The sequence below is a fragment of the Bacillota bacterium genome (genome assembly GCA_013177945.1).
Classification (GTDB): Bacteria; Bacillota; DSM-12270; order Thermacetogeniales; family Thermacetogeniaceae; genus Ch130.
Window position 1 is genome coordinate 55,452 of sequence record JABLXW010000004.1, and the last position, 100,507, is coordinate 155,958.

Sequence of the window (100,507 nt, forward strand, 5' to 3'; positions counted from 1 at the left end):
GTGGGGCTGGACGTTGGCATGTTCTGCCCGGAACAATGCCTTCGCCCTCTCCCGCGCCAGATCTTCCACGAGGTCGACAAACTCACAGCCCCCGTAGTAACGCCTTCCCGGGTATCCCTCGGCGTACTTGTTGGTCATCACGCAGCCCTGGGCAGCAAGAATCGCCCTGTCAACGAAGTTCTCCGAGGCGATCAGTTCCAGGTTTCCCTGCTGGCGCCGCTCTTCTGAGAGGATGGCGTTGGCCACCTCGGGGTCCACCGGCATCAAGTATTTTACAATTTCCTCCATTTCTGTACCCCCTGTTTATCGTTCACCACGCGGCAGGTGGTGGTGCTGCAGGCCCTCACCGCAACAGTATTTTTCTTCCAGCAAACGGATCTTGGCAAGCCGGCGAGCATGGCGGCCTCCCGCAAAACGCGCCTGCAGCCAGGCTTCGACAATCTCGCAGGCAAGGCCCGGCCCCAGCACCCTTTCCCCCAAAGCCAGAATGTTCGCATCATTATGCTCCCGTGCGGCGCGGGCTGTAAAAGGATCCTGGCAAAGGGCCGCCCTGATCCCGGGAACTTTATTGGCCGCGATCGTCATCCCGATCCCCGTGCCGCAGATCAGGATCCCCTGGTCGCAGGCCCCGCTTGCCACCGCCTCGGCCACCACCCTGGCGATATCGGGGTAATCCACGGGCTCGGGATTCTCCACGCCGAAATCCGTGAACTCCACCTGGCGGGAAACAAGGTACTCCTTGACCCTCTCTTTGAGCTGAAAACCTGCATGATCACTGCCGATTGCGATATGCAAACTTCCCACCCCGCAAACCTTCAGGAAAAATTTTCGCCGCCAAACCCTTTTTTTCCTCTTTTTCTGACCCCCCGGAAGCCGGCCTATCCGTTCAGCTTCTGGATCAGCTTCTCGATCGCCCTGGCAAGCTCCCGGGCGCAATCCCGGTAGGCCTCGCGGGGCTGCCCGTAGGGATCAGGAATGTCGTAGCCGGCAAGCTCGGCTTCGATTTTTCTGATTTCCCGCGTCTCCGGCCGGACCTCCTCCGCAAGAAGCTCCTCCCAGGCGGTGAGCTCATTCTCAATTTCCTGGAGGCGCTTCAAAATTTCGGATCTTTCCTGCTCCAGCCTGCCGATTGCCCCGCTGTACGCGGCCCGAAATCTTTCCTTCTTTTCCTGAACCCTCCTGATCAAATCCACCAGGCGGGCCTCTCTCTCCCTCCGGGCGGCGGGATCCAGAAACTCCTTTAAGATGAAGACCTTCCCCCGCGCCTCGGGGTAGAGCTCCAGGAGCTGGCGCTTCTGGCTCGCCGTCATGGTAAAAATCAAATCCGCCGCCTGCGCCATTTCCCGCGTCAGCTGCACCGCCCGGTGCCCCGAGAGGTCGAGCCCTTCATCTGCCAGAACAGAGAGCGCCTCCGTACTGGCGGGCGCGCCGGGCAGAGCGGCCAGCCCGGCTGAAGCCACTTCCACCTGGTTCTCCAGGTTGGAGCGGCGCAAAAGCTTTCGGGCAAGAGCCTCCGCCATGATGCTGCGGCAGGTGTTTCCGGTACAGACAAACAGGATTCGCAAGACTATAACCCCCCGGAAAGATTAAATTAAAAAAACAGCTTGAGGCCGATCCCTGCCAGTACCAGGCCCCCGATGGTCTCGGCCCAGCTTCCCGCCCGGCGGCTAAACCAGCGGCCCAGAACAAGACCTGCTGCAGTCATCAGTCCGGCCACAACCCCCAAAAGAAGAACGGTCCAGGAAAACCGCGCCATGAAGGCACCCAAACTGACCCCGGCGCCGAAAGAATCTACGCTGACGCCCCAGCTCAAGGCGAGGAGGGTGCTCCACCTCTGCAGGGGGGCGGGGGCCGGGCGCTCCATGAGGCAGCGCGCCTCCCGGAGGCTGCAAACCTCGCCGCGCCAGGGGAATCCGTTCCAGACCATCTGCAGCCCCAGGAGGATTAAAATTCCGCCCCCGATCCAGACGGCTACCCTTCCGATCAGCCCGCCGAGGAGGGAGCCAACGCAAACGCCGGCGAGGGGCATGAGGATGTGAAAAATCCCGACAACCGCAGCCGTCCTGAAAACATGATTGCGGGAAAAAGCGCTCATTCCCATCCCCAGCGCGAGCGAAAAAGCATCGGTTCCCAGGGCAACCGCCACCAGCAGCACCGTAAGCAAATCACTCAAGGAAAAGACCGCCTTTCATGCAGGCACCTCTTCACAGGATGCGGTTCTCTGCAGCCCGGCATAAACGGTTCATCACGGCAAGGCCAATGCCTGAAGCGGGAATTGCCTCAACCAGAATCACATCAACCCCCGCGTCATCACAATTCCGGAGCGCGCTGAAAAGCCTGCCTGCAATCTCCTCCGGGCAGTTCCGGGAGCCCAGGATTTCCAGGTATGCGGGGAGGATGCCCTCTGCCTGATAGAAGGGAAAATTTTCGGTTGTAGCCAGGACTCCCGCCCGCACGCCAGGGTGCTCGGCAAGGTAATTCTTAATTTTGGCAGCCTGTTCCTGCGGGGTGCCTGACACCAGCAACACCCGCGCCGCAGGAGCGTAATGCCTGAACAGGGTGCCCGGGCTCGGCGCCACGTCAAGCTCCCCTTCCGCCGCGCCGATCCCCCCTTGAAGCACCGCGGGGTGGAGCAGGATTTCCGTTTCAAGGACCCTTTCCAGCTCCTCCCGAGAGACTCCTCCGGGGCGGAGGAGAACAGGGCGCGGCCCGCTCAGGTCAAGGATTGTGGACTCCACACCGACTTCGGTGGCCCCCCCGTCCAGGATCAGGTCGATTCTGCCCGCCAGGTCCTTCCAGACGTGCCCGGCGCAGGTGGGGCTGGGGCGCCCCGAAATGTTCGCGCTCGGCGCCGCAATGGGAACACCGCTTGCCTCGATCAGGGCAAGGGCGACCGGATGGGCCGGCAGGCGCAGGGCGACGGTGGGAAGACCTGCGGTAACCTCGTCTGGCACCCCGGCGCCCCGGGGGAGGATCAGGGTCAGGGGGCCCGGCCAGAACCTCCGGGCGAGGGCTTCTGCCGCCGGCGGCCAGCAGGCAACAAGGGTGCGCGCCTGGGCGAGGGAGGCAATGTGCGCAATCAGGGGGTTCCCGCGCGGCCTCCCCTTGGCCCGGAAAATTTTCATGACCGCCTCCGGGTCCAGAGCATTGGCGCCCAGCCCGTAAACAGTTTCGGTGGGAAAGGCCACCGTTCCGCCCTGTTTAATCACCTCTGCCGCTGCTGCAATCACGGCAGGATCCGGGTGCTCCGGATCTACGCGCAGGATGCGTGTTTCCAGACGGTTTTCCATAACGGCCACCCAGTTTTAGAATTTCCTGCTTCCCTTCAGCTTAACCCCTGTCCGGGGTTCTAGCGCAGGTAGAAAAGGTAGAGATAGATATGTGCAATGATGATCGAAATCAGCATCAGGGGAAAGGCGACCTTTGTGTACTCCAGAAAAGAGAAGGGACAGCCGTTGCGCTCGGCGATCCCGGCAACAGTCACGTTTGCGGAGGCCCCGATCAGGGTTCCGTTCCCCCCCAGGCAGGCGCCCAGTGAAAGCGCCCACCACAATGGAAGGAGGGGCATGCCCGTTAACGCCCCGAGGTCCCTGATCAAGGGAATCATCGTCGCCACAAAGGGAATGTTGTCAACAAACGCGGAGGCAAGAGCAGAAAGCCACAAAATCAGGAAGGCGGTCGTCGCCAGCTTTCCGCCCGTGAGCTGGAGGGAGCCCCGGGCCACGGCGTGGATGACGCCTACCTTGTCAAGGGCCCCTACAACGACAAAAAGGCCCAGGAAGAAAAAGATGGTCGGCCACTCCACGGCAAGGAGGGCCTCTTCAGGGTCGGTCCGGCTCAAAATCAGGAGGAGAGCAGCGCCGCTCAAGGCAATCGTGGCAGACTCCAGCCGGAGGTACTGGTGCAGGAGGAAGCCCAGAATCGTGAGGCTCAAAACGAAGAGGGATTTTTTGAGCAGCAGCCAGTCCCGGATCTGGGCGCGGGGATCAAAATTCAAAATCCGGGTCTTCTGCTCCTGTTTGACCCTCAAACTGCGCCCCCAGATGAGCCAGAAGCAAAAAGCGGTTGCGATAAAAATGACCACGATGACCGGGGTGAGGTTTTTCACAAAATCAAGAAAGCCCAAACCGGTGGCGCTCCCGATCATGATGTTGGGAGGGTCTCCGATTAAAGTGGCCGTCCCCCCGATATTCGAGGCGATGATTTCTGCAAAAAGAAAGGGAATGGGAGGCACGCCCAGGGCCTCGGTGACAGAAAGAGTTACCGGAACAATGAGAAGAACGGTGGTGACATTATCCAGAAAAGCAGAAAGAACCGCGGTAACCGCCGCCAGCACAAGAAGAATCCGGATCGGCTCCCCCCGCACGGCGCGCGCCGACCAGATGGCGAGGAACTGGAAGAGGCCGGTGTGCTTCGTGATCCCGACGATGATCATCATCCCGATCAAAAGACCCAGGGTGTTGAAGTCGATGCTGGCAACCGCCTCGTGCTGAGTGAGAACACCCAGGAAAACCAGCAGGACGGCCCCCGCCAGGGCGACCACCGCCCGATGCACCTTTTCGGAAATGATCAGGCCGTAGGTCAGCAAAAAAATAACAACAGCAGCAATGACCTGCGTCTGTCCCGTCATCCTCTTTTCTCCTTCCCTTTTTCAAACCCTTTTCAAGGCCGTCACCATTCGGTTCAGGCCCTGGTAGTCCCGGTTCACCTGAACCTCCCCCCACCCCTGCTCTTCCAGCAGGCCGGCCAGCAGGGAAGCCTGTCCCGGGCCCACCTCGCAGGCCAGCAGCCCGCCCGGGGCAAGGAAAGCGGCCGCCTGGGGAAGGAGGCGCCGGTAAAGATCCAGCCCGTCGGCCCCCCCATCCAGGGCAAGGCGAGGCTCATACCGGACATCCCGGGGCAAAAAATCAAGGGAGGAGTGGGGAATGTAAGGCAGATTGGCCACAACTGCCGCGCCCCGGCCCGCCCTCCCTTCGGCGCCCAGGGGTGCCAGCAAATCCCCGGCCCGGAACGTGACGCGGTCTTCCACTCCGTGCCGCCGGGCGTTCTCGCGCGCCACGGCCAGGGCCTCTTCCGAAATATCTGTGGCAATCACCCGGAGGCGGGGGTGGTAGCAAGCCAGGCTTACCGCAAGCGCCCCGCACCCGGTGCCGACATCGGCAGCCAGCGGCGCGGACAAATTCTTTTCCTGCCATTCCGCAAGAAACTCCAGGGCTTTTTCCGCCAGCAGCTCCGTTTCCGGGCGGGGAATCAAGACAGCAGGACTCACCAGAAAGGAAAGGGACATGAACTCCCGCGTCCCGGTTAAATAGGCGACAGGAATTCCTGCCGCCCTCCCCTCCAGCAGCTCCCAAAATTTTTCAACAACACCGACGGGAACCTCCCGTTCGGGATAAATCATGAGTTCGGTACGGCTCCGGCCCCAGGCAAAGGCCAGCAAAACCTCGGCCTCCAGGCGGGGGGATTCACTCCCCGCCCTTTTCAAAAAGTGCGCCCCCTCCAGCAGCAGGCTCCCGCAAGTCACTCAGACCCCCACCTCTTTCTGGAGGGCCAGCTCCTGCCGGAGCTGTTCCGCCCGCTGGGCAGTCACCAGCGCGGTAATGATTTCTTCCAGATCCCCGTCCAGGATTTCGGGCAGCCGGTAGAGGGTGAGGCCGATCCGGTGGTCCGTGACCCGGCCCTGGGGAAAGTTATAGGTCCTGATCCGCTCGCTGCGATCCCCGCTTCCCACCTGAGTCCGGCGCAAAGAAGAGATTTCCCCCTGCAGGGCGCGCTGGGCGCGGTCTAGCAGCCGGGCGCGCAGGACCCGCAGGGCCTTCTCTTTATTCTTATGCTGCGACTTTTCGTCCTGGCAGGTAACCACAATCCCTGTCGGGAGGTGGGTGATCCTCACGGCAGACTGGGTGGTGTTCACCGACTGTCCGCCGGGACCGCTGGAGCAGAAAACATCGATCCGCAGGTCCTGGGGGTTGATCTCGACATCAACCTCCTCCGCCTCGGGCAGGACCGCGACGGTTGCCGCCGAAGTGTGGATCCTCCCTCCGGATTCCGTCACCGGGATCCGCTGCACCCGGTGGACGCCGCTCTCGTATTTGAGCTTGCTGAAAACGGCATTCCCGCTTACCTGAAAGATGACCTCCTTGAAGCCTCCCATATCGGTGGGGTGGGTGCTCAAAACCTCAATCCGCCACCCCTGCCGCTCCGCGTAGCGCCCGTACATCCGGAAAAGGTCTGCGGCAAAAAGTGCAGCCTCTTCCCCCCCGGTGCCAGCCCGGATCTCCATGATCACATTCTTCTCGTCCCGGGGGTCCCGGGGCAGGAGCAAAATCTTCAATCTTTCCTCGAGCTTCTCTTTCTTCTCCTGCAGTTCTTCGAGTTCCGCCTCGGCCAGGTCGCGCAGTTCGGGCTCGATCTTCTCCTCCAGCAGGGACCTCGTATTCTTAATCTCGCCGCAGACCCGCTTGTAGGTGCGGTAGGTGTCCACAACCTCGCTCAGTTCAGCATGGCTCTTCGCGACCTTGCGCCATGCTTCCCGGTCGGCGATTACCGCCGGGTCGCCGAGCATCTGCTCCAGCTCCACATAACGGGCCTCTAAAGCTTCAAGTTTTTCCAGCACCCTCCTCACCTCCTCAAACAAGAATTCGTAAAGAAGTCAAAGAATCAGGAGCAACGAGCCTGAGAGGCCGGCCGCTCAGGCTTCAGTTCGCAGCCCTGTCGGGAAGAACGCTCCGCAAGGCTGAAATCGCCACTTCAAGCTGATCCGGATCGGGCTTCCCGGTCGTCAGTTTCTGGAGCCAGAGGCCGGGGAGAATCAGGAGCCCCAGCCCCCGGCGGCGGCGCCGGGCATAGCGGATAAACTCGTAACCAAGTCCGGCTACAAGGGGAAGGAGCAGCAGGCGCGCCCCGAATTTCCACCACCACGGCCCGTTCCCGAGCAGGGCAAAAACGAAAATGCTGATGACAAGCACAACCAGCAGAAAGGAGGTGCCGCAGCCGGGATGGAGAGGGGAACGCTTCGCCGCCTCGGCCACCGTAAGGCTCGCCCCTTCTTCAAAAGTGTTGATTACCATGTGCTCGGCGCCATGGTACTGAAAAACGCGCCTGATGTCCCGCAAGCGGCCGACCGCGACCAGGTACAGCAGAAAAATCCCCAGCCGGCTGGCCCCTTCGACCGTATTCTGCCCCCACGTTCCCAGCCAGGCACGGGTCAGGTGCCCGGCCCAGGTGGGAAGGAAAATAAAAAGAAAGGTTGCCAGCCCCAGCGCCAGGGCCACCGTCAGCCCGATCTCCAGCGAGCTCAAGCCCTCTCCCTCCTCCTCCCCGGCAACCAGGGAAGCAGAAAGGCTTAAAGCACGGACCCCGAGGATCAGCGACTCGATCAAGACCACCGTGCCCCGCACTAGCGGCCACTTCAGAAAAGGGTAGTTCTCTCCCCAGGGAAGGTATTCCTCTTCATTGACAACGATTTTATCTCCCACCCTGACGGCAACCGCAACCGCGCGCGGGCCGCGCATCATCACTCCTTCAATTACCGCCTGGCCGCCGTATTGAAAAGGAGTCCCGGAATCTTTCCTCAAAGGGCGCGCCCCCTTTTCTCGCGCGAAAAAAGAGCAGCACTTCTGCCACCCTTTTCAGCGCCCGTATTTCTTCCGGAATCTCTCGACACGACCGCCCCTTTCAACTACCCGCTGCCTCGTGCCAGTATAAAAGGGATGGCAGTTGGAGCAGACTTCAACCCTCATGCTCTGCCTGGTGGAACCCACTTCAAACCTGGCCCCACAGGCGCAGGTAATCACGGCCCTGGTATAGTTCGGATGAATTCCCTTTTTCACTTTTCTCACCTCCATGCCCATCAACGGTGATTATTATAGCATACCCCCCAACCCCTGGCAAACCCCCGCGGTCGTTCAGCTGAAATCATACCAGGAGGGAAACGGCTCACTCAAGAAAATCTTGACCTGGAGGATGAGCTTTATCAGGAGGCTACTTTACCCCCTGTTGATTCTCTGATATGATTTGTCTCAAAGGATAATAGAAAAGCGGGAAAATTCCGGAGGGGAGAGGAGCAGCAAAGATGAGCGAACAAATGCTCAAAGAAATCCTGAGCGAAATTAAAAACATGAAGGCTCAGATCAACAGGCTCGAAGAGAGGTATGAAGAGGGCCAGCAGAAGATAGAGCAGGACATCGGTGTGCTGCAGCAGGATATGGCAGTGGTGAAGCAGGACATCGGCGGGATGAAGCAGGACATCGGTGTGCTGCAGCAGGACATGGCGGCAGTCAAAGAGGATATCACCGGGATGAAACAGGATATCAGCATTTTACAGCAGGACATGGTAGCGGTGAAGCAGGATATCGGTGTGCTGCAGCAGGACATGGCAGCTGTAAAGCAGGACATCAATGTGATGCGAGGCGACATCGACAACCTGAAACAGGAGGTTAAAGCAACCGGCCAGAAGGTTGATAAACTGGAACTCCGCATAGAGAACGAGGTCATCGAGAAGATCCGCGCTTTGTTTGATGCCCGCCAGGTACATGAAGAGAGGTTTCAGAGAATTATGGACAGGCTGGATGACATCTCGACAGACACCCGCTACCTGGTGGTCCGGGTTGCCAAACTGGAGAAGCTGGCAAAATAAATTGTCCGACCTGGAGATTCAAAAAACATGCAAATAAAAGCGGCTCACCTTATTCGGATGAAGCCGCTTTGTGATTTCTGGCTGTTTTCGTGCACCATTCGCAGTCACCCCGGGAAGTTGCCTGCTCAGGTAAGGGAGGGGGTTGACAGCCCGGTCGCCCTGTCGCAGTTCAAAGTGAAGGTGGGGGCCTGTCGTCCTTCCGGAAGAACCCACCCGGGCGATGATCTCGCCCTTTTCCACGAAATCTCCAACACCAACCAGAACTTCCCGCAGGTGCCCGTACAGAGTTTTGTTTCCGCTGCCATGATCCAGCATTACGGTCCTCCCGTAGACACCCAGCCACCCGGCGAAAACAACCTCTCCGTCTTGGGCGGCCCTGACCGGATCTCCGGGATCTCCTGCAATGTCAAGGCCGTGGTGGAACTCTCCCTCGCGGGGGCCGAAAAACGAAGTGATTTCCCCAAGCAGGGGCCAGGCCAGGCCGTCGTCCCAACCCCGCGCTGCACGATGTGTCTCCTCTAAGGAGCGGGAAGCGGCACCTGTTCCCCCCGGAATGATCAATTCCTTACCCACCGCAAGAAAAGCGGGATCCCTGATCTGATTCCAGGCCATCAACCGCGCCACGCTGACGTGGTAGCGCCGCGCCAGCGACCACAGAGTCTCGCCCGGAGCAACCCGGTGCGTCCGTTCCGCCTGAAACGGGAGCACAAGAATCTGGCCGGGGCGGAGAACCGCCCCGGCTCCAAGCCTGTTTGCGGCACTGATTGCTTCCGGGTTCAAACCGAGGCGCCGGGCGATATCCCACAAAGTATCCCCCCGCCGCACCTCATAGGCAAGCGCCCTCCTTTCCGGAAGGGCTCCCCCGGGCTCCTGCCAGTAAGGAGCGAAACTATCCTCCGCAAGGTAGCCTGAGGCCGGGGAAACAGGGTAAAGGACCGGCCAGAGCAGGAAAAGGACAAAAAAACCGATCCCGATCCATCTCATTGATTTCACCTCGCAAATGCCCGGTTACCCTACTATTTTTGCCTCGCCCCCCAAAATTTATTCACTTCTGCCTCCTCCTGCCTGAAAAACAGAAAAGCACCGGTAGTCCGGCGCTTCTACATCGTGATTCGGTCCTGCAGTTCTCAAGTCAACCCGCCGCTTCAGGCGGCGCCGCGGCAGAAACGGTTATTTGAAGAGCTGGGGCAGGGCGCGCAGGAGATCCCTGTTCGCCTTTGTCTTCTGCATGGCATCGATCAGCATTTCGATAATTTCGCTCGTGCCGTAAGAAGCGAACATCCTCCGGAAGTTCCAGACCAGTTCCAGCTCCTCTTTGCTGAGCAAGAGCTCTTCCCGCCTGGTGCCGGAGCGCTTCACGTCGATGGCCGGGAAGATCCGCTTTTCGGACAGCTTCCGGTCCAGGACCAGCTCCATGTTGCCGGTCCCCTTGAATTCTTCGAAGATCACCTCATCCATCCGGCTTCCCGTTTCGATCAGGGCGGTCGCCAGAATCGTCAGGCTTCCCCCCTCTTCGATGTTTCTTGCCGCACCGAAGAAGCGCTTCGGCTTGTGAAGGGCTGTGGGATCGACGCCACCCGAAAGGGTGCGCCCGGAGGGGGGGACCACCAGGTTGTAGGCCCTGGCAAGGCGGGTGATGCTGTCCAGGAGAATCACCACATCCCGTTTGTGCTCCACCAGACGCTTCGCCCGCTCCAATACCATTTCCGAGACCTTGACGTGGTTTTCCGGGGGCTCGTCAAAGGTGGAGCTGACCACTTCTCCCTGGACGGAACGCTGCATATCGGTTACCTCTTCAGGACGCTCATCAATCAGCAGAACCATCAGGTCGATTTCCGGGTAGTTGGTGGTAATGGCGTTGGCAATTTTCTTCAGCAAAAAGGTTTTCCCGGCCTTGGGGGGAGCTACGATCAGGCCGCGCTGACCCCTCCCCAGGGGAGCAATCAGGTCGATAATCCGGCAGGAGATATCGCCGTTTTGGGTCTCCAGCGTGATCCTTTCATTCGGGAAAATCGGCGTCAGGGCATCAAAGTGGAGCCGCTCGGCTGCCTGTTCGGGGGCATAACCGTTGACGGTTTCGACCCGCAGGAGCGCATAGAAACGCTCCGTTTCTTTAGGGGCGCGCACCTGGCCGGCAACCTTGTCTCCTGTTCTCAAATCAAAGCGCCTGATCTGGGAGGGTGAGACGTAGATGTCGTCATGGCTCGGAACGTAGGCAAAGGGGCGCAAAAAACCGTAGCCGTCGGGAAGGATTTCCAGAACTCCCTGGGCAAAGAGCAGGCCGTCCTTTTCCGTTTGGACCTTCAGGATCTCGAAAATCAGCTCTTTCTTGCGAAGCCGTGAGTAACCAGAAATTTCCAATTCCCGGGCAATCTTGTAAAGCTCCGGCATGGTTTTCTGCTCTAATTCTGCAACGTTCAAGAAAATCCCCCTTATCCGGTAAATTCTCTCAGCTGGATACTCCGGTGATCCGGAAAAAAACAGACAGGTCAGGTGATGAGGAAAAACTATCCTGTGAGCGGCTCACCTGTGGGGTGTTCACGTAATCTCAAAGCAGAGATTAATTCAAGGTAGGTAAACACACTTAAATCATAACACCAGCACACCTGAGAAGTCAAGAACAGGGCCGCGCGTAATCGGGCTTGCGGGAGAAGTGGTGCCGGGCATCAATGAAGCGGATTGTCCCGGTGCGCCCCCGCATCACAACGGAATGAGTCCGCGCCCCCCAGGACGTGTAGTGCACCCCCCGCAGCAAGGTGCTGTCCGTGATGCCGGTGGCGGCGAACATGACATCTTCGCCCTTGACCAGGTCATCCATCGTGAGGATGCGCCGGAAATCTGTAATTCCCATTTTTCTGGCGCGCGCCACCTCATCATCATCCATCGGCCAGAGCCGGGCCTGCATTTCACCCCCCAGGCAGCGGAGGGCGGCGGCAGCAAGAACGCCTTCGGGCGCCCCGCCGATCCCGAGCAGCATATCAACACCGGTGCCTTCAAAAGCAGCGGCTACGGCAGGGGCCACATCTCCGTCGGTAATCAGCTGGATGCGGGAGCCTGCCCTTCTCACCCGCCGGATCAGGTCTTCGTGCCGGGGGCGGTCGAGAATGACCACGGTCAGATCCTCCACCCCTTTATTCAAAGCATCCGCAACAGCCTTAATGTTTTCCTCAACCGGAGCATCCAGATCAATCCTTCCCGCAGCCTTCGGGCCCACGGCGATTTTTTCCATGTACATATCCGGGGCACGCAGCAGGCACCCCCGGGGTGCCACCGCCAGCACGGAAATCGCTCCGGTCAGGCCCTTCGCAACGATGTTCGTCCCTTCGAGGGGATCGACGGCCACATCCACTTCCGGCGGGACTCCGGCTCCCACCTTCTCTCCGATGTAGAGCATCGGAGCCTCATCCATCTCCCCTTCCCCGATTACAACGGTTCCGTCGATCTGAACGGTGTCGAACATCCGGCGCATCGCGGTAACAGCAGCCTCGTCTGCCTTTTCCTTGTTCCCCCGGCCCAGCCAGCGGCCTGCCGCCAGGGCCGCGGCCTCCGTAACCCGGACGAACTCTAAGGTGAGTTCGCGCTCCATTCCGGCTCCTCCTGCCTCCCTAAACTCCCTTCACCTTCTCCCAGTCTGCCTGAAAACGGGCGATTCCCAGGTCGGTGAGGGGGTGCCTGAACATCTGCACAAGCACGTTGAAAGGAACGGTGGCAATATCCGCGCCCAGCCGCGCTGCCTCCAGAACATGCCAGGGGTGGCGGATGCTGGCGGCAATGATCCTGGTAGGAAACTGGTAGTTGCGGAAAATTTTGATAATATCACCCAGGACGGCGGTCCCTTCCTGTCCGATGTCGTCCATTCTTCCGATGAAAGGGCTCACAAAGGCGGCGCCGGCACGCGCCGCCAGCAGGGCCTGCGGGGCGGAAAAAACAAGGGTAATATTTACCCGGATCCCCTCCTGCGCCAGAACGCGCGCCGCCTGCAGGCCGGCCGGTACAACAGGGATTTTGACGACAATGTTGGGGGCAAGCCGGGCGAGCTCCCTTGCTTCCCGGAGAATTCCTTCGGCGTCTAAGCTCATCGCCTCGGCGCTGACGGGGCCCTGGACAAGTTCGCAGATTTCCTTCAAAACCTGGCGAAAATTACGCCCTTCTTTTGCCACAAGGGTGGGGTTCGTGGTCACACCTGAAACCACACCCCACTTCACAGCCTCCCGGATTTCCTCCACATTTGCGGTATCAAGGTAGATTTCCAAATCTGCTCTCTCCTTCCCTTGCCACTTCGAGGATTTTGGCCCGGTTGCAGAGGGTAAAAGGCAGTCTCCTTATTCAGGCCTTGCCGGCGCAGCCGAAAAGGCGGATCTTCTCCCTGATTACTTCCCGTGCCGCGGCGCGGGCAGGCCCCAGGATCTTCCTGGGATCAATTTCGCCCGGGTTTTCCTCGAGCACCTGGCGCATCCCCGCCACGAAAGCCTCCCGGATGTTGGTGTCAATGTTGATCTTGCGGACTCCCAGCGCAATCGCCCGTTTAATGTCCTCGTCGGGGACACCTGAAGAACCGTGAAGCACAAGGGGAACGCCGGTAAGCTCGCGAATTTTCGCAAGGCGCGGAAAATCAAGCTCTGGCTTCCCCTTATAGCGCCCGTGCGCAGTGCCGATGGCAACCGCAAGGGCATTCACCCCGGTTTCTCTGACAAAAATCCGGGCTTCCTCCGGATCGGTAAAAAAGGCTTCCCTTTCCGCGACGCTGATCTCGTCTTCGGTTCCGGTAATCCGACCAAGCTCCCCTTCAACAGAAACCCCTACCGCCTGGGCAACCTCAACCACCCTCCGGGTCAGGGCGATGTTCTCCAGCAAGGGATAGCGCGACCCATCGATCATCACAGAAGTAAACCCGTGCCTGATACAGAGCATCACCTGGGCAAAATCGGTCCCGTGGTCGAGGTGGAGGGCAACGGGAACGCGCGTCCCGGCCGCGGCCTCCCGCGCCAGGGCCACAATGTAATTGATCCCCGCGTATTTAATCGCCCCCTGGCTTGCCTGCAAGATCACCGGGGATCTCTCTGCCTCGGCTGCTTCCATAATGGCCTGGACTATTTCCATGTTGTTGCAGTTAAAGGCGCCAACCGCGTACCCGCCCGCCTCGGCCCGGGTCAGGAGTTCGGAAATGCTGACAAGTCCCACCGGAATGATCCTCCCTTCTACTTCTTGGAACCCCTCCGGTTTCGCCCCACCTTCCTGAATCCAAGCAGCTGGAGGCCCCCCGGCCTGAGCCTGATTTCCCAGATATTCTTCAGCGCTTCCAGATCCTCCCGGGATTCGGCATCAATTACACCGAGAGCACCGCAGCTTGAGCACCTGAGCTCGACCCGTTCCGCAAAGATTTCCACCTCAAGCTGAAGGTTGCCGCACTGGCAGGAAAGATTCCCTTCTTCCGCAATTTTATGCAGAGAGTCCAGGATTTCATACATGATTTCTGGATTGGCAAAATAATCCGTAAAACCCAGGTCCTCCGCCATTTCCCGCAAGGACCGCTCCTGGTTGGCAATACATTTTTTCACCTGTTCCCGGGGGCCCAGAAACCCAACCTCGAGACCGGTCTCCTCGCAGGTCAGGCCGCGCACCTGGGAGGTCCAGATTTCCCTCAAGGAATACTGGAAAAGGTGCTTCCCTTCGCACATCAAGCACTCCAGTTGAAAGTAAAATACCTTGCGGTCCCTGGTGCTGATCAGGAGAAGGGAGGCCCCGCAGGTGCAGGTGAAACGGATCGTTTTCTGAGCAGAAAAAGAAAAAAGGGACAGGGTATGGTACTGGATTTTTCCGCAGCTCGGGCAACGAAGTGCGAGTGCAGTTGTTGTCGCAACGAGCATTTCGCCTACCTCCTCTGCCGCGCGTTCTGCTCTTGGTATTCTTCATTTTCGGGAAAATTCCTTTTTGCCATAAAACATTTTGGCCGCTCTGTCATTTTATGTCGAAGCAGGCTGTCCTGCCTCTACCGGCCGGAAATAAGGGGAGACCGCGAGGGCCTGCCGGATCATCTTCCTCAGATCGGCAAGAGCAAAGGGCTTCACCAGGTAACCGATCACCCCTTTTTCCAGGGCGCGCCGGAACAGCAGCCCATCGCCCCAACCCGTCATCAGGATCACCGGAACCCCGAGCCGCTGCTTCTCCAGCTCAACGAGCACCTCCCACCCCTGCCAGCCCGGCAGGTTCCAGTCAAGCAGGAGCGCGGCAGGAGGTTTCCGTTTAATTTCAGGGAGGACATCCTTGCCATGCGCCAGCACCCGAACCTGATAACCATCCTGCTCAAGCACCTCTTTCAAGAGGAAGCGCACCCCCGGGTGGTTGTCTACAACCAGCAAAAATGCTCCTGAAAAACTCAATTTCTAATCCCCTCCAAAATCGCGACCAAATCCCTGTCCAGTTTAATGTTTTCTCTGGCCTCTCACCCCCTGCTCCGAAACTACCGGGTTTTCAGTCATTTCCGCTCGAATCATGCCGGTTAAAGGGTGATTCTCCTTCTGGCTCCCGCAGCGCTGCTTCCCCACCCTTAACGTAAAGGCGGGGAACTGCAGAGCTGATCACGGTGCGCCGGGCGGGCAGCAAAACCGGGGTTCCAATGCACACCTCCGGTATTTTACCCACATCAACGCAGCACAATCCCATGCCGAGGCGGCCCACAACAGGTGCAGATTTCCCGTTCACCTTTACGTAGTAAGCACCCCAGGGGAATCCCAAAAAGGCCCCTGCCGTCTTGCCCAGTACCTTCACGAGATCCCACCAGCCTGCGGGGCGTGGAGCCACGTCGAGGCCAAATCCGTCGCTGTAACCAACGGGCAAGACCGCAAGCACGGTATCCCTGCGCACCCTGTAGGTCCGCCCGTAGCCCACCGTCGCCCCCCGGGGAAGGCGCTGGAGATGGACAACCCTGGCCCAGAAGGACCAGGTGCCCCGGAGGCTCAGGGGGGCCGACCTGATCCCGGCAGGAAGCTGGCCGTAGAGGAGCGTGCCGGCCCGGACCAGGTCGAGGTGCATCTCGGGGTAGAGGAGAAGGGCGGCGCTGTTGCAAACGTGCCGGAGGGGGATGCGGATTCCCCGGCCCGCGAGGGTGTTGACCACCTCGCGGAAAACCCGGAACTGGCGGCGGGTAAAGGAGGGATCGCCGGCAGCAGCGGAGAAGTGTGTGTAAATTCCCTCCCACTTCAATTCCGGAAGGCTCAAAAGTTCATCCACCTCACTCCAGAAGGAGGCAGGGGTAAAGCCTGTGCGCCCCATTCCGGTTTCGATTTTCACGTGCATGGGGATTCTTTCCCCTATCTTACGGGCTGCAGCAGCGAGGCGTTTTGCCTGCTGGAGATCGCTTAAGGTAACGGTCAGACGGTAGGCCGCAGCAATTTCCTCCTCTCCGGGCAGAAGGGGGCGAAAAATCAAAACGGGAGCGGCAATCCCCGCCTCTCTTAAAACGACCCCCTCCTCGGGGTGGGTAACCCCCAGCATATCGGCGCCCCGGGCGAGGGCAGCACGCGCCGCGGGAACCAGGCCGTGCCCGTACCCGTCCCCCTTGACAACAGCCATCAACCGCACACCGGGGGAAAGCAGCCCCTTGACCTGGGCCGTATTGTGGGCGATCGCCTCCAGGTCAACCTCGATCCAGCGCGCCGGGTTGATCTCTTCTTTCATCACCTGATCTCACTCCTCCCCGGCAAGAAGCGCTTCATCCTTTTTCCCGCCCTGGCGCAAAAAGCGCGCGAGCCGCCGGTAAAGAGGAAGAACCCGCGTCCAGAGGAAGTACCAGAAAGGAGAAAGGACCAGGTCGTACTCCCCGATAAACTCGGTAAACCGCGCCCCAAACCCCTTTTTAAAGCGGTACAACCCGTGCAGGGGGTTTTCAGGATCGGCATCACCGGGTACACCCCGGAAATCGTAGATCCTGCAGCCCAGCTCCTTGGCCCAACGGATCATCGTCCACTGGAGGAGGTGGTTCGGCATCACGTTCCGGAAGCGGTTGCCTGAAGCGCCGTACAGGTACCAGACCCGTTCCCCGCAGTGAAAGGCCAGGGCGCCGGCAATCACCTCGCCCTGGTACTCGGCAAGAAAGATCTGGGCCGTCCCGCGGCTCACGAAAAGATCCCAGATTCTCTCGAAATAGGAGCAGGCCCGGATGAGAAACCTGTCGCGGGCTGCTGTTTCCAAAAGAAGCCTGTAAAAGATTTCGAGATCGGAGCGGTCGCGGGCGACCCGGACCTGGACCCCCTTGCGCGCTGCGAGGCGAATATTGTACCTGGTCTTGCCTTCCATTGCCGCAAGGATTTTCTCTTCAGGGGGAGTGAGGTCGAGGCGAAAAACGAAGCGGGGCTGGATTCCCCCGAACCCTACGCGATTTCCGGCAGGGCGGAACCCCCGCTTTTCAAGCCGGGTGCGGTAGCCCTCGTCCTCTTTGGGGATGTCCGGATCCACCTTTAGAAAAATCGCCCGGTTGAGGCGTGCTATTTTCTTAACCTCACCCCAGAAAAAGTCCTCGGCTTCTGGATCGCATCCTTCTCCCAGCACGGGACCACGGGGTGCGTAGAGAATCGTGCGGTTGAAAAAGGGGAGGCGGCGCTTCAAGAGGGAAACTGCAGCAACCGGAAGCTCTCCCTTGAAGACCATAAGGCGCAGGGGTTCCCAGCCCGTTGCCTTTTTCAATTCACCCCACTCGTAAGTCTGAAGAAAATGGGGCTTCGGAGAAGAACGGATGAAATCATTAAAAAAATCTCGTTCTGCATCCCCAATCAGACGCATCCGGTACACAAAAGCCAACCTCCGCCCAGGTCAGACTCCTGGAAAATTTAAAGCAGCCCCGATGAAATCCCGGAAAAGGGGATGGGGCCTGTTGGGGCGAGACTTGAATTCAGGATGAAACTGGCAGGCCACGAACCAGGGGTGGTCCGGAATCTCGATGATTTCCACCAGCCTCCCATCGGGAGAGGTGCCAGTGATCCGCAGCCCTTTCTCCGTGAGAAGCTCCCGGAATTCATTGTTGAATTCATAGCGGTGGCGGTGGCGCTCCTCTACAACCTCGGCACCATAAGCCCGCGCGGCGCGGCTGTCAGGGAGGAGCCTGCAGGGGTAAATCCCGAGGCGCATCGTTCCTCCCAGATCCCTGACCTCCCGCTGCTCGGGGAGAAGGTCGATCACAGGATAGGGAGTGGCGGGCTCGAATTCGGTGCTGTTGGCATCCGTCAAGCCGCAGGCGTTCCGGGCAAATTCGATAACCGCGCACTGCATCCCCAGGCAAATTCCAAAAAAAGGCACCCGCTTTGTCCGGGCGTAATTGATCGCCTTGATCTTGCCGGCAATTCCCCGGCTGCCGAAGCCGCCGGGAACAAGGATCCCGTTCGCCCCGCCAAGCATCTTCTCCGGATTTTCCCTTTCCAGATCCTCAGCATCCACCCAGACGATCTCCACTGCAGCCTGATGGGCAATTCCCCCATGGCAGAGGGCTTCCCCAATGCTCAGGTAGGCATCTTTGAGATCCGTGTACTTCCCCACAACCGCAACCCTGACGCGATATTTCGGATTGCGGCAGATGGAAACAAGCTCCTCCCACTCCCGCAGGTCCGGCTTCCGGCGCGGCAGCCCCAGGCGCTCCACCACAATCTCGGCCAGCCCCTCCTTTTCCAGACGGAGGGGAACCTCATAAATCGAGGCCGCATCCACGGCCTCGATCACGGCATTCACATCGATATCGCAGAAAAGGGCAATCTTATCCTTCAGGTCTTTGGTGAGGGGGCGCTCGCAGCGGCAGACGATGATATCCGGCTGGATGCCGATGCTGCGCAGCTCCTTCACGCTGTGCTGGGTGGGCTTCGTTTTCAACTCACCTGCGGCCTTTAAATACGGGACGAGGGTGACGTGGACATACAGCACCCGCTCCCGGCCGACATCTCCCTTGAACTGGCGGATTGCCTCCAGGAAGGGAAGGGATTCGATGTCCCCCACCGTTCCTCCGATTTCGGTGATCACCACATCAGGTTTTTCCTCAACGGCAATGCGCTGGATAAACTCCTTGATCTCATTGGTAATGTGAGGGATGACCTGCACCGTACCCCCTAAAAAATCCCCCCGGCGCTCCTTCCGGATCACCGACCAGTAGACGAGACCGGCAGTTACGTTGCTGTGCCGGGTCAGGTTCCGGTCGATAAAGCGCTCGTAGTGGCCCAGGTCGAGGTCGGTTTCCGCGCCGTCATCTGTAACAAAAACCTCTCCGTGCTGGTAAGGGCTCATCGTCCCCGGGTCGATGTTGATGTAGGGATCAAATTTCTGGATGGAAACCTTTAGGCCCCGGCTCTTCAGCAGGCATCCCAGGGATGCGGCGGTGATCCCCTTCCCCAGGGAAGATACAACCCCACCTGTAATAAAGATGTATTTCGTCAAATCCTCTCCCCTCTTTTCCTCGTTAATTCCTCGATTCCCTTTTTATACAACGCCCATTCTAAACATAATCTCTCAGGGTTGTCAAGGGGAAGCTGAGGGCGGGGGTTTCTCTGAGTACGGCAGCCGGCTAGTGGATGTAGTCGAGGACCACAACTTCCTGCTCCCCGGGCAGACTTCCACCATCTCCTGCAAATTCTTTTTCCCGCCGCACCCGGTCAAAAAAGCGGGTAAAATCCTCCACCGGGCCAAGTTCGAAGGTCAGGGCCGGGGTCCGGTAGTGCATCGGGATCACGACCCGGGGTGCCAGCTGCTCCACTACCTTGCGCGCCCCGGCGGCATCGATCGTATAAACCCCGCCCACCGGAACCATCAAGAGGTCGATTTTCCCCAGCTCCCGGACGGTGGCAGGCTCGAGGACGTGCCCCAGGTCCCCCAGGTGACAGAGCCTGATCCCGTCCATCTCCCAAACAAAGATGAGATTCCTGCCCCGCTTCGCACCCTTCACCTCATCGTGGAAAACGGAAAAACCCTCCACCTGGAGCCCCCGCACGCGGTGGCGACCCGGCTCCCTGATCACAGCCGGACGCCCCGGCAGCCCCTCAACCGCGTTGTGGTCGTAGTGGTCGTGGCTCACAGTCACCAGATCCACTTTCTCCCGGGGCGGAGCGTAACCCACCTCTTTGCTGAAAGGATCCGTCAGGAGGCGAACCCCGCTCCCTTCACAAACAAAACAGGCATGTCCAAACCAGCGAATCCGCATCACGCCACCTCCCTGAGTTTAGTAATCTTCTCCTTCCAGTTCCCCCTGCTCTAGATGCCCTCCTTTATCCCGGAGCACTTCATGGGCAGGAAAATAGTCCTCCTCCAGCTGCTCCCGACCTGAAAGCCGGGGCGCCCCGTCATCGTATTCCACCGTCTTGTGCATCAGTGAAAGGAGGGGAACACGCCGCCCCCCCTTTTCAGGCGACCAGCTCCGCAGCCCCCACCGCCCCTGGCCCAAACAGGTAAAGCGGGGATCAAGATTGAGCCAGGTATAAAACCTGGCTTTTGCCCGCACCAGATCCTCTTCCTCACCGAAGAACCTTTTTGCCACTTCTTCCATCAAGATCGAATAGTGAAGAGGGTGGCCGCTGGTCTTGATCAGTTCGTAAACGAAATTGAGGATTTCGGTTTTTTCTTCCCATCCTTCTCCGTACATCTCCCCGACCCCCTTTGCTGTTACATCCTCTCCGGTGCTGAAACTCCTAAAAGCTTCAGGGTGTTCCGCAAAGCAATGCGGGATGCGTTTACGAGCACAAGACGTGCCGCGCGCAAAACAGGGTCCTCCGTGAGGACGCGGCAGGTTGTATAAAAACCGTGAAAAAGGGTGGCCAGTTCGTACGCGTAATGGGCAAGACGGTGAGGTTCGAGGTGGGTTGCCGCAAAAAGGATCTCCCCCGGCAGTTCAGCGATCTTCCGGATCAGGGCAAGCTCCGCGGGGTCCCGAAGAACCTCCAGAACCGCCTCCTCCGCCCGGGGCGGAGGGGCGTCACTCTGGCGCAGGATGCTGCAGATCCGGGCATGGGCGTACTGGATGTAGTAAACCGGGTTTTCACTGGACTGCTCCCGGGCCAGGTCAAGATCGAAATCAAGGTGGCTGTCCGCGCTCCGCATCACAAAAAAGTAGCGCGCGGCATCCCGCCCAACCTCCTCCATAAGTTCCCTTAAAGTTATGTACTCCCCGGTCCGCTTCGACATCCGGACCAGCTCGCCGCCTCTAAAAAGCCTGACGAGCTGCATGATAATTACTTCGAGCCGGTCCGGGTCTAACCCCAGGGCGCGCAGCGCCCCCTTCAAGCGGGAGACGTGGCCGTGGTGGTCTGCTCCCCAGATGTTGATAACCCGGCTGAAGCCCCGCCGGAACTTATTCTGGTGGTAGGCGATGTCGGCTGCAAAGTATGTGGGGGTCCCGTTGCTCCGCACCAGGACCTCGTCCTTTTCTTCCCCGAAAAGGGTGGAACGAAACCAGAGCGCGCCCTCTTCTTCGTAAAGATACCCCTTCGCCTGCAGCTCCCTCAAGACCTCTTCTACGGCCCCGGAGTCGTGAAGGGACTGCTCGGAAAACCAGACATCATAAACAACCCCGAAGTCGGCAAGATCCCGTTCCATTTGCGCCAGTTTTTCCTTGAGGGCGTATTTAATCAGCCTCTCCCGCCTGAGATCCGGGTCAATCCCCACATACCTGTCGCCAACCTGCGCAATCAAGCCCTTCATGCTTTCAATCAGATCTTCACCGGGGTAGCCGTCTTCCGGAAAGGGCACATCATAGCCCAGCAACTGGAGATACCTGGCCTCAAGGGACAGCCCGAAGGTTTCAATTTGATTTCCAGCATCATTGATGTAAAACTCCCGCGTCACGTCGTAGCCTGCTGCGGTGAGGATGTTGGCAAGAGTATCTCCCAGGGCGGCGCCCCGGGCGTTCCCCATGTGCAGGAGGCCGGTAGGGTTCGCGCTGACAAATTCCACCTGGACCTTCTCCCCCTGCCCCAGGTCGGAGCAGCCGTAGCGTTCATCCTGGGCCTCCACCTCAACCAAAACCTCATAAAGCCAGGAGGGATCCAGAAAAAAGTTGATAAACCCCGGCCCCGCCACCTCCGTTCGGGAAAGGTAAGCCACCTCACCGGCAGGAAAAAACTGCAGGAGTGCCTGCGCAACGGCGCGCGGGGGCCGCCCCAGCTCCCTGGCAAGAAGCAAAGCCAGGTTTGTGGCAAAATCCCCGTGCGCCCTTTCGCGGGGCACCTCAAGGGCAAAAGAGGGCAGGGACTCCCAGGCAATTTCCCCTTGTTCCCGCGCCCCCCGTGCCGCCCTGACCAATCCCTGATAGATCTCACTTCTGATCCGCTCTAAAACCCCCATCGCCAACTCCTTCAGCCTGAAATTTTTTTCGCTTTTCTATTATCTGGCATGAAAAACCTTTTATGCAAGGCCCCGTTTCAACCCCAAAACTATCTCAACGGGAGATGGATGACAACCCTGCAGCCTCGATCCGGGTTATTTTCAATTTTAATCGTTCCACCATGGTTTTGAACAATTGCCCGGGAAATGTAAAGCCCCAGGCCGGTCCCCGTCTCTTTCGTGGTAAAGAAGGGCTCAAAGACCTGGGCCTGAATCGCCTCTGGAACCCCCGGCCCCGTATCCCGGACCGCAATCTGAACCCCATCCTCCTCCCGGTCCAGCTCTACCGCAACCCCGATTTCCCCTCCCTCCGGCATCACCTCAAAAGCGTTGGTAAAAACATTTAAAAGCACCTGTTTGAACTGCTCTTCATCCAGGGAAACCGGCGGCAGGTCCGGCGCAAAGCATGTTTTGACAGCAATCCTCCGGCGTCCCCACTCGCTTCCCAGCAGCTTGACGACGCTTTCGATCAGGCTTTCCAAACGGCAGGGCTTGCGCTGGGGGAGGCCGGGTTTCGCCAGACGGAGAAAGTCCCCGATAATGGAGTTTACGCGCCTCAAAGCATCCAGCATAATATCCACATACTCGACGCGGGGCGTCCCCTCCAGCTCTTTCTTGAGCAGCTGCAGGAACCCTCCCACCGCAGTCAGGTGGTTCCTGATTTCATGAACCGCCCCTGCCGCCAGCTGGCCCATGATCGCAAGGCGCTCGGCCCGGATCACCGCCTGTTCCAGCTCATTCTGGTGCCTGGCGTCCCAGAGAACGGCCATTGCCCCTACCCTCTCCCCGTCTTCGGCAACCAGGGTATGGGTGCTCACATAGGCGGGAAAAGGGCAGATAAAGGGGAACAATGCCTCCGGAGGAACCCGGCCGAATTCCTTTCCGGTGGCCAGAGTAACCAGCAACGGGTGCTCCCCCGGGAACTCCTTCTCCCCAAAAAGCTCCCGAAGATCGCGCCCCAGGACCTCTTGCCCGGCAATCCCCGCCAGTTCTCCAAGAAAACGGTTCAACCCGACAATCTTCTCCCACCGGTCGATGATGAGCACCCCTGCCGGAAAACCGTTTAAAACCTCGTGAAGCGTGGGTCGCAGCAACTGATGGTATCCCAAGAACGGTTCCTCCCTCATTTTTCCCCGCTAACCCTCAAAATAAGCCCTGATCAGCTCCCCGTGTCGCAAACGGTAAACAGTATACGGGCCGCTCCCGTTCTTCTCCAGAATCCCGATCTTCGCCAGCATCGCGGCGGCAGCAGCAACATCCTCAAGCGGACGGTGGAGGCGCCGCGCCAGACCTGCAGCGGTATCTCTGGTATGAGGATTCGCCTGAAAAAAGGTCAGGAGTTCGATGCGAATAATGCTCCCCCTGACCCCCCCTTTTTCCGGGAGAGAATAGTGCTGGTCAGACAAGGGGCTCACTCCCTACCGCCTGCGCTTCACTTTCATCAGGCAAAGCGTGGAATTCGCAGTAGTCCCCCTCCAGCGACTCGCACCTCATTTCTTCGCACAGGATGGGACGCCCAAGAATAACGGTTAAATAGGCGGAGAACATCCCCCGGAGCAGGTCGCAGACAACCCGCGGCGACCGGTAAAGCTCGCCGTACTTTCTGATTGTCGCCACTTCGAAGGAATTGTAGCACCTGATCACAGCCCTCCCGGCCTCGGGTTCCAGGAAGATTAGCTCCACCCGGGCCAGGCCGCAGTTTTTAACCTCTTCGAAGAGGGCTTCGAGGGCTTCGAGGGGAGTGCTGTAATAGCTTTTCGCCTGCCGGGCAACCGTGAAGGCGGACTGGTAGCCTGCATCGTAAAGCACGGTCTTGAGGATATGGGGGGCGTACTCTTTTATCGCAACAAGGATCGAGTTGTAGGTCTCCTTGGGCAAAAGGATCGCCCTTTCTCCCGCAATCTTTAAAAGATCCCCTTCGCGGGTGACGATTTCCGTCTTCAGGCGCCTGGCGGGGAAAATCCGGCCGCGGCAAGAATCTGCCTCCACATCGATTTCCACCGCCGTAGAATACTCGACTCCCAGCACCTGCTGGAGGGCGGCCTGGAGCGCACCCAGGCGGGGGCAGTAAAAGAAAAGCTCCTCTTTTTCTGCCCCCCGGCAGAAATCCTGGTAAACGCAGCGGCTCCGGCTCAAGTGCACCAGAACGCTGTCCCCCTCTTCCTCCAGATGGTAGGCGCTCGCCCGCAAGAAACCCTCGCGGTCGAGGACGTTCAAATAGGCTTTGCAGATATCTACAGGGCGCCGGCTGGACAGCTCCAGCTTTTTCCCGTACTCGGCCAGGACCCGCTCCCCGACGCCGCGGGTCACCTCCTCCAGCCAGTACTTCCCGCTGAAAGGAATCGCAGCAACCGTTTTGCTCAGCGTCAAATAAAGGTAATTCAAGACCTTCCGGTAAATTTCCACGCTTTCGTCCACTGCCTACACCTCCAGTTCTGTTGCAACGAGGATTCCGAAAACGGGGCTGATCCCGAACATATAGGGGGTGGAACTGAATTTCCCGCTCCGGACCTTCCCCACCTGCAAAATCCGAACCGGCCGCGTTTCCGTACCGCCGAACTTCATTTTCAGGATTACGTTGTAAAGGTGGCTGGCGATGGTCATCACCCTGTCCTCAAGCACCCCGTCCACAAAGATGTCGAGGGTGAGGATTTCGTTTTTCCGGAGGTATTTCAAACGGCTCCGGTGAAATTCCAGAATCTCTGGAGGGTCAAAGGGAGTGAAGATGGTGCTCAGGCTGTCCACAACAAGCCGGATGCGCCGGCCGGCATAGCGCCTGATAAGCTCTCTTTCCAGGGCGAAATATTTATCAAGGCTCCGCTGATCGGCGATGTGAAATTTTTCGGAACTGGCCTCCTCTTCGTAGGCATCCACAAAGATCAAGCGTTCGACCTCTTCGTAGGCCCGGGTCCCCACCCTGAAGGTCCCCAGGTGCTGGCGCATCACGGCCGGAGGCTCGTCGCAGGCGACATAAATGCAGACATCGCCGCACCGGAGCCCCTCTTTGATGAATTCTCCTGCCAGCACCGTCTTTCCCACACCGGTGTCGCCGTGCACCATGATCTGCGACCCGTAATTCATGCCTTTAGAAATAAGCCGGTCCAAACCTTCGACGCCAAAATACGCCCTCGACTTCACTCCTACCAACCTCCTACCCGGGGAAAGACTTGGACTCCGTTTTTCGTGATCTCCATGAGATGATTGCCGGTGGCATGACTGACTCCCCGCAACTTGTAAAGCTCAAGATAGCGCAGGCGCCTGTTGTGGAACAGGCTGGATTTGAGGAAAATGCTCCCCTGAACCAGGGACTGGACAATATCCAGCTGCTCACCGGGAATCCCGGTTCCAGTCGGATAGAGAAACAGGCTTGTGCACCCCAGATTATTGAGATAGGTCACCAGATAGAAGAGTTTTTCCCGGAGCACGAAGGGATCCCGCAGGCGGGTGATTAAGGCGGGCAAGGTGTCGACCACGACCCGTACGATCCGGTGCTCCCGGATGATGCTTCCCAGCCGCACGAGCAGTTCGTCGAAATCCACATCCACCAGGGGTGCGAAGAGCAGGTGAACCATTCCCTTCTGGGCGAGATCTGCCAGGTCCCAATCAAAGGCCGCGGCATGGGCCCGGACTTTCTGGGGGGTTTCCTCCAGCGAAACAAAGAGCCCTTTTTCCTGCTGGGCCAGCGCCCCCCGGACCAGGAATTCCAGGCCCAGAACGGTTTTTCCGGTCCCGGCCTCTCCTGCAACGAGAATGCTTACACCCCGCGGGAGCCCGCCCTCCAGGAGTTCGTCCAGGCCCCGGACCCCCGTCTTTAACAGGGGCACTGCAGCATAATCTTCCCCGGGTTCCAGGAGCAGGGGACGCAGGGAAAAAACCTGAATTCCTTCTTCACTTATCTTAAAGCTGTGCCGCCCGGAAAGATGGGGCTGCCCCCGGCTCTTGATGATTTCCACGGTGCGCTGGCGCTGGAGCCCCCCGTCTGCCCCGTACTGGAGCCGCACGACAACATCCACCAGAAACTCCTCGAAACTGTAAAAATCCCCCTCTTCCTGCTCCTGCTCCTTCACAAGCATCGAGATCAGTTCGAGCCGGCGCAGTCCGTTGCAAAAGGCATACACCGCCTGGCGCAGCGCCAGCGGATTGTCCACAACCTGGCGGAAATGCGAGACGCTGTCAACCAGCACCCGGCGCGCCCCGATCTCCTTCACGGCCTCCTCCAGCAGACTCGATTCCGGCCGCAGCACAACCTCCGGAGAAGTACAGATCACCCGGAGTTTATTCTGTCTCTCCAGGGCCTGAAGATCCCAGCCGAAATTCAAAGCATCTCTGTAAAGGGAGGCCGGAAACTGCTCGAAGGTCAGAACAACACCCGGCTCCTCGAACTTGAGGGCGCCCCGGTAGATGAACTCTACTCCAAAGGTGGTTTTCCCTGCTCCGGGAATTCCCTCCACAAGGATGATGCTCCCGGCCAGGATTCCACCGTAAAAAAGTTCATCAAAACCGGCAATCCCGGTGCGAATCTTCGTCATCATGCTCCCCCCCTTATCCGATCCTGCAAAATCCCGAAATCACGCAGCCATAAAGTTGTTCGACGCAAAAGGTGTTTTTCCTTTATCTTTGACAACCTTTTCCGCGCCTTTCCCCCGAGAAACCCGATTAAAACAGGATCCCGCCAGGCACCCGCGCATTTGAGAGATTTTCAGCCTTTGTTTTGCCTGTTTCGGCGCTTTTTGCCTGACAACAAACGTACCGGTGCTAGTAATGGTAGGGTTCCCCCCGCAGGATGCGGAAGGCGCGGTACAACTGTTCCAGCAAAATCACGCGGGCGAGCTGATGGGGAAAAGTAAGGGGGGACAAAGAAAGGACAAGATCTGCTCCTTCTAAAAGAAACGAGGGCAAACCCAGAGTTCCCCCAAGCAAAAAGGCAGGCTCTGCCTTTCCGGCATCAAGCAGGGAACCGAGCCAGGCGGCGAATTCTTCAGAACTGAACAGCCTTCCCTGCGGAGCAAGGGCGACCTTAAAAGAATGGGGAGGGATTCTTTTCTGAAGGCGTTCACCCTCTTTGATTTTCACCTGCTCCCGCTCCTTTTGGCCGGGAGGAACAGGCTCGTCAGGAACCTCAACCAGGGTCAGGGAGGTGTACCTTTTCAAGCGCCTGCCGTACTCTGCCTGGGCCATCCGGTAAAAGGGCTCTTTAAGCCTGCCCACCGCTCCGATCCAGAGGTGCATTAAGTGTCTCACTCCTGTTTTTCGCTGATCAGGTGGTGAATGTCGATTTCATAAAAAGGGAAATAGGGGTGATCGACGAGGACCGGAATGTGGCTCTGCTTTTCCTTCATCCCCTTTTGCCGGACGAGTTCCCGCAAAAAATCGTGCGTCACCTTCCGCCCCGGGTGGGCAAAAAGAAGCTGGCCGCCGGGAATAAGGTTGCGGTCGATAATTTTCGCCACATAGGGATTAAGCTTGGGGTTGTAAAGAACATCGGAACCGATGATCCAGTCAAAACGGGTTGTCAACGAAAAATTTCGCCAGTCTGCCAGAACAAAGTTGATGCCCTGAATCTCGTTCTTTGTCGCATTGCGGGCCGCAAATTCCAGGGCCTCGGGCTTGTAGTCGGTCATGGTGACCCTGCCGCCCTTCAGGGCGGCCACCAGACCCGGCAACCCCATGCCCGCCCCCAGCTCTAAAACCGTTGCCCCTTGAAAATCCACGCTCTCCCAGATGTACTGGGCGAGGCCGCGCGCCGCCGGCCAGAGCTCGGCCCAGTACGGGATCTGATCATCATCCTCCGGGTCCGTAATCAACTGCTCCATCTCGGCAACAACTTCCAGAGAAAGGGTTAAACCCGGGAGGCAGAATTCAAGCTCCCTCCTGCTGATCATCTTCCCCCTCCCGCTTTCCTTTAACTCCACACCACCGCAACCGCACAGAGCACCCCGATTAAAATTCCCACCGAGGCCTCGGTCAGTGTGTGCCCAATCATTTCACCGAAAAAGGGGCACGCTTTTGTCTTTTCCCGGAGCAGCTCCTTCAAAAGGCGGGAGTGCTCTCCCACCACCCGCCGCAGGGTAACCGCGTCATAGACCACGATCCCTCCCAGCACTGCTGCAATTTGAAAAAAGGGGGAAGTCCAGCCGTAGTCGATCCCCAGAGAAGTGGCGAGAGCGGCTGCCACTGCGGCGTGGGAACTCGGCATCCCGCCGCACTTGAAGACCCGCCTCCAGGCAAACCCCTCTCCTCCGTTTCTTGCTGCCGTAAAAGGCTTCATCCCCTGGGCGCAGAAAACGCTCAGGACGCCGGACAGCAGGTAACGGTCGTGAAAAAGGATCGGGAGGACGCGGGGCCCACCCCACAAAACCATGCTCATCACCGCCAGGATGTAAAAGAGGCGGTGCCGGGTAAAACTCCAAAGACGCGCCATCACGCTCCCTACAGTCATCCCTCTCCTTCACCCTTTCTCAAGTTCAGAAGCTCGCCAACGGAAACCGGCAGGAAGCCCCTTTCCAGCAGCTTTTCCAGCAAAAGGGGCAGCGCCTCCAGGAGGGCCGTACCCGTGCGTCCCGCCCCCCGGCCGTCGTGAAACAGGATCACCGAACCCTCCCGCACCTGCCGCAGGACCCGGTTGAGAATCAGCCGGCCCGGAGTCAGGAAAAACCAGTCGCAGGAATCAAGCGTCCAGAGAACGATCTTCTGGGCCTCCTGCTCTGCATAAAACGGAGCAGCCAGATTAAAGCTTCCCCAGGGCGGCCTGAAGCAGCGGACAGGCTGACCGGTCAGTTTTCTTAAACATTCCGCTGCCTCTTTGATTTCAAATCGCGTCCGCCCCGGAGGGAGAAGCCAGAAGGGAAGGTGGTTCATCCCGTGGCTTCCCACCTCGTGCCCCTCCCTGACAATGGCGCGGACGAGATCCGGGTGCTCCCGCGCCTTCCTTGCGACAAGAAAAAAAGTGGCGGAAACGCCCTGCCTTGCCAGGAGATCCAGAACCAGGGGCGTGACACGGGGGTCCGGCCCGTCATCAAAGGTAAGGGCGATCCTCCCTCCCGCCCTCCTCCCGCTGCCTAAAGCACGGCAGCTCCTCCGGCGCAGCCAGATGTCGGGAAGAAGGGCCCATGTTCCGAATAAAGCCAGAAGGACACCTGCCAGCTCCTCCACCCGGGTTCAGCTCCTCAGAGAGTGCTCTCCACCCGGGCTCCCAGGCCCCTAAATTTTTCGACCACCCTCTCATACCCCCGCGCGATAAGTTCCGCCTGACAGATCTCCGTTTCTCCTTCGGCGGCAAGCCCTGCCAGAAGGAGGGCAGCCCCGGCCCGGAGGTCAGATGCCTTCACCTGGGCCCCGAAGAGCTTCACCCCGCCCTCGACCACGGCAGTGTGCCCCTTGACCCTGATCCGGGCTCCCATCCGCTTCAGTTCGTCAGCCACCTGGAAGCGGTTTTCAAAAACGTTCTCCACAATCAGACTGGTGCCGCGGGCCAGGCAGAGGAGAGACATCATCGGTGACTGCAGATCGGTTGGGAAGCCCGGGTAGGGGAGGGTCTTAATGTCGGTCGCCCGGAGTTCTCCTTTATTTCTTACGGTTAAAAAGTCTTCCCCGGGCTCAACCTCGAGGCCCACATCCTCCAGCTTTGCGACGACAGACTGGAGGTGGGCAACGATGACGTTTTCAACGGTAACCTCTCCCCCCGCCACCCCGGCCGCAATCATGTAAGTGCCAGCCTCGATGCGGTCCGGGATCACGGTGAATCTGGTGCCCCCCAGTTCCCGGACCCCCTCGATCCTGATGAGGTCCGTCCCTGCGCCCCGGATGCGAGCCCCCAGGGCGTTCAGGAAGCTTGCAAGGTCCACAATCTCCGGCTCCTTGGCGGCATTTTCGATCACCGTGGTTCCGGGAATTCCGACGGCAGCCATGATCAGGTTCTCCGTCGCCCCCACACTGGGGAAATCCAAATAAACCCGGGCTCCCTGCAGCTGCCGGGCCCGGGCCTTGATCATACCGTGTTCCAGGGAAACCTCAAAGCCTAAAAGGTGGAGGCCCTTTAAGTGGAGATCCATCGGGCGGGATCCGATGTTGCAGCCGCCGGGCAGGGGAATTTCCGTCCTCCCCTCCCTGGCAGCAAGCGCACCCAAAAAAAGGTTGGAGGCACGGAGCTTTTTGGCAAGTTCATAGGGGGGTGCGCCCTCAATCCGGTCGGGCCAGGTCAGGGAAACGGTATTCTGACCTGTCCAGGCAACCCTTCCCCCAAGGGCGCGGACAATCTCCAGCTGGGTATCTACATCAGAAATGTGCGGAACATTATCCAAAACGACCTCGCCCCGCGCCAGGGCACTTGCGGCGATCAGAACAAGGGCGGCATTCTTTGCGCCACTGATCCGAACCCTCCCCCGGAGGGAGCAACCCCCTTTAATCAGCAGCTTCATTTCGATTGAATCCTCCAGTCGCCGGTACCAGTAAATGGCCCCTTTCGTAACTTTTTATATTCTCCCCGCTCTTGGATATTCCTTCCCTTCCAGCGGCTTCTTTTCCCCTTCAGCCGAAATGCCGGCCTCTGCCTGCCGCCGGCACACCTGGTCTGAAAGGGGAGCCGCCTGGCTAGAAACCGGAAGGCAGCACCCGGCGCGCCGTGCCAAACCGGTTATTCCAAAAACGGCAGCGAGAAAAAGGAGAATCCCCAGAATAAGCGCGAAGATGCGCGGTGCCACCGGCTCACCCCTTCTGCCGTTAGTCTTAGGCAAAAGGAGGAAAAATTATTCGGCCAGGCTCTCTCTGTAGTTCTCCAAAAATTCGGAAACCCCGACCCCCAGGGTTTCCCTGAAGGCCTCATCCAGACTCCGCCCCCGGCCGAGGGATTCCAGCAGGAGAGGAATTTTCTCCGGTCCGTATTTCTGCACGAGATGCTCCACCATCTCCCGCGCCAGGGCGTAGCTGTAATCCTGCCAGGCAGGATCATCAAATTTCCTTTCCAGTTCGTTTAAAGGGAGAGGCGCCGGGTCAGGGCACCCGGACTCCAGAGGTGCAGCCTGCGCAATGCGCTCCTCCCCGATCTGGGCAAGACCCTCCGTCAGCCAGCGCGGGTAGTTCCCCCTGGTCTTATAGTCCACCAGGAAATGAATGTACTCGTGGGCGACGGGGCCCCGCGCCCTGAAGACCGCCTCCCTTTCCTCCTCAGGCACATCTCCCAGCCACTCGCGGGGGGACAAAATTCTAATGATGCCGGCCCAGTAAACCCCCATCGCGCTTTCTTCGCTCCCCCAGCCAAAAATCCTGTTAAGGGAGACCCGGTCGGGATAAATGAGAATCGGCACCTTTTCTCCAGGAAAGCAGGCAAAAAAAGCACCCAGCGGGCGGTAAACCCTTTCCGCCTCCTGCAGAACCATGCGGGCGCTCACCTCATCGCCGGGCCGGTATTTTACCAAAAAATGCTCCCCGGCCAGCGCGGGCCAGGAGGAGGTTTCAAGCCGGAGCAAAAACCGCTGGTACTCCTGAAAGACGGTGTATCCGAAGGCGCGGACCGGGTTCGGCTGTACGCAATTCAGGACCAGCAGGAAAACAAGCAAGAGAACCAGGCAAGAAACGAAAAAGCGGTCCATTCCTCCTTCCTCCTCTCTCCTCCCCCATTATACTAAAAGAATGAGGAGTGCGGGGCTAACAATTAAATCCAGGGAAAAGAGCCCATCAGGGCCTTACATCTTTTCCCGGACCGCTTTTAACCTGGCCCGGGCGAACTCGCGCACCGTGGGGTCGGTGCCTTCGCGGGCCAGAGCCTGCCAGATCTCTGCTGCCCCGGGCCAGTCCTGCCGCGCCTCCCGCAGCAGCCCCCTCTGCACCTGGGCCTGGACGTTATCGGGGTCCTTAGCTAGCACCTTCCGGAGCTGCTCCTCCGCCTGCTCAAAGGATCCCGCTGCCTGATACACCTCTGCAAGCTCCAGGCGGAGGCTCGCATCCTCCTGCCGGGCCAGGACCGCTTCGAAATGCCCGGCGGCGCGCCGGTAAAACTCCCTTCCCTCCTCCTGCCTCCCCTGCTCCAGATAGAAGCGCCCCAGCTCTGCCTCCACCCTGGCGAATCCCGTGAGCACCGCGGGATCCTCCGGCCTCTCTTTCTGCATCGCCTCATACCGGGCCAGGAGCAACCTGAGTTCGGCTTCTTCAGACTGCTGCTCCGCTTCTGGGGCATCTCGCCGGGAGGAACCCGAGGGGCTCCGGCCTGGCTCCAGGTACCAGGCAACCGTCGACCCGATCAAACCCAGGGCCAGCATTCCTACCAGAACCCCGAGCACCACCCGCGCCAAAAGGCGCCGCTCCCGGAAAATTCTCAGCATCCTCCCCGCTCCTTTTCTCTCCGCTAATTCCCTGTACATTGATGTCAACATTATACCATAAAGCGGGGCGGTTCCCGGAAATTATCCAGGTTCATCCTGGCATAAAAATGCGGCCAACCCTCCGGGGTGAGCCGCGTATTCCAAACGTTCTAAAATGTGAACTTCTCAAATTTAATCAGTCGCTTACCTTAAATAATGATAGGGATTTACCCTTGCTCCATTCACCAGCACCTCAAAGTGGAGGTGGGGGCCCGAGGCCCGCCCCGTTGCGCCTACAGCCCCGATTGCCTCGCCCCGGCCGACCGCCTCGCCGCTGCTTACATCAACCCGGGAGAGGTGGGCATACCGGGTGGCCAGCCCGTTTCCGTGGTCGATGACAACAGTGCGCCCGTAGCCTCCGTCCCAGCCTGCGAACACAACCTGGCCCCCGGCTGCCGCCGCCACCGGGGCTCCGTAGTCCGCAGCGATGTCGATCCCCCCGTGAAACTCTCTCCCCCGGTAACCGTACCCCGAGGTGATGCTTCCTCCCACAGGCCAGCCCAGAGTCCCGCTCCCGGAACCCCGCGAAACCCGCATCCTGGCCGTTGCCACCATGCGCCGCGTTCCCTGCACCACAACCCTGGCAACGGGTTCCTTCAAAACACGGCGCGCGGCAACTTCCCGGGAGATGACGGCCCCGTTCTGGCGTACAAGGCGATAGGTCACCTCCGCCTCTCCTTCCGCGCCGGCCTGATGGATCCGGGTCTGGCCGCGCCAGAGGCGGGAATCAAGCTCCACCTGAACTTCGTAAGGTATGGTCTCCTTTTTCACGGCGGTGCTGGTAATCATCACGTTGAGGAGCGGCTCGCTCGCCGCCAGTTTCAATTCCTGGCCGATGTCCAGGCGGTCTGAAGTCAACTCCGGGTTTGCCCTGAAAAGGTCCTCCACCAGGAGGCTGTGCGCCCGGGCGATGCTCCAGAGAGAATCCCCCTCTTTAACGCGGTACCGCCTTGCCTGAACTCTCCCCTGCTGCAGGAGCGCGACGGCCTCCTGGAGCGGTGCAACCTCTTGCGCCGGCACCAGGCGGGAGCGGAGGCTCACGCTTTCCCGGAATTCGATCTTTTCGATCCTTTCCCCGGCAAGCTCCTTCCGGTACCTCTCCTTTACCCTGGCCAGCACCCGATCTGCCGCTTCTCCGCTCTGGACCACCAGGACAGGCTCCCCGTTGATCACGATTTCGACGCCCCGGAGCAGCCAGGGGAGCTCCCGATAGGCTTTCAGGAGTTCACCTTGAGAAGTCAGCCTTGTGCGGGGCAAAAAACAGGCTTCGTAGGCCAGGGAAACCGGAAGGAAGACGTCCTGGCCGAGGCGCCTTTCCAGTTCCCTCTCAACCTGGGCCTTCAATTCCTCCCCTGCACGCCGGGAGGCAACATACCCGATTTCTTTTCCCTGATAGGACACGGCGTAAACGAGGCGGTTCTGGAGGAGGTAAAAATTTCCCCCGAGCAACAAAAAACCGGCCAAAACGGCCGCGTAGAAACGGGGAGTTTTCGCAAAAGCCGGAATCTCTACCCGCCGCTTCCCGGTGCGGAGATCCTGCAGGAAAAGGCAAGCCCGGGCGGTTCTCTCTTTGAGATCCCCCTTCATCCAGTGCCAGCACTCCTCCCCCCAGGCCCGGGCCGCTTCCCCTAACTCCATCAGGTGCGGCAAGATCAGGTCTGCCTGCCGGGCAAGCCAACCCTTAAATCCATACTCCAGTTCCAGGTAAAGTTGGCGCAAGCGCAACAGAAAAGAAGAGGCTCTCTTCCTCCTGTTCAACCCCATCCTATTTCCTCTCCCGTCAACTGTTTTGCGCGCCGGAAGCCGTCGTTCCAGGCGCCGATCAGCAACGCATGAGTGAAAAACAGCCAGTTGAATTATAGCACACGAAAATCGCAATGTAAAGGCAAGAAATTCCGCAAAAGCTAAATATTAGGAGTTTATCCGGTTAAAATGCCAGAACACATCAGCTTGCAACCTCAAACGCCCCAGGGCCCGGGCCGGGCTGGCGCCGGACCCCTGCTACAAGAGCCAGCCCAAAAAGGCCGCCCCGACCAGAACCCAAAAGGGGTCAAGACGCCGCGTTGCCAGGACTCCGCAGGCCAGGGCGGCGATTAACGGTACCTTCCAGGAGAAAGGGGTGCTTTGGGCAAAAAAGAAGGCAGCACCGGCAAGGAGGGCGACAACGACCGGGTAAAGGCCCCGAAGCAAACGGCGGACGAGAGCGCAATCCCGAAAGACCTGGTGGTAGTGGGTGATGGCAAGCATGAGCAAAAAGGCGGGAAGGATCACGCCGAGGGTTCCCAGGACCGCCCCGGGTACTCCCGCGACCCGGTAGCCGATAAAGGTTGCAGCATTGACCATCAGCGGGCCCGGGGTAAGCTGGGAGAGGGCAAGGAGGTCGGCGAACTGGGAAGGCGTCAGCCAGTGGTGGTGCTGGACGACCTCGGCAGCGATCAGGGGAATAACGGCATACCCCCCTCCGAAGCTGAAAAGACCGATTTTTAAAAAAGTGAAGAGGAAATCAAGGAGGTTCAAGATGGCTCCTCCCTTTCTTCATCTCGATCTTCCCCGGCAAGCAGCAGGCCCAGCAGGGCGCCCCCGGTAATCACCGCAATAGGGTGCCATTTCAACACCAGCAGGGCAAAAAGAGCCAGGGCGAAGAGGGCAAAAGCTTTAAAATCGCGAAACAAGGGGCGGCTCCAGCTTCCCAAAAAATAGAGAAGAACGCCCAGGATCCCCGCCCGGAGGCCCAGAAAAATGCCGGCAACCGCGGGGTGGCGCGCGATCCGGAAGATGAGCAGCCCGAGCCCCAGGATAATCAAAAACGAGGGGAGGATGCAGGCCAGCGCCGCAACGCCGGCTCCCGCCAGGCCCGCCCGCCGGTACCCGACAAAAACGGCGGTGTTTACCGCATTCGCCCCGGGCACCCCCTGGGCAAGCATGGCCCCGGCAAAAAAGGTTTCCCGGTCAAGCCAGCGCCGGCTCTCCACCACCTCGTGATAAATCAAAGGAATCATGGCATACCCCCCGCCTAAAGTGAAGGCGCCGATCCGGAAGAAGGTCCAGAAAAGCTCAAGCCAGGGGCGCACCGCCCTGCAAATCTTCTCAGGCAAGGGCCTCCCTCCCCTTTCCGGCTTCTGCACCCAAAGCAAGGTAGTAAAGCGCGCCCTCCAGGCGCGCCCGCATCAAGGCGCAGGCGAGGGGATCGGGCCGGAAGAGGTCGCCCTGCCGCAGCAGGGCCTGGGCGCGGCACCCGCCCCCGCACAAAAAACGCGCCCAGCAGGAGCGGCACGGTTCTTTCCGGTAGACGTGGGCCTCCCGGAATTTTTTCTGCAGCTCAGGAGATGTCACCCCCCGCCAGACATCCCCCATCCGGCAGGCAGGGTTCCCGGCAAGCTGGTGGCAGGGGTAAAGCTCGCCGTTTGGAGTGACACAAAGATACTGGTACCCCGCGCCGCAGCCGGTGAGGCGCTTGGCAACGCAGGGCCCGCCCTGGAGGTCCAGGCAAAAATGGTAAAAAGCAAACCCTTTTCCCTCCCGCTCCCGCGCTCTCAGAATTCTTGCCAGCTTCAAATATTCTTCCTTAAGAACGGGCAGGTCCTCCAACCTGAGGGCGTAAGGCTCCCCCTCGGGAGCCACAACCGGCTCCAGCGAGATGCTCTTTGCTCCCAGATCCGCAAGATAGAGTACATCTTCGGTGAAATGGAGATTCCGGCGGGTATAAGTTCCCCGGATGTAGTATTCTCCGATTCCCCCGGTTGCTAAAAAATCCCGGATCCGCTCCTCCACCCGGGCGGCGCTGCCTCCCCCTTCCGGCATCACCCGGTAGCGGTCGTGGGTCTCGGGCCTCCCGTCGCAGCTCAGAACGAGGCAAAAATTGTGCTTCCTGAGAAAAGAAAGGACTTCTTCATCAAGCAGGAGGGCATTGGTGGTCAGCGTAAACTTCCACTTTTTATGTTTTCCGGCATCAAGGGCATAGGCGACCGCCTCCTGAACCCCCGCGAAGTTGAGGAGGGGCTCCCCCCCGAAAAAGTCGACCGCCAGAAACTCATAGGGGGTTTCCCGGATTAAAAAATCAAGGGCGGCCCGCACCACCTCAAGAGGCATGATTTCTTCCGAATTCCGGAGCCCGGAGGGAACAAAGCAGTACCTGCAGGCCAGGTTGCAGCTGTGGGCAACGTTCAGGCAGAGCGCTTTCAGGCCCAGATCGGCGCCGGGTGCAAAGGAGTGCCACTCGTCTTCCCCGAAGAGAAGCCCTTCTTCTGCCAGGGCGCGGATCTCCGCAGCAGCCTCCTCAACCTCCCCGGCCCGGAAAAACTTCGCCGCTTCCTCCCGCGCCCCGGCCCAGTCGCCGGCTGCGACCAGGTGCTTCAGGAAGGTCCAGGCCACCTGGTCCAGCCTGTGAAGAGAACCGCTGCCGACATCAAAGGCCAGGCGAAGCCCATCAGCTGCAAAAAGGTGAAGGTATGCACTTAAAGGGCTGCCTGCTTTGGCCTGGTTTCGCAAGTTTGATTCCCTACCGTGCAGGAGGTTTTGCAGGCCGATTGACACGAGGTCTGGCATTCACCGCACCCCGGCCGGCGGTGGGGCTTCCGAAGACTGCCCGCAATCAAGGTCTTTACGTGTTTTCCTTTCTTCATTAATCTTTTCCCTCCTTAAAAAAGTTGCCCTGGCAGGAACTACCGCAGCTATTATAGCACACCGGGAGCCAAACAGTGAACTCCGGGCTGTGCTGGGGAGATCCGGGAAAGAACATCTAAAAGCAAAAATCTTTTCGGAATATTTAAGTAATTCTCAAGATTAAAAAGGAATTTCGCCACATAAATTAAAATAGAAAATTTTTGAAAGTCAACCCGGGGTGATCGGAGTACGGTGGAACGCGAGAAACTGATCGAGGAAATCGAAAAACTGAGACGCGAACTGGAGCAAAAAAGCAGCATGGTGGCGCTTACCGCACGGGAAATGCTCCTGATCTCGGAAAGGCTCGACGATCTCATCAACAGGTATCTCCGGATGAAAGCTCAGAAAAACGAGGAAAATTAACCTTCACTCCAGCAAAAAGCCGCCAATTTTTTTAATTTTTTTAAAGAAGGTTTCCTTCAGGTGAGGGATGACACCGGGGGACGGCTCTAAAGCCGCTGCCGGGAGCAGTTGCAACGATTCAACCGGCTCCTTCAGCCGGTAATTTTTTTTCACCTGATCTTTCTGGCGCTTTTTCGATTGCCTGACAGGTGATGGAAATTATTGCTTTTATGCTATAATAAAACTTGTATCCAAATTCAGACGGGGGGAGAAGTAATTGGGAGGAGTTGAAGGCTCTCAAGGGGAAATTTTGCCGAACTTTCAGGGTGATAAATGGAAAGAGGGCGGGCATGGCCCCCGGGTGGCACAGGCGCTGCTGGAACTGCGCCGCCCGGAGAACCGGCTGGAGGTGCTGGATCTCGCCCTTCCCTACCAGGAGCAGGTGCTCTCCTTAATCGGGATCGAAGACAGGGATCCCCAGCGGAATCTGGGTGACTACCAAAACATTGGGTACTTCCTGATTCGGGAAAAAAGCGAAAACAGAGACGGAAGAACTGCTGAGGCCCCGGAGGTTGTGGTCATCGACCCCGGCCTCCGGGATGGGCACTGGATCCGGAGTGTGCTGGGCATCAAAAAGTGCCACGTGATTTTCACCCACTTCCACCTCGATCACTGGATCGGGTACGAGCCGTACCAGGGAGAGGCCTTTTTCGCTTCTCCGCTTTGCAAAATGGTGCTGACGCAGATGGCCGGAGCGGAAAAAACGGGGAAAAGCATCTTCGTGGAAGGGCGCCTGACAGATTACCACCGCCGCCCGCTCCCGCTCCGGGCCGCAAACGATGCCGAGCGGCTCCTTCCCCTTAAAGAAGAGATCCATGAGGTCACAGGACGGCAGCCCTACCGCAACCAGTCCCTGGCGCTGGAATTCTTCGAACTTCCCTACGGCCAGACAGAAGGAACTTTATACGGGCTCCTGGAAACCGGGGAAGTGAAAATCCTCTTTGCCAGCGATCTTTTCGTCAGCATCAACAACGAACTGAAAATTGAACCTCATTATGCCTTCAAACCAAAGGGAATGGTCATCGAAGATATCGTCATCGTCCTGCGTGCCCTGCTGGGAAAGGAACTCCGCATATCCGCCGATCCCCCGACCCTGACCTACCTGAAAAGGATCGCCCAACCGGACAAGATCGCCCTGGGCCACGGCCTGATCGACTTTTGGGAATACCGCGAAAAAATCGCTCACCTCCTGGAAGAACTGGAGGAAATGCTCCGGATCAACAGGGAGCACATCATCTAGGAAACCGGGCAGGTGCCCTCCCGGCGCCCCTGGCTCCAGCAGGAGGCAATTGGTAATTGCAGGGAAGAAAAAATTGGGTTAAAGTATAAAGAGAAATCTGTACTTTCCCGGACCTTTCCTGATCTCTGGAGAATCTTTCGGAATTAAGGGAACTTTTTTGCTTCTTTTGCTGTCTAATAGATCAGGAGGGTACCCGGAATCCGGGGTGTGATTCTCCTTGTTTAAGAAACCACGGCAGAGCGGCCCGGGGGCCGGCAAAGCCGACACGCAGGCGCTCATCCGGCGCGCCCGCGCCGGAGATGTCAGGGCCTTTGAAGAGCTGGTGACCCTCTACGAGGAAAAAATATACACGCTCAGTTTTTATCTGGCCGGAAATCACGCGGATGCCCAGGATCTCGCCCAGGAAGTTTTCGTAAAGGCATACCTGGGTCTAAAAAGTTTCCGGCAGGAAGCGGATTTGGGTACCTGGCTGCACCGCATCGCGGTCAACCTGTGGCTGAACATGCAGCGCCGCCAGAAGGCTTCTGAAACCCTTTCCCTTGACGATCCAATCCGGACCTTTGAAGGGGAAATTACCCGGGCGGTGGCTGCAGCCGACCCGGCAGGAGATCCGGCAGAGGCCCTGGAGGGAAAAGAACTGCAGAGGCTGGTGCAGAAGGCTCTGCTGAATCTTCCCGAGGAATTTCGCACGGTGCTGGTCCTGCGGGAAATGGAAGGTTACAGCTACGAAGAAATTGCCGCCATAATGGAGTGCTCCCTTGGCACGGTAAAGTCCCGGCTGAACCGGGCACGCCAGGCGATCAGAGAAAAAATCGAAGCAGAACTAAAGGAGTTCAATGCTGCCGACACAAAAACCACCCTGGTCTCGAACCAGAATTAAGGCGGCCCGGAGCCGACAAAGGGGGTGAGCAGGATGGGCAGGGAGCCTAAAGGAAAGCAGAGGGGCGCGGAGAAAACCGCGGCGCGGGAGGCGGGCTTCGGGCTTAAGTGCATTGAGGCGCAGGAGCTTTTTTACAATATCGGAGAGGAGAAACTGAATCCGGAAGCTGCGCGAAAGCTGCGCGCTCATGAAGCATCCTGCCCAGACTGCTGCACCGCGTTCCGCGCCTGGCGCGAGGTCCGGTCCGCCCTCCGGGAGGCAAAGGTTTCCCCTCCCCCGGCGTTTGCCGCCGGGGTGGTGGCCCGCATTACAGAGCAGGGATGCAGAAATTCCGCCGCCGGCAGGGAAACGCGCAGGGCAGGCTGGCTTCGATGGGATTGGGCAAAGGGTCTGGCTGCTGCAGCAGTGATTCTGGCGCTGCTCACCGGGTCGGTCAGCTTCGCTGTCAAATACTGGCCGGCGAAGGCAGGAAACTACATCGCGGAAAGAAAGGAAAACGCGGTAGGCAAGAACGCGAGCGCCCCAGGGAAACCGGCTCCCAGGGCCGATGAAACCAGGGGCGATACAGAGAATCCCGGCACCCGGGAGCAAAATCCAGACTCCCCCGGCACGGCAACGGAAGAAAGCGGGAGCCCGCAGCACCCAGATGCGCCCAGGCAGATGCCGGCAGTGAAAGAGCCGAACAAAAACCCCGTTGTTGCTGCAAATAATCCCGGCAAAACAGAGGAAAGAAAGGTGTTTTTGAACAAAACCCGGATTATTAAAACAACGATGCTGAAGGTCGCGGTGGCAGATCTGGAGTCCGCCCGGGACAGGAGCCGGGAAATTGCCCGCAGCGCAGGAGCAGAAGTATCCTCAGAGCTTTCGGCCCAGAGCAACGGGCACAGGAGCATCATCCTCCGCTTTACCCTCGCTCCCGAGCGCGCCGAAAGGTTCCTTGCCGATCTGGCAGCACTGGGTGAAGTAAGCGCCAGGGATGCAACCACTCAGGATGTAACGGCCAGTTTCGCCCGCGCCCTTGAAGAATACCAGGCGCTGAAAGCGCAGCAGGCGGCGGCCCCGGAAAGCGAAAGGGCGCGGCTTGAGAGCCAGATTAATTTCCTTGAACAGCAGCTCCAAAACTGGGATCAGGAGGCCGGAAGGCAGGTCGTGATCCTCTGGCTTGAACAGTAACAATTGAACATTAGCACTCTGGGATAAATTAAGCAAAAAAGACCCGGAGAGGAACCGCCACCTCTCCGGTTTTGTTTTCTCGCAGCAGCCGCCGGCTGGTCCGCCGGAAAGCGGAAAAACAGCTCGAGAGCGCTTTCCCCACTAAAAAACGGGCCTGGTGCAGTTCTGATTTTTCATACGAATCAGGAATAAAGACATATATTACCAGGCAGGTGCATCGGACAGAAAACGGTATTTTGCAGGCGCCATACGGCCTTCCCCTCCGGAGACCCCGTCTGGCGGAGAAGCTGTCGAATTGATTTAACCAGCTTCATATTGTTTAATATAAGCCAATAAATGCTTGAAAAGGAGTGGATGATCATTAACAGGTCAGTGTTATCAAGAGTTGCTTTCGCGGCGATCTTTTTCTGTTTCTCAAGCTGGATCTTCGCTCCCAGGGCCGGCGCTTTTACAATAGAAGAATACCAGCAGGCCGTTCTTAACAACAAGGCCTTGCCTTCGCAATCCAATCCCGCCTTCCCGGTTCCCTCTGGTCAGAAGGCGGCCACCTCCCAGGCGCCCCTGCAAACCCCCGCCGCTCAGCCGGTACCCACGTATGCAGAAAGCAGGCCGACCACCAGCATCGATGATTATTATCATGCCATAATAAACAGGCAGCGTACACCTATCTACTATTCAAACCAACCTGTCTTGCCGGCGCCCCAGCCCTCCGCCCCTTCAAACCAGGGAGGTTCAAAAGGCCCGGCCGCACCGCCGGCAGCGCCTTCTCCGGCTCCTGAGGAGTTAAGCGCTCAGGAGGCCCGCCTGTTCGAACTGATCAACAGCGCCCGCACAAATGAAGGGGTTCGGCCCGTGGTAATCGACATGAAGCTGGTGGAAATAGCCCACATCAAAGCCCAGGACATGATCGACAACAACTATTTCGGTCACTTTTCTCCGACTTACGGTTCGCCGGGACAGATGCTGAGGAAATTCGGCGTCAGTTTTCGGAGCGCAGGCGAAAACCTGGCCAAGGCAGGGGATGTCTCCAGGGCCCACCTTCTCTTCCTGACCAGCACCCAGGGGCACCGGGAGATCATGCTGAATCCGAATTACAATAAGGTGGGTGTTGCCGTGGTCCCGCGGGGAAGCTATGTGCTGGTAGTGGAGTTGTTTGCCGAGTTGTAATTGGCCAAATGCATATAAACGCCCCCGTCATAATAAAATTTAAAGTAAATAAGTCCGACAGGCGAACCGTCCCCTCCTTGCAACCCAAGTAGCACTCTATCGAAATCTTCATATAATAACCAGGAAAGGAGAAATTATTCCAGATTCATTGTGAACATAGGAGGGGTTTAAATGAAGCCTGTCGAGCAGGATATGACTCAATTACCTGAAGATGAGCTAACAGATGCAAAGCAACTCGAGGAAGAGGATGCCTGCGTGTCCGAAGCCGCGGTAGCACAAGAGAGCATCTGGCATGAAGCTGCAACAGCAGGAAAGGAAAAAGGGCAGCAGGACAGAGAGGGCGACACCCGGGATATAGAAAAAGAAGAGGAATCTCAAACAAAACAAAACCAATGCGCCCAGGAAACAACCCCCGCGCCGGAAGCCAGGGAGGAAGCAGAGAAAAAGGCAGGCGCACCTGTTTCGCAGATTAAACAGAAATACGTAGCCTTCTCGGAGTTGCCTGGTAATACCGTTGATTTGGCTCGAAATTCCGTAATTCCTCCTGCCATCATGGAGTATTACAAGCAGTTCGGACTTGATGAGGAAACCATTAAACTGATATTTCAAGTGCAGCCGTCCGAGGCGGCCTCCCACAAACCAGTTGACCTTCCACCTTTGCAGGGTAGTCCTAAACCGGGCGGCTGAGGCAAACCCGTCAGAGCGCGGTAGGATACCGCAGGCACGCAAAAGGGAGGAGCGCCTCCCTTTTTATCTGGAACCCGGATGTCATGAAAACTTTAGGGGGGAGGGACAGGAGTGCCAGATCCGATTATCGCCTCCACCAGGGAAGAATTCCGGTCTGTTTTCCATCTTGCTTTTGCCGACCATCCCCTCGCCGGCAGGATCGCAAACGCGGTCCTGTTCGGGGAGCTGCTGTCCGACGGGACGGTCCTGGTCTTCGGAGGGTACGACCTGGTTTTGTGCCATCGCAGACGGAGAAACAAAGGTGATGAAGACTGTTACACTACAGTTGTCCCTCGTACCTTTGTCGAAAAAGTACCCCTGGATGTATCCGGAATGGCAGGAAAGGCGGTGCAGGTCCGTATTTCCGTCAACCGTCCATTCCAGGCCAGGCTCAAAGCCGACAGGCCGCCCAGGGTGAGATTCTGGGACCTTTTAAAAAGCGTGATCTGGAATGGTAGATGGGTGCAGATCCAGGTTGAGGGCGAGATAACCGTTGATCTCCTGCCCGCCGGGGAGTTCATTCCGGAGAAGCGCCTTGTCGATCTTGCAGGTGCGAGGACCGATAAAAGAGATGCGGGTGAGATCAAGTCCGTTGGCGAGGGAGTTTTGGCGGGAGAAAAAGCGAAGAGAGCGGCAAAGAAGAAGGATGGCGAGATTACGATCGAACTGGATGCCCTTGCGGACCTGATACTTGAAGTCATCCGGCGGCGCCAGGGAGACACGGCCGCCGGGCCAGCCGGCACCGTCTCCGCACAGGGTCTTCCTGCGGCTCTTAAGGACTCGGGGGGAGCGCCCCCGGAGCAGGGGAACGGCGGGGTACCGGCTGCAGAACCGGAAGCATCCCAGACAATAAACCCGGAAATGCTGGCGGACCTGGTGAAAAAAGTTATCCGCGCATACGAGGAGGAAAAGCGCATTAAATCCGCCGCGGTGCTCCCGGAACCAGAAAAGGGGGCGCAGCTCATGCAGGGCCTGGACCTCTCCGGGCTGCCACTGGAACAGATCCCTAGCCGTCCTGGTCTTTACCGGACCTTTACCCCATCAAACCTTCCCCCTCCAAAACCGCACAGCAGCAGCGTTTCTGGAGAACAGGGAAAAGCGCCCGGCTGGGCGGAAATCTGCTCCCTTTTGAAAAACATCCCGGTCTACCCTCCCGGCAAGCCCACCGATCCAAAAGAAACAGGCAGCGGATAAGAAATCGCTGCCCTTGAGCGGCCCATGTCCTATGTTGTCTCAACAGTAACTTGCACAATGTAGTTAAGGACAAGATAAACCGGCGGTGCCCCGGGAGGGGTGACCTGTATCAGATTTCCGTTAATAGAATCCAGGACACCAGTTACCGGGCTGCCTACAACTGGAATAACGGTCACGGTAGCCCCGACATTCGTCCGCAGCAGTGCAAAAAGCTCAGGAGAAGCACCAGTTGGTATTACAGCCATGCTCATTCCTCCTTCTTTGATTCTCTTGTTTATACCGGCGTGCCCGGAGGGAGGGTATGCAGGTAATCAATCCGGGCGAAAGGAATATGAACATCTACTATCCTTGTGTTTTCCGGAAAGGAAACAATCAAATAATCGCTTCCCACCAGAGTGAGTGCCCCTGTTACTGTAGCGACAGCCCCGGTGTGAACGAGTACCAGTTTGCCCACTAAACTGCGGACCTGGGTTTCAAAGGATGATACGGCAGGCATAATATCTGTCCTCCTTCCAGTGTTTTCCAGATACTAATAGAGTACCGCCAGGGAATCCTGCTGTCTGGTCATGTTTCCTGTTCAGTTGCAGATTGCCATATTATGTCCATTTTTGTCACAGAGCGGCAGGTGATTCAACATAAAGATTGGGGACAGGTTTCCTGTACCTGTTCTCTTTGAATTTCATTGAATCGGATTGTAAACCGGAAAGGCAGCGTATCAACCGCTGCCTTTCGCACGGCTTTCTCAGTTGCGGCTTATGGATCAACCGTTCCGTTCTGGATGCCGTCAATGAAGACGTTGAAGGTGGCGAGCCCGACCCCTGCTCTGACGAAGAGAATGGTGCAGGCAGTGCTGCTGTCGTGGAGGGCTCCGGTCGGATCGGTGAACTCCACCGGCAGGGCGAAACTCACAACTTTTGTTGTAACAGGATCCGTGAACTGGATGGTGTCAATGCCGCCTGCAAACCCGCCCACGGTTGGGAAGGGGGCATTGCCGGTGACATCCGTTACAGCCGTGATGGTAGTCCCGGCGCGGATCAGCGAAACGGTTACGCCGCCAAGCCCCACACCGGGTGCAGTTTGAACCGTAACCACCGGAGTGTCCTGGCACTTCTGGGGCGGGAAGAGCGGCTGGGTCGGCGGGCAGGGAAACTCGGGCTGCGGTACGGCGACGCACGGGTTCAGTTCGCAGAAGCCGTAGCTCGGTACGAGCAGTTTCACCAGGGCCTTGATCTGGATCTCCTTGCAGACCTTCACCCGGCAGCAGATGAGCTGGTCTCCTGTTGCCGGGTCGGTGGTGACATCGCAGGTGCAGGGGCCCACGGCGAGGACCTGGCACTGCACGAAGGTCCCGTCCGGCGCCCACATGAATGCCTGGGTGATTCCCTGCAGGGTGATGGTAAAGGTCGGGCAGATGACGGTGCCGTCCGAGGTGACCGTAACGCTGACCTGCACTTCATTGAACACCAGCACCGGCCTGAAGAAAGGCGGGTTGAAGGGCCCGAACCCGACAAAGAAACACCTGGCGGTGTTCGGCACCACGTTGCAGGTAATTGTAGCCCCCGGAGGAATGGGGGCAGTGCAATGATCCGCCGCTCTCACGCAGCTTCCAAGCAGTTCTTCCGTCGCGCACTGGTCGTAAACTTTAAAAACCTCAATGCAGTCCTTTTCGGTAAACGGCGGGCAGTTCGGGATGCCGCCGACTTGCGGGCACTTGCCCGGTGGGATTGCCATAAGATTCCCTCCTTTGAGATCAGGTTGCAAGATCTTTTGCCAACTATTTTCAGCTGCTGGTATTACATTATATGGAAGCAATTGAAATGTGTTACTCTAATCTCCAGAGAGGAAGGGAGGTCCGGCCAGGTTTCACAGGAAACAAATGCCTCGAATATTATAGATTAAAGAGCAATCAACAAGGGGGCCGTTTGGTCGCAACCATAATGCTCCTCTCAGCGGCGCAAAGCAACGGCGAGGAGGGCAGAGGAGGAAGGGATCTTGACCGCCATCAAAGACCGGTTGGAAAAAGCGCTTAAAACTGAGCAGGCTCTTTTCAGGGTTTACCAGGACCTGGCAAACAGATTGAGCGATACAGAACTGGGCCAGGCATGCCAGCAAATGGCTTTAAGGGCGGAAGAAAACATAAGACTGATCAATCGCTGGTTGATCTGCCCGGCATGACCCGAAAAGAAGCCTGCCGGGGGCAGGGAAATTTGAAGGGTATGTGCGGGAAAAAAATCAAGGCTTCCACGAATCGGGAAGCCTTTTTCACCCGTTCTTGCCGATCTACCTCAGGCAACCACACAGTGGTACAAGCGTGCCGCTGCGATTTGAATTACTGCCGCAGCCCCCAGGAGGACGATCCAATCGACTTCAGGCCGGGGTACGCTGCCGCTTACCAGGTAGCCCCGCAACAACTCTACTACGTAACTCAGAGGATTTACCGCAGCCAGAAAACGCAGCCAGGCAGGCATGACCGCAACAGGGTAAAGGGCATTGCTGGCGAAAAATAAGGGCATGGTAATTACCTGACCAAAACCCATAAACCGCTCCCTCGTCTTTAAGATTGCGGCAAAGATCATGGACAGCGTAGCAAAAAACATGGCCCCCACGATCAACACCAGCACACTGAGAACTATGCTCTTGGGGCTCCAATGGATCTTGAGCCTCAACAACAGGGCCAAAAGGAAAATGAACGCTACCTGGACGACGGCACGGATCCCGGCGCCCAGTGCCTTGCCGGTGACAAGGGCCGCACGCGGCACTGGCATGGCCAGCAGTTTCTGCAGGATGCCCTGGTCCCGCTCCCAGATAGTATTCAGCCCGTAAAAAATCGCGATAAACATCATGGACTGCGCGAGAATACCTGGGGTGATAAAGGTCTGGTAGTCCACGCCGCCGGTCGGCACAGCCCGGATGCGGGAAAAAGCCTGGCCGAATACCAGCAACCATAAAACCGGTTGCACCGCCCGGGTGAACAGTTCTGTGGGATCGTGGCGCAACTTGCGGATTTCCATCTCAGCCACGGCCAGCAAGCCGGACAGGTAATCGGCGATACCATTCCCCAGTGACCGCCGGCAAATCGCAGGGATTCCGGTTTCAATTGAAGCGCTGGACACGGCGCCGCACCTGGCGCATTTCACGGAAGCTCCCTCCCGACTCCATCTGGCTACCGGTAAAATAGGTGAAGACGTCTTCCAGGGTTGCCTGAGGATTGCCTGTCCTGGCTTTCAACTCTGCCGGCGTCCCCTGGACAGCAATCCTGCCCCTGTCCATAATGGCCACCCTCCTGCAGAGGGCTTCTGCTTCCTCCATGTAGTGGGTAGTAATCAGAATGGTGAGGCCGGTTTCCTCCCGGAGCAATTCCAGAGCCTTCCAGACGGTGTGCCGGGCTACCGGGTCCAGGCCCACCGTGGGTTCGTCCAAAATTAACACTCTAGGACGGTGCAGGATCGCCTGGCCGATTTCCAGCCGCCGCACCATGCCGCCCGAATACTGCCGTACCAGTCGGCTGGCTGCTTCTTGCAAATTAAGGAGGGTCAGAATTTCCCGGATCCGCTGCTCCCGTTCGCGTTTAGGTATGCGTAATAATTTTGCAAGGAAAAGCAGGTTTTCATAGCCGGTCAGGCTGCTATCGGCCGAAAGCACCTGTGGTACATAGCCAATAAGCCGGCGCACCAAGGCCCCCTGCCGGCTGCAGTCTATCCCTTCGACCTTTATCTGGCCGGCAGTAGGCGGCAAAAGGGTTGCCAGGATCCTGATGGTCGTGGTCTTCCCGGCGCCATTAGGGCCTAAAAGGCCGAATACCTCCCCCTCTTCGACGGCAAAGCTAATGCCGGCTACTGCCTCATGGTCGCCAAACCGTTTTACCAGGTTCCTCACTTCAATAGCCAAACCCATGGCAGGACCTCTTCCCGCTAAACTCGCTTAAGCAGTTTTTTTAGCAGTTCCAATAACAAGGCACGGTCCTCCAGGCTGAGGGGGGCCAAAAGGGCTGCCATGGCCTGGCGCTTTTCGCTCGCCCACTGTTCCAGCACTGCCTGGCCTGCCTCGGTCAGGCTCACCTCGACCACGCGTTCATCCTCGATCTTTCGCCGGCGGGCCACTAAACCCATTTTTTCTAAGCGCTTGGTAGCCGCCGTTACCGAACTGTTGGTGATGCCCAGGCCCTCAGCCAGGTCGCTTACGTTCGCCGGACCAGTCCTCTTAAGCCGCTTTAGGAGCCAGTATTGTTCCGGGGTAATTTTCCCCTTGCGCACCGGATGCGCAGCCTGGCGCCACTGTTGCCAGAACTGCCAGAACGCATTTACCAGCCGTTCGGTCAGCGAATCCGAATCCCGATCTATCGCCAAGTCGCCACCTCCAGGAATCGCACTTAAATTTTATCTTCTAATAGTTTGACTGTCAATATATTTCACGGCCGGCGCATCCCTGCTTTCTGCTGGGGAGGCCTGCCTCCCTCCTGCGAAGCAGGAGACTTTCCGGCTAAGGCCCAAATCGGGGTTTTTGCGAAAACAAACCGGCAACGGTACGGATGGAAAGAGACGAGAGGTCCGGCCCCATGAAGCCTCAGGCTACCCCCCGGCACGGAGGGCCTCCAGGAGGCGGCTGACCGCAGCAGCCGCCTCGGCGCGGGTGAGGGGGGCTGTGGGAGCAAAGGCCTGCGCGGACCGGCCGCGCAGGACCCCGGCCTGGAAAGCCTGTGCTGCCGCTTCCTGAGCCCAGGCAGGAATCTGAGGCCAATCCTGCCAGGCTGGCCGGGTAAGGAATTCCTCCTGCCCTTCAAGCTCGGGGGCAAAAAAGGCCAGCACCCTGGCAAAGAGCACCGCCGCCTCAGCGCGGCTGAGGAAGCGGTTCGGCCTGAAGCAGCCGTCAGGATAGCCGCGGACAAGGCCGCGCTGCACCGCCTGCGCCACGGCAGGCCGCGCCCATGCGGGAATCAGCGAAGCATCGGGAAACTTAAGAGAACCGGATGCACCAGACCAGCCGAGGGCCGCGCTTAAAAGCACCACCATCTCGGCGCGGGTGACCGGGGCGTCGGGCCGGAAAGTTCCGTCAGGATACCCTTTCAATAAGCCCTGTGCAAGAAGGGCCTCCACATCCCCGGCCGCCCAGTGCCCTCCAAGGTCCCTGAACACGCCCCCGGAGCGTGGGGGAAGGGTGAGATACTGGCCGGCGACCCCGCCGGTGCGGGAATCAACGGCAACGATTTGCAGCACCAGGCCCTCCGGCTCTTCCCCGGCGCCTGGATCGAAAGCATAGACAAACCGGCCCCCCCTGCCGGGAGAAACAGCTTCACGCTCCCCTTCCGGCCGGAAAAGGTAAAGCCGATCGGCCGAAGTCACGCCCGAAAGGATCGCGTAACCGTCGCGTCGGGAAGCCGCCACTTCAAGGCGAGGAGGCATCACGCCCGGCCGCGTCCTGGCAGCAACAGCCGCAAGGAGGGGTCCCCCGCTCCCCTCCACCAGGAAGGGCGTCAGTGCTGCTTCTTCTCCTGCCGCAAGGTCCTCCGGGGCTACGGGATACCCGTTTTTCGTCACCTGCGTTCGCTTGCTTACCTGGTAAGTGCCGCCTTCTGCTCTCAGGATCCCGCTCCCAGGGTCGTAGCCGCGCAGCACTTCCTTCCTCTCTCCTGTTGTTTCGGCCAGATCAACGCGCCAGGCAGTGCTGCTCCCCGGATCCAGATAGAGGCGCGCCCAGTCTCCAGGCTCGACTGCCGCCACCTGGGCGGGGAGGCCCCAGCGGTAGAACCTGGTATCGGGCGCAAGGTGAAGAATCCGGAACTTATTCTGGTCATCGATCAGGTAGAGCACCCGGTTCTGCAGGTTCAGATAAACAACACGCCCGTAGACAACGCGGCTGTGCGCTTTAAGAGCCAGGATCTCCCGGGTGCCGGGGAGCAAAACCGCAACCAGATGCTGCCCGGGGCGGAGTTGTGCAGGTGCAATCTCCTTTTGGTCCAACCGGAGAGAGATGCCAGGATGGAACCGGTAAGTGTATCCGTTGGACAAAACAATCTCCCCCGCTTCCGGTTCCACCTGGACAATGGTGCCTACTGCCAGCCGGCGCCGCGCCCCAACGTACATCACCTCTCCGCTGCCGGGTTTGGATACAAGCTTCACCTTCAAGCCGGGGAGAAGCTCTTCCCAGGCGGGGCAGGAGCCTGCACCAAAGGGGAGGTCGGCCGGGTCGGCCTCAGCCAGTTCGTCCAGGTAGGCAAGGGCGGCGCGGGGCGCGAGCGGGAAGGGGCGGGGATTCCCCAAAAGAAAAATCTCGCGCCTTTCCAGATCCACCTTATTTAAGAAGCCCTCCGTTTCCGAATACGAGAAAACGCCCCCCCAGAGGGTCTGGGTGGAGGGGTTGAGCCAGCCCCTGAACGCTCCCCCCGGCGGGAGGGAGGCAGGTTCTGCAGCTGCTCCGTTGGCCCAGAGAAACTGGTCTGCCCCGGGGGCGAGATAAAAGCCCCCCGTGTAAGCCCCGGGATCGACCTCCGTGACCAGGTAACCATGCTCTGTCTTCAGCACCTGAACGCCATCCTCCTGCCAGGTACGCGCCACGACGTAGGAGCAGCCTGGGCCGGAGCCCCCCTCGGGCCGCAGGTAAATGTCCGCCCCGCGCGGCGATTCTCCTCCGGATGAAAGCCTCTCCCGGGCCGGACGCGGCGCCTCCCCGGGGGAAGAGGCGGGCCAGGGGAAAAGCCGCCCGTCCCGCACAAACCGGACCCTGTCGGGGGCGAGGGCTACCTCCCGCCCGGAGGCGAGGGAAACCCGGTCTCCCGCAGCTGCAACAATCACATCCTGCACCAGGGGCTGCCCGTAAACGAGCGCAAAATCCTGCGCCTTCCCGGCAGCCCCGGGCACCGTATTCTGGGTGATTTCCGTTCCCCTGACGTAAATGGTGTAGGAGCCCGGGACCGGCTCAGGGATCAAGACCTGCTCCACATTGTTAACGTCATCAGCTTTTTCGGGAAAGAGGAAGGCATTCCCCCGGAACTCCCTCCCTGCCGGGTCGCGCACCACAAGGTCAAGGTTGTTCACAAGGGGGCGCACCGAGCCAGGCGCCACCCCGGGGTCCGTCCAGGCGAGGGTGACTTTCAGGGGCGCCTTTTCGTCCCGGACCTGGTAGGTGTAGCTCAGGACCTGACCGGCCGCGACGCCCTCCCTGGCATCCCGGAATTGAAAAGACCTTTCCCGGAGGGCAAGAACCGTCCCCCCCAGGTCGAGAATTCCAAACCCCGCGCTGCCGGGTCCCTTTTCCAGGGGGCGCGCCCCGCAGATCAATGCCGCCTTGAGCAGGGCCGCCGAGGGGTTCGCAAGCGCCTCGTACTTCTGGAAATACTCCCGGAGGAGGGCGGCGCTCCCCCCGGCCACCGCCGCCGCCATGCTGGTTCCCTCCCTGTAGGTGTAATAAGAGCTGGGTACGGATTTTCCCGCAAGCAGGCTGGAGCGCGCGGAGATTGCCGCACCGGGAGCAAGAATTTCTGGTTTCAGCCTCCCGTCGCGGGTGGGCCCCCGGCTGGAAAACTCCGCAGGCATCCGGGCGTCAACCTGGCCGGGATTAAACAGAGGGTGAGGACTCTGGCTCGCCCCCACCACAAGGCCATTTTTCGTTGCGGCCTCCGGAGTCAGGCTCCCCTCCCCTGGACCGCCGTTTCCGGCGCCAAAAATCACGAGAAAATCGGGATGGCGCCGCACAAACTGGTCGGTCTGGGCTGCCGCCGCGAGATAACCGCTCCCCTCGCCCCCCCAACCGTTCACGTGGATCCGTACACCTGCAGCATAGGCAGGCTCAAAAAGGGCGGTCAGGTCGGGAGGAGGCTCCAGCTTCCCCTGGGGGTTCAAAAGCGCCTGGAAGTAAATGCTGGCCCCGGGGGCGATCCCCCGGAACCTCCCCTGGGAGGCTGCCCCGCTTCCGGCGATCGTCGCCGCCATGTGGGTGCCGTGCCCGTCGGGATCTGCCGCCTTAGGAGCCCCCGCCCAGGACTTCAGCATCACCACCTTCGGCATCTCCCCGGGCAGGCTCTTCAAATCAGGGTGGATCTCCTCCGGCGAGCCCCGGTCCAGGCCGCTGTCCGCCAGGCCGATAATCTGCCTCGCCCCGGTGAGCACCCCCTCCGGCCCGGCAGGAGATGGGAGGAAACCGGAAACACCCAAAGGCGCGGCCCCCACAAGATCCCGGGCGCGGTCGTTCAAGAAGCGGTAGGAGGAGGCCGGCTCGATAAAGACGACATCAGGGCGGCCTGCCAGGTCGAGGAGGCGCCCGGCGGGAATGGACACCCGGAGCACCCGCCCCGGTTCCCCCATCCCCCGGAGCACGGCCCCCCCGAGGCCCTCCACAACCCGCGCCATCCCTTTCTTTTCGGCAGCCCGGAAAAGGGTAATATTCACCACAACGGGCCGGGCTCCAGAAGCGCGCGTCTCTTTTAGAAGCTCCGGGGCCAGGCGCGCCTCCGGGCGGAAAGGCTCCAGAGCTTCACCCAACGCCTCCCTCGCCCCGGGCAGCCGGCCGGCGGGGATCCGGACGAGCAGGAGGCCCTTTTCCAGCAGGTCCCCGCTTTCGGCGCCCAGTCTGGCAAGAGCGAGCCGGAAATCTCCCTCAACTTTTTGTAAATAGACCACAAATAAACTACCGGCTGCGCCGGTCCCGCCGCCACCCGGTTCTGCATCTCCGGGAGGCCCTGCACGCCCCCCAGGGGGCTCCCCGTCTCCAGGAGCAAGGAGCAGGCTTCCGGCAACCAGGCAACCGGTTAAAAGAAACAAAAGGCAAAACCCGAGCAGCTTTTTCCCCAATTCGAGTTCTCCTCTCCAACCGCCCCGTGAAGCTTATTTCCATATTTAACAATACGTCTGCGGAGGAGTTTTTCTTACAACATGAACCTGCAAAAGGGTGCCTGCACCGGGACAGCCTACACCCCGCGCCGGAAGGCTTCCTCCCGGGCGCCGCGGCAGGCCGCCCGGAGAACCATCCAGACAAAGCGGGGAAGAACCAGGGCGCGCCGCCAGCGGGCAGGCTCCTGCAAAATGCGGTAAAACCACTCCAGCCGCAGCCGCCGGAAAAAGGGAGGTGCCCGGCGCAGCCGCCCGGCCAGGACATCAAAGCTGCCTCCGACTCCGATGGCAACCAGCGCTCCCAGTTCCTGCCGGTGCACCCAGATAAAGAATTCCTGCTTCGGCGAACCCAGCGCCACCAGCAACAAATCAGGCCGGGCTGCCCGGATCTTGCGGATTACCGCCAGGATCTCGGCCTCGGGAAAATAACCGTGCTCCGTCCCGGCCACCCGCAGGCCGGGGTACTGCCGCCGCAGGTTCAACGCTGCAGCCTCGGCAACCCCGGGCGCCGCCCCGAGCAAAAAAACACGCCACTTCTCCCGCGCCGCGTGGGCGGCAAGGGCATGGATCAAATCAATCCCGGTGACGCGCTCCGGAAAGGGGCAGCCAAGCCGGCGCCCCGCCCAGATCACTCCGTGGCCGTCCGGCACCACCAGATCCGCCTGATTGACAAGGTCCCGGAAGGAGGCGTCGTGCTGCGCCCTGTAAAGCATCTCAGCGTTCAGGGTAACGACCTGGCGCGTTGCGGCGGGAGGAAAAAAATCGCTGCCCGTGAGCTCCCCCCACAGATACTGCTCCCGGATCCAGCCCCGAATCACGGATGCAGCTTCCGCTAAAGTTAAAGGGTGGATGCCCACCCCCAAAACCCTTTTCTTCTCAGGTAGCACTGCTCCTGCCATCTTTTCCCGACTGCCCGGCCCTCCTTCAAACCTGCCCGGCACCGGCGGAGGCCGGAGCGGGGGCATCCTCACCGGGTGTTCCGGCCTCGGGAGAGAAGCCTTCGTGGAGGGCGCGCACAAGATCAGGAATCTCCTCCAGTTTGGGCACCCAGTAGCTGCCGCCGTTGATGGTCTCCGGGTGCCCGGGCAAAATGCAGCCTTCCACCCCCGAGCTGTCAATTTTATAGAACAACCTGGCGAGTTCGATCATCTGGGAAACACCCAGGTTCGTCTTCACCTCATCCGAGAGAATGCTCACCAGCTCCGGGATCCGCCAGAGGTTTCGCCACTGCAGGGCTTCATCGGCAAGGGCCGAAAAGAAGCGCTGCTGCTGCTTGATCCGGTCGATATCCCCCAGCGGGTAGTTCCGGTACCGGACGAAGGCGAGGGCATCAGAGCCGTTGAGCCGCTGCACGCCCGGGTAGAGGTTGATCCCCTCCTCAGGGTAGTACATCCGCTGCTGGACCTCAATGGTTACGCCGCCCAGGGTGTCCACAATCTTCCGGAACCCCTCAAAATTGGTCTCGATGTAGTACTTCACATCGATTCCAAGCAGATCGCTCACCGCCCGGGCTGTTGCTTCGGGCCCTCCCAGGGCGTGGGAAACATTGATCTTGTCCTTGTGAAGGCGCCCCGGCACATAGGTGTAAGTGTCCCGGGGAACCGACAGCAGCCGCACCTTCTTTTCCTTCCGGTCCAGGAAAGCCACAATAATGGTATCAGCGCGGGAGGGTTCCTGGGGCTCCCGCTGGTCGACCCCCAGGAGAAGCACCGGAACCACACGCTCGGCAGCAGCAGCCGGCGGCGTGATGGTTCCCGTCCTGGAAAAGGGAATGCGGCCCCCCGCCAGCAAGTATCCTGCCAGCAGCAGGGCAAGGAAAAACAGGACCAGGAACAGCGACCACCCGGCGCGCCGCAGCTTTTTGCCCCGTTTTTTCTTCGCGCTCCCCAATCCCCGCAGCCTTGTGGGTTCGACCAGGCCCCAGTCTCTCGTTTCCTCCCAGTCGCTAAACTCAAAATCCAACCGGCATCACCAACCCTCTCCCTGCGAGGGCCTCCTCCCTATCGACCCTCGCCTCTTACTCCAGCGCCAGCACCCGCGCCAGCGCCACCGCCAGTTCCGCCCTGGTCATGGCGCGCTGGGGGCGGAAGGTGCCGTCGGGATAACCACCGAGGATTCCGGCTGCGGCCAGTTCTGCCACATCGCCGGCAGCCCAGTGCCCCTTCAGGTCCCGAAAAACACCGGAACCCCCGCTCCCTGCCCGGGGACTGAAGGCCCTGTTCAGAACAACCGCCGCTTCGGCACGGGTCACCCCTTTTTCGGGACGAAAGGTTCCGTCCGGATACCCCTGCAGGTATCCTGCGGCCCGCGCCGCCCCTATCGCCCCCGCCGCCCAGTGGCCCGGTCCAAGATCGGAAAAAACCGCCTCGCCAGGCCGCGGGGAAAGATTTTTCGCCCTGGCCAGCATCACGGCCAGCTCCGCCCGCGCGACCGGCCGCTCGGGATAAAACCTGCCGTCAGGGTAGCCGCCGATGATTCCCCGCGCCCGCAGGGCAATCACGGCCCGCTCCGCCCAATGGCCCCGCAGATCCGGAAAGGATGCGGCAAAACTTTCCTGCACCGCCCGGATTCCCTGTTCGACCAGGGCAAGGCGCCTCTCCAGTGCGCTCAATTTCCGGCGCGGCTCTTCGAAAAGGCCCTCCAGGTGCCGCAGCAGCGAACTCCGCGTCAGGACCGGATCGGAGGCCGAACCGGGCTCCCCGCTTCCCGGCGCCACCACTGCCCCCTGCCCGGCCCCTGGTTCCAGGACCTGCGCCAGAACCTGGCCGGTGCGGGGCGCCCCCCAGAAGACGGAGGTGCAGAGGAAAACCGCTGCCATTGAAACTAAAAAACATAATGATCTTCTTATATTATCCATCAAACTTTTCCCCCTGGAAACCCATCGCGACAATTTTCCTAAATCTTTTCCACTTTTAATTTTTACTTTCGGCAGCCCCTTTTTGAATTCCTTCCTGAAACAAAAAAGAAAAAAGGCCAGGGCCCTTTGTCGAATAAACTCGGGCCGCCTGGCGGCGCCGCGCGCTGGCCTGGCTTTTTTCTCCCGAATTAAGAAACAACAGAAGGCGCGGGTTCAGCGCCAGATCTTTTCGAGGGTCACGCCCCGGTAATAATAGCGGATGATCTCGGCCGGGGACTTCCCCTGTTTTGCGAAGTAGTAAGCTCCCCACTGGCTCATGCCTACCCCATGCCCGCGCCCGCGGCCCGAGATCACCAGCGTCTGATCTCGCACCTCCAGGCGGTCGAGCAGCGTTGAGCGCATCACCTCCGGCCCCAAAGCAAGGCGCAGGGCGGGGCCGCTGATGGTCACGCTTCCCAATCTGATCTGGACTGCCCGTCCGGAGGGTCCCCGCTTGAGAATCGCCGCGGTCCCAAGCGCGCCCGGGTCCCGTCCGGTCTGGCTCCGCACCCTCTCCCGGACCTGGCCCAGGGGAAGGGAAACAGTCCAGCTCCGCTCCGGAGGAGGAGCAACCCGCTGGCCGGGATCGGGAACGCTTTTAATGTAAGGAGTTGGCTCTTTGGTAAAGTTTAATCCTTCAGGGGCAGTGGCGGTGCGCCCCCCGGCATTGGAATGGAACCATGCCCGCACGTACCGGCCGCGGTATTTGATTACCATGCCCCGCGTCATCTCAACCGCCCTGCGGACGTTCTCGTTGATCCGGGCGGGGTCGTAGGCCTGAAACTCCTGGGCGCTGGTGGAGGCGTCCGCGCCGCGCTGGGGAACACCCCCTTCGTATTTGATTTTATGCAGGGTGAAGGTGCGGGCAAGAATCGCCTGGGCGGCAAGGGCTTCCCGCGGCCAGGTTGGCTCCATTTCGGCCGCCACGACCCCCGCAATGTACGTTTCAAGCTTAATCTTCTTCTTTTCTCCCGTCCTGTTGTCGTAGAGGGTAATTGTGGGCTCGGTGTAGCGAAATTCGCGCCCCGGCCTTCCCGGCAGGGGCTGCCGCGCCGGCGGCCTCCCGCCCCGGAGCGCCCCCCAGAACGCCGCAAGCGCCAGTACGGCAATAACTGCGAAGGTTAATAAATGACCCCTCTTCGTCTGTTTCATCCCGATATTCCCTCCCGGAATTTCATCTAACCTCGCGGTCTTATTATAAACAGGAGGGAATCCTTGTATACCACTTTTCAGCCATTCTCTTCCCCGGGACAGGGAAGGCGCTCCTCCCCCAGCAGCCTGTAAAGGAACCGGGCCTGTGCTGCCGGAACATTGCGCTCCGGAACAACCAGAACCTCCACGCGGGTGATTTTTCTACCCCAGGTCAGGGTGATCACATCCCCGGCCTTGATTTCGGAGCCGGGCTTCGCCACCCTCCCGTTAAGCTGCACACGTCCGGCGAGGCAGGCCTCCTTTGCGGACGTGCGCCGCTTGAGGAGGCGGCTCACCTGCAGGAATTTATCAAGCCGCATTTCCTTCTCCGAATCCCTCCCCCTAAGAAAAGAAAAAAGGTCCTCAGACCTTTCCGGTGAAACGCAACAAAACCATTACCTGCTTCATCACAAAAGGAGTTTGCTCCGCAGGTAATTGCAGCTGCCTTGTTGAGAATTTTTTGTTTGAATCTTTTATGAAGAAATTGCATCCCTCAGCGCCTTGCCGGGCCGGAAGGCAGGCACCTTTGTAGCCGCGATCTGGATTTCTTCACCCGTCTGAGGGTTGCGGCCCGTCCTTGCCGCCCTGTTGCGAACCTCAAAGGTGCCAAAGCCAACAAGCTGAACCTTTTCCCCCCGGGAAAGCGCCTCTTCAATGGTGGCAAAAACCGCGTTCACCGCCTTTTCGGCATCCTTCTTGCTCATTTCCGACTTGTCCGCGACGCTGCTGATCAGTTCGGCCTTGTTCAAAAAAAACCCTCCTTTTTCTTAATTTTTTGCCTTTTGGAAGTCCATATTCGCCAGGATCCTTGAAACTCCTGCTGCCTGGGACTGATCTTTGAAAATTTTCCGGAAAGGTTAATGCCCCCGGGCCTTTGCCTCGTCCCAGAGAGCATCGAGCTCCAGGAGGGAAAGGTCCTGCAGCTTCAACCCCTGCGCCCGGGCCCTTTCCTCCATGTACTGAAATCTCCTGACAAACCTGTCTACAGCCAGGCGCAAGGCCTCCTCGGCGTTGACCTGGAGGAGCCGGGCAACGTTCACGGCAGCAAAAAAGAAGTCGCCGACCTCCGCCTGAAGCGCCTCCCGGTCCCCCCGCGCCCAGGCCGCACGGAACTCCTCCCATTCCTCCTCAAGCTTGGCTGCCGCGCCCCGGGCATCGGGCCAGTCGAAACCGACCAGAGCGGCTTTCCCCTGCACCTTTTGGGCGCGCTGCAGGGCGGGAAGATGGCGGGGGATTTCCCCCAGCAGCGACCGCGCTCCCGCCCCTGCTCCCCTCCCCCTTTCTTCCTGTTTGATGGCCTCCCAGTTCACCAGGACTTCGGCTGCACTCTCAACCTCTCTCGCCCCGAAAACATGGGGATGGCGGCGCTTCAATTTCTCGGTAATCCCTGCGATCACCTGATTTATGGTGAATTTTTGCTCCCTTGCCGCAAGGGCGGCATGGAAGACGACCTGCAGTAATAAGTCTCCCAACTCCTCGCAGAGTTTATGCGTGTTTCCTTCTTCGATGGCATCGATGACCTCGTAAGCCTCTTCGATCAGGTAATTTTTCAGGGTTTCGTGGGTCTGCTGGCGATCCCAGGGGCACCCCCCGGGGCCCAGCAGCCGGTTCATCACCTCCACCAGGGGATCCAGGATGTAGCGCGGCGCCGGCTCATCCTTCGGGTCAAAGGGCGGGAGGTAAAGGGTGGTCAGGTGGTCCAGCTCCTGCTCGCGGTCCAGCTGGTAAAGGGGGATTTCTTTGATCCTTTCCTCCCCCCGCACCCCCGCCGCCCGGACGAGGGTGACGGGGTGGTCGTCGGGAAAATGCTCCATCAGGGTGAGCTTGACCTCTGAGGCAAGAACCTGGTTGTAAACCTGGACCACAAGAACCCCCGTCCCGCCGGGAACGGAGAAAGGGGAGGCCGCCGGAGAGAAACGGCACAACTCAAAGGCGTCCACAATCAGCAGGCCCTCCGCGGGGTCGAGCCCGAGAACTTCGCAAACCACCTCAAGAAAACTCGGGGCAGAAAAGGTGCGCACCCGCACCTTCTCCCGCGGGCCCGCCTCCAGGAGATGCCTGACAACGGTCTCCCCCACCAGGGGGTGGCCCGGAACCCCAAAAACAACGGGGGTGTCATTTTCCCGCGCCGTCTTGATGAGGAAATCCGCCATTTTCCGGTAGACTTCTTCAAAGGATCTTGCCTTTTCATAAAAATCGTCGAGCGGCAGGAGCTTCACACCCTCTTTTTCTAAAAAGGGGACAACGGGGTGACACCGGGTGCGCAGGTAGACCTTCCGGCCTGCCTGCATCAGGCTGAGGTTGAGCGGGGGCAGCTGCATGGGATCACCCGGCCCCAATCCCACCACGTAGATTTCTCCGGCAGCAGCTTTTCCAGCTTGTTCGAACACGTTTTCTCCTTCTTCCGCCTGAATCAGTCTCTGGCAAAAGCAGCCTGTCCCCTTTTCTTCCCTAGCGGAAGATCCGGCGCACCTCAGATAGCCTGAGTTCACCGGTCCCCAGAAGAACTGCGAAATAGGTCGCCCCGCCGGCGAGTACGGCGCCGCAGGTTGCAACCAGATCTCCCGCCGGGCTCAGAAAGCTGTAAAAACCGGGGAGCCCTGCACCCATTATTGTAGCAGCCAGCAGGGGGCGGAGCAAGAAAAACATCGGCTCTTCGTATTTTATAAGGTGCCGCAAGGAAAGGTGATTGAGCAGAGAGGCGGTAAAAAACCCGAAAATGCTCCCCAGAGCCGCTCCTTTAATCCCCAGGCCCGGCAGCACGGTCAAATAATAATTGCAGAGGATCTTCACCCCGCACCCGACCATGAGGTTAACCATCGGAAGCCAGGTGAATCCGAGGCCCTGAAGCGCCCCCGAGGTTGTCTGCTGGAGGCCTGAAAAAAAAGCGGCCGGTGCGAGCCAGGCGGTAACCGGCCCGGCACCCGGATCGCCGAAGAGGAGAGCCGTAATCGGAGCGGCGAGGACCCCGAGCCCGACCGCAGCGGGGAGGCAGAATATGACCGTAATCCGGAGGGCAGTTGCCACCTGCCTCCTGATTTCCTTCCTGTCCCCCCGCGCCAGGGCCGCCGCCACGTTGGGAACAAGGCTGCTGGCGAGGGAAACGGTAAAAACTGCGGGAAGGTAGACCAGCGTGCCGGCCATCCCGGAGAGTTCTCCAAAAAGGGAGGTGGCCTCGCGGGCGGCGTAACCCGCCGCCCGCAGGCGGTTGGGAATCATCACGGCATCTATCGTCTGCACGAGGGGCATCACCAGAGAGCCTGCGGAAACCGGAAAGGCGTAGGCAAAGAGGCGCTTGAGCAGGTGCCCCGCGCCTCCCGAAAGCGCGGGGCCCACCCGCCGCGGCTTCGCGTTCACCGGCGCGGTTTTTTCGAACCAGAGAAAAATGCCAAATAAAACCAGCAGGCTCCCGAAACCGCCGGAAAAGGCTCCAAAGGCTGCCCCGGCGGCCGCGAACTCAACCCCCCGCGGGAGAAGCGCCAGAGCCGCCCAGAAGATCGTGCCCACCCGGACCAGCTGCTCCACAAACTGGGAAAGGGCGGTCGGCCACATCAGCTGCCAGCCCTGAAAGTAGCCCCGGAAGGCGGAAACCACCGAAATCACCAGAACGGCGGGAGCCACCGCGATCAGCGCGTAATAGGCCCTGACATCCCCCAAGACCTCCGTCGCGAGGTACGGTGCGAGTTCAAAAAGGCCGAGAGAGAGGAGCAGCCCCAGAACAAACAAAACCATAAGAGATAAAAAAAAGGTCTGGCACGCCCCCTGGCGGTCCCCCAGGGCCCCTTTTTCCGCCACCAGAAGCGAAATGGCGACGGGAAGCCCGGAGGTGGAAAGGGCAAGCAGAGTGGCGTAAATGGGGTAAGCCATCTGGTACAGCCCCACCCCCTCGCTCCCCACCAAACGGGTAAAGGGAATCCGGTAAAGGGCGCCCAGCACTTTAACAAGCAATCCTGCAGCCGTCAGGATGAAAGCACCGCGTAAAAAAGAATCCGGCTTCACCAGTTCTCCTCCCGTTTCCTTATTTCTTTTAATTAATGCTTACGATGGGGGGCCGCCTGTTAGACCATACTAAAAAATTAAAGGCGGCTGATAACGCCACCCTTTCTCCTCCCTGAAGGGGAGGCAACAGCTTGTTTTGAGGATCAAGCAACAGCCCGGGCCCGGTTCTATTGCTCCATCTGCTTCGCGAGGAAACCCGCTGCCGTTTCGGCAAGTTTGAGTTCCAGCTCACCCATCCGGACGTTGGGCTCTTTGGAGCAAATAATCACGGCCCCGATCGGGTCTCCCTCGGCAATAATCGGAGCGATCACCTCGCTGGAAAATTTACACCGTTCCTCTTCTTCATCGGTCAGGCAACCTTTGCAAAAGGGGTGTTCTCCGGCCTTTTCAATGAGGACAGGCTTGCGCTCCTCCATCACCCGTTCGACCGCAGGACCAATGGGCTTGTTAAGGAACTCCTTCTTTGGGGCGCCTGCTACGGCAATAATGTTGTCCCTGTCGGCGATGCAAGCAATGTGGCCAATCGCCTCGTGCAGAGAGTCTGCGTATTCCTTTGCAAAATCCCCTAATTCCCCAATTGGTGAATACTTTTTAAGGATAACCTCTCCTTCCCGGTCTACAAAGATTTCGAGGGGATCACCCTCCCGAATCCGTAGGGTCCGGCGGATCTCTTTGGGTATTACCACGCGGCCTAGATCATCAATGCGACGAACAATACCTGTTGCTTTCAAGTGCTTTTATCCCCCCTTCATTCCAAGATAAGGTTGAGCAGTGTCCTCACGAATAGTATATAACGAGAATGGGGGACTTATTCATTTTTTTCCATGCTCCGGTCAAAATTTAAACGCTAGAGGTGGTGCATAATCCGGCTGTTTTTGCGAAGCCCTTCCAGGAAGGCAAGAAAAACCTCATTCCTTTTGCGGGCAAGGAGTTCCTGCCGGAGGGCCTCCCGCACCTCCCCGTACCCGGCCTGAACGGCAGCCTTTTTTTCGAAGACGAAAAGAACATGGTAGCCCAGCTCGGTCTGGACCGGCTTCCGGCTGTAGCTCCCCGCCGGAATCCGGAAGGCCGCCTCCCGGAGTTTTTCCGGGAGGCGGGGATCGTCCCGCGTAATGTACCCGAGGTCCCCCCTGTTCTGAGAAGCGGCAGGATCCAGGGAGAACTGCACGGCAAGCTCCCTGAAATCCGCCCCCCGGTCCAGGGCGCGGATGATCTCGAGGGCCGCTGCCTCTGTTTTCACGAGAATATGGCCGACCCTGACCTGTTCCGGGGCTCCCAGACTTTCCTGCCGGGCGCGGTAGGCCTGCCTGATTTCTTCCTCTTCTACCGTTACGCTCCGGGTTAATTGCTTCCACAGCTTTTCGATCGCGATCATTTCGTAAAGCTGCCTGCGGTATTCCTCCCGGGTCAGCCCCCGCGTGTTCAAAATCCGCCGGAACTCCCGGGGGCCCCCGCTCCGCTTTTCATCTGCGGCAAGGCGGGCGTCCACCTCCGCCGCGGCCACTTCAATCCCGGTCCGGACCGCCGCCTGGTAGAGCAGAACCCGGTCCACCAGGCGCTGGAGGGTTTCCTGCTTCACCTGCTCCCGCAGGTGCTTCGCCTCCGGTCCCTGCAAATTGAGCCCGTAAACCCTGGCAAGAAACTCCTCGGTACGGGCGGTCTCCTCTTCCCATGCCGCGCGGGAAATCTTCGTCCCGTTCACCCGCAGCACCCAATCCCCCCGCTCCGACCACCAGAACCAGACGCCACCCAGCGCCAGCAAGAAGAGGAGAAGGAGCAGCTGGAGCAGCACGATACGCCTTGCCGGTTTCAAATCCAACATCCCCCTTTCGCGCCCGGGGCGGCCCTGCCTCCCGGGCCGGCCCGCTCACAATTCCTTCAGGTAAAGTTTCGCCTTCCTCTTCCCCAATCCCTGCAAATTCAGCCAGCCCCCGCCCCGGCCCCCACCTCCCGCGGGAGAAGCACGCGGCTGAGCATCACCAGGAGCTGCCGGGAGGAAAGCCCGCGGGTGAAAATCCGCGCCTCCAGCTCACCTACTGCGGAGAAGCTCAGCCGGTCTCCGAAAACCGCGCTCCAGCGGGTGAGTTCTTCCCTTTTTGGCGCCACTCCGGGTCCAAACCGCACAACCAGGGTGTGATCCGTGACCTGGACCTCCCTGATCCCCAGTTCCCGGGCGCGCACCCGGAGCCGGGCAAGCGTGAAAAGAGAAACAGCCGGTTCCGGCAGGGGCCCGAAGCGGTCGCGCACCTCTTCTGCCAGTTCGTGGATTGCTTTTAAATTATCGGCCAGGGCAAGCCGCCGGTAAATCTCGATCTTCTGCCGGGCGTCCCGGATGTAAGCATCCGGGAGGTAAGAATCCACGTGGATTTCCCAGACAGGCGCCGGGGCGACCTGCGGCTCCGGCTCCTTTTCCCCCTTAAGCTCGCGGACCGCCTCCCCCAGAAGCTGCTGGTAGAGATCGAAACCAACTGCGGCCATGTGGCCATGCTGTTCGGGCCCCAGAAGGTTTCCCGCTCCCCGGATCTCCAGATCTCTTAAAGCCAGTTTAAAACCGGACCCGAACTCTGTGAACTCCTGGAGGGCGCGGAGGCGCTTTTCCGCCTGCTCGGTAATCACCATGTCCCTGGGATAGGTGAAATAGGCATAAGCAAGGCGGTGGGAACGCCCGACCCGCCCCCGCAGCTGGTAGAGCTGAGCAAGGCCAAGCTGGTCGGCCCGCTCCACGATCAGTGTATTTACGTTGGGGAGGTCGAGGCCGTTTTCGATGATGGTGGTGCAGATCAGGCAGTCGAACTCCCGGTTGAGGAAGTCCCACATCACCTGCTCGAGGTCGTCCTCCTTCATCTGGCCGTGGGCAATCCGGAAGGAGGCCTCGGGGACCAGGCCCCGCAGAAAGGCGGCGCACCTCTCAATGGTCTGCACCCGGTTGTGCACGTAAAAAACCTGGCCGCCCCGCTGGATCTCCCGCCTGATGGCGTCCCGGATCACCTCCGGGTCGTACTCCAGGACGTAGGTCTGAACCGGAAGCCGGTCCTCCGGGGGCGTCTCGATCATACTCAGGTCCCGGACCCCGCTCAAAGACATGTGCAGGGTGCGGGGAATGGGGGTCGCCGTAAGGGTTAGAACATCCACATTCGCCCGGAGCATCTTGATTTTTTCCTTGTGGGTGACGCCAAAGCGCTGCTCCTCGTCGATGACCAGAAGGCCGAGATCCTTAAACCTGACATCATCTGAAAGAAGCCTGTGGGTGCCGATGATCACATCAATCAACCCCTGTGCCAGGTCCCGCACAATAGCTTTTTGCTCCCCGGGAGAGCGGAACCTGCTGAGGACCTCCACCCGGATGGGGTAGCGCTCAAAGCGCTCCTTGAAGGTATGATAGTGCTGCTGGGCAAGCACGGTGGTTGGAACCAGCACCGCCACCTGCTTTCCCTCCTGAACGGCCTTAAAGGCGGCCCTGATCGCCACCTCGGTCTTTCCGAAGCCCACGTCCCCGCAAACCAGGCGGTCCATCGGCCGGGGCTTTTCCATATCGGCCTTCACTTCGGCGATCGCCCGCTTCTGGTCGGGGGTTTCCTCATAGGGGAAGGCTGCCTCAAATTCCTGCTGCCACACCGTATCGGGAGAAAAGGCGTAGCCGGGCGTCGCCATCCGCCGGGCATAAAGGGCGAGCAGGTCGCGGGCGAGCTCCCGGACGCGCTTCTTGACCCGCTGCTTGAGGCGCGCCCAGTCCCCCCCTCCCAGGCGGGAAAGGCGGGGAAGGTGCCCCTCGGGGCCGGCGTACTTCTGGACCAGATTCGCCTGCTCCACGGGGAGGTAAAGGCGGTCTTCCCCGGCGTAAACAATCTCTAAATAGTCCTTTTTCCTCCCCTCCACCTCCATCTCCCTGATCCCCAGATACCTGCCGATCCCGTGGTGGAGGTGCACAACGTAATCCCCCGGGGCAAGCTCGGCCAGAACACTCAACCCCTCACCGGCTGCCCTGGCAGGCCTCCTCCTCTTCACCCTCCGCCCGTAGAGTTCCCCGGCGGTCACCACCGCAAGCCGCCCCGGCAGCTCGAAGCCCCGGCTCAAATTCCCGATGCCCGCGGAAAGGCGGCCCTGCTCCAGGCGGTCCCGCCAGGCAGGCTCCACAAGAGGGGCCAGCTCATGGTCCCGGAGGTCACGCTCCAGCTGGCGGAGGCATCCCTCCGAGGGGAGCAGCAGAAGAACGGCAGCGCCTCCCCGCAGCCACCCCCTGACCTCCGGCACCAGAAGGTCGGGCCTGGAAAAGAAGGGCTGCATTTCCTTGACGGAAAAAGTAAAAACCGCCTCTGGCTCGAGCGGCCCGGGGCGGGAAAGGAGCTGGGTAAAGGCAAGGACCGGAAATGCCCGGGACTCCCGGAAGAGGTCTTCCCCGCTCAGGTAATACTCCTGCCAGGGGGTAAAGGTAAGCCCTTCCTGGAAGAAACGGCGGTAGTCCGACTCCAGGAGGGCGGTGCGGGCGCTGCACTCTTCCAGAATCCGCCCCGGCTCCTCCATAACCACCAGGGATCCGGGCGGAAGGTACTGAAAAAGAGAAGCCTGCTCGGGATAAAAATAGGGTTGAATGAGGTTCAGAGACCCCCGCCCCTCGACGGCCATCTCTAAAAAACGGTTGAGGCGCTGGTCGAGCCGGATCAAAGCGCTCCTGCTTCCCTTCAGCTGCTCGCGCCTCGCCTTGTGGGCGGCTTTGATCCGGGCGGCGGCAGCTTCGACACGTCCGGAGTCGTAAATAAACTCCCGCGCCGGCCAGATGGTCACCTCCGGAAGGGGTTTGCGGGAGCGCTGGCTTTCCGGGTCCAGCGTTTTGAGAGAAACAACCTCATCCCCCCAGAACTCCAGGCGCACCGGTGTTCCCTGAAAGGGATAGATGTCCAGGATGTTTCCCCTCAGGGCAAACTGGCCCGGCCCTCCGGCCAGTTCGACCCTTTCATAGCCGGCCCGGCTCAGGGCGCGAACCAGGGAAGTGAGGTCAGATACGGCCCCAACCCTCAGGGAAACGGCCGCCTGTTCCCAGACGAGAGGGGGGACCAGCCTCGGCATAAGGGCCTCGGCGGGGGCAATAACAACCGGCGGCTTCCCCTTCGCACGCAGGGCGGCCAGGACCCGGAGCCGGCCTGCAGCAGGTTCGCGGCTTGCGGCCATCACTTCGAAGGGAAGCGCCTCCGCCGGATCGAAAACCAGCACCTCCCGGTCGGGGAGGAGGTTTTCCAGATCCACCTGCCAGGCGCTTACCTGCTGAGGAGAGGGAACGACCACCAGGAGGGCGCCCTGCACCCTCCCTTCAGCCAGGAGGGCCGCGCTTATTAAAGGATTAAAGGCGCCCCGCCCCCCCGCAAGAAGGAGAGGGAGCCTCCCCTGTTCAAGGGCTGCAAGAATTTCCTTAAATTCCGGTGTCTGCCTAAGCAGATTTTGCATCGCGCCTCTCCTCTGTCCAGACCGTTCTCTTCGGGCCACACCAAAAAAGGCAGGTCTTCCCAAAACCCCCCTGTCAGGCCCTTCATTTTCCAGAGTTTTAAGCATCTTAAAACATTATATCACCATTTCCCCTAAGAATATACCCGCCCCCGCAAACACCCTATAACCACAACTCCCTAAGCACCGCCCCCCTTCCTTCCCGAGGCGCGGGAACAAGAAGGTGTCGCACCCGAAGCCAAAGAGAACGGCCACCCCGTCGCTGCCGGGAAAAGCAAACTTACTCTAGCCAGGTGACTTTCTGCTTCAAATCGGGGTCTTGCCTTGGCGGCGCAGGGGGCACTACCTCAGGGTAGCCGAGGGGGGTAATCGCCACAATTTCCTTTTCTCCGGGAATATTCAGGATCTGTCTGACTGCCGATTCCTCAAGCAGGGGAGCCAGCATCCAGCAGGTGCCCAGCCCCTCGGCGCAGGCCGCGAGGAGCAGGTTTTCAAAGGCCGCGCAAACGCTCTCCAGGTGCATCTTGCGCTGGAAAGGATCTTCTGCGGCCGGCGCCAAGGCCACAACCGCCAGAGGTGCTCCCCCGTAGTTTCTGGCAAACTGGAGCATCTGCTCTTTTCTCTCAGGGTCGCCCGGGATTTTCTCCACCACCCGCGCGTAGCTTTCCCCGAGAGCCTTCAGCTTCTCTCCTCCTACCACAAGGAACTCCCACTGCTGCAGATTAATTCCCGAGGGTGCCCAGTTGGCAGCACCCAGGATCCGCATCACCACCTCGCGCGGGACCGGATCTGGTTTGTATTTCCTGACCGAACGCCGCCGGTAAACTGCCTCGTAAAAATCCACCAGCTCCACCTCCGGAATAAAGTCAGGTTCATGTCAATTTTACCAAAATTCTAACGCAAGAAAACAGGGGGAAGCCTAAGCATCCCCGCCTTTTTGCTCTCCCTGTTCTGGCTCCCGCCCGCTCCGCGAGCCTTGCGGGCCAAACAGGCTTAAAGGCCGTCTTGCGAAAACGCCGGTGTAAAAATTACGAACCCCGCTTTTCCAGCGGGGTTCCCTGAGCTGCCAGAAAGCAGTGCCGGAAGGCTTGGGCAGGGCCGGCTTCAGCGGAGCCCTGTGGGCACAAACATATCGATGATACCGACGATCGCTGCGGCAATCAAGGCCCCGATGACCGTAACCCGCATCCCAGGGATGACGAACTGGATCAGGTAAAAGATTACCGCAGAGACGAGAAAGCCGACGCCGCCCCGCGCGTAAGGAGAGATGTTGCGCCCGAAGATGGCCTCGAGGCCGTAGCCGATGACGGCAATCAAAACCGCAGCCAGCAGGGCGTACCAGAAGCTGAGCCGCGTAAAACCGGGCGTAATGTAGCTTACCACCATGAGCACTATTGCCGCCACGATGAATCTGATGATGTGGGCGAGCCAGCCTTCACCCACAACCCGGGACCAGCCACCGGCGTTCCCGCGGTTTCCTCCCTCTTCTGCCATGATTTCACCTCCTTCAGGTGCCAGTTGCCCCCCGCCTTCGAAAAAAATTAAAGAATAAGGCGGTGAGCAATCTTAGTTTAACCAGAAAGAGGAGAATTCATGCAAAAAAGGTTCTGCCGCGGCGCCTGTTGAAGCGGTTCATGGCGGCTTCAATTCCCTCCGTCGCCCAGACCCGGACCGCGGCCGCAGCCTGGCCGAGAACCTCTTCCAGCAGATTCCGCTCTTCCTTCGTAAAAGGACTCAGGACATATGCCGCCTCATCCTCCCCCGAAGAAGGGCGGCCGATCCCGATGCGGAGCCGCGGGAACTCCTGGGTTTCCAGGTGGTCGATGATCGACTGGACGCCCCGGTGGCCCCCGGCGCCCCCCCGCGGCCGGAGGCGCAGGGCCCCGAAAGGCAGATCAAGGTCGTCGTAAACAACCAGCAGCGCCCCGGGCGCAAGCCCCCATTCCTGCATCAGGGGCCGGAGGGCGCGCCCGCTCAGATTCATAAAGGTCAAAGGCTGAACCAGCAGGACGGGCACACCTTCGATCTCCAGGGAAGAGAGGCGTGCCAGGTCGCGGTAAACCCGCCAGCCGCCCTGGCAAGCCTTTGCCAGCCGCGCCACCACTTCATACCCCACATTGTGGCGCGTCCCTGTATAGCGGGGGCCGGGGTTCCCCAATCCGCAGACAATTCTCTTTTCCCGCGCACTTTCCCGAACCGGGCGGAAAAAGAGGCTCCGGAAGAGATCAGGCATCTATCCTTCTCCGGGCTCTGGAGCAGCCCCGGCCTCCCCGGCCGCCTCCTCCTCTTCAGAAACCTCAAGGACAGGCGGCACCACAAGGACGATGATGCTCTCCGGATCATCCACAATTTTAACGCCGGGCGGCACCTGAAGGTCTGCCACGGTCAACTGGTCTCCGATGCCCAGGCCGCTGATATCGGCATCAATCCGCTCGGGCAGCTGGGTCGGCAGGCAAGAGACCGTAACCTCCCGGAGCATGTGCTGAAGCACGCCCCCTTCTTTGACTCCCGGCGCCTCCCCTACCAGGTGGACGGGGATTTCTGTTTCGATTTCCTCTGTCAGCGAAACCTGGTAAAAGTCCACATGCAGCAGTTCCTGGCGCAGGGGTTCCCGCTGGACCTCCCGGATCATCACGAGGTAGGATTTCGGGGCCTCCCCATCAGAAATCTCAAGGTTAATCAAAGTGCCCCCGATGCTGTGGGTGGCGAGGATGTTGGCCAGGGCCTGGGTGGGCACCTGAACGAGAAGGTTTCCCGCCTCCTTTCCGTAGACAACCCCCGGCAGCATCCTCTCGCGGCGCAGCTTTTTCAGGCTTCCCTTGGTTCCGCGCGCCCGCGGCCGGGCGTGCAGGGTGATGCTTTCCATCTCTAAACCCCCTTTTCCTCAAGTGGTTCCACAAAGGCGGTCAGAACCTCTTACTAGTTTAGCGTTACTTTCGGGTAAAAATCAAGCTTCCGGCCCGGGTTGGTGCAGGCATACCTGCAGGCGCGGGCCAATATACTTTAAACAAAGCTTTTTCTGGACTCTTCAGGCAGGATCAACGATCTCAAGGAAACCAGGGAGGCGAATCAAGATGCGGAAGGGACGGCAGTTCCTTTCCCTCCCCGTTGTGACTTTGGAGGAGGGAAAAGAAATCGGGCGGATCCGGGGGCTCGTCATCAATCCCAAAACCGTCGAGGTGGCCGCGCTCATCGTCCAGCAGAGCGGCTTCTTTTCAGAACAGAAGGTGATCCCCTACCCCCGCGTGGCCAGCGTCGGAAACAACGCCCTCACCATCCAGAAAATTGCCAGCGCAGAAAAGATCACAAGTCTCCCCGAAATCCTGAACCTGGTTAAGGAACAGGTCAAACTGCGCGGCGCGCGCGTTATCACCGAGGGGGGAACCGCCCTCGGCTACGTGGAGGAGTTCTTCGTGGACCCCGGCACAGGGAAAATTACGGCATTTGAGGTGGGAGGGCGCTTTGGAGAGTTCCTGAAGGGAAAAGGGGTCCTTCCCGCCGGGGAGGTCCGCACCATCGGCAGAGATGTTCTTGTGGTCCGGAACGGAGCCGAGGCCAGGCTAACCCGGAGCGAAGGAAAGCTGACGGAGACCGTGAAAAGCCTCAGGGAGGGAACAACGCGCCTCCTGCAAAGGGCGCGGCAGATCCCGCACCGCTCCCCCGGCGAGGCGTCGCCTGACGGGAGCCCCGCCCCCTCACAAAAAGAGAACGGAATTCAGGAGGACCAGGAGCCGCCGGAAGGGAACTAGTCAAAGAGTTTGCTCACAGAAAGATCCTCGTGGATCCTGATAATCGCCTCACCCAGGAGAGGTGCCACCGAGAGCACCTTCAATTTTGAAAAGAACTTTTCCGGGGGCACCGGAATTGTATTGGTGACAACAACCTCTTTGAGCGGGGAGGCCTCGAGGCGCGCCCGGGCAGGGCCGGAAAAGACAGGATGAGTGCAGCAGGCATAAACCTCGCGCGCCCCGTGCCGCAAAAGGGCCTCCGCCCCCTGCGTGATCGTGCCGGCGGTATCGATAATATCGTCAATAATTATGGCCGTTTTCCCCTCTACTTCCCCGATGATGTGGAGCACCTCCGAGACGTTCGGCTTTGGCCTGCGCTTGTCAATAATGGCGATGGGTGCGCCCAGGCGATTGGCCAGGTCCCCCGCCCGGGTTACCCCCCCCACGTCGGGGGAGACGACGACCGTGTCGATCAGCTCCAGGCTCAGGAAATACTCCGCCAGAATCGGCACCCCCGGCAGGTGGTCCACCGGGATGTCGAAGAACCCCTGAATCTGGCCGGCATGAAGATCCATCGTGACAACCCGCCCTGCCCCGGCGGCGGTGATCAGATTGGCCAGGAGCTTTGCGGTGATGGGGTCCCGGGCCTTGAGCTTCCGGTCCTGCCGCGCGTAGCCGTAATAAGGGAGGACGGCGCAAATCCGCCGCGCCGAAGCCCGGCGCAGGGCGTCGATCATAATCAAAAGCTCCATGACATTCTCGTTGACGGGGGGGCAGGTGGGTTGAATCAGAAAAATGTCGGCCCCCCGGACGCTTTCGTTGATTCCCACACAAATTTCCCCATCACTGAAGCGGCTCACCTGGACGCTTCCCAGAGAAACCCCGAGATACTCTGTAATTTCCTCGGCCAGTCCCGGATTGGCATTTCCGGCGAAGATTTTCAGCTTTTTCGTATAGAGCGGCATGCTGATCCCCTCTCTTACGTCTTTCCTTTCCCTGCTTTTCTTTTTGCCCAGTCGGGAATGACGACCTGCTTTGCCCGCTCTACGGCAAGGGCACCGGGCGGAACATCCCTGGTGATCGTAGAGCCGGCCCCGGTTACCGCGCCCTTTCCGATGGTGACGGGAGCGACGAGGTTGGTGTTGCTCCCGATGAACGCCCCATCTTCAACGCGGGTTTCGTGCTTTTGAAGGCCATCGTAGTTGCAGGTGATCGTCCCGGCTCCTATATTTACGCCGGAGCCGATGACGGCATCGCCTACGTAGCTCAGGTGGGGGATCTTGCTCCCCGCCCCCACAACCGCCTTTTTCAGCTCCACAAAATCACCGATCTTGACCCCTTCTGCAAGCACGCTCCCGGGCCGGAGGTAGGCGAAGGGGCCGATCTGGCACCGGTCTCCTACGGTAGACTCCACCACAACAGAATACCAGACCTCTACCGCATCCCCGAGGGTGGAGTCCACAAGGCGCGTCCCCGGTCCGAGCAGGCACCCCCGGCCCACCTTCGTTCTTCCCTCGAGAAAGGTAAAAGGATAGATGACGGTGTCCGGGCCGACCTCCACCCCCCGGTCGGGGTAGGTTGTTTCGGGATCGAGGATGGTTACGCCAGCCTCCATCAAACGCGAGCACTCCCGGCGGCGGAGGATGCGACCCGCTGCCGCCAGTTCCTCCCTCGTGTTCACCCCCAGGGTTTCCTCGGGGGGAGCATTTAAGGCGGCAACCGGCTGCCCTGCGGCACGCAAAAGCCCGATGCAGTCGGTGAGGTAGTACTCTCCCTGCCTGTTCTCGGGGCGCAACCGTGCTACCGTATTTTCCAGGAACTCCCTTGCAAAGACGTAAGTTCCCGTGTTAACCTCTTTAATCTCCCTTTGGGCGGCGGTGGCATCGCTCTCTTCGATAATTGCCAGCACCCGGTTCTCCCCATCCCGCAGGATCCGCCCGTAGCCCCGGGGATTTTCTAGGCTGCTGGTGAGCAGGGAAACGGCGGCTCCTGCCGCCCGCCGGGCCTCGATCAGCCGGAGCAGGGTTGGAGGCCTGAGGAGAGGTGTGTCGCCGCACAGGACAAGAACCTCGCGGCACTCCGGAGAAAGAAGGGGAAGCGCCCTCGCCACGGCATCCCCCGTTCCCCGGGGCTCCACCTGGAGGGCATAGCGGTACCCCGCGCCCAGCGCCTTCCGGACAAGGTCCGCCCCCTGGCCCACGACGATCACAACCTCTTCGATGCCGGCTGCTTCAACGGAATCAAGCACGTGGCGGATCAGGGGCGCTCCCGCAACGCGGTGCAGCACCTTTGGAATTTCCGATTTCATCCGCTTCCCCTGGCCTGCCGCCAGGATTACAGCCCCTACCCCCTGCAAAGCCCGAGCCTCCTTCTTACCAGAATCATTCGGTAATTATTTTATTCCAGCCGCAGGGAAAAAAACCTGCCGGATTACTTTTTCTACATTAAACAGGCATTTCCTTTTAAATTTGCAGAAGGCTGGCCGGTGAAAAAATAAATAAAATAAGGGGGATCTGCCCCCCTCTTTAAGCCTGACAAGGACCAGAGTCTTAAAATCTCTTTAAACCGCGGTTGCCTCCTGGTAGGCCTTTAAAACCGCATTCTGGATGAGTTCCCGCGCATCCGGCGAAATGGGGTGGGCAATGTCCCGAAATTCTCCCGCCGGTGTTCGGCGGCTCGGCATGGCGACAAAAAGCCCCTTCTGACCCTCTACCACCTTCACGTCGTGAACCACAAAAGCATCGTCAAAGGTCACGGAACAAACGGCCTTCATCTTCCCCTCATGGTTGAGCCTCCGGATCCGAACATCTGTCACCTGCATCCTCTGAACCACCTCTCCTGCCTGGGGTTTTCTGTTAGTGAATGTATTCTTCATCACATGGAAGATTCCTGCCGGCCTCATGAAAGTTTTCACAACCCGGCGCCTCGCCTCCTCAGGCTTCAGAGGGGGAAAGCAGGTGCCGGGCAAGCGCCAGATCTGCCGGCTTATCCACATCCACCCCGATTTCCGGGTAGTGGCTGACGACAGCAGCCCCCGGCACCCCGAACAGCTCCGAAACCCGCTCCTCAACATTCTTTACCGAAAGAACCCCGAAGAGGTACTTCCACAAAATTTCCCAGCCAACCAGCTGGGCCAGCCGCGCCGGCTTCTTCCGGAGGCGGATGAACTCCTCCGCCTTCGCCATGCATGACCCCAAAATCCTCCGGTCCACCAGCAGAAGATTGCCCCCCGTAAAGGTTCCCTCCCGGAGCCGGGCGTAGGTCCGCTTCACCCCGGGAAAGCGTTCTTCCGCGACCTGGCGGGGGATAATCGGATAGTAAAACGCGGCCTTCCGCTCCCGGCACCTGTCGAGAAAGTCCTTGACGGCAGCAGGCGTGAGAAAGGGCAGATCGCCGGTGCAGGCCAGCACCCAGGGGGTTCCGGCCTCCGCCTCTCCGGCCGCCTCCAGGGCCGCCACCCCGGCGGCAAAGCTCCCCAGGGGTGAGGCTCCCGGATCCGCGAAGAGGAGCCCGGACTCCGCTCCGTAAAGGGTGCGGACCGCCTCCGGCCCCACCAGGACAATCTTCCGAATTTCGGCGCAACTTTTCAGGGCTGCCACCACGTAATCCACCATGGCGCGGGAACCGATGCGAAGGAGGGCCTTCCCCGGCGCCTCGCCTGCCGGTGCAGCCGGGTCCCGAAAGCCGCCGTCTCCTGCAAGGACAACCGCATCAACCCCGTCAATCACCTTTCCATCCCCTTTGCCGAGCTATTTTCCCCAAGCTCCTGCCTGCCGCGCACCGCCTCCAGCAGGCTGTTCTCCGCGTTTTCGATGTGCTCCCAGGCCAGCACCTGGGCCTGGGCCGCATTCCGTTCGGCAATTGCCTCCACGATCTTCCGGTGCTCCTCCAGCGCCTCCCGCATTCTCCCGGGGTAGGCAAGAGACACCGCCCGGAACCGCTGGATCTCGTCCCGGAGATTGCTCAAAATCTGAATCAGGCGCTGATTCCGGCTTACCTGATAAAGGGTATCGTGGAACCTGCTGTCACATTCCACAAAAGAAGGAAGGTTTCCCTCTTCGATGATCTTCGCCTTGCGCACGAGAATCCGCTCCAGCTCCTCAAGCTCCTCCTCGGTGATCCGCTCTGCTGCAAGGCCGGCCGCGAGGGCCTCGAGGGAGGCCCGCACCTCAAAAACATCGGCGATGTCTTTCAGGGAAATCCCCGCCACGTAGGCCCCTTTGCGGGGAACCATGACCACAAATCCCTCCAGTTCAAGCTTCCGGATCGCCTCCCGGACAGGAGTCCGGCTCACTCCAAGCTCCTCGGCCAGCTGGATCTCCATCAGCCTTTCGCCGGGGCGCAGGGTGCCGTTGATGATCGCCTCCCGGAGGGTGTCGAAAACGACTTCCCGCAAGGGCTTATATGTATCCAGCCTGACAGGCAGCAGTCTCCTCTCCGTTTTTCCCATCAGCAGTCCCTATCCCCTTCCCATTTTTTGATCTCATCTTCGTTAACGGTCCTGCAGACAAAAACCCAGTCTCCTCCCCCTGCAAGCTGCCGGGCCGCAAGACGCGCCTCCTTCTCCCCCGGAAAGATCCCGAAGACCGTCGGCCCGCTCCCCGTCATGAGAGCCCTTTCGGCTCCCAGCTCTTCCAGGCGCGCCCTGCGGCTCTCCACCTCGGGGTGCTGGGCGGCCGTCACCTCCTCGAGGTCGTTGCCCAGGGCGGCCAGCATTCCTGCCCTGTCCCCCCGGCTCAGGGCCGCAAGAAAGCGCGGTGTACGGGGGTCTCTTCTTTCGGGGCGGAAACGGGCGTAGACCTCCCGGGTGGAGACCTGGCAGCCCGGCTTGACAAGGACAAGCCAGCAGGAAGGAAAGGGCGGAAGGCGCGTGACAACCTCCCCCCGGCCCCGCGCCAGCACCGTTCCCCCCAGGACAAAAAAGGGGACATCGGAACCCAACCGGGCGGCGTAAAGAATCAACTCCTCCTCCCTGAGCCCCAGCCGGTAAAGGAGATTGACTCCCTTGAGGGCGGAAGCGGCATCACTGCTTCCCCCTCCCAGCCCTGCCGCCACGGGAATTTTCTTCTCGATCTCCAGCCTTACCCCCCCCGGGAGCCGGGGGAGCAGCAGTTCAAGCGCCCGGTAGGCCAGATTTCCGGAGCCCTCCGGGACCCCGGGAGCCGGGCAAACCACGGCAATCCCCGCTTCGAGCCGGGTGAAGGCAAGGGAGTCGGCAAGGCTCACCGTCTGCATTACCGAGCAGATCTCGTGGTAACCGTCGGGGCGCCGGGAGCCGACATCCAGGGTAAGGTTGATCTTGGCAAAGGCCGGGAGGCGAAGGGTTTTCAAGTCTCTCTCTCCTCTGGCGCGAGCCTGATTCTGGTGAGTAAATAATTAAATACCGGAACAGAAATTCCTCTTTTTGTCCCCGGCGCCGATTTTCAGAAATTCAGCTCTGGATTACCGCCTTTTTTTCACGCTCCGCTTTCCGGATTGCATCCTCCGCCTCTTCGAGCACACGCAGCACCGGCTCCAGTTCCTCGTAGAAGACCACAACCACATCGCCGGGGCAGGCCCGGCCCAGCGCGCGCCTGACGGCTGCGGTTTCCTCCGGGACGATGTGGAGGCACGAGGCAGGCAAACCCGCCCGCCGCGCTCCCACGTAAAGGAGGCGTGCCGTCTCGCCCGGGGCGCGCCCGCGCAGGTCGCGATCCTCCTTGAGAAAAACTTCGTCGAAGCCGGCTCCGGCCGCCTCCCCGGCGGCCACAATCTGTTCGTCGCACCGGTCCCCCGGCATCCCGATCACTCCCAGCAGGCGGCGCGGCTTCAAGGCGCGGGCAAACTCCGAAATCCGCCGGAAGGCGGGAGCATTGTGCCCGAAGTCGACGATCACCGTGACCTTTCCCACCCGGCGGATGATCAGGCGTCCGGGATTGTGGGAAAGCTGGGCGCCGAAGGTGCGCAGGCCGCGCCGGATCAGGGCCAGGGGAAGCCTGCAAACCCAGGCGGCCGCAGCGGCAGCAATGGCGTTCTCGAGGTTGTGGAGCGCCCGCCCCCCGATTCCGGCCCTGATTCCCTTGAGACTGATGAGGCGCAGGGTCTCCTCCCCCCGGGCGAAATAGACGATCCCCTCCTTCACGAAGACGGCGCGGCCCCCCGTTCCCAGGTGGCGCCTGACAAGGAGGTTGTTTTCCCTGAGGCTGAAGTAAACCACCTGGCCCCGGGCGCGCCGGGCAAACCTGGAGGCAAAGGGATCATCTGCGTTGAGGATGACAAAGCCGTCCTTCCTGACCGCTTCCACCACCAGGGATTTCACCCAGAAAAGGTCGTCCAGGGTTTCGATCCCGTCCTGCCCGAGGTGATCCGGCCCGATGTTGGTTACTACCGCCACATCTGCAAGGTCGTACCCCAACCCCCCGCGCAGGATCCCTCCTCTCGCCGTTTCCAGGATGGCAACCTCAACCCGCGGGTCGCGCAGGACCATCCGGGCGCTGGCAGGGCCTGTGGTGTCACCGGTGCAGAGGCAGTCGCCGTCAATGTAAACCCCCCCGGTGGTGGTCATTCCCACAACGGTGCCCTGCTGCCGGAAAAGATGGGCGAGGATCCGCACCGTCGTGGTTTTCCCGTTGGTTCCGGTCACCGCAATGACCGGAACGCCTGTTTCGCAGCCAGGCGGAAAGAGGTAATCCACAAGGGCGCGCCCCACATCCCGGGGCTCCCCCTCGCTGGGGAAAAGGTGCATCCGGAAGCCCGGGGCGGCGTTGACTTCAATAATCATCCCGCCCTCCTCCCGCGCCGGTCTTGCGATTTCGGGGGTCACCAGGTCCACTCCCGCCACATCGAGGCCCAGGACGCGGGCAGCCCGCACCGCGAGCCCGGCGTTTTCCGGGTGAACGGCAGGGGTTACATCGCGGGCAGTACCGCCTGTGCTTAAGTTGGCGTTGTCCCGCAAAACCACCACCTCCCCGGCAGCGGGGCGGCTTTCCGGGCGGCAACCCTGCCTGGCCAGGACGAGGAGCGCGGTCGGGTCAATCTTCAGCCTGGTTAGGGGCTTTTCGTGCCCCTCCCCCCGCCGGGGGTCGCGGTTGGCCAGCTCCACCAGTTCCCGAATCGAGTGAACCCCATCCCCGGTAACGCAGGCGGGAAGCCTTTCCGCCGCCGCCACAAGCTCCCCCCCGATCACCAGGAGGCGGTAGTGGCGCCCTTCAATGTACTCCTCTACCAGAACCTCAGAATCATAACTCCGGGCGATGCGGAAGGCCGCCTCGATTTCCCGGGGATCCGTCAGGTTTAACACGACCCCTTTCCCCTGGTTGCCGCGGCGCGGCTTCACCACAACCGGGCTGCCCAGATCCCGGGCTGCGGCCTGCGCCTCCTCCAGGGAGGCGGCGATCCGGCCGCGGGGAACGGGAAGCCCCGCCTCCGCCAGGAGGCGCTTGGCCAGAACCTTATCGCAGGCCAGATCCACCGCGAGGGCAGAAGTTTGGGAGGTGATTGTGGCCTGCACCAGTTTCTGCCGGCAGCCGTACCCCAGCTGAAAGAGGCTGCCGGAGGCAAGGGGGAGGACCGGAATCTCCCGGGCGCGGCAGGCTTCAAGAATGCTCCTCGTGCTCGGGCCCAAACAGGTCTTGTTCCCCAACTTCCGCAGCCGCTCCACCGTCTCCAGAACCGGAAAGGGGAGCCCCTCCAGAACCGCGACGACAAGCGCCACCGCAGCCTCCAGGGCGGCCTTTCCCAATTCCGGGGTTCCGTATTCCAGAACCACGTCCCAGGTCCCCGGAGCAGAGCCCCTGACGGTTTTTCCGTAGCTGACCGGAAAGCCCGCACGGGCCTGGAGCTCCAGCGCCACGTGCTCGACCACATGGCCCAGGTAGGTCCCCTCCCGAAGGCGCTCCTGAAAGCCACCCGGGTAGCCGCGCCCGCAGGCATGCTCCGCCAGCCCGGGGAGCAGGCTCAGGAGGCGCTCCGGGAAGCCTGCAAGCTCACCTGTATGAAGCTGTTCCCGGGGCCCCAGGAGAAGCCGGGCCTGCAGCACCGGAGTATGGCTCCAGACGTTCCGCCCCTCAAAAGTGCGGATTTCTACGACCTCCACACCCTGACCTCCTTTTGTTCGCACCTCAACTGCACTTTACTAGTTTTCCAGAAAATGGCCGTTTTATGCAGGCCAACGGGGGTTGCCTTGCCTCCGGCCGGAATTTAAAATCAGGAGAGGGGGAGCCTTTTTTTCAGATCGAACTTGTAGCCTGCCGGCAGAACGTGAAGGATCACGTTCGTCAAAGCAAGGGGGGCGCAGGGGGCGAGTTCTGAAACGTTGGTTTCCTGAATGCGCGTTCCGTCAATCACCGTTACCGTTTGGGAACCGATCACCTCAAAAAAACCTTCAGGTCTTACGACAATGGCGGTGTCCTCGTCGATTCCCACCCCCAGCATGTAGGGGTGCTGGGCAACGGCTGTGAGCAGGCGCCCCAGCCTCCCCCGCTGGGCAAAGTGCTGGTCCACAACAACCTCCCGGATCAGCCCCATCCCGGGCGCCATCTGGACGGTGTTCTTCTTGGGGGCTTCAGCTCCCTCCCCTTCCACAATCATCGTTTCGCTCATGGCAGACGCCCCCGCGCTGGTTCCGGCAACCACCGTGCCATCCCGGTACGCCCTGCGGAGCGCCTCATCAAACTGCGTACCCCCCAGCAGGCTGGTGATGCGGAGCTGGTCACCCCCGGTAAAAAAGATCCCGGAGGCCCTCTTGACGGTTTCGTAAACACCCGGGGTGTTGGCCTCCTGGCGGCTCGTGATGTGCAAAACCGCCACTTCCGGGGCGCCAAATTCGGCAAAGAGCCTGCGGTAAAGCTCCCCGACAGCCAGGGGCCGGCCGGTTGCCGAAGTCACGAGCACAAGCCGCGCCCTTTCTCCCCCAGCCAGCTCCACAAACCTTCTCAATATGGCGCACTCTCCTGTTTTGTCTTCGGCGCCTCCGATGATCAGGAGAGTTCCCCGAACTTTTTCTGCCACGCCTTTCCCCTCCTCATCCAGAAATGGCAGTTGATCAGGATTTGCAGGCACCAGGTTTAAATCAAGCGCCGGGTGCATAAGTTTTACGGAAAAGAGGTGGAAAGATGCACGCTCTCCTCCCCAGCCTGCTGGCCGGCCTGGCAACCGCTCTGGGCAGCCTCATTGTTTTGCTCGGGAGGCGCCCGGGACGCCGCGCCCTCGCGGTGATGCTCGGGGGAGCAGCCGGGGTGATGCTGGCCGTAATCCTCCTCGACCTGATCCCCGCGGCCTTCCAGGTGGGGAGCAGCCTCGAGGCCGGTGCCGGCTTTGGCCTGGGCCTGCTCCTCCTCTGGAGTCTGGATAAGCTGCTGAGCGCGCGGGCTGAAACCTCCGGCTTCAACGGGAAAATATCCTACCGGAGGCTGGGGTACCTGATGGCAGCGGGAATCGCCCTCCACGACCTCCCGGAAGGAATCGCCATTGCCGGAGCCTACGCGGCGGGAGGAGCCTTGGGGCCGCTCCTCGCCCTTTCCATTGCCCTCCACAACATCCCGGAGGGGATTGCCACCGCGGCACCCCTCCGGCTGGGGGGGCTGCGGCGGCGCCAGGTTTTCCTTCTTAATGTTGTTGTGAGCATCTTTACTCCCCTGGGCACCCTGCTCGGGCTCTTCTTAATCCATCTCTCACCCCGGCACCTCGCCTTTCTCCTCGCCCTGGCTGCCGGGGCGATGACCTATCTGATTAAAGACGAACTGATCCCGGCCGCCCACTACCAGAACCCCATCTGGGCCTGGCTCGGGCTCGGCCTGGGCTACCTCCTGCTCTGGTGCGCCCAGGTTTTGAAATAAACCTAACTGCGGCGCAGCCAGAGCCAGGAAAGGAGGGAACGGGGCCCGGGCTTCCGGAGCCACTCACCCGCTTTCCAGGCAAACCGGGGGGAAGACTGGCAAACCCCCCCGTCTGCTTCCAGGGGCTGTTCCCTGCCTGCAAGCCCCTGGGAGGTCCGGGTCAGGTCCACGTAGCAGAGAGGAGGAAAAAGAACGCACCACCAGTTCTTCCCCGCGCCGCGGCCGATCACAATTTTCAGGGCGCGGTAGGGCCCCTGCGGAAAGACTACGGGCCCGTAAGCCCTTGCCGGAAACAGGGAAACCCCCCAAACGACACGGACCGGTTCGGAAAACCCGGCCTCCCTGACCGCCCTCACGGCCGCCTCCTCGATCTCCGGGAGGCGCCTTTCAATGCAGGCGGCTGCAGCAGCCTCATCGGGAGCCTTCTCGAGTTCCGGCCGGAGGCAGGCAAGCACCGCGTCGCGGACCTTCAGCTTCAACTCCTGCTGCTGGCTGCTGTTTCCGGCGGCAATCACGTGGAACCGGATGATGCCGGGCGCCGCTCCCCCTTCCTTTTCTCCGCCCTCCGGAGCTTCCACCGGAGCCAGAGCCATGCAGGCAAAGATGAAGAAGCCGGAAAGCAGAACGATTCCCGGATGGAAGAGCAACCTTTTCATTTCCCTCACCTTCTCCCTTGCTTTTCTTCCTATTCTTTCCATAATCCCGCCCCCTTAAACCTGCCGGGACCCGGAAGAAAAGACCCCTGCCCCGGCAAACCCGTTGCAGTTGCCGGAGGCAGGGGCCCTGGCTCGAAGGACCCGCCGTCTACGTAACGATGTCCAGCAGTCCGCCCAGGAGGGTGCAGACAAAGGCGGGCAGGATTGCCGTGCAGTCGGTGCTGGGCGTCTGGAAGAAGTTGACCACCGTTTCCTCGCAGGCCCTCACGGCAACCCGCTTGAGCTCAAAGACTCCGGCCTGGGTTGCCGCAACATTGTACTCACCGGGCGGCAGGGAGACAAAGCGGAAATTTCCATTGTTGCTGGTAAAGGTAAAGTGAATCAGGCGCCACATGGAATCGAAAACGGCAACCGGGGCGAGGGTTTGGGGAACACCGTTTAAAATAACCTGGCCGGCGATGCTTCCCAGCAGGGGCACGGGAAGCTCCTCTGTCTTGGTGACCCGCACCACCACGTCTACAAGAATGTGCTGTTCAAGGCGGCTCCGGGAGAGAAGCTGGAAGGTAATGGGGCGCCTGATGGTGGCCGTAACCTGAGCTTCCATGTCGGGCATTGCCCCGGGAATTACGGCGTGGCCGCTGAACTGCACGTCCTCCGCCTGGTGCCGGACGAAGTTGTCTTTGCTCACGAAAAAGATCTGCTTGTGAATGACCCCGTGGAAGACAACCTTTCCGTCAAGCACATCCCAATCCAGCTCCTTAATGGTGGCCTCGATATGGTCGATTTTGATTGCCCCTTCGGTAATGTGCACTACGCTCTGGACGATGTGCTGAACCGTAGCTTCTCCCACTACGGCCGGAAACTTAACGCGGATACATGTTTCCTGGTTCTGGTTAACCATCACCAAAAACCTCCTTCGCCATGAAGTTTTAATCGGGATCGCACGGAATCCTGATCACCATACCTACCTGGAGGTTGTCGGGATCAACCCCGGGGTTCGCCCTCATAATAGCATCCACGCTCACGTGGTACCTTTGAGAGAGCCTCCAGAAGGTATCACCGGGTTGAACCGTATGCTCCCGCACCGCACCGGGCGGACAGGGCACCTGCTCTGGAGCCGGACAGAGCACAACATCGATCTGCACGGTTTCAATGACGCGGGCCGTAATTTTCAGCACAACCTCAAGGGTAAGCTTCCCTCCCGTAGTGCCGATGCGGGCGGTTACGTGCTCCACCGCAGTCTGGACAAGAACGGTCTGGTCCGGCTGGGCACCGGGAATGGGAAGGAAGCTGCGGAACTTCAGCTCCGCCTCCATGTGGTGGACGGCCTGGTCCGGATCCTCGCTCACGTAGAGGACCTGAACCTCAATTTTTCCGCTCAAGATCACCTTGTCTTTAATGATCACGATTTCTTCTTCCGGGATTTCGACCTTGTGGACCTTGACATCAAGGACCTTCCTGACCCCCGGCTTCCCGGCCGGAACGTCCACCTGCTCCCGCACCACGATCTGGGCGCGGTCTTCTCCAACCACCCGCTCGACCCGGAGGCGCTTCTTCTCAACTTTAATCTCCCTGACCCCGGTAACAACCTTCAGCTCCCTGGTTTCGGTGACCCTTGCCACCTTGTCCATGATGATTTCCACGCCGACGGTCTCCGGATTGATGACATCCCAACCGATGTGGGTGATGGTCTCCTCCACCTGGACGTGCATATCCGGCTCCGCACCAGGCACCTCGATGACCTGGGTAAAATGAAGTTTATGGTGCATGTGGTGGACCGGCTGGGTCTCCTCTAGAGCAACGTAGATGAACTGGAGGTCCACATCCCCTTCGACGATCACCTTGCCGTCCAAAATCTTCTTGTCCGTAATCGTCACCTTGGCGTCCACGTCCAGAATCTTGTCAGCCGGGGGCTTCTCCGCCGGAACGGTAAAACGCCCCGATACGACAACCTGGGCCTTTCCCTCCCCAACCACCTCTTCGACCCGGAGCTCCTCCACCTGCGCGGCAACACCGGGTGGTGGTTCCACCATCACATTAATCTCCTGGGTCTCGGTAACCTTCACAAAAATGTGAAGGACTGCAGCAATTTCAAAAACACCCGCCTTGCGGGGGTTAACCGTACCCTGGATGTCCACGACCTTCACATTCACGCGCGCCGTCATGCCCGGCGCGGCCCCGGGTACTTCCGCAAACTGGGTAAATTCCAGCCTGGCATGGGTGTGGTGGACCGGCTGCTCGGGAAGCGCGGCGACATAGACTATCTGGAGGTTAAGCTGGCCCTCGATGATTACCTTATCCTGGATCACCTGAACATCCGTAACCTTAACCGTTTTATCAATCGAAATGATTTTTTCGAGATCCGGCTTCGGTTCCGGCACGGTGAACTCTTCTTTTACAACCACCTGTACGGTTTTTTCTCCAACGACGTGCTCAACCTTGAGTCTTTCGCAGGCCGCGTGATTCATCTCTTCTCCCTCCCTTACCTGGGCAAATTTTTCTGTAATATAATATGTAAAGAAGGGTAGGATGTGCGTTTTCCCCCAAATAAAAAAGCCGCTCTCTGAAAACAGCGGCTTGAAAGCTTCTCCCAGCTGCGGGAGCATCCTGCAGCGCCTTCCTCCAGGCAGTAAAGTTCAGTCTTTCCCCCTCCACCTCCAACAAACGAAGCCAAACTATACGGAAGAAACCACTAAGTGGAAACCGGGTTCCGCAGTGGACTTATATTTTATCCGGCGAACATCTGGGTGAACATCTTTCCGTAAGGCCCCCCGGATGCAACCCCGATCCCGATCCGGGTGAACTCTGGATTCAAAATGTTGGCCCGGTGCCCGGGCGAGTTCATCAGGGCGCGGTGGGCCGCTTCAACGGCAGGCGCCCCGGCGAGGTTCTCCCCGGCGTACCGGTACTTCACGCCGGCCCGGTCCATCATCTCGAAAGGAGAACCGTACGTGGGAGAATAATGTCCGAAATACCCCTTGTCCACCATATCCTGACTCTTCAGGCGTGCCAGTTTCACCAGTTGATAATCGATGGCAAGGGGGTTGAGGCCGGCGCGGACGCGCTCCTGGTTGACCAGGTTGAACATTGCCCGCTCGTCCTGCGTGAGCCCTTGCAGGTCCGGCTGGGGCTGGGGCTGTGGCTGCGGCTGGGGTTGGGGCTGGGGTTGGGACCGGGGGCTGATCCGCACGATTTTGATCAGGTCATCTGGAAACACTTCCCGCAAAATCTTCATCAAAACCGCGTCACTTAATTTGCCCTGGTAGTAGACCACCCGCGTTGCTGCAAAAGCCGGGAGGGAGAGAATTCCCAAAAAGAAACTGAAGAGAAGCAAATAAACAACCAGATGAACCTTCCTCCGCATCCTGAGTTCCCCTTTCCTGGTAAAATTGCGCTCTCATTGTACCGCCAAACCTCATTTCAGGGCAAAGTTGTTATTCCGCTGCCAACTCCAGGTAGAGGAAAATAGACAGGCCGGGCCAGTTTTTCAGGAATTTTTCACAATAATTAGGGGCTCTGGAATAATTTAGGGATTCCAGTCCTAATCCTCCTCAGGATTCGATTTCTGCGTCCCGCTCTGCAGGGGCTCCCTTTCCCGTGCCTGCTGATGCTCGAGGCCCTCGTTAAAGCCGACCCCAAACCCGACATCGTAACCCTTCAGGTACCCCTGCTCCCAACCCTGGTTGAACAAACTGTCAACCTCCTTTTTTCCCTTCTGGTAGCCGCTTTCGAATCCGGCAAGGTACCCCTGGCGCCGGCCCTGCTTGAACCCGCTTTCATAACCCTTAGCAGCCCCTAATTTATAAGCCTTCGCAAAGCCGTCTGCGTAGCCGTCCGCGTAGCCGCGGTCGTACCCGTCTCCGTAAACGTGATCCAGGATGTGCTTTTTGCCGTCCCCAGCCATGCCCACCATGCCTGCCTCCTTTAAGATTACTTTACATGCCTATCATGCCGTCCTTGGGCGCAAGAGGGTAAAAGTTTCCGCACGCTTCGCAAAATTTCCTTTGTTTTGCGCGCGCTGCTGCTTTCGGCATAGACGCACAGCAGCGGTTCCGTCCCCGAAGCGCGCAGGAGCACCCACCCGTGCTTGCCCAGCCGGAATTTGATCCCATCCAGGGTCTCTACCGCGGTTACCCTGAAGCGCCCCAGGGAGTCCGGAAAATCTCGCGCCAGGGCGTGGTAGCACTCCTTTAGTTCCGGCGTCAGAGGCAAATCCAAACGCTGGTAATAATGCGGCCCGAGAAGTTCGTGAACCTCCCCGACCATTTCCGAAAGAGAAAGATTTCTTGCAGCCAGAGCGTCGAGGAGGAGAAGGCCCGCAACCGTCCCGTCCCGCTCCGGAATGTGATTGCGAACCCCTAATCCGCCGCTTTCTTCGCCGCCGAGAAGCAGTTCCTCTTCCAAAAACAGCCGGGTAATGTGCCTGAACCCAACCGGGGTCACGTGGATGCGGCGCTCGTAGGTCCGCGCCAGTTTATCCAGCATCTCCGTGGTTGCAATCGTTTTTGCAAAATCCCCGGGCCAGTGGCGCTCCTCCACAAGGTGGCGGGCAATGATTGCCATTACATGGTGAGGTTCGATAAAATTGCCGTTTCGATCCACAACCCCCAGTCTGTCACCGTCGCCATCCAGGGCCAAACCCAGATCTGCCCGGTGCTCCCGGACCGCCACCACCAGGGGCCCCAGATTCCTGGCTACAGGCTCGGGGGGAATCCCATCAAAGCCGGGGTTATAGCCGGTGCGAATTTCCAGGCAGGGAATCCCGCAGCGCCGCAGGAGAGAAGAAAGATACCCCTGCCCGGCCCCGTACATGCTGTCCACCACAACCCGGAACCCGCTCCGGGCAAGACTGCTCCCATCCACAAGGGTCAGCACCCGGGGGAGGTAGGTGGCAGCCGGGTGAAATTCGTGGATCTCGCCGCGGCCGCCTTTCTCCTCTGAATCTCCGAAGGAAATGCGGTCTGCAATGTCATCCAGCATCTCTTTTAAGGCCGGCCCCCCGTGGGGGCCCTTGATCTTGATGCCGTTGTAAACAGGGGGATTATGGCTTGCCGTCACCACCAGCCCTGCCGCCGCCCGTAAAACTTTCACACTGTATGAAATCACAGGGCTGGGCGCCGGTTCCCGCGCCAGGAAAACCTCGATTCCGGAGGAGGCCAGCACCCGGGCGGCCTCCTGGGCGTACTCCCGGGAGAGAAATCTCGTGTCATAACCCACGACAACACCCCTCCTTCCTTTGCCGTGGGCGAGAAGAAATGCAGCAAGGGCCCGGATCACAGCCCGGAGGTTGGCGAAAGTAAACGACTCGCTGATCACTCCCCGCCATCCTTCGGTGCCGAATTTTATCTCCACGCTCACCCTCCCCCCGCGGGCAAGAGTTCAGCTCAAAAAACTTGAATTGCCAGGCCGCGCATCAATTTCCCTGGCAAGAGCGGCGCCGCAGTGTTGCGGGAAACCGGTTCCAAGGGAAAGCTTGCGTCGTCTTTTTTACCAGGATATGCCTAACCAGAATAAATGGTGATCCAAGAGAAAAGAGCAGCTTCATATCCGGCTCTCTCTTTAAAAAATGCCCCTTCCCTGCCGCTTCTCCTGAGGATATTCTGCTTTCGGCTTGCCGCCCTCTCCTCCCTCTCCCCCTCCCCCTTTACCCCCTCCGGCAAGGGAAAGAAGCGAACCAAGCAGCTGGGGGTTGATCTTTTTCCCCTGCTTCTGAAGCAGGTTGAGGAGAAGTTCAGGGCCTGCCTTCCCCCCTTCTGCGAACAGGCCGGCCAGGGTCTCAATCAGGCCGCCGCTTAAAAGGCTTCCACCTCCCGTCCTGGCCATCGCAACCCCCTGGCTGTTCTGGACCAGATTCAGAATACTGAAAAGGTTGAAAAGGGAAAGCAGGGCCACGATACCTGAAATATCCATCCGCTTTTCCTCGAGGCTTATAAGCACCCGTGCCAGCAAAGAAAATAAGCTGGCTTCCTGAGCTTCCGGGGCAGGCCCCTGTTCCTGGGACAAAACGATCACTCCTCCCAATAATTTAGTCAGCCAGCGCCTCCTTAACAAAAAATAACAGGAAAAACGCGCTTGCCTATATATTGTATTCGGAAGCTCATCCAGTGACTCACCAGGCTTCATCAAGCAGAGCCTTATTAAATCCATCTTTCACAGGGGAAGGCGAGCTTGTTGCCATCATCTGGCAAAAGAAGAAGGCCCTTAATCAAGGCCGCTCCTCCCGGCAGTTCAGGGTATGATAAAATCCTCAGGCCAGGGGATGTTCCCCACCAGCTTTTTCAGCTCTGTTTTCAGCAGTTCGCGTGCTTCGCTCAAGGCCATGTTGGTAGCGTCAAGCACCATTTTTTCCAGTTTCCCAATATCCTCCGCGGCACGCGGGCTGATGGAAACCCGGATCACCCGCTGCTTCCCGCTCATGAGGACTCTGACCGCACCGCCTCCGGCGCTCCCCTCCACCGTTTTCTGCTCAAGCTGCTTAATCACCTTGGACATAACCGACTTCAGCAAGGAATCCGTCAGGCCCAGGGTCTCCTCTCCGGTCACAACCATCCCCCCTCAAAGGTAAAGAGCCACGCTGAAACGAGCGCGGCCTGTTTCTGCCCTTAACACAGTATGCAGCACAGAAAGGAAGGGTTCCCCGCAAGATTGATCGATCATATGTTATAACACAAAGCTTCAAGATTCCGGGGCGAAAAAAGATGGCTTTCCAGCATGATGAAATTACCCTCGTTATTGCAAACGTAAAGATCGAGGTGCGGCGCACCAGCTCTCTCCCTGTTCCCCATGAGGTAACGGTGGTTATTCCCCGGGCCGAACTCAGGCGGCGGCGCTACTCCGAAGGAAAGCTGATCGAGGAAGATGAGGCAATTCTCAACAGCATCACCATCGTCCACGCGCCCCGCCACCCTCCGGCCGGGGCCGGCGCCCCTCCGGCGCGAAAGGAGGACCCCGCGCGTGCCACCTGGAAATTCACAAAAAAGAAGGGGTGAGGGGCGGGCCCCGGGTGCTGTTACGGGGAAAGCCCCGGCTCCTGCAGGGGCGGAAGCTGTTCGGGCTTCTCCCCGGCTTCCGCAACAGCCTCGCCGCCCCCCGGCAGATCCGCCAGGAGCAGCAAGATCAAAATCAAGAAAAGGGCGAAGGGGTTGGTGCTCGCCTCTTTCTCCGCCGCCAGCATTTTAAACTCTTTTTCTAACCCGAAAAACCCGAAGGCGTCAAGCGTCTTCTGGGCCGGTTCGCTGGCAAGGAGTTCCAGTAAACTTTCCAGGCAGGCGACACACCCGTTTCCCCGGGGGCCCAGGTATGGTCGAAAACTTTGGATGACCTGAAAGGCGCGCTCATCAATCGCAGTGCTGGCCACGTCGATCCCTCCTTTTTTGATGGAGCAATCAATCAGAGAGGGAAGGCCACACCGGAGGCTCCGGCGTGGCCTTAGCCAGAATACATCCGCTCGTCAATCACTGAGAAGGAGCAGGATCAAAATCAGAAATACAACAAACGCTCTCCTGTCGCTAAGCAAATCCATGCGCAAAGCCCCCTTTCTAAGGACGATCATCCCTATCCAAAACTTTTAAAGATTGTCGCCAAGCAGCAGAAGAACCAGAATTAAAAACACCAAAAAAGCCCTGCGGTCACCGAGCCTGCTTCCACCAAGCGCTTCAGCCATTCAGAAAACCCCCTTCACAAGTTTCATCCTGCCGGACTTAAGACGGAATGCAACTTCCGCCCTGAGCGTCCTTTAACAGGATATGTCTTGCAAAAGATAAATGTTACTATCTCAAAAGCTCGATAAGAGAAGGAAGGGCCTGGAGCGCGGCCGTTCTGCCGCTCTCCAGAAGGGCAGGGATCTGTTCAAAATCACCCAACCCCGCGCTTGCAGCAGGAGGATTAATGACGAGATCCGCATGGGTCAAGTCTCTTTTTGCGCCCTGCCTGGCCATGATGTTGATCCCCCACAAAATCACCTGCACGATGCTTTCCGGTTCGGGGGCCGGCTCCCGGGAGCCCAGGCTCACTGCCGCCACCACCTCCGCCCCCAGCAGGCGCGCCAGGGGAGCGGGAACCATCTCAACCAGCCCCCCATCCGCCAGGAGCAGGCCCCGGTAAGGAACCGGATCGAAAACACCCGGGATCGCGGTGCTGGCGCGCACCGCCACTCCCAGGGGAGCATCTTTCAGGAAAACCGACCCGGGAACAGGCTTCCCCGGAGGCCTGTTGGTAAAAACGACGCGGTTTCCCGTGAGCAGGTCCGCAGCCACCAGGCCCAGGGGAAGCAGGATCTGGCCGAGATTTCTTCTCCCTGCAGCCCCGTGAACGTAGCGGGCAATTTTCGCCCCGCTGAGCAGGCCGCGCGGGAGGAGCTGGAAGAACCGCACCAGATCGAAGAGGTTTTGGATCAGGAGGAGCAGAAAAGTGCCCGGGGTAAAATTGCAGGCAAAAAGGTCTTCTCTCCGCAGCTTTAAGGCCATTTCGCGCATCCTGGCCGGGCCGATCCCGGCGGCGTAGAAGGCGGCCACCAGGCTCCCCGCGCTGGTTCCGGTGACAATTCCGGGCCTGATTCCGTTCTCTTCTAAAACTTCGAGGACGCCGATGTGGGAGATCCCCAGCAGCCCCCCGCCCCCAAGAGCCAGACCGAGGAGCTTCCTTCCCTTCATGCCATGTCCACACCCAGTTTATCCAGCACCAGGTGAATGGGATTGCAGACCGAATAGTCGTTCGAACCTGCAAAAAGGAGCCCCACAGCCCGGTTTTCCAGGTCCAGGACGAGGGAGCCGCTGTCTCCCGGCGCGGACTTCAGTTCTGCCATGATCTGCTCCTGAAAACGGACGACATCGGAACTGTGCCCCATCGTCACGTTCAGGGTTACCCGGACGGCGGTCACCCGCCCCTGAGTCAGGCCCGTTGTGCGCCCGCTTTTTTTCACCTGCAGGCCCGGCTGCACCTCCCCAACTCCGGCCACCCTGCCCACTTCCAAGATCTCCGGGGTGATCAGGCCGGCATCAAGGGGCCGGGCCACCGCGCAGTCGACAAAGTTCACCATCCCGCGCCTTTCCAGGCGCAGGCGGTACTGGGGACGGAAGGCCTGAATCACCGCATTTGCCGCCCTTACTCCCAGGGCCGCAAAGTTGCACTCAACATCCTTGCTGTACCGGTAAATGGGAACAAAGCGCTCCAGGCGCCCGATGATGTCGTCCTCGGTGCCCCCATCATAGCTGCCGGGCTGGTAAACGGGGTCGCCCACCTGTGCCCTTCCGTCCTCTCCATCGGAGGCATTGGCAAGCACGTGGTTGTTGGATAAGATCAGAAGCGCCCCGCTTTCCCGGTCTCGTACCACCGCACCGAAGGTTCCGGCCGTAACTTTGTAATGACCGACGCTTACACCCGGAGGGGCGGGCCGGAACTTTTCCGTTCGCCCCAAAAAGCGGACCTCCCCGACTTCGATGACATCGGTGGGAACCCGTCCAATCCGCTTCGGGATCACCTGATCCACCCCCAGCGCCCCGGCGGGAACCTTTTTCTCCACAAAAAAAATAACGGCCAGCTCGTCCGTATCCTGCTGGCCTTTCCTCTTGCGACCGATGCCCACTCCGATCACATTTGGGAGCTCCGTATAGCGCCGCCTGGCTATATCCAGCGAACGGTATAATCTCCGCATCTTTCTTCCCCTCCCCTAATTTCAAGGTCGATTCAGTATATTCAGGGAGGAGTTTCTTTGGTGCCTCTGCTCCTCCAGCCCCCCGCTTTCCTCCTGCCGCGCCTCCCCATGGAGAAGCCGTAGAAGTTTTTCCTGGTGTTCAGGCAGGGGCTTGCATATCTGCTTCAGGATGTGGTATATTTAAAACAGAAATGGGCATATGCCCATTACAGACGAGGTGGTTGCCATTCCCAGGAGAAGGAGAAGAAGATGGGTGCAGTTCCTGCCCCGGGAAACGTTTTACAAACCTGCAGGTGTTCCCCTGCGGGAGCTGGACGAAGTGCATTTAACCCTCGAAGAGCTGGAAGCGATTCGCTTAAAGGATCTGGAGGGCCTCGATCAAGAAGACTGCGCTGCCCAGATGAGAATCTCCCGCACTACCTTCCAGCGCATTCTCTACGCGGCCCGCACGAAAATCGCGGAAGCGCTCGTGCTGGGAAAGGCGATCCGAATTGAGGGAGGTGATTTCGAGGTGCCTCAAGCGCGAAGGTTCAAGTGCATCTCCTGCGGGCATGAGTTCGAAGTGCCTTTCGGAACAGGCCAGAGAGGCATGGATCTCGCCTGTCCCAGCTGCGGCAAGGGACCGGTCTACAGGGTCGGCGGGGGGATGCCGGGAGGTTTCGGAGGTGGTCCAGGCGGCCCTGGCGGCGGTGCAGGAAGAGGGAGGCGCTTCCGCGGCGGCCAGCAATCTTAAACTTTCAGAATCCCTGGAGTGATGTTGTTGGGAAGCAGCGCAATTTACCTTAAAGAAATAAAGGCCTCCCGGTGCCGGCTAACACCCCAGCGGGAAGCTGTGCTCCTTGCCTTTTTGAAAGAAAAAAATGCCCACCTTACTCCTTACGAACTCTTTCAGAAGGCGAAGAGCATTTGCCCGGAACTCGGGCTTGCGACTGTTTACCGCACTCTCAAGCACTTCGCGAAAGCAGGGCTGATTCGGGAGGTCAAGCTCGAAAAAGGCTTAACCCGCTACGAATTCGCAGATCCCCGTGAAGGGGAGCACTATCACCTGATCTGCAAGAGATGCGGCCGCATCGAGGAGGTCGCGGGCTCTCTTTCCCGGCGCTTCACGGAGAACATAGGGAAAAGGACCGGTTTTTTAATCACGGAGTACTCGTGCCAGTTTTACGGCTGCTGCGCCAAGTGCCGGGAAAGCGCGGGCAGCAGGTGAGGCAGACGGCCGCAAAGTGCAAACTTTCCGGGAAAGGAGGTGGCGAAATGCCGCGCGGTCGGTTCTATTTCGGTCCAGGCTTCTGGAAGGGCGGACCCGGCCCCGCGCCCTGGGCCGGCGGCTGCTGGTGGGCAGGCAACCCCTATCCCTTCTGCCGGTTCTTCCCGTGGCTCCCCAGGCGCTGGTGGGCCTATCCGGGCTATGCCGCAGGCTGGGGAGCCTATCCGGGGCCGGGCTGGGCGCCGGGTCCGGGAGCAGCGTATCCCCAGGATGAGGCGGAGTTTCTCAAACAGCAAGCCGGCTTTTTGCAGCAGCAGCTGGACCAGATCAACGCCCGCCTCAAGGACCTGGAGAAAAAGGAGTAAGTCTTGCAGCGCCGGGAGAAGCCGGGGTTTCGGCCCGGCTTCTCCCAACATAAACTTATTCAGGAGGTCCGGCAACGGTGACGAAAGAACCTGCTTGCGATTCTTGTACGCGAAAAAGCGAGGAATGTCAAGAGGCTTGCCCGTCTTTTACCCCGCGCAACGAAATTAAGGCCACAATCGCCATCATGAGCGGAAAAGGGGGGGTGGGCAAGTCCACGGTGACCGCGCTGCTGGCCGGCACAATGGCCAAAAAAGGGTTCCGCGTGGGGATTCTCGACGGTGACATCACGGGCCCCAGCATCCCCCGGCTTCTGGGTTTGAAAGGGGGACGGGTGCTCACAGGGCCCCGCGGGATGATCCCGCATGTCACAGAATTGGGAATCAAGGTGATGTCCCTCAACCTTTTTTTCGACGAAGAAGACCAGGCGGTGATCTGGAGGGGCCCCCTCCTGGCGGGGACGGTAAAGCAGTTCTGGGAAGACGTGGATTGGGGAGAGCTTGACTTTCTTTTCGTCGACCTCCCTCCGGGGACCGGCGACATCCCCCTCACCGTGCTCCAGAGCCTGCCCCTGACGGGCTTAATCGTGGTCTTTTCTCCCCAGGACCTCGCCGTCATGGTGGTCAAGAAGGCGGTCCGGATGGCGCGCCTCCTTGAGGCAAGGATCCTCGGGCTCATCGAGAACATGGCCTACATGGAGTGCCCGAGCTGCGGGGAACCGGTGTTTCCCTTCGGCAGGCCGCAGGGCGAACGGGTCAGCAAGGAAACCGGGATCCCGCTCCTTGCCACCCTCCCGCTCGAGCCCCTGTACGTGAGGTTCGGCGACGAGGGAAAGCTGGAAATGCTGGAGGGAGGAGAACTTGCCAGGGTCGCCGCGGTCCTCGAAAACCTCTCCGGGTGAGGAGGTTTGAAGCGTGTACAGCACAAGGGTCCTCGAGCACTTCCAAAACCCGCGCAACTGGGGGGAAATCCCTGACCCCGACGGCGTGGCAACGATCGGGGAGGATTGCGGGGATGTCTTCAAATTCTTCATCAAGGTGAAGGACAACCGCCTGGTCCAGGTGCGCTACCAGGTGAAAGGGTGCCCTGTGGCGATAGCCTGCTGCAGTGTGACCGCGGTTCTCGCTGAGGGCAAAACCATTTGGGAAGCGATGCAGATCACCAACGAAGAAGTGGAAAAGGCCCTGGGAGGGCTCCCTCCCGAAAAGCTCCACTGCTCTAACCTCGCAGCCGATGCCCTTTACGCCGCGATTCAGGACTACCTGTACCGACTGGCAGAAAAAGGGGTTCTGTCCTCGAGAAACCTGAGCGGCGAGAGCTGGAGGTTGGCCTACGTGCAGGCGCAAAAAGGAGCCCGCCCGCTGCCTTGTGCGAAAGGAGGAATCCCAAAATGCTCGTAGCTGTGAGTGCTACCGGCAAAGACCTCGACTCCTATCTCGATCCCCGCTTCGGAAGGTGCGCCTACCTCCTCTTCATCGATCCCGAAAGCCTCCAATGCGAAGCTGTGCCCAACCCTGGTTACGGCGCAGGAGGTGGTTCGGGGATCAGGGCCGCTCAAGAGGTGGTGAACAGGGGCGCCAGGGTTTTGATTACAGGGCAGTGCGGCCCCAACGCCTTCGGAGTGCTGGCTGCCTCCGGCGTGAGAATGTTTCAGGCGCCGGGCGAGCCGGTCCGCAAGGTGCTGGAACTCTACGGCCAGGGGAAGCTGAACGAAATAAAGGCACCTGGCCCCGGCAGGCCGGGGCCTCCGGGCAGGGGATTCTGGTGATTGTGGCCGTCTTAAGCGGCAAGGGCGGTACGGGCAAGACAACCGTAGCGGTCAACCTCGCCTTCTCCCTGGCCAAAAGGGGCAAAAAGGTGCTGCTCGTAGACGCCGATGTGGAAGAGCCAAACGCGGGCCTCTACCTCCGTCCGGAAATAACCGAGGCGCGCGCGGTGACCGTCCCCACGCCCGAGGTCAAGCCGGAAAGGTGCAGCTCTTGCGGCACCTGTGCAGAATTTTGCCAGTTTCACGCCCTTGCCGTGGTGCCCGGCAACGTCCTCGTTTTTCCGGAACTCTGCCACGGCTGCGGGGGGTGCGCCCTGGTGTGCCCCGAGGATGCCGTGAGAGAGATCCCCCGGGAGATCGGGGTCGTCGAAAAAGGCAGGGCAGGCGAGTGCGAATTCTGGCAAGGAAAGCTCAAAGTAGGGGAGCCGTTTCCAATACCGGTGACCCGACAGCTGAAGAGCGGGCTGCCCGGCCTGCCCGGAGAAACGGTAGTGATCGTCGACTCCCCTCCGGGCGCCTCCTGCCCCGTGATCGAGGCCGTCCGGGGGAGCGATTTCGCAATTCTCGTCACAGAGCCGTCCCCTTTCGGGCGCCACGACCTGGAAATTGCCCTGAAGCTCGTCCGGGAGCTCGGTGTCGGCCACGGGGTTGTCGTCAACCGGGCGGAGAGGGACGACTCCCTCATCGAGGAGTTCTGCCGCGCCCGGGAGGTCCCGGTGCTTCTCAAGATCCCGTTCAGCACCCGGATTGCGGCTCTGGGCGCGCGCGGCATCCTCTTCGCCAGGGCCATCCCCTACTGGGAGGATAAGTTCTTTGACCTTTACAAAAAGATCGAGGAGAGTTGCCCATGCGCCAGCTCGTGATCACCAGCGGAAAAGGAGGAACGGGGAAGACGACTGTAGCCGCTTGCTTCGTCGCCCTCTCCTGGAGGTCGGTCTGCGCCGATGCAGATGTGGACGCCCCAAACCTGCACCTTTTGCTGCATCCGAAGGTCCTGGAAGAAAGGGAGTTCCGGGGGGCAAAGACGGCCGTCAAGAACGAAGAGCTGTGCGCGAGGTGCGGGAAGTGCGAAGAGCACTGCCGCTTCCAGGCAATCCGGGGCCTCGCCCTGGACCCCTTCAGATGCGAGGGCTGTGGAGTCTGCGTCCATGTCTGCCCTTCCGGCGCCATGCGTCTGGAAGAGGTGGTAACAGGGCGCACCATGATCTCCCGGACGAGGTACGGCCCCTTCGCCCACGCCCTCCTCAACATCGGCGCCGAGGCCTCGGGAAAGCTCGTCACCGAGGTGCGCCGGCGTGCGGAAGGCCTCGGGCAAAGCGAGAGCCTGGTGATCATCGACGGCGCCCCCGGCATCGGCTGTCCCGTAATCGCCTCCGTCACGGGCACCGACCTCGCTTTGATCGTGGCCGAACCGTCCGTTTCGGGCCTCCACGACCTCGCCCGCGTGCTCGGTGTCGCCCGGCACTTCCAGGTCGAGGCCCTGGCCTGCATCAACAAGCACGACCTGTGCCCGGAGCTGAGCGAGGAAATTGCCGCTTTCTGCTCCAGAGAAAACGTGGAGCTCGCCGGAAAAATTCCCTTCGACCCCGGCCTAGTTGAAGCCGTAAGGCGCAGCGCGCCAGTTGAGGCCCTGCTCGAAACCAGGGCGGGGCGGGCAATAGAAGAGATCTGGGAAGTTGTGAAGGCACGCCTGCTTCCCCCAAAATCTTTTTGCAGAGGAGGTTGAACAAGGTGAAGATTGCGGTGGCAGCGCAGGGAAACGCGGTCTGCTCCCACTTCGGGCACTGCGAGGAGTTCTGCCTCTTCGACGTGGAAGACGGAAAAGTGGTAAGGAAGTTTAATGTTCCCAACCCCGGCCACGAGCCCGGCCTGCTCCCCCGTCTCCTGGCAGAGCACGGGGTGGACGTGGTGATTGCCGGGGGCATGGGTCTCCGTGCCCAGCAGCTTTTCGCGCAAAAAAACATCAGGGTCGTGACGGGAGCCTGGGGGCCTGTGGAAGAGGCTGTAACCGCCTACCTCAACGGAAGCCTGGCCACCGGGCCAAACCTGTGCGACCACTAGAGTGAGCGATGGGCAGAGAGTTTTCCCTGACCGTCCTCTGTGACAACACCGTAAACAGGCCCGCGCTCTTGGGAGAGCACGGGCTTGCGGTCCTTGTAGAGATAGAGGGGCCCTCCGGCACGAAGAGGGTCCTGTTCGACACCGGGCAGGGCCTCACCCTGCTCCACAACGCCCGCGTTCTGGGCGCGGCGCTCAGAGCCCTTGACGCCGTTGTCTTGAGCCACGGGCACTACGACCATACCGGCGGCCTGGCGGAGCTCTCCCGGATCGGGGTAAGGCCGCCGGTGTACTGCCACTCCAGAGCCTTCCTCCAGAAGTTCCAAGAGGAAGACGGGAGTCTGCGGAAAACCGGTGCGCCCTGGCAGGTGGAGGAGCTCGAGAAAGCCGGTTTCGAGTTCGTGCCCGTCACCGCTCCTTGTGAGATCCTGCCAGGGGTCATCTTAAGCGGAGAAATTCCCAGAGTTCGAAAGCCGCCCGCCTGCCCGGGCGCCCTCGTAGAAGAAGAAGGCAGGCTGACCGCAGACTGCTTCTTCGACGAGATCGCCATGGTCCTCGAGGGGAAGCGAGGGGCGGTCGTAGTCACGGGCTGCGGCCACCCCGGGCTGGAAAACATCCTCGCGGCCGCCTGTTCAGCCGCCTGCGCAAAAAACCTTCGTGGTCTGGCAGGAGGATTTCACCTGGCAAGGGAGAATGCGAAAGTTGTGAGAGAGGCCGCAGGCGTGGTCGCGGCTTACGGGATCAAGGAGGTTTTGGCCTGCCACTGCACCGGCCGCGCCTTTCCTCTGCCTCTGGCCGAAAGGGGCGTCCGGTGCTGCCCGGGAGAGGTGGGATTGGTCTGGAGGCCTTGAGCTTTTTCGGCCGCGCGCCGCGCCTTTTAAGGCAGGCGCCCGACGCGCGCGCCTGCTCAGCCTCCTCTCCGCACCTGGATAAAGTCGACTTTAAGTTCCCGGAGTGCGCCGTGGCCTTGATGGACACCGGCTTTTCTTTTGGCAGACTGGCGGCGACAAGCGGCAGGGCAACAAGTCTTTTTGAAAACCTTCGGCCTCGTTTGGGCCGGGCGCAAAGAGCGCCATTTGCACGGGCTCCTAGCGCCTGACCAGGAAAACGCCCACCACGATCAGCAGGGTCCCCAGGAGCTTCCCCGGGGTATACTTCTCCCCCAGCAGGAGGAAGGCAAGGAGAACGGTAACCACCGGAAAAGATGCCATGATGGGGCTGACCACGGAAACCTCTCCTGCCTTGAGGGCAGTGTAATAGGCCAGGTGGCCCAGGAGGGAGGCGCAGACCCCTTCCAGCCCGATGAAAAGCCATCCCCTGGGAGGAACTGCCGCCAGGCCCGCCGCCTGGCCGCTCCCCACAAGCCAGACCAGGAGGATGGCGGTGATGGTGGCGCTGCGTATGAAAAGGGCCAGCCCCGGCGCTGTCTGGACGAGCCCGATTTTGCCGAAAAGCGGGGCAATGCCCCAGAAGATGAGACCTATCAGGGCAAAGATTAAGGCTTTCACAGCATGGCCTCCTTCGCAGTTTTTTCCGGCTTTCCTCAAATCACAGGTTCCTGGAGACGGCTGCACAACCCCCTTCATTAAAACATCCTTCCTTTCCCCAATACCATGACTATCAAGAGCGAGAGCAAGACGGCGGCAGCAAGGACCCCCGTGAAGGCATGGGGGGAATGCTGGAAGGGAAGAGAGACGTTCATTCCATAGAAACTTGCGACAATTGTAGGAATCGACAAAACAATGGTTACCGAAGTCAGAAACTTCATGACGATGTTCAGGTTATTGGAAATTACCGAGGCAAAGGCATCCATGGTGCTTGTTAAAATGCTGGTGTAGATTTCGCCCATTTCAATTGCCTGCTTGTTTTCGGTAATGACATCTTCCAGCAGATCTTCGTCTTCCTCGTACATTTTAATCAGGCGAGTATCGTAACCTTCCGGGTCGAGAGGCTCCTTATTTAACTGCGATTTTAACAGTTTTTCCATGACGATTTCGTTGGACTTGAGGGATGTGGTAAAATAAACAAGGCTTTTCTGCAGGTTGAGCAGCCTGATCAGCTCCTCATTTCGGGTTGACTGGTGCAGCCTCTGCTCAATTTCGTCGCTCTTTTTTTCAATCTGCCGCAGGTACTTCAGGTAAAGGGCAGCCGCCCGGAATAAAATTTGCAGCAAAAACCTGGTTTTTTTGAAAGTGTACAGGGTGTTTGGCTTCGCCGAGACAAATTCATCCAGAAGCTCGTTTTTTTCCAGGCAGACGGTTATGAAAAGATCCTCCAGAATAATGATGCCCAATGGGATGGTATCGTAAGTTTCCCTTACCACCGGGATTTTAATGATGATCAGGATGCAGCCCTCATCGGCTTCGATGCGGGAGATCTCCTCTTCATCAAGGGGGTAACGCAGCAGGTCAAGCGGCACCCCTGTCTTTTTGTGGACTTTCATCAGCTCTTCCTCGGTGGGCGCAACAAGATTAACCCAGCTGCCCTTTTCGCCCAGGGCATCGATCGGCATGATTCGTCCATCTTGAGTTGCAAACATTTCGAGCATTCCGGTTTCCCTCCTTAATTTACATTTTTTGGCCTTTCCCCCCGCTTTTCATTGTTTCCACACAAAAAATAATGCCTCCCAACGAGCGGAAGGCATTAGACGAACAGCACTTGCTCTCCTCTCGTTGAGCTTTGGCACTGCACGGCGTAGGGTTCCCCCCAGCCGCATTAGGTAAAACCTTAATCCGGTAATACCTGCTCACCCATTGGCATCTTTCGATGTTTCCGGGCAGCGGCCTGTTTCCGTACAGGAGCCTCACCTAACGGAGCAATTGTCAATTGTCGATTTTACTATACCACTCCTGCTCTCTGGAAGCAAGAGGCCGCCCGCGGAAGGAAGCAGCAGAATCGCGCCGCTTCGCCAGACACCAGGAGGCTTCCCCTGGCTTCCGGTTATTTTATTTTGTCTCCTTTTACTAAAAATATGGCTTTTTCTTGTTCTGCAAGACAAAGGAGTTTTTGTTGACAGCAAACAAACATAGAGCCAGAATACAGCGCAAATTTTGTTGAACAGGAGGCCTGTGCTTTCGGAGAAGCCAACGATCACCCAAACCGACATGATAGAAGTTTCGAAACAAAGGGTTGAATGCATCAGGTGTAAACGCGAACGGTCGGAAGGGCGAGGAGGTGGTACTCCTCTAGAACGGCCAGATGAGGAATATATCTTTTGGTTCTCGAAGAGGCGTGCGTTCAGAAGAGTCATGGACAGTCAGGACACGTTTCTTTAAGGCCGCGGTTCGGTTCTACTTTAAGGAGGAATGCTCATGAGTTCTCAGGAGAAAGAGCATAGGGGAATCACGCGGCGGGACTTTCTCAAAGGGATAGCGGTAGGGGCTGCGGGGGCAGCTGCGGCAGGCGCCCTGGCCGGCTGCGGACCGGCTCCCAGCGAAAGGGCTGCGGCGCCGGAGAAGGCAGGTGCACCCGAAAGGGCAAGCTTCGAAGTACCTCCCCCGCCGATTCCGGAGAAGGACATTAAAGAAACCATCACCGCGGACGTGGTTGTCGTCGGAGCCGGAATAGCCGGGCTGACGGCGGCGCTCTCGGCCGCGGAGGCAGGCGCCAAGACGGTCTTGCTTGAGAAGGGGCCTACCTACATGGCCCATGGCCTGCATAACGCTGCCATCGGGAGCAGGCTGCAGAAAAAGGCAGGAATCAAGATTGACAGGGACCAGATCATCGCAACGATCATGGAGTTTGGGGCGTACAGGAGCGACCAGAAGCTGGTCACTTTGTGGGCCGACAACTGCAGCAAGGTTATGGACTGGCTGCTTGACATGGCGGAAGCAGAAAAAATCGAGGTCGTCCTCGATCCGACCACCAAGCCGTGGTACTTCCCGAACTACCCCACGATCCACGTCTTCATGCCTAAGTGGCAGGCCACCCTGGCCGAAATGCTGCAGCGCAATGCCGAAAGGCGCGGCGTAGACTTTCGCTTTGAGACCCCGGCAGTGCGGCTGCTCAGGGAGGGCAAGGGCCGGGTCACCGGTGTCATCGCGCAGACTCAAGCAGGCGACTATATAAGGTTCAACACCAGGAAAGCGGTAGTGCTCTGCACCGGAGACTACGGAAACGACCGCCAGATGGTCGAGAAGTATTGCGATTGGAGAGCCCTGGCCACACGTCTGGGCTGCACCTACCAGCCCAGGCTGAACACCGGCGACGGCCACAAAATGGCTTTGTGGATCGGCGCGGCAATAGACGACCTTCCCCACTGCGTGATGCTTTTCGACTGGGTGCCGTGGAGCGGGCAGGCGCTTTTCAACCTGGCGCGCCAGCCGTGGCTCTACGTGAACGTGAACGGGGAGCGCTTCATGAACGAGGACCTGCCCTGGGGCTACGAAATCAACCAGATCCTCCAGCAGCCGACCGGCGTGGTGTGGGCGATCTGGGATGCCAAGTACGACCAGGAATGGCCGAAGATGAAAAGCCAGTGCTGCAAGAACATGGGCCCGCCAACGCACCTGTGGAATCCCAAGCAGCTTGATGAGGCGGTCAAAAAGGGAAACGTTCTGACGGCGCAAACCATTGAAGAACTGGCCCAGAAGATGAAGGTGCCCGTCGCAGCCTTCAAGGCTACCGTGAAGAGGTACACCGAGCTGGCGCGGATGAAGAAAGACCTCGACTACGGCAAGCACCCCGACCGGCTGACGACGATAGAAAAGGCGCCTTTTTATGCCTGCCAGGTCACGAGCTGTTTCCTCGTTACCCTTGGAGGCCTGAAGGTCAACACCAGGCTCCAGGTATTAGACAGGGAAAGAAAGGTTATCCCGGGGCTGTACGCGGCAGGAAACGTTTCCGGCTGCTTCTTCGGGAACATGTACCCGACCACAACCCCCGGCCTCAGCCACAGCCGGGCCTGGACTTTCGGCCGCCTCGCAGGGCTGAACGCCGCCGCCGAAAAGGTTTAACTCCCCGGCGCGCGCAGGGCCGGCTCCGTGAGGCTGCGGAAACCCCATGCATCGAGTAGGGCAGCGCTAGGTAATCAGTCTAGCGCTGTCCCTCTCACAGAACCGTGCGTACGGGCCACGTACACGGCTCCTGGCAAACCTCAGTCGTTAGCTTTCATAATAACGATGCAAGATGCC

Annotated in this window: 105 protein-coding genes and 1 pseudogene (1 of these 106 running past the window's edge); 23 read left to right on the forward strand and 83 right to left on the reverse strand. The window is 59.5% G+C overall.

What is annotated here, in order from left to right; genetic code table 11:
* The 10 genes from HPY58_03655 to rpmE all read right to left on the reverse strand — a co-directional run.
* Positions 1 to 288, reverse strand: the 5' end (the start) of a protein-coding gene (locus tag HPY58_03655) for a serine hydroxymethyltransferase (protein ID NPV28747.1). It extends 960 nt beyond the left edge of the window; 288 of the gene's 1,248 nt are visible here — the first part of the coding sequence; it begins with the start codon at positions 286 to 288; its stop codon lies beyond the left edge, outside the window.
* Between the two features lie 15 nt (positions 289 to 303).
* Complete coding sequence (gene rpiB / locus HPY58_03660) at positions 304 to 795, reverse strand: ribose 5-phosphate isomerase B (protein NPV28748.1); 492 nt, start codon at positions 793 to 795, stop codon at positions 304 to 306.
* Between the two features lie 83 nt (positions 796 to 878).
* Positions 879 to 1,565: a low molecular weight protein arginine phosphatase gene (locus tag HPY58_03665; protein NPV28749.1), complete on the reverse strand. Its 687-nt coding sequence runs from the start codon at positions 1,563 to 1,565 to the stop codon at positions 879 to 881.
* Between the two features lie 26 nt (positions 1,566 to 1,591).
* Positions 1,592 to 2,173, reverse strand: coding sequence for a manganese efflux pump (locus HPY58_03670; GenBank protein NPV28750.1), 582 nt, complete (start codon positions 2,171 to 2,173; stop codon positions 1,592 to 1,594).
* Positions 2,174 to 2,204: 31 nt separating this feature from the next.
* Complete coding sequence (locus HPY58_03675; protein ID NPV28751.1) at positions 2,205 to 3,278, reverse strand: threonylcarbamoyl-AMP synthase; 1,074 nt, start codon at positions 3,276 to 3,278, stop codon at positions 2,205 to 2,207.
* Positions 3,279 to 3,349: 71 nt separating this feature from the next.
* The gene (locus HPY58_03680; GenBank protein ID NPV28752.1) at positions 3,350 to 4,630 is read right to left on the reverse strand and encodes an ArsB/NhaD family transporter; all 1,281 of its coding nucleotides are present in this window, start codon (positions 4,628 to 4,630) and stop codon (positions 3,350 to 3,352) included.
* Between the two features lie 21 nt (positions 4,631 to 4,651).
* Positions 4,652 to 5,524: a peptide chain release factor N(5)-glutamine methyltransferase gene (gene prmC, locus HPY58_03685; protein NPV28753.1), complete on the reverse strand. Its 873-nt coding sequence runs from the start codon at positions 5,522 to 5,524 to the stop codon at positions 4,652 to 4,654.
* Positions 5,525 to 6,616 (reverse strand): peptide chain release factor 1, encoded by a 1,092-nt coding sequence (gene prfA / locus HPY58_03690; GenBank protein NPV28754.1) that lies wholly within the window; start codon positions 6,614 to 6,616, stop codon positions 5,525 to 5,527.
* A gap of 82 nt (positions 6,617 to 6,698) precedes the next feature.
* Positions 6,699 to 7,517 carry a DUF1385 domain-containing protein gene (locus tag HPY58_03695; protein NPV28755.1) on the reverse strand — a complete coding sequence of 273 codons (819 nt, stop codon included), beginning with the start codon at positions 7,515 to 7,517 and terminating at the stop codon, positions 6,699 to 6,701.
* A gap of 114 nt (positions 7,518 to 7,631) precedes the next feature.
* Positions 7,632 to 7,832 (reverse strand): 50S ribosomal protein L31, encoded by a 201-nt coding sequence (gene rpmE, locus HPY58_03700; protein NPV28756.1) that lies wholly within the window; start codon positions 7,830 to 7,832, stop codon positions 7,632 to 7,634.
* Between the two features lie 242 nt (positions 7,833 to 8,074).
* Between rpmE and HPY58_03705 the strand changes: the two genes are divergently transcribed.
* On the forward strand, positions 8,075 to 8,638 hold the full coding sequence (locus HPY58_03705; protein ID NPV28757.1) for a hypothetical protein: 564 nt from the start codon (positions 8,075 to 8,077) through the stop codon (positions 8,636 to 8,638).
* An 18-nt stretch (positions 8,639 to 8,656) separates the two neighbouring features.
* Here HPY58_03705 and HPY58_03710 read toward each other — a convergent pair whose 3' ends face one another.
* The 30 genes from HPY58_03710 to scfB form a co-directional block, all read right to left on the reverse strand.
* Positions 8,657 to 9,631: a M23 family metallopeptidase gene (locus tag HPY58_03710; protein ID NPV28758.1), complete on the reverse strand. Its 975-nt coding sequence runs from the start codon at positions 9,629 to 9,631 to the stop codon at positions 8,657 to 8,659.
* Positions 9,632 to 9,808: 177 nt separating this feature from the next.
* Entirely contained in the window at positions 9,809 to 11,059 is a 1,251-nt protein-coding gene (rho, locus tag HPY58_03715) for a transcription termination factor Rho (GenBank protein NPV28759.1), read from the reverse strand.
* Positions 11,060 to 11,252: 193 nt separating this feature from the next.
* The gene (gene glpX, locus HPY58_03720) at positions 11,253 to 12,224 is read right to left on the reverse strand and encodes a class II fructose-bisphosphatase (GenBank protein ID NPV28760.1); all 972 of its coding nucleotides are present in this window, start codon (positions 12,222 to 12,224) and stop codon (positions 11,253 to 11,255) included.
* Positions 12,225 to 12,243: 19 nt separating this feature from the next.
* Positions 12,244 to 12,891 (reverse strand): fructose-6-phosphate aldolase, encoded by a 648-nt coding sequence (fsa, locus tag HPY58_03725; protein NPV28761.1) that lies wholly within the window; start codon positions 12,889 to 12,891, stop codon positions 12,244 to 12,246.
* Between the two features lie 73 nt (positions 12,892 to 12,964).
* Positions 12,965 to 13,819 carry a class II fructose-1,6-bisphosphate aldolase gene (locus tag HPY58_03730; protein NPV28762.1) on the reverse strand — a complete coding sequence of 285 codons (855 nt, stop codon included), beginning with the start codon at positions 13,817 to 13,819 and terminating at the stop codon, positions 12,965 to 12,967.
* A gap of 17 nt (positions 13,820 to 13,836) precedes the next feature.
* Positions 13,837 to 14,505 (reverse strand): hypothetical protein, encoded by a 669-nt coding sequence (locus HPY58_03735; GenBank protein ID NPV28763.1) that lies wholly within the window; start codon positions 14,503 to 14,505, stop codon positions 13,837 to 13,839.
* 96 nt (positions 14,506 to 14,601) lie between these two features.
* The gene (locus tag HPY58_03740; GenBank protein ID NPV28764.1) at positions 14,602 to 15,018 is read right to left on the reverse strand and encodes a response regulator; all 417 of its coding nucleotides are present in this window, start codon (positions 15,016 to 15,018) and stop codon (positions 14,602 to 14,604) included.
* 91 nt (positions 15,019 to 15,109) lie between these two features.
* Positions 15,110 to 16,318, reverse strand: coding sequence for an alanine racemase (alr, locus tag HPY58_03745; GenBank protein NPV28765.1), 1,209 nt, complete (start codon positions 16,316 to 16,318; stop codon positions 15,110 to 15,112).
* A 6-nt stretch (positions 16,319 to 16,324) separates the two neighbouring features.
* Positions 16,325 to 17,416, reverse strand: coding sequence for a peptidoglycan bridge formation glycyltransferase FemA/FemB family protein (locus HPY58_03750; protein NPV28766.1), 1,092 nt, complete (start codon positions 17,414 to 17,416; stop codon positions 16,325 to 16,327).
* Positions 17,417 to 17,446: 30 nt separating this feature from the next.
* The gene (locus HPY58_03755; GenBank protein ID NPV28767.1) at positions 17,447 to 19,051 is read right to left on the reverse strand and encodes a CTP synthase; all 1,605 of its coding nucleotides are present in this window, start codon (positions 19,049 to 19,051) and stop codon (positions 17,447 to 17,449) included.
* Between the two features lie 127 nt (positions 19,052 to 19,178).
* On the reverse strand, positions 19,179 to 19,814 hold the full coding sequence (locus HPY58_03760; protein ID NPV28768.1) for an MBL fold metallo-hydrolase: 636 nt from the start codon (positions 19,812 to 19,814) through the stop codon (positions 19,179 to 19,181).
* Between the two features lie 15 nt (positions 19,815 to 19,829).
* Entirely contained in the window at positions 19,830 to 20,249 is a 420-nt protein-coding gene (rpoE, locus tag HPY58_03765; protein ID NPV28769.1) for a DNA-directed RNA polymerase subunit delta, read from the reverse strand.
* Positions 20,250 to 20,269: 20 nt separating this feature from the next.
* Positions 20,270 to 21,946, reverse strand: a complete 1,677-nt coding sequence (locus tag HPY58_03770; GenBank protein ID NPV28770.1) for an arginine--tRNA ligase — start codon at positions 21,944 to 21,946, stop codon at positions 20,270 to 20,272.
* Between the two features lie 89 nt (positions 21,947 to 22,035).
* The gene (locus HPY58_03775; GenBank protein NPV28771.1) at positions 22,036 to 23,094 is read right to left on the reverse strand and encodes a PAS domain-containing protein; all 1,059 of its coding nucleotides are present in this window, start codon (positions 23,092 to 23,094) and stop codon (positions 22,036 to 22,038) included.
* Positions 23,095 to 23,121: 27 nt separating this feature from the next.
* Complete coding sequence (locus HPY58_03780; protein NPV28772.1) at positions 23,122 to 23,391, reverse strand: hypothetical protein; 270 nt, start codon at positions 23,389 to 23,391, stop codon at positions 23,122 to 23,124.
* Entirely contained in the window at positions 23,384 to 24,403 is a 1,020-nt protein-coding gene (locus HPY58_03785; GenBank protein ID NPV28773.1) for a 4-vinyl reductase, read from the reverse strand. The genes HPY58_03780 and HPY58_03785 overlap by 8 nt, the downstream gene beginning before the upstream one ends.
* Positions 24,404 to 24,406: 3 nt before the next feature.
* Positions 24,407 to 25,123 (reverse strand): ATPase, encoded by a 717-nt coding sequence (locus tag HPY58_03790; protein ID NPV28774.1) that lies wholly within the window; start codon positions 25,121 to 25,123, stop codon positions 24,407 to 24,409.
* Between the two features lie 2 nt (positions 25,124 to 25,125).
* Positions 25,126 to 26,514: an AAA family ATPase gene (locus tag HPY58_03795; GenBank protein NPV28775.1), complete on the reverse strand. Its 1,389-nt coding sequence runs from the start codon at positions 26,512 to 26,514 to the stop codon at positions 25,126 to 25,128.
* A 226-nt stretch (positions 26,515 to 26,740) separates the two neighbouring features.
* On the reverse strand, positions 26,741 to 27,214 hold the full coding sequence (locus tag HPY58_03800) for a 23S rRNA (pseudouridine(1915)-N(3))-methyltransferase RlmH (protein ID NPV28776.1): 474 nt from the start codon (positions 27,212 to 27,214) through the stop codon (positions 26,741 to 26,743).
* 8 nt (positions 27,215 to 27,222) lie between these two features.
* Positions 27,223 to 27,867, reverse strand: coding sequence for a methyltransferase domain-containing protein (locus HPY58_03805; GenBank protein ID NPV28777.1), 645 nt, complete (start codon positions 27,865 to 27,867; stop codon positions 27,223 to 27,225).
* A 20-nt stretch (positions 27,868 to 27,887) separates the two neighbouring features.
* Positions 27,888 to 28,424: a divergent PAP2 family protein gene (locus HPY58_03810; GenBank protein NPV28778.1), complete on the reverse strand. Its 537-nt coding sequence runs from the start codon at positions 28,422 to 28,424 to the stop codon at positions 27,888 to 27,890.
* Positions 28,421 to 29,137, reverse strand: a complete 717-nt coding sequence (locus tag HPY58_03815) for a polysaccharide deacetylase family protein (GenBank protein NPV28779.1) — start codon at positions 29,135 to 29,137, stop codon at positions 28,421 to 28,423. The genes HPY58_03810 and HPY58_03815 overlap by 4 nt, the downstream gene beginning before the upstream one ends.
* A 14-nt stretch (positions 29,138 to 29,151) precedes the next feature.
* Entirely contained in the window at positions 29,152 to 30,402 is a 1,251-nt protein-coding gene (gene murA / locus HPY58_03820; GenBank protein NPV28780.1) for a UDP-N-acetylglucosamine 1-carboxyvinyltransferase, read from the reverse strand.
* Positions 30,403 to 30,456: 54 nt separating this feature from the next.
* A complete protein-coding gene (locus HPY58_03825; protein NPV28781.1) occupies positions 30,457 to 30,684 on the reverse strand; it encodes a hypothetical protein in 228 nt (75 codons plus the stop codon).
* A gap of 45 nt (positions 30,685 to 30,729) precedes the next feature.
* The gene (locus tag HPY58_03830) at positions 30,730 to 31,572 is read right to left on the reverse strand and encodes a hypothetical protein (protein ID NPV28782.1); all 843 of its coding nucleotides are present in this window, start codon (positions 31,570 to 31,572) and stop codon (positions 30,730 to 30,732) included.
* A gap of 93 nt (positions 31,573 to 31,665) precedes the next feature.
* The gene (locus tag HPY58_03835) at positions 31,666 to 32,301 is read right to left on the reverse strand and encodes a tetratricopeptide repeat protein (protein NPV28783.1); all 636 of its coding nucleotides are present in this window, start codon (positions 32,299 to 32,301) and stop codon (positions 31,666 to 31,668) included.
* Positions 32,302 to 32,484: 183 nt separating this feature from the next.
* Entirely contained in the window at positions 32,485 to 34,059 is a 1,575-nt protein-coding gene (locus tag HPY58_03840; GenBank protein NPV28784.1) for a peptidoglycan DD-metalloendopeptidase family protein, read from the reverse strand.
* Positions 34,060 to 34,341: 282 nt separating this feature from the next.
* Entirely contained in the window at positions 34,342 to 34,857 is a 516-nt protein-coding gene (locus HPY58_03845; GenBank protein NPV28785.1) for a chromate transporter, read from the reverse strand.
* Positions 34,854 to 35,435, reverse strand: a complete 582-nt coding sequence (locus HPY58_03850; GenBank protein ID NPV28786.1) for a chromate transporter — start codon at positions 35,433 to 35,435, stop codon at positions 34,854 to 34,856. The genes HPY58_03845 and HPY58_03850 overlap by 4 nt, the downstream gene beginning before the upstream one ends.
* Positions 35,428 to 36,885, reverse strand: coding sequence for a thioether cross-link-forming SCIFF peptide maturase (gene scfB, locus HPY58_03855; protein NPV28787.1), 1,458 nt, complete (start codon positions 36,883 to 36,885; stop codon positions 35,428 to 35,430). Before scfB ends, HPY58_03850 begins: the two co-directional genes overlap by 8 nt.
* 309 nt (positions 36,886 to 37,194) lie before the next feature.
* On the opposite strand from scfB, the gene HPY58_03860 reads away from it, so the two are divergent.
* The 7 genes from HPY58_03860 (at position 37,195) to HPY58_03890 (ending at position 43,784) form a co-directional block, all read left to right on the forward strand.
* The gene (locus HPY58_03860; GenBank protein ID NPV28788.1) at positions 37,195 to 37,365 is read left to right on the forward strand and encodes an aspartyl-phosphate phosphatase Spo0E family protein; all 171 of its coding nucleotides are present in this window, start codon (positions 37,195 to 37,197) and stop codon (positions 37,363 to 37,365) included.
* A 256-nt stretch (positions 37,366 to 37,621) separates the two neighbouring features.
* Positions 37,622 to 38,644, forward strand: coding sequence for an MBL fold metallo-hydrolase (locus HPY58_03865; protein NPV28789.1), 1,023 nt, complete (start codon positions 37,622 to 37,624; stop codon positions 38,642 to 38,644).
* A gap of 217 nt (positions 38,645 to 38,861) precedes the next feature.
* Entirely contained in the window at positions 38,862 to 39,524 is a 663-nt protein-coding gene (locus HPY58_03870) for a sigma-70 family RNA polymerase sigma factor (protein ID NPV28790.1), read from the forward strand.
* A gap of 33 nt (positions 39,525 to 39,557) precedes the next feature.
* On the forward strand, positions 39,558 to 40,697 hold the full coding sequence (locus HPY58_03875) for a DUF4349 domain-containing protein (protein NPV28791.1): 1,140 nt from the start codon (positions 39,558 to 39,560) through the stop codon (positions 40,695 to 40,697).
* Positions 40,698 to 41,033: 336 nt separating this feature from the next.
* Entirely contained in the window at positions 41,034 to 41,864 is an 831-nt protein-coding gene (locus HPY58_03880; protein ID NPV28792.1) for a hypothetical protein, read from the forward strand.
* 171 nt (positions 41,865 to 42,035) lie between these two features.
* The gene (locus HPY58_03885; protein NPV28793.1) at positions 42,036 to 42,551 is read left to right on the forward strand and encodes a hypothetical protein; all 516 of its coding nucleotides are present in this window, start codon (positions 42,036 to 42,038) and stop codon (positions 42,549 to 42,551) included.
* A 111-nt stretch (positions 42,552 to 42,662) separates the two neighbouring features.
* On the forward strand, positions 42,663 to 43,784 hold the full coding sequence (locus HPY58_03890; protein ID NPV28794.1) for a hypothetical protein: 1,122 nt from the start codon (positions 42,663 to 42,665) through the stop codon (positions 43,782 to 43,784).
* Between the two features lie 29 nt (positions 43,785 to 43,813).
* Here HPY58_03890 and HPY58_03895 read toward each other — a convergent pair whose 3' ends face one another.
* The 3 genes from HPY58_03895 to HPY58_03905 form a co-directional block, all read right to left on the reverse strand.
* Positions 43,814 to 44,029: a hypothetical protein gene (locus tag HPY58_03895; protein NPV28795.1), complete on the reverse strand. Its 216-nt coding sequence runs from the start codon at positions 44,027 to 44,029 to the stop codon at positions 43,814 to 43,816.
* Positions 44,030 to 44,058: 29 nt separating this feature from the next.
* Positions 44,059 to 44,280 carry a hypothetical protein gene (locus tag HPY58_03900; protein NPV28796.1) on the reverse strand — a complete coding sequence of 74 codons (222 nt, stop codon included), beginning with the start codon at positions 44,278 to 44,280 and terminating at the stop codon, positions 44,059 to 44,061.
* A gap of 257 nt (positions 44,281 to 44,537) precedes the next feature.
* Positions 44,538 to 45,515 (reverse strand): hypothetical protein, encoded by a 978-nt coding sequence (locus tag HPY58_03905; GenBank protein NPV28797.1) that lies wholly within the window; start codon positions 45,513 to 45,515, stop codon positions 44,538 to 44,540.
* A gap of 261 nt (positions 45,516 to 45,776) precedes the next feature.
* On the opposite strand from HPY58_03905, the gene HPY58_03910 reads away from it, so the two are divergent.
* Complete coding sequence (locus HPY58_03910) at positions 45,777 to 45,959, forward strand: hypothetical protein (protein NPV28798.1); 183 nt, start codon at positions 45,777 to 45,779, stop codon at positions 45,957 to 45,959.
* Positions 45,960 to 46,069: 110 nt separating this feature from the next.
* On the opposite strand, the gene HPY58_03915 is transcribed toward HPY58_03910, so the two are convergent.
* The 19 genes from HPY58_03915 to HPY58_04005 all read right to left on the reverse strand — a co-directional run bounded on the left by HPY58_03915 (position 46,070) and on the right by HPY58_04005 (position 68,994).
* A complete protein-coding gene (locus HPY58_03915) occupies positions 46,070 to 46,795 on the reverse strand; it encodes an ABC transporter permease (protein NPV28799.1) in 726 nt (241 codons plus the stop codon).
* A gap of 82 nt (positions 46,796 to 46,877) precedes the next feature.
* The gene (locus tag HPY58_03920; GenBank protein ID NPV28800.1) at positions 46,878 to 47,678 is read right to left on the reverse strand and encodes an ATP-binding cassette domain-containing protein; all 801 of its coding nucleotides are present in this window, start codon (positions 47,676 to 47,678) and stop codon (positions 46,878 to 46,880) included.
* A gap of 17 nt (positions 47,679 to 47,695) precedes the next feature.
* Positions 47,696 to 48,130 carry a MarR family transcriptional regulator gene (locus tag HPY58_03925; protein ID NPV28801.1) on the reverse strand — a complete coding sequence of 145 codons (435 nt, stop codon included), beginning with the start codon at positions 48,128 to 48,130 and terminating at the stop codon, positions 47,696 to 47,698.
* A gap of 222 nt (positions 48,131 to 48,352) precedes the next feature.
* Positions 48,353 to 52,567, reverse strand: a complete 4,215-nt coding sequence (locus HPY58_03930) for a S8 family serine peptidase (GenBank protein NPV28802.1) — start codon at positions 52,565 to 52,567, stop codon at positions 48,353 to 48,355.
* 116 nt (positions 52,568 to 52,683) lie between these two features.
* Positions 52,684 to 53,505, reverse strand: a complete 822-nt coding sequence (locus tag HPY58_03935; GenBank protein NPV28803.1) for a WecB/TagA/CpsF family glycosyltransferase — start codon at positions 53,503 to 53,505, stop codon at positions 52,684 to 52,686.
* A gap of 25 nt (positions 53,506 to 53,530) precedes the next feature.
* Positions 53,531 to 54,568: an LCP family protein gene (locus HPY58_03940; protein NPV28804.1), complete on the reverse strand. Its 1,038-nt coding sequence runs from the start codon at positions 54,566 to 54,568 to the stop codon at positions 53,531 to 53,533.
* Between the two features lie 55 nt (positions 54,569 to 54,623).
* Positions 54,624 to 55,424, reverse strand: a complete 801-nt coding sequence (locus HPY58_03945; GenBank protein NPV28805.1) for an S-layer homology domain-containing protein — start codon at positions 55,422 to 55,424, stop codon at positions 54,624 to 54,626.
* Between the two features lie 252 nt (positions 55,425 to 55,676).
* Complete coding sequence (locus HPY58_03950) at positions 55,677 to 56,654, reverse strand: SpoIID/LytB domain-containing protein (GenBank protein NPV28806.1); 978 nt, start codon at positions 56,652 to 56,654, stop codon at positions 55,677 to 55,679.
* Between the two features lie 77 nt (positions 56,655 to 56,731).
* Positions 56,732 to 57,013, reverse strand: coding sequence for an RNA-binding S4 domain-containing protein (locus HPY58_03955; protein ID NPV28807.1), 282 nt, complete (start codon positions 57,011 to 57,013; stop codon positions 56,732 to 56,734).
* A 153-nt stretch (positions 57,014 to 57,166) separates the two neighbouring features.
* Positions 57,167 to 57,442: an HU family DNA-binding protein gene (locus HPY58_03960; protein ID NPV28808.1), complete on the reverse strand. Its 276-nt coding sequence runs from the start codon at positions 57,440 to 57,442 to the stop codon at positions 57,167 to 57,169.
* 108 nt (positions 57,443 to 57,550) lie between these two features.
* Positions 57,551 to 59,014 (reverse strand): nucleoside triphosphate pyrophosphohydrolase, encoded by a 1,464-nt coding sequence (mazG, locus tag HPY58_03965; protein ID NPV28809.1) that lies wholly within the window; start codon positions 59,012 to 59,014, stop codon positions 57,551 to 57,553.
* A 130-nt stretch (positions 59,015 to 59,144) separates the two neighbouring features.
* Positions 59,145 to 60,692, reverse strand: a complete 1,548-nt coding sequence (locus HPY58_03970; GenBank protein NPV28810.1) for a polysaccharide biosynthesis protein — start codon at positions 60,690 to 60,692, stop codon at positions 59,145 to 59,147.
* Positions 60,693 to 60,859: 167 nt separating this feature from the next.
* Positions 60,860 to 61,423: a stage V sporulation protein T gene (gene spoVT, locus HPY58_03975; protein NPV28811.1), complete on the reverse strand. Its 564-nt coding sequence runs from the start codon at positions 61,421 to 61,423 to the stop codon at positions 60,860 to 60,862.
* Positions 61,424 to 61,539: 116 nt separating this feature from the next.
* On the reverse strand, positions 61,540 to 62,505 hold the full coding sequence (locus HPY58_03980; protein ID NPV28812.1) for a hypothetical protein: 966 nt from the start codon (positions 62,503 to 62,505) through the stop codon (positions 61,540 to 61,542).
* A 107-nt stretch (positions 62,506 to 62,612) separates the two neighbouring features.
* The gene (gene mfd / locus HPY58_03985; GenBank protein ID NPV28813.1) at positions 62,613 to 66,131 is read right to left on the reverse strand and encodes a transcription-repair coupling factor; all 3,519 of its coding nucleotides are present in this window, start codon (positions 66,129 to 66,131) and stop codon (positions 62,613 to 62,615) included.
* A gap of 277 nt (positions 66,132 to 66,408) precedes the next feature.
* Positions 66,409 to 66,972 (reverse strand): nitroreductase family protein, encoded by a 564-nt coding sequence (locus tag HPY58_03990; protein ID NPV28814.1) that lies wholly within the window; start codon positions 66,970 to 66,972, stop codon positions 66,409 to 66,411.
* Between the two features lie 260 nt (positions 66,973 to 67,232).
* A complete protein-coding gene (locus HPY58_03995) occupies positions 67,233 to 67,622 on the reverse strand; it encodes a phage holin family protein (GenBank protein ID NPV28815.1) in 390 nt (129 codons plus the stop codon).
* A gap of 97 nt (positions 67,623 to 67,719) precedes the next feature.
* Positions 67,720 to 68,361: an aminoacyl-tRNA hydrolase gene (locus tag HPY58_04000; protein ID NPV28816.1), complete on the reverse strand. Its 642-nt coding sequence runs from the start codon at positions 68,359 to 68,361 to the stop codon at positions 67,720 to 67,722.
* Positions 68,362 to 68,994, reverse strand: a complete 633-nt coding sequence (locus HPY58_04005; GenBank protein NPV28817.1) for a 50S ribosomal protein L25/general stress protein Ctc — start codon at positions 68,992 to 68,994, stop codon at positions 68,362 to 68,364. It abuts the gene before it with no gap.
* A gap of 208 nt (positions 68,995 to 69,202) precedes the next feature.
* On the opposite strand from HPY58_04005, the gene HPY58_04010 reads away from it, so the two are divergent.
* Complete coding sequence (locus HPY58_04010; protein ID NPV28818.1) at positions 69,203 to 69,877, forward strand: photosystem reaction center subunit H; 675 nt, start codon at positions 69,203 to 69,205, stop codon at positions 69,875 to 69,877.
* On the opposite strand, the gene HPY58_04015 is transcribed toward HPY58_04010, so the two are convergent.
* The 8 genes from HPY58_04015 to HPY58_04050 form a co-directional block, all read right to left on the reverse strand.
* Positions 69,874 to 70,821 (reverse strand): ribose-phosphate pyrophosphokinase, encoded by a 948-nt coding sequence (locus tag HPY58_04015; protein ID NPV28819.1) that lies wholly within the window; start codon positions 70,819 to 70,821, stop codon positions 69,874 to 69,876. The genes HPY58_04010 and HPY58_04015 overlap by 4 nt on opposite strands.
* Positions 70,822 to 70,835: 14 nt before the next feature.
* The gene (gene glmU / locus HPY58_04020; protein ID NPV28820.1) at positions 70,836 to 72,212 is read right to left on the reverse strand and encodes a bifunctional UDP-N-acetylglucosamine diphosphorylase/glucosamine-1-phosphate N-acetyltransferase GlmU; all 1,377 of its coding nucleotides are present in this window, start codon (positions 72,210 to 72,212) and stop codon (positions 70,836 to 70,838) included.
* 204 nt (positions 72,213 to 72,416) lie between these two features.
* Complete coding sequence (gene spoVG / locus HPY58_04025; GenBank protein NPV28821.1) at positions 72,417 to 72,677, reverse strand: septation regulator SpoVG; 261 nt, start codon at positions 72,675 to 72,677, stop codon at positions 72,417 to 72,419.
* Positions 72,678 to 72,789: 112 nt separating this feature from the next.
* Positions 72,790 to 73,584: an NTP transferase domain-containing protein gene (locus HPY58_04030; GenBank protein ID NPV28822.1), complete on the reverse strand. Its 795-nt coding sequence runs from the start codon at positions 73,582 to 73,584 to the stop codon at positions 72,790 to 72,792.
* Positions 73,581 to 74,306, reverse strand: coding sequence for a GntR family transcriptional regulator (locus HPY58_04035; protein ID NPV28823.1), 726 nt, complete (start codon positions 74,304 to 74,306; stop codon positions 73,581 to 73,583). The genes HPY58_04030 and HPY58_04035 overlap by 4 nt, the downstream gene beginning before the upstream one ends.
* Positions 74,306 to 75,187, reverse strand: a complete 882-nt coding sequence (locus HPY58_04040; protein NPV28824.1) for a 4-(cytidine 5'-diphospho)-2-C-methyl-D-erythritol kinase — start codon at positions 75,185 to 75,187, stop codon at positions 74,306 to 74,308. The genes HPY58_04035 and HPY58_04040 overlap by 1 nt, the downstream gene beginning before the upstream one ends.
* 100 nt (positions 75,188 to 75,287) lie before the next feature.
* The gene (cphA, locus tag HPY58_04045; protein ID NPV28825.1) at positions 75,288 to 77,930 is read right to left on the reverse strand and encodes a cyanophycin synthetase; all 2,643 of its coding nucleotides are present in this window, start codon (positions 77,928 to 77,930) and stop codon (positions 75,288 to 75,290) included.
* Between the two features lie 110 nt (positions 77,931 to 78,040).
* On the reverse strand, positions 78,041 to 78,844 hold the full coding sequence (locus HPY58_04050) for a cyanophycinase (GenBank protein ID NPV28826.1): 804 nt from the start codon (positions 78,842 to 78,844) through the stop codon (positions 78,041 to 78,043).
* 104 nt (positions 78,845 to 78,948) lie between these two features.
* Here HPY58_04050 and HPY58_04055 point away from each other — a divergent pair, with 104 nt between their 5' ends.
* On the forward strand, positions 78,949 to 79,671 hold the full coding sequence (locus HPY58_04055) for a ZIP family metal transporter (GenBank protein NPV28827.1): 723 nt from the start codon (positions 78,949 to 78,951) through the stop codon (positions 79,669 to 79,671).
* A gap of 2 nt (positions 79,672 to 79,673) precedes the next feature.
* Here the strand turns inward: HPY58_04055 and spoIIR are convergent, their stop codons facing one another.
* The 8 genes from spoIIR to HPY58_04095 all read right to left on the reverse strand — a co-directional run bounded on the left by spoIIR (position 79,674) and on the right by HPY58_04095 (position 86,870).
* Positions 79,674 to 80,369 carry a stage II sporulation protein R gene (gene spoIIR, locus HPY58_04060; protein ID NPV28828.1) on the reverse strand — a complete coding sequence of 232 codons (696 nt, stop codon included), beginning with the start codon at positions 80,367 to 80,369 and terminating at the stop codon, positions 79,674 to 79,676.
* Between the two features lie 106 nt (positions 80,370 to 80,475).
* The gene (locus tag HPY58_04065) at positions 80,476 to 81,231 is read right to left on the reverse strand and encodes a DUF3794 domain-containing protein (GenBank protein NPV28829.1); all 756 of its coding nucleotides are present in this window, start codon (positions 81,229 to 81,231) and stop codon (positions 80,476 to 80,478) included.
* A gap of 25 nt (positions 81,232 to 81,256) precedes the next feature.
* Entirely contained in the window at positions 81,257 to 82,795 is a 1,539-nt protein-coding gene (locus HPY58_04070; GenBank protein ID NPV28830.1) for a DUF3794 domain-containing protein, read from the reverse strand.
* Positions 82,796 to 83,055: 260 nt separating this feature from the next.
* Positions 83,056 to 83,691 (reverse strand): hypothetical protein, encoded by a 636-nt coding sequence (locus tag HPY58_04075; protein NPV28831.1) that lies wholly within the window; start codon positions 83,689 to 83,691, stop codon positions 83,056 to 83,058.
* Positions 83,692 to 83,868: 177 nt separating this feature from the next.
* The gene (locus tag HPY58_04080; protein ID NPV28832.1) at positions 83,869 to 84,237 is read right to left on the reverse strand and encodes a hypothetical protein; all 369 of its coding nucleotides are present in this window, start codon (positions 84,235 to 84,237) and stop codon (positions 83,869 to 83,871) included.
* Positions 84,238 to 84,257: 20 nt separating this feature from the next.
* Entirely contained in the window at positions 84,258 to 85,679 is a 1,422-nt protein-coding gene (locus HPY58_04085; protein ID NPV28833.1) for a phosphoglucomutase/phosphomannomutase family protein, read from the reverse strand.
* 207 nt (positions 85,680 to 85,886) lie between these two features.
* Positions 85,887 to 86,330, reverse strand: a complete 444-nt coding sequence (locus HPY58_04090; GenBank protein ID NPV28834.1) for a hypothetical protein — start codon at positions 86,328 to 86,330, stop codon at positions 85,887 to 85,889.
* Between the two features lie 225 nt (positions 86,331 to 86,555).
* Positions 86,556 to 86,870 carry a YbaB/EbfC family nucleoid-associated protein gene (locus tag HPY58_04095; GenBank protein NPV28835.1) on the reverse strand — a complete coding sequence of 105 codons (315 nt, stop codon included), beginning with the start codon at positions 86,868 to 86,870 and terminating at the stop codon, positions 86,556 to 86,558.
* Positions 86,871 to 87,025: 155 nt separating this feature from the next.
* On the opposite strand from HPY58_04095, the pseudogene HPY58_04100 reads away from it, so the two are divergent.
* Positions 87,026 to 87,232 (forward strand): annotated as a pseudogene (locus HPY58_04100) (hypothetical protein).
* A 104-nt stretch (positions 87,233 to 87,336) separates the two neighbouring features.
* Here HPY58_04100 and HPY58_04105 read toward each other — a convergent pair.
* From HPY58_04105 to HPY58_04115, 3 genes are all read right to left on the reverse strand, one after another.
* Positions 87,337 to 87,684: a hypothetical protein gene (locus HPY58_04105; GenBank protein ID NPV28836.1), complete on the reverse strand. Its 348-nt coding sequence runs from the start codon at positions 87,682 to 87,684 to the stop codon at positions 87,337 to 87,339.
* 412 nt (positions 87,685 to 88,096) lie between these two features.
* Positions 88,097 to 88,978 carry a patatin-like phospholipase family protein gene (locus HPY58_04110; GenBank protein ID NPV28837.1) on the reverse strand — a complete coding sequence of 294 codons (882 nt, stop codon included), beginning with the start codon at positions 88,976 to 88,978 and terminating at the stop codon, positions 88,097 to 88,099.
* Positions 88,975 to 89,979 carry a hypothetical protein gene (locus HPY58_04115; GenBank protein ID NPV28838.1) on the reverse strand — a complete coding sequence of 335 codons (1,005 nt, stop codon included), beginning with the start codon at positions 89,977 to 89,979 and terminating at the stop codon, positions 88,975 to 88,977. Before HPY58_04115 ends, HPY58_04110 begins: the two co-directional genes overlap by 4 nt.
* 199 nt (positions 89,980 to 90,178) lie before the next feature.
* Here HPY58_04115 and HPY58_04120 point away from each other — a divergent pair, with 199 nt between their 5' ends.
* The 10 genes from HPY58_04120 (at position 90,179) to HPY58_04165 (ending at position 96,226) form a co-directional block, all read left to right on the forward strand.
* Entirely contained in the window at positions 90,179 to 90,712 is a 534-nt protein-coding gene (locus HPY58_04120) for a DUF134 domain-containing protein (GenBank protein NPV28839.1), read from the forward strand.
* Positions 90,713 to 90,739: 27 nt separating this feature from the next.
* Positions 90,740 to 91,186 carry a transcriptional repressor gene (locus HPY58_04125; GenBank protein ID NPV28840.1) on the forward strand — a complete coding sequence of 149 codons (447 nt, stop codon included), beginning with the start codon at positions 90,740 to 90,742 and terminating at the stop codon, positions 91,184 to 91,186.
* A gap of 47 nt (positions 91,187 to 91,233) precedes the next feature.
* On the forward strand, positions 91,234 to 91,551 hold the full coding sequence (locus HPY58_04130; GenBank protein NPV28841.1) for a DUF5320 domain-containing protein: 318 nt from the start codon (positions 91,234 to 91,236) through the stop codon (positions 91,549 to 91,551).
* 77 nt (positions 91,552 to 91,628) lie between these two features.
* A complete protein-coding gene (locus tag HPY58_04135; protein NPV28842.1) occupies positions 91,629 to 92,450 on the forward strand; it encodes an Mrp/NBP35 family ATP-binding protein in 822 nt (273 codons plus the stop codon).
* A gap of 13 nt (positions 92,451 to 92,463) precedes the next feature.
* Positions 92,464 to 92,949, forward strand: a complete 486-nt coding sequence (locus tag HPY58_04140; GenBank protein NPV28843.1) for an iron-sulfur cluster assembly scaffold protein — start codon at positions 92,464 to 92,466, stop codon at positions 92,947 to 92,949.
* Complete coding sequence (locus tag HPY58_04145; GenBank protein NPV28844.1) at positions 92,940 to 93,317, forward strand: NifB/NifX family molybdenum-iron cluster-binding protein; 378 nt, start codon at positions 92,940 to 92,942, stop codon at positions 93,315 to 93,317. The genes HPY58_04140 and HPY58_04145 overlap by 10 nt, the downstream gene beginning before the upstream one ends.
* On the forward strand, positions 93,314 to 94,180 hold the full coding sequence (locus HPY58_04150) for a P-loop NTPase (protein NPV28845.1): 867 nt from the start codon (positions 93,314 to 93,316) through the stop codon (positions 94,178 to 94,180). The genes HPY58_04145 and HPY58_04150 overlap by 4 nt, the downstream gene beginning before the upstream one ends.
* On the forward strand, positions 94,165 to 95,043 hold the full coding sequence (locus HPY58_04155) for a 4Fe-4S binding protein (protein ID NPV28846.1): 879 nt from the start codon (positions 94,165 to 94,167) through the stop codon (positions 95,041 to 95,043). The genes HPY58_04150 and HPY58_04155 overlap by 16 nt, the downstream gene beginning before the upstream one ends.
* A gap of 5 nt (positions 95,044 to 95,048) precedes the next feature.
* Positions 95,049 to 95,378, forward strand: coding sequence for a dinitrogenase iron-molybdenum cofactor (locus tag HPY58_04160; protein ID NPV28847.1), 330 nt, complete (start codon positions 95,049 to 95,051; stop codon positions 95,376 to 95,378).
* An 8-nt stretch (positions 95,379 to 95,386) separates the two neighbouring features.
* A complete protein-coding gene (locus HPY58_04165) occupies positions 95,387 to 96,226 on the forward strand; it encodes an MBL fold metallo-hydrolase (protein ID NPV28848.1) in 840 nt (279 codons plus the stop codon).
* Between the two features lie 237 nt (positions 96,227 to 96,463).
* On the opposite strand, the gene HPY58_04170 is transcribed toward HPY58_04165, so the two are convergent.
* Positions 96,464 to 96,883, reverse strand: coding sequence for an EamA family transporter (locus HPY58_04170; protein ID NPV28849.1), 420 nt, complete (start codon positions 96,881 to 96,883; stop codon positions 96,464 to 96,466).
* A gap of 77 nt (positions 96,884 to 96,960) precedes the next feature.
* Entirely contained in the window at positions 96,961 to 97,923 is a 963-nt protein-coding gene (locus tag HPY58_04175) for a magnesium transporter CorA family protein (protein ID NPV28850.1), read from the reverse strand.
* Between the two features lie 763 nt (positions 97,924 to 98,686).
* On the opposite strand from HPY58_04175, the gene HPY58_04180 reads away from it, so the two are divergent.
* Entirely contained in the window at positions 98,687 to 100,330 is a 1,644-nt protein-coding gene (locus HPY58_04180) for an FAD-dependent oxidoreductase (protein NPV28851.1), read from the forward strand.
* Positions 100,331 to 100,507 lie beyond the last annotated feature (177 nt).

Bases quoted from the DNA above. Each gene is read 5' to 3' on its own strand.
- HPY58_03680 (NPV28752.1), bottom strand. From the start codon at position 4,630: ATGACGGGACAGACGCAGGTCATTGCTGCTGTTGTTATTTTTTTGCTG.
- HPY58_03695 (NPV28755.1), bottom strand. From the start codon at position 7,517: ATGATGCGCGGCCCGCGCGCGGTTGCGGTTGCCGTCAGGGTGGGAGAT.
- HPY58_03705 (NPV28757.1), top strand. From the start codon at position 8,075: ATGAGCGAACAAATGCTCAAAGAAATCCTGAGCGAAATTAAAAACATG.
- glpX (NPV28760.1), bottom strand. From the start codon at position 12,224: ATGGAGCGCGAACTCACCTTAGAGTTCGTCCGGGTTACGGAGGCCGCG.
- HPY58_03735 (NPV28763.1), bottom strand. From the start codon at position 14,505: ATGCTCGTTGCGACAACAACTGCACTCGCACTTCGTTGCCCGAGCTGC.
- HPY58_03750 (NPV28766.1), bottom strand. From the start codon at position 17,416: ATGCGTCTGATTGGGGATGCAGAACGAGATTTTTTTAATGATTTCATC.
- rpoE (NPV28769.1), bottom strand. From the start codon at position 20,249: ATGTACGGAGAAGGATGGGAAGAAAAAACCGAAATCCTCAATTTCGTT.
- HPY58_03770 (NPV28770.1), bottom strand. From the start codon at position 21,946: ATGGGGGTTTTAGAGCGGATCAGAAGTGAGATCTATCAGGGATTGGTC.
- HPY58_03795 (NPV28775.1), bottom strand. From the start codon at position 26,514: ATGACGAAGATTCGCACCGGGATTGCCGGTTTTGATGAACTTTTTTAC.
- HPY58_03800 (NPV28776.1), bottom strand. From the start codon at position 27,214: ATGCACCTCTGGATCGGAGCGGTGGGCAGGCTTAAAGAGCCCTTTTAC.
- HPY58_03805 (NPV28777.1), bottom strand. From the start codon at position 27,867: ATGATCAGCAGGAGGGAGCTTGAATTCTGCCTCCCGGGTTTAACCCTT.
- HPY58_03810 (NPV28778.1), bottom strand. From the start codon at position 28,424: ATGACTGTAGGGAGCGTGATGGCGCGTCTTTGGAGTTTTACCCGGCAC.
- murA (NPV28780.1), bottom strand. From the start codon at position 30,402: ATGAAGCTGCTGATTAAAGGGGGTTGCTCCCTCCGGGGGAGGGTTCGG.
- HPY58_03830 (NPV28782.1), bottom strand. From the start codon at position 31,572: ATGGACCGCTTTTTCGTTTCTTGCCTGGTTCTCTTGCTTGTTTTCCTG.
- HPY58_03835 (NPV28783.1), bottom strand. From the start codon at position 32,301: ATGCTGAGAATTTTCCGGGAGCGGCGCCTTTTGGCGCGGGTGGTGCTC.
- scfB (NPV28787.1), bottom strand. From the start codon at position 36,885: ATGCCAGACCTCGTGTCAATCGGCCTGCAAAACCTCCTGCACGGTAGG.
- HPY58_03875 (NPV28791.1), top strand. From the start codon at position 39,558: ATGGGCAGGGAGCCTAAAGGAAAGCAGAGGGGCGCGGAGAAAACCGCG.
- HPY58_03880 (NPV28792.1), top strand. From the start codon at position 41,034: ATGCTTGAAAAGGAGTGGATGATCATTAACAGGTCAGTGTTATCAAGA.
- HPY58_03885 (NPV28793.1), top strand. From the start codon at position 42,036: ATGAAGCCTGTCGAGCAGGATATGACTCAATTACCTGAAGATGAGCTA.
- HPY58_03895 (NPV28795.1), bottom strand. From the start codon at position 44,029: ATGGCTGTAATACCAACTGGTGCTTCTCCTGAGCTTTTTGCACTGCTG.
- HPY58_03900 (NPV28796.1), bottom strand. From the start codon at position 44,280: ATGCCTGCCGTATCATCCTTTGAAACCCAGGTCCGCAGTTTAGTGGGC.
- HPY58_03905 (NPV28797.1), bottom strand. From the start codon at position 45,515: ATGGCAATCCCACCGGGCAAGTGCCCGCAAGTCGGCGGCATCCCGAAC.
- HPY58_03915 (NPV28799.1), bottom strand. From the start codon at position 46,795: ATGGAAATCCGCAAGTTGCGCCACGATCCCACAGAACTGTTCACCCGG.
- HPY58_03920 (NPV28800.1), bottom strand. From the start codon at position 47,678: ATGGGTTTGGCTATTGAAGTGAGGAACCTGGTAAAACGGTTTGGCGAC.
- HPY58_03935 (NPV28803.1), bottom strand. From the start codon at position 53,505: ATGGCAGGAGCAGTGCTACCTGAGAAGAAAAGGGTTTTGGGGGTGGGC.
- HPY58_03945 (NPV28805.1), bottom strand. From the start codon at position 55,424: ATGGCAGCGGTTTTCCTCTGCACCTCCGTCTTCTGGGGGGCGCCCCGC.
- HPY58_03950 (NPV28806.1), bottom strand. From the start codon at position 56,654: ATGAAACAGACGAAGAGGGGTCATTTATTAACCTTCGCAGTTATTGCC.
- HPY58_03955 (NPV28807.1), bottom strand. From the start codon at position 57,013: ATGCGGCTTGATAAATTCCTGCAGGTGAGCCGCCTCCTCAAGCGGCGC.
- mazG (NPV28809.1), bottom strand. From the start codon at position 59,014: ATGCAGCTGCCCCCGCTCAACCTCAGCCTGATGCAGGCAGGCCGGAAG.
- mfd (NPV28813.1), bottom strand. From the start codon at position 66,131: ATGCAAAATCTGCTTAGGCAGACACCGGAATTTAAGGAAATTCTTGCA.
- HPY58_03995 (NPV28815.1), bottom strand. From the start codon at position 67,622: ATGGCAGAAGAGGGAGGAAACCGCGGGAACGCCGGTGGCTGGTCCCGG.
- HPY58_04000 (NPV28816.1), bottom strand. From the start codon at position 68,361: ATGCCTGATCTCTTCCGGAGCCTCTTTTTCCGCCCGGTTCGGGAAAGT.
- HPY58_04005 (NPV28817.1), bottom strand. From the start codon at position 68,994: ATGGAAAGCATCACCCTGCACGCCCGGCCGCGGGCGCGCGGAACCAAG.
- HPY58_04010 (NPV28818.1), top strand. From the start codon at position 69,203: ATGCGGAAGGGACGGCAGTTCCTTTCCCTCCCCGTTGTGACTTTGGAG.
- HPY58_04015 (NPV28819.1), bottom strand. From the start codon at position 70,821: ATGCCGCTCTATACGAAAAAGCTGAAAATCTTCGCCGGAAATGCCAAT.
- spoVG (NPV28821.1), bottom strand. From the start codon at position 72,677: ATGCAGGTGACAGATGTTCGGATCCGGAGGCTCAACCATGAGGGGAAG.
- HPY58_04035 (NPV28823.1), bottom strand. From the start codon at position 74,306: ATGGGAAAAACGGAGAGGAGACTGCTGCCTGTCAGGCTGGATACATAT.
- HPY58_04055 (NPV28827.1), top strand. From the start codon at position 78,949: ATGCACGCTCTCCTCCCCAGCCTGCTGGCCGGCCTGGCAACCGCTCTG.
- spoIIR (NPV28828.1), bottom strand. From the start codon at position 80,369: ATGGAAAGAATAGGAAGAAAAGCAAGGGAGAAGGTGAGGGAAATGAAA.
- HPY58_04070 (NPV28830.1), bottom strand. From the start codon at position 82,795: ATGAATCACGCGGCCTGCGAAAGACTCAAGGTTGAGCACGTCGTTGGA.
- HPY58_04075 (NPV28831.1), bottom strand. From the start codon at position 83,691: ATGCGGAGGAAGGTTCATCTGGTTGTTTATTTGCTTCTCTTCAGTTTC.
- HPY58_04110 (NPV28837.1), bottom strand. From the start codon at position 88,978: ATGAAGGGAAGGAAGCTCCTCGGTCTGGCTCTTGGGGGCGGGGGGCTG.
- HPY58_04115 (NPV28838.1), bottom strand. From the start codon at position 89,979: ATGCGGAGATTATACCGTTCGCTGGATATAGCCAGGCGGCGCTATACG.
- HPY58_04120 (NPV28839.1), top strand. From the start codon at position 90,179: ATGCCCATTACAGACGAGGTGGTTGCCATTCCCAGGAGAAGGAGAAGA.
- HPY58_04130 (NPV28841.1), top strand. From the start codon at position 91,234: ATGCCGCGCGGTCGGTTCTATTTCGGTCCAGGCTTCTGGAAGGGCGGA.
- HPY58_04145 (NPV28844.1), top strand. From the start codon at position 92,940: ATGCTCGTAGCTGTGAGTGCTACCGGCAAAGACCTCGACTCCTATCTC.
- HPY58_04155 (NPV28846.1), top strand. From the start codon at position 94,165: ATGCGCCAGCTCGTGATCACCAGCGGAAAAGGAGGAACGGGGAAGACG.
- HPY58_04165 (NPV28848.1), top strand. From the start codon at position 95,387: ATGGGCAGAGAGTTTTCCCTGACCGTCCTCTGTGACAACACCGTAAAC.
- HPY58_04175 (NPV28850.1), bottom strand. From the start codon at position 97,923: ATGCTCGAAATGTTTGCAACTCAAGATGGACGAATCATGCCGATCGAT.
- HPY58_04180 (NPV28851.1), top strand. From the start codon at position 98,687: ATGAGTTCTCAGGAGAAAGAGCATAGGGGAATCACGCGGCGGGACTTT.